General features: G+C 68.0%; 113 protein-coding genes, 4 tRNA genes, 1 pseudogene and 3 riboswitches (1 of these 121 cut by a window edge). Of the genes and pseudogenes, 64 read left to right on the forward strand and 54 right to left on the reverse strand.

What is annotated here, in order from left to right; translation table 11 throughout:
• Positions 1-289, forward strand: a 289-nt coding sequence (locus GOARA_RS20405) for a hypothetical protein (protein WP_211599499.1), incomplete at its 5' end; no start/stop codon positions are given.
• 693 nt (positions 290-982) lie between these two features.
• Complete coding sequence (locus GOARA_RS10425) at positions 983-1246, forward strand: hypothetical protein (RefSeq protein ID WP_138947649.1); 264 nt, start codon at positions 983-985, stop codon at positions 1244-1246.
• A gap of 18 nt (positions 1247-1264) precedes the next feature.
• On the opposite strand, the gene GOARA_RS10430 is transcribed toward GOARA_RS10425, so the two are convergent.
• Positions 1265-3652, reverse strand: coding sequence for a UbiA prenyltransferase family protein (locus GOARA_RS10430; RefSeq protein WP_007322331.1), 2388 nt, complete (start codon positions 3650-3652; stop codon positions 1265-1267).
• A gap of 202 nt (positions 3653-3854) precedes the next feature.
• On the opposite strand from GOARA_RS10430, the gene GOARA_RS10435 reads away from it, so the two are divergent.
• Positions 3855-4409 carry an NlpC/P60 family protein gene (locus GOARA_RS10435; RefSeq protein ID WP_007322332.1) on the forward strand — a complete coding sequence of 185 codons (555 nt, stop codon included), beginning with the start codon at positions 3855-3857 and terminating at the stop codon, positions 4407-4409.
• A 111-nt stretch (positions 4410-4520) separates the two neighbouring features.
• On the forward strand, positions 4521-5177 hold the full coding sequence (locus GOARA_RS10440) for a cysteine hydrolase family protein (protein ID WP_007322333.1): 657 nt from the start codon (positions 4521-4523) through the stop codon (positions 5175-5177).
• 44 nt (positions 5178-5221) lie between these two features.
• Here GOARA_RS10440 and GOARA_RS10445 read toward each other — a convergent pair whose 3' ends face one another.
• Positions 5222-6046 (reverse strand): CPBP family intramembrane glutamic endopeptidase, encoded by an 825-nt coding sequence (locus GOARA_RS10445; RefSeq protein WP_007322334.1) that lies wholly within the window; start codon positions 6044-6046, stop codon positions 5222-5224.
• Between the two features lie 93 nt (positions 6047-6139).
• On the opposite strand from GOARA_RS10445, the gene GOARA_RS10450 reads away from it, so the two are divergent.
• Entirely contained in the window at positions 6140-7399 is a 1260-nt protein-coding gene (locus GOARA_RS10450; protein WP_007322335.1) for a glutaminase, read from the forward strand.
• 1 nt (position 7400) lies between these two features.
• On the opposite strand, the gene GOARA_RS10455 is transcribed toward GOARA_RS10450, so the two are convergent.
• On the reverse strand, positions 7401-7763 hold the full coding sequence (locus GOARA_RS10455) for a hypothetical protein (protein ID WP_040522722.1): 363 nt from the start codon (positions 7761-7763) through the stop codon (positions 7401-7403).
• Positions 7764-7816: 53 nt separating this feature from the next.
• On the reverse strand, positions 7817-9001 hold the full coding sequence (locus tag GOARA_RS10460; RefSeq protein WP_007322337.1) for a 3-ketosteroid-9-alpha-monooxygenase, oxygenase component: 1185 nt from the start codon (positions 8999-9001) through the stop codon (positions 7817-7819).
• A gap of 258 nt (positions 9002-9259) precedes the next feature.
• Between GOARA_RS10460 and hsaA the strand changes: the two genes are divergently transcribed.
• From hsaA to GOARA_RS10490, 6 genes are all read left to right on the forward strand, one after another.
• Complete coding sequence (hsaA, locus tag GOARA_RS10465; RefSeq protein WP_007322338.1) at positions 9260-10453, forward strand: 3-hydroxy-9,10-secoandrosta-1,3,5(10)-triene-9,17-dione monooxygenase oxygenase subunit; 1194 nt, start codon at positions 9260-9262, stop codon at positions 10451-10453.
• A gap of 70 nt (positions 10454-10523) precedes the next feature.
• A complete protein-coding gene (gene hsaC / locus GOARA_RS10470) occupies positions 10524-11441 on the forward strand; it encodes an iron-dependent extradiol dioxygenase HsaC (RefSeq protein WP_007322339.1) in 918 nt (305 codons plus the stop codon).
• 7 nt (positions 11442-11448) lie between these two features.
• Positions 11449-12021, forward strand: coding sequence for a 3-hydroxy-9,10-secoandrosta-1,3,5(10)-triene-9,17-dione monooxygenase reductase subunit (gene hsaB / locus GOARA_RS10475; RefSeq protein WP_007322340.1), 573 nt, complete (start codon positions 11449-11451; stop codon positions 12019-12021).
• Complete coding sequence (locus GOARA_RS10480; RefSeq protein WP_007322341.1) at positions 12018-13235, forward strand: hypothetical protein; 1218 nt, start codon at positions 12018-12020, stop codon at positions 13233-13235. Before hsaB ends, GOARA_RS10480 begins: the two co-directional genes overlap by 4 nt.
• Positions 13232-14014, forward strand: coding sequence for an SDR family oxidoreductase (locus tag GOARA_RS10485; protein ID WP_007322342.1), 783 nt, complete (start codon positions 13232-13234; stop codon positions 14012-14014). Before GOARA_RS10480 ends, GOARA_RS10485 begins: the two co-directional genes overlap by 4 nt.
• A gap of 87 nt (positions 14015-14101) precedes the next feature.
• Positions 14102-15247: a sulfotransferase family protein gene (locus GOARA_RS10490; RefSeq protein ID WP_007322343.1), complete on the forward strand. Its 1146-nt coding sequence runs from the start codon at positions 14102-14104 to the stop codon at positions 15245-15247.
• 308 nt (positions 15248-15555) lie between these two features.
• On the opposite strand, the gene GOARA_RS10495 is transcribed toward GOARA_RS10490, so the two are convergent.
• From GOARA_RS10495 to GOARA_RS10510, 4 genes are read right to left on the reverse strand one after another with little or no spacing between them, the layout of a single operon-like run.
• Positions 15556-16641, reverse strand: a complete 1086-nt coding sequence (locus GOARA_RS10495; protein ID WP_007322344.1) for an acyl-CoA dehydrogenase family protein — start codon at positions 16639-16641, stop codon at positions 15556-15558.
• On the reverse strand, positions 16638-17609 hold the full coding sequence (locus GOARA_RS10500; RefSeq protein WP_007322345.1) for an acyl-CoA dehydrogenase family protein: 972 nt from the start codon (positions 17607-17609) through the stop codon (positions 16638-16640). Before GOARA_RS10500 ends, GOARA_RS10495 begins: the two co-directional genes overlap by 4 nt.
• A gap of 1 nt (position 17610) precedes the next feature.
• On the reverse strand, positions 17611-18771 hold the full coding sequence (locus tag GOARA_RS10505) for an acyl-CoA dehydrogenase family protein (RefSeq protein ID WP_007322346.1): 1161 nt from the start codon (positions 18769-18771) through the stop codon (positions 17611-17613).
• A gap of 3 nt (positions 18772-18774) precedes the next feature.
• Complete coding sequence (locus tag GOARA_RS10510; RefSeq protein WP_007322347.1) at positions 18775-19677, reverse strand: enoyl-CoA hydratase; 903 nt, start codon at positions 19675-19677, stop codon at positions 18775-18777.
• A 113-nt stretch (positions 19678-19790) separates the two neighbouring features.
• Here GOARA_RS10510 and GOARA_RS10515 point away from each other — a divergent pair, with 113 nt between their 5' ends.
• Positions 19791-20003: a hypothetical protein gene (locus tag GOARA_RS10515; RefSeq protein WP_007322348.1), complete on the forward strand. Its 213-nt coding sequence runs from the start codon at positions 19791-19793 to the stop codon at positions 20001-20003.
• A 4-nt stretch (positions 20004-20007) separates the two neighbouring features.
• Here GOARA_RS10515 and fdxA read toward each other — a convergent pair whose 3' ends face one another.
• Entirely contained in the window at positions 20008-20355 is a 348-nt protein-coding gene (gene fdxA, locus GOARA_RS10520) for a ferredoxin (protein WP_007322349.1), read from the reverse strand.
• A gap of 61 nt (positions 20356-20416) precedes the next feature.
• On the opposite strand from fdxA, the gene GOARA_RS10525 reads away from it, so the two are divergent.
• Positions 20417-20767 carry a hypothetical protein gene (locus GOARA_RS10525; protein WP_007322350.1) on the forward strand — a complete coding sequence of 117 codons (351 nt, stop codon included), beginning with the start codon at positions 20417-20419 and terminating at the stop codon, positions 20765-20767.
• 2 nt (positions 20768-20769) lie between these two features.
• Here the strand turns inward: GOARA_RS10525 and GOARA_RS10530 are convergent, their stop codons facing one another.
• The gene (locus GOARA_RS10530; protein ID WP_007322351.1) at positions 20770-21168 is read right to left on the reverse strand and encodes a cupin domain-containing protein; all 399 of its coding nucleotides are present in this window, start codon (positions 21166-21168) and stop codon (positions 20770-20772) included.
• A gap of 155 nt (positions 21169-21323) precedes the next feature.
• A complete protein-coding gene (locus GOARA_RS10535) occupies positions 21324-22154 on the reverse strand; it encodes a helix-turn-helix domain-containing protein (RefSeq protein WP_007322352.1) in 831 nt (276 codons plus the stop codon).
• Between the two features lie 90 nt (positions 22155-22244).
• Here GOARA_RS10535 and cysD point away from each other — a divergent pair, with 90 nt between their 5' ends.
• The 13 genes from cysD (at position 22245) to purM (ending at position 35388) form a co-directional block, all read left to right on the forward strand.
• Positions 22245-23189, forward strand: coding sequence for a sulfate adenylyltransferase subunit CysD (gene cysD, locus GOARA_RS10540; RefSeq protein ID WP_083834846.1), 945 nt, complete (start codon positions 22245-22247; stop codon positions 23187-23189).
• Positions 23189-25078, forward strand: coding sequence for an adenylyl-sulfate kinase (gene cysC, locus GOARA_RS10545; protein WP_007322354.1), 1890 nt, complete (start codon positions 23189-23191; stop codon positions 25076-25078). The genes cysD and cysC overlap by 1 nt, the downstream gene beginning before the upstream one ends.
• A 1-nt stretch (position 25079) precedes the next feature.
• The gene (locus tag GOARA_RS10550) at positions 25080-25871 is read left to right on the forward strand and encodes a 3'(2'),5'-bisphosphate nucleotidase CysQ (RefSeq protein ID WP_007322355.1); all 792 of its coding nucleotides are present in this window, start codon (positions 25080-25082) and stop codon (positions 25869-25871) included.
• 222 nt (positions 25872-26093) lie between these two features.
• Positions 26094-26525, forward strand: a complete 432-nt coding sequence (locus tag GOARA_RS10555; RefSeq protein WP_138947650.1) for a VOC family protein — start codon at positions 26094-26096, stop codon at positions 26523-26525.
• A 114-nt stretch (positions 26526-26639) separates the two neighbouring features.
• On the forward strand, positions 26640-28925 hold the full coding sequence (gene purL / locus GOARA_RS10560; protein WP_007322357.1) for a phosphoribosylformylglycinamidine synthase subunit PurL: 2286 nt from the start codon (positions 26640-26642) through the stop codon (positions 28923-28925).
• Positions 28926-29021: 96 nt separating this feature from the next.
• Entirely contained in the window at positions 29022-29453 is a 432-nt protein-coding gene (locus GOARA_RS10565) for a CD225/dispanin family protein (protein WP_007322358.1), read from the forward strand.
• A gap of 7 nt (positions 29454-29460) precedes the next feature.
• Complete coding sequence (locus GOARA_RS10570) at positions 29461-29967, forward strand: DUF2752 domain-containing protein (protein ID WP_007322359.1); 507 nt, start codon at positions 29461-29463, stop codon at positions 29965-29967.
• Between the two features lie 300 nt (positions 29968-30267).
• Positions 30268-30570 carry a hypothetical protein gene (locus tag GOARA_RS10575; RefSeq protein ID WP_138947651.1) on the forward strand — a complete coding sequence of 101 codons (303 nt, stop codon included), beginning with the start codon at positions 30268-30270 and terminating at the stop codon, positions 30568-30570.
• Between the two features lie 47 nt (positions 30571-30617).
• Positions 30618-31058, forward strand: a complete 441-nt coding sequence (locus GOARA_RS18980; protein WP_007322362.1) for a hypothetical protein — start codon at positions 30618-30620, stop codon at positions 31056-31058.
• Positions 31059-31079: 21 nt separating this feature from the next.
• Positions 31080-32186 (forward strand): NAD(P)H-dependent amine dehydrogenase family protein, encoded by a 1107-nt coding sequence (locus GOARA_RS10585; RefSeq protein ID WP_007322363.1) that lies wholly within the window; start codon positions 31080-31082, stop codon positions 32184-32186.
• Positions 32187-32191: 5 nt separating this feature from the next.
• Complete coding sequence (locus GOARA_RS10590; protein ID WP_007322364.1) at positions 32192-32581, forward strand: sterol carrier family protein; 390 nt, start codon at positions 32192-32194, stop codon at positions 32579-32581.
• 58 nt (positions 32582-32639) lie between these two features.
• Positions 32640-34235 carry an amidophosphoribosyltransferase gene (gene purF, locus GOARA_RS10595; protein ID WP_007322365.1) on the forward strand — a complete coding sequence of 532 codons (1596 nt, stop codon included), beginning with the start codon at positions 32640-32642 and terminating at the stop codon, positions 34233-34235.
• Positions 34236-34290: 55 nt separating this feature from the next.
• Positions 34291-35388 carry a phosphoribosylformylglycinamidine cyclo-ligase gene (purM, locus tag GOARA_RS10600; RefSeq protein ID WP_007322366.1) on the forward strand — a complete coding sequence of 366 codons (1098 nt, stop codon included), beginning with the start codon at positions 34291-34293 and terminating at the stop codon, positions 35386-35388.
• Positions 35389-35491: 103 nt separating this feature from the next.
• On the opposite strand, the gene GOARA_RS19385 is transcribed toward purM, so the two are convergent.
• The 3 genes from GOARA_RS19385 to GOARA_RS10610 form a co-directional block, all read right to left on the reverse strand.
• The gene (locus GOARA_RS19385; RefSeq protein ID WP_007322367.1) at positions 35492-35665 is read right to left on the reverse strand and encodes a DUF3073 domain-containing protein; all 174 of its coding nucleotides are present in this window, start codon (positions 35663-35665) and stop codon (positions 35492-35494) included.
• Positions 35666-35791: 126 nt separating this feature from the next.
• Positions 35792-37021, reverse strand: coding sequence for a CAF17-like 4Fe-4S cluster assembly/insertion protein YgfZ (ygfZ, locus tag GOARA_RS10605; RefSeq protein WP_007322368.1), 1230 nt, complete (start codon positions 37019-37021; stop codon positions 35792-35794).
• A 10-nt stretch (positions 37022-37031) separates the two neighbouring features.
• Positions 37032-38255, reverse strand: coding sequence for a lipase family protein (locus GOARA_RS10610; RefSeq protein WP_007322369.1), 1224 nt, complete (start codon positions 38253-38255; stop codon positions 37032-37034).
• Positions 38256-38349: 94 nt separating this feature from the next.
• Here GOARA_RS10610 and GOARA_RS10615 point away from each other — a divergent pair, with 94 nt between their 5' ends.
• The 5 genes from GOARA_RS10615 (at position 38350) to cydC (ending at position 45371) form a co-directional block, all read left to right on the forward strand.
• Positions 38350-39243: an aminodeoxychorismate lyase gene (locus GOARA_RS10615; RefSeq protein ID WP_007322370.1), complete on the forward strand. Its 894-nt coding sequence runs from the start codon at positions 38350-38352 to the stop codon at positions 39241-39243.
• A 177-nt stretch (positions 39244-39420) separates the two neighbouring features.
• Positions 39421-40983 (forward strand): cytochrome ubiquinol oxidase subunit I, encoded by a 1563-nt coding sequence (locus tag GOARA_RS10620; protein ID WP_007322371.1) that lies wholly within the window; start codon positions 39421-39423, stop codon positions 40981-40983.
• A 25-nt stretch (positions 40984-41008) separates the two neighbouring features.
• Positions 41009-42034 (forward strand): cytochrome d ubiquinol oxidase subunit II, encoded by a 1026-nt coding sequence (cydB, locus tag GOARA_RS10625; protein WP_007322372.1) that lies wholly within the window; start codon positions 41009-41011, stop codon positions 42032-42034.
• On the forward strand, positions 42031-43719 hold the full coding sequence (cydD, locus tag GOARA_RS10630) for a thiol reductant ABC exporter subunit CydD (RefSeq protein ID WP_007322373.1): 1689 nt from the start codon (positions 42031-42033) through the stop codon (positions 43717-43719). Before cydB ends, cydD begins: the two co-directional genes overlap by 4 nt.
• Positions 43716-45371, forward strand: a complete 1656-nt coding sequence (gene cydC, locus GOARA_RS10635; protein WP_007322374.1) for a thiol reductant ABC exporter subunit CydC — start codon at positions 43716-43718, stop codon at positions 45369-45371. The genes cydD and cydC overlap by 4 nt, the downstream gene beginning before the upstream one ends.
• Positions 45372-45607: 236 nt before the next feature.
• Here cydC and GOARA_RS10640 read toward each other — a convergent pair whose 3' ends face one another.
• Together GOARA_RS10640 and zapE are read right to left on the reverse strand one after the other, a co-directional pair.
• Positions 45608-46225: a heme-binding beta-barrel domain-containing protein gene (locus tag GOARA_RS10640; RefSeq protein ID WP_007322375.1), complete on the reverse strand. Its 618-nt coding sequence runs from the start codon at positions 46223-46225 to the stop codon at positions 45608-45610.
• A gap of 161 nt (positions 46226-46386) precedes the next feature.
• Positions 46387-47340, reverse strand: coding sequence for a cell division protein ZapE (zapE, locus tag GOARA_RS10645; protein ID WP_007322376.1), 954 nt, complete (start codon positions 47338-47340; stop codon positions 46387-46389).
• Between the two features lie 56 nt (positions 47341-47396).
• On the opposite strand from zapE, the gene GOARA_RS10650 reads away from it, so the two are divergent.
• Positions 47397-47951 carry a TetR/AcrR family transcriptional regulator gene (locus tag GOARA_RS10650; RefSeq protein WP_245548406.1) on the forward strand — a complete coding sequence of 185 codons (555 nt, stop codon included), beginning with the start codon at positions 47397-47399 and terminating at the stop codon, positions 47949-47951.
• 18 nt (positions 47952-47969) lie between these two features.
• Here the strand turns inward: GOARA_RS10650 and GOARA_RS10655 are convergent, their stop codons facing one another.
• Positions 47970-48737, reverse strand: a complete 768-nt coding sequence (locus GOARA_RS10655; RefSeq protein WP_007322378.1) for a crotonase/enoyl-CoA hydratase family protein — start codon at positions 48735-48737, stop codon at positions 47970-47972.
• Positions 48738-48764: 27 nt separating this feature from the next.
• A riboswitch (guanidine-III (ykkC-III) riboswitch) is annotated at positions 48765-48830 on the forward strand.
• Positions 48831-48841: 11 nt separating this feature from the next.
• Between GOARA_RS10655 and GOARA_RS10660 the strand changes: the two genes are divergently transcribed.
• Positions 48842-49156, forward strand: coding sequence for a DMT family transporter (locus GOARA_RS10660; RefSeq protein WP_007322379.1), 315 nt, complete (start codon positions 48842-48844; stop codon positions 49154-49156).
• Positions 49157-49371: 215 nt separating this feature from the next.
• On the opposite strand, the gene GOARA_RS10665 is transcribed toward GOARA_RS10660, so the two are convergent.
• The 3 genes from GOARA_RS10665 to GOARA_RS10675 form a co-directional block, all read right to left on the reverse strand.
• A complete protein-coding gene (locus tag GOARA_RS10665) occupies positions 49372-49677 on the reverse strand; it encodes a DUF1416 domain-containing protein (RefSeq protein WP_007322380.1) in 306 nt (101 codons plus the stop codon).
• 2 nt (positions 49678-49679) lie between these two features.
• Entirely contained in the window at positions 49680-50519 is an 840-nt protein-coding gene (locus tag GOARA_RS10670) for a sulfurtransferase (protein WP_007322381.1), read from the reverse strand.
• 291 nt (positions 50520-50810) lie between these two features.
• On the reverse strand, positions 50811-51635 hold the full coding sequence (locus GOARA_RS10675; protein ID WP_170265504.1) for an LmeA family phospholipid-binding protein: 825 nt from the start codon (positions 51633-51635) through the stop codon (positions 50811-50813).
• Positions 51636-51853: 218 nt separating this feature from the next.
• Here GOARA_RS10675 and GOARA_RS10680 point away from each other — a divergent pair, with 218 nt between their 5' ends.
• Positions 51854-52597: a response regulator transcription factor gene (locus GOARA_RS10680; protein WP_040522738.1), complete on the forward strand. Its 744-nt coding sequence runs from the start codon at positions 51854-51856 to the stop codon at positions 52595-52597.
• Positions 52598-52623: 26 nt separating this feature from the next.
• Positions 52624-53535 (forward strand): mycothiol synthase, encoded by a 912-nt coding sequence (gene mshD, locus GOARA_RS10685; protein ID WP_007322384.1) that lies wholly within the window; start codon positions 52624-52626, stop codon positions 53533-53535.
• On the opposite strand, the gene phoU is transcribed toward mshD, so the two are convergent.
• The 5 genes from phoU to GOARA_RS10710 all read right to left on the reverse strand — a co-directional run bounded on the left by phoU (position 53532) and on the right by GOARA_RS10710 (position 59266).
• Complete coding sequence (phoU, locus tag GOARA_RS10690) at positions 53532-54212, reverse strand: phosphate signaling complex protein PhoU (protein ID WP_007322385.1); 681 nt, start codon at positions 54210-54212, stop codon at positions 53532-53534. The two genes, mshD and phoU, sit on opposite strands and share 4 nt — an antisense overlap.
• 43 nt (positions 54213-54255) lie before the next feature.
• Positions 54256-56298 (reverse strand): LCP family protein, encoded by a 2043-nt coding sequence (locus GOARA_RS10695; RefSeq protein ID WP_007322386.1) that lies wholly within the window; start codon positions 56296-56298, stop codon positions 54256-54258.
• Between the two features lie 132 nt (positions 56299-56430).
• A complete protein-coding gene (dusB, locus tag GOARA_RS10700) occupies positions 56431-57549 on the reverse strand; it encodes a tRNA dihydrouridine synthase DusB (RefSeq protein ID WP_211599500.1) in 1119 nt (372 codons plus the stop codon).
• Positions 57550-57575: 26 nt separating this feature from the next.
• Positions 57576-58577 (reverse strand): acyl-ACP desaturase, encoded by a 1002-nt coding sequence (locus tag GOARA_RS10705; protein WP_007322388.1) that lies wholly within the window; start codon positions 58575-58577, stop codon positions 57576-57578.
• 164 nt (positions 58578-58741) lie between these two features.
• A complete protein-coding gene (locus GOARA_RS10710) occupies positions 58742-59266 on the reverse strand; it encodes a nuclear transport factor 2 family protein (RefSeq protein ID WP_007322389.1) in 525 nt (174 codons plus the stop codon).
• Between the two features lie 80 nt (positions 59267-59346).
• Between GOARA_RS10710 and GOARA_RS10715 the strand changes: the two genes are divergently transcribed.
• Positions 59347-61155 (forward strand): serine/threonine-protein kinase, encoded by a 1809-nt coding sequence (locus GOARA_RS10715; protein ID WP_040522819.1) that lies wholly within the window; start codon positions 59347-59349, stop codon positions 61153-61155.
• On the forward strand, positions 61155-61943 hold the full coding sequence (locus GOARA_RS10720) for a hypothetical protein (RefSeq protein ID WP_007322391.1): 789 nt from the start codon (positions 61155-61157) through the stop codon (positions 61941-61943). Before GOARA_RS10715 ends, GOARA_RS10720 begins: the two co-directional genes overlap by 1 nt.
• A gap of 15 nt (positions 61944-61958) precedes the next feature.
• Here the strand turns inward: GOARA_RS10720 and GOARA_RS10725 are convergent, their stop codons facing one another.
• On the reverse strand, positions 61959-63956 hold the full coding sequence (locus tag GOARA_RS10725) for an NAD(+) synthase (protein WP_040522740.1): 1998 nt from the start codon (positions 63954-63956) through the stop codon (positions 61959-61961).
• Between the two features lie 50 nt (positions 63957-64006).
• Here GOARA_RS10725 and GOARA_RS10730 point away from each other — a divergent pair, with 50 nt between their 5' ends.
• From GOARA_RS10730 to GOARA_RS10745, 4 genes are all read left to right on the forward strand, one after another.
• Positions 64007-64519, forward strand: a complete 513-nt coding sequence (locus GOARA_RS10730; protein WP_007322393.1) for a hypothetical protein — start codon at positions 64007-64009, stop codon at positions 64517-64519.
• 72 nt (positions 64520-64591) lie between these two features.
• Positions 64592-65257, forward strand: a complete 666-nt coding sequence (locus GOARA_RS10735) for a YcnI family copper-binding membrane protein (protein WP_007322394.1) — start codon at positions 64592-64594, stop codon at positions 65255-65257.
• Positions 65250-65789, forward strand: a complete 540-nt coding sequence (locus GOARA_RS10740) for a copper resistance CopC family protein (protein ID WP_007322395.1) — start codon at positions 65250-65252, stop codon at positions 65787-65789. The genes GOARA_RS10735 and GOARA_RS10740 overlap by 8 nt, the downstream gene beginning before the upstream one ends.
• Positions 65767-66717 carry a CopD family protein gene (locus GOARA_RS10745; protein ID WP_083834858.1) on the forward strand — a complete coding sequence of 317 codons (951 nt, stop codon included), beginning with the start codon at positions 65767-65769 and terminating at the stop codon, positions 66715-66717. The genes GOARA_RS10740 and GOARA_RS10745 overlap by 23 nt, the downstream gene beginning before the upstream one ends.
• A 45-nt stretch (positions 66718-66762) precedes the next feature.
• On the opposite strand, the gene GOARA_RS10750 is transcribed toward GOARA_RS10745, so the two are convergent.
• The 3 genes from GOARA_RS10750 to GOARA_RS10760 form a co-directional block, all read right to left on the reverse strand.
• Positions 66763-67713 (reverse strand): alpha/beta fold hydrolase, encoded by a 951-nt coding sequence (locus tag GOARA_RS10750; protein ID WP_007322397.1) that lies wholly within the window; start codon positions 67711-67713, stop codon positions 66763-66765.
• 20 nt (positions 67714-67733) lie between these two features.
• Positions 67734-68327 (reverse strand): Type 1 glutamine amidotransferase-like domain-containing protein, encoded by a 594-nt coding sequence (locus GOARA_RS10755; protein WP_007322398.1) that lies wholly within the window; start codon positions 68325-68327, stop codon positions 67734-67736.
• A gap of 28 nt (positions 68328-68355) precedes the next feature.
• Positions 68356-68428 (reverse strand) — tRNA-Lys (locus GOARA_RS10760).
• A gap of 116 nt (positions 68429-68544) precedes the next feature.
• Here GOARA_RS10760 and GOARA_RS10765 point away from each other — a divergent pair.
• Positions 68545-69450, forward strand: coding sequence for an oxygenase MpaB family protein (locus GOARA_RS10765; RefSeq protein ID WP_040522745.1), 906 nt, complete (start codon positions 68545-68547; stop codon positions 69448-69450).
• 75 nt (positions 69451-69525) lie between these two features.
• On the opposite strand, the gene GOARA_RS10770 is transcribed toward GOARA_RS10765, so the two are convergent.
• Positions 69526-70680, reverse strand: a complete 1155-nt coding sequence (locus GOARA_RS10770) for a pyridoxal phosphate-dependent aminotransferase (protein WP_040522747.1) — start codon at positions 70678-70680, stop codon at positions 69526-69528.
• Positions 70681-70786: 106 nt separating this feature from the next.
• Here GOARA_RS10770 and GOARA_RS10775 point away from each other — a divergent pair.
• From GOARA_RS10775 to GOARA_RS10795, 5 genes are all read left to right on the forward strand, one after another.
• Positions 70787-70859: transfer RNA gene (locus GOARA_RS10775), tRNA-Glu, on the forward strand.
• Positions 70860-70886: 27 nt separating this feature from the next.
• A tRNA-Asp gene (locus tag GOARA_RS10780) sits at positions 70887-70960 on the forward strand.
• Between the two features lie 31 nt (positions 70961-70991).
• Positions 70992-71068: transfer RNA gene (locus tag GOARA_RS10785), tRNA-Phe, on the forward strand.
• A gap of 117 nt (positions 71069-71185) precedes the next feature.
• Entirely contained in the window at positions 71186-72163 is a 978-nt protein-coding gene (locus GOARA_RS10790) for an arsenic resistance protein (protein WP_040522828.1), read from the forward strand.
• A gap of 33 nt (positions 72164-72196) precedes the next feature.
• Positions 72197-72300: riboswitch (TPP riboswitch) on the forward strand.
• A gap of 42 nt (positions 72301-72342) precedes the next feature.
• Positions 72343-73119: a 3-oxoacyl-ACP reductase gene (locus GOARA_RS10795; RefSeq protein WP_007322402.1), complete on the forward strand. Its 777-nt coding sequence runs from the start codon at positions 72343-72345 to the stop codon at positions 73117-73119.
• A gap of 4 nt (positions 73120-73123) precedes the next feature.
• Here GOARA_RS10795 and GOARA_RS10800 read toward each other — a convergent pair whose 3' ends face one another.
• Both GOARA_RS10800 and GOARA_RS20220 read right to left on the reverse strand, forming a co-directional pair.
• Positions 73124-74845 carry a DUF3556 domain-containing protein gene (locus tag GOARA_RS10800; protein WP_007322403.1) on the reverse strand — a complete coding sequence of 574 codons (1722 nt, stop codon included), beginning with the start codon at positions 74843-74845 and terminating at the stop codon, positions 73124-73126.
• Positions 74846-74929: 84 nt separating this feature from the next.
• Positions 74930-75067, reverse strand: coding sequence for a hypothetical protein (locus GOARA_RS20220; RefSeq protein WP_170265505.1), 138 nt, complete (start codon positions 75065-75067; stop codon positions 74930-74932).
• A 99-nt stretch (positions 75068-75166) separates the two neighbouring features.
• Between GOARA_RS20220 and GOARA_RS10805 the strand changes: the two genes are divergently transcribed.
• The 4 genes from GOARA_RS10805 to GOARA_RS10820 all read left to right on the forward strand — a co-directional run bounded on the left by GOARA_RS10805 (position 75167) and on the right by GOARA_RS10820 (position 78427).
• The gene (locus tag GOARA_RS10805; protein ID WP_040522749.1) at positions 75167-75520 is read left to right on the forward strand and encodes an Rv2640c family ArsR-like transcriptional regulator; all 354 of its coding nucleotides are present in this window, start codon (positions 75167-75169) and stop codon (positions 75518-75520) included.
• A 201-nt stretch (positions 75521-75721) separates the two neighbouring features.
• Positions 75722-77101, forward strand: coding sequence for an MFS transporter (locus tag GOARA_RS10810; RefSeq protein WP_007322405.1), 1380 nt, complete (start codon positions 75722-75724; stop codon positions 77099-77101).
• A gap of 64 nt (positions 77102-77165) precedes the next feature.
• A complete protein-coding gene (locus GOARA_RS10815; protein ID WP_007322406.1) occupies positions 77166-77780 on the forward strand; it encodes a hypothetical protein in 615 nt (204 codons plus the stop codon).
• Positions 77780-78427 (forward strand): hypothetical protein, encoded by a 648-nt coding sequence (locus GOARA_RS10820; protein ID WP_007322407.1) that lies wholly within the window; start codon positions 77780-77782, stop codon positions 78425-78427. The genes GOARA_RS10815 and GOARA_RS10820 overlap by 1 nt, the downstream gene beginning before the upstream one ends.
• 68 nt (positions 78428-78495) lie before the next feature.
• On the opposite strand, the gene GOARA_RS10825 is transcribed toward GOARA_RS10820, so the two are convergent.
• Positions 78496-79122, reverse strand: coding sequence for an MBL fold metallo-hydrolase (locus tag GOARA_RS10825; RefSeq protein ID WP_007322408.1), 627 nt, complete (start codon positions 79120-79122; stop codon positions 78496-78498).
• Positions 79122-80210 carry an S-(hydroxymethyl)mycothiol dehydrogenase gene (locus GOARA_RS10830; RefSeq protein ID WP_007322409.1) on the reverse strand — a complete coding sequence of 363 codons (1089 nt, stop codon included), beginning with the start codon at positions 80208-80210 and terminating at the stop codon, positions 79122-79124. The genes GOARA_RS10825 and GOARA_RS10830 overlap by 1 nt, the downstream gene beginning before the upstream one ends.
• Positions 80211-80252: 42 nt before the next feature.
• Here GOARA_RS10830 and GOARA_RS10835 point away from each other — a divergent pair, with 42 nt between their 5' ends.
• The 4 genes from GOARA_RS10835 (at position 80253) to GOARA_RS10850 (ending at position 83650) form a co-directional block, all read left to right on the forward strand.
• On the forward strand, positions 80253-80855 hold the full coding sequence (locus tag GOARA_RS10835) for an NUDIX hydrolase (RefSeq protein WP_007322410.1): 603 nt from the start codon (positions 80253-80255) through the stop codon (positions 80853-80855).
• 112 nt (positions 80856-80967) lie between these two features.
• On the forward strand, positions 80968-81516 hold the full coding sequence (locus GOARA_RS10840; protein ID WP_007322411.1) for a YceI family protein: 549 nt from the start codon (positions 80968-80970) through the stop codon (positions 81514-81516).
• 69 nt (positions 81517-81585) lie between these two features.
• Entirely contained in the window at positions 81586-83292 is a 1707-nt protein-coding gene (locus GOARA_RS10845) for an adenylate/guanylate cyclase domain-containing protein (RefSeq protein WP_138947653.1), read from the forward strand.
• A 19-nt stretch (positions 83293-83311) separates the two neighbouring features.
• A complete protein-coding gene (locus GOARA_RS10850; protein ID WP_007322413.1) occupies positions 83312-83650 on the forward strand; it encodes a TfoX/Sxy family protein in 339 nt (112 codons plus the stop codon).
• Here the strand turns inward: GOARA_RS10850 and GOARA_RS10855 are convergent.
• Positions 83647-84018, reverse strand: a complete 372-nt coding sequence (locus GOARA_RS10855; RefSeq protein ID WP_007322414.1) for a nuclear transport factor 2-like protein — start codon at positions 84016-84018, stop codon at positions 83647-83649. The two genes, GOARA_RS10850 and GOARA_RS10855, sit on opposite strands and share 4 nt — an antisense overlap.
• Positions 84019-84657: 639 nt before the next feature.
• Here GOARA_RS10855 and GOARA_RS10860 point away from each other — a divergent pair.
• On the forward strand, positions 84658-85527 hold the full coding sequence (locus tag GOARA_RS10860) for an oxidoreductase (RefSeq protein WP_007322415.1): 870 nt from the start codon (positions 84658-84660) through the stop codon (positions 85525-85527).
• 12 nt (positions 85528-85539) lie between these two features.
• Here GOARA_RS10860 and GOARA_RS10865 read toward each other — a convergent pair whose 3' ends face one another.
• The 10 genes from GOARA_RS10865 to GOARA_RS10910 form a co-directional block, all read right to left on the reverse strand.
• Positions 85540-86808, reverse strand: a complete 1269-nt coding sequence (locus GOARA_RS10865) for an acyl-CoA dehydrogenase family protein (RefSeq protein WP_007322416.1) — start codon at positions 86806-86808, stop codon at positions 85540-85542.
• Positions 86805-87680, reverse strand: a complete 876-nt coding sequence (locus GOARA_RS10870) for an SDR family oxidoreductase (protein ID WP_007322417.1) — start codon at positions 87678-87680, stop codon at positions 86805-86807. The genes GOARA_RS10865 and GOARA_RS10870 overlap by 4 nt, the downstream gene beginning before the upstream one ends.
• A gap of 48 nt (positions 87681-87728) precedes the next feature.
• The gene (locus GOARA_RS10875; protein WP_007322418.1) at positions 87729-88601 is read right to left on the reverse strand and encodes a MaoC/PaaZ C-terminal domain-containing protein; all 873 of its coding nucleotides are present in this window, start codon (positions 88599-88601) and stop codon (positions 87729-87731) included.
• The gene (locus tag GOARA_RS10880) at positions 88598-89038 is read right to left on the reverse strand and encodes a type II toxin-antitoxin system Rv0910 family toxin (RefSeq protein ID WP_007322419.1); all 441 of its coding nucleotides are present in this window, start codon (positions 89036-89038) and stop codon (positions 88598-88600) included. The genes GOARA_RS10875 and GOARA_RS10880 overlap by 4 nt, the downstream gene beginning before the upstream one ends.
• 34 nt (positions 89039-89072) lie before the next feature.
• Positions 89073-90278: a lipid-transfer protein gene (locus GOARA_RS10885; RefSeq protein WP_007322420.1), complete on the reverse strand. Its 1206-nt coding sequence runs from the start codon at positions 90276-90278 to the stop codon at positions 89073-89075.
• Between the two features lie 83 nt (positions 90279-90361).
• Entirely contained in the window at positions 90362-91021 is a 660-nt protein-coding gene (locus tag GOARA_RS10890; RefSeq protein WP_007322421.1) for a TetR/AcrR family transcriptional regulator, read from the reverse strand.
• A 47-nt stretch (positions 91022-91068) separates the two neighbouring features.
• Positions 91069-91548 carry a hypothetical protein gene (locus GOARA_RS10895; RefSeq protein WP_007322422.1) on the reverse strand — a complete coding sequence of 160 codons (480 nt, stop codon included), beginning with the start codon at positions 91546-91548 and terminating at the stop codon, positions 91069-91071.
• A gap of 106 nt (positions 91549-91654) precedes the next feature.
• A complete protein-coding gene (locus GOARA_RS10900; RefSeq protein ID WP_040522834.1) occupies positions 91655-91981 on the reverse strand; it encodes a DUF2200 domain-containing protein in 327 nt (108 codons plus the stop codon).
• A 32-nt stretch (positions 91982-92013) separates the two neighbouring features.
• On the reverse strand, positions 92014-93684 hold the full coding sequence (locus GOARA_RS10905) for a DNA repair helicase XPB (protein ID WP_040522839.1): 1671 nt from the start codon (positions 93682-93684) through the stop codon (positions 92014-92016).
• A 17-nt stretch (positions 93685-93701) separates the two neighbouring features.
• Positions 93702-96017: a helicase-associated domain-containing protein gene (locus GOARA_RS10910; RefSeq protein ID WP_007322425.1), complete on the reverse strand. Its 2316-nt coding sequence runs from the start codon at positions 96015-96017 to the stop codon at positions 93702-93704.
• A gap of 73 nt (positions 96018-96090) precedes the next feature.
• Here GOARA_RS10910 and GOARA_RS10915 point away from each other — a divergent pair, with 73 nt between their 5' ends.
• Positions 96091-96318 (forward strand): hypothetical protein, encoded by a 228-nt coding sequence (locus tag GOARA_RS10915; RefSeq protein ID WP_007322426.1) that lies wholly within the window; start codon positions 96091-96093, stop codon positions 96316-96318.
• Between the two features lie 79 nt (positions 96319-96397).
• On the opposite strand, the gene GOARA_RS10920 is transcribed toward GOARA_RS10915, so the two are convergent.
• The 3 genes from GOARA_RS10920 to GOARA_RS10930 all read right to left on the reverse strand — a co-directional run bounded on the left by GOARA_RS10920 (position 96398) and on the right by GOARA_RS10930 (position 98236).
• Positions 96398-97036: a transglycosylase family protein gene (locus GOARA_RS10920; RefSeq protein ID WP_007322427.1), complete on the reverse strand. Its 639-nt coding sequence runs from the start codon at positions 97034-97036 to the stop codon at positions 96398-96400.
• A gap of 7 nt (positions 97037-97043) precedes the next feature.
• Positions 97044-97238, reverse strand: a riboswitch (cyclic di-AMP (ydaO/yuaA leader).
• Between the two features lie 231 nt (positions 97239-97469).
• Entirely contained in the window at positions 97470-98018 is a 549-nt protein-coding gene (locus GOARA_RS10925; RefSeq protein ID WP_007322428.1) for a flavin reductase family protein, read from the reverse strand.
• Positions 98015-98236, reverse strand: coding sequence for a hypothetical protein (locus tag GOARA_RS10930; protein ID WP_040522758.1), 222 nt, complete (start codon positions 98234-98236; stop codon positions 98015-98017). The genes GOARA_RS10925 and GOARA_RS10930 overlap by 4 nt, the downstream gene beginning before the upstream one ends.
• Positions 98237-98377: 141 nt before the next feature.
• Between GOARA_RS10930 and GOARA_RS10935 the strand changes: the two genes are divergently transcribed.
• Complete coding sequence (locus tag GOARA_RS10935; RefSeq protein WP_040522848.1) at positions 98378-98794, forward strand: cold-shock protein; 417 nt, start codon at positions 98378-98380, stop codon at positions 98792-98794.
• Here GOARA_RS10935 and GOARA_RS10940 read toward each other — a convergent pair whose 3' ends face one another.
• Positions 98795-99418: a DUF2771 family protein gene (locus tag GOARA_RS10940; RefSeq protein ID WP_007322431.1), complete on the reverse strand. Its 624-nt coding sequence runs from the start codon at positions 99416-99418 to the stop codon at positions 98795-98797. It lies immediately after the preceding gene.
• Positions 99415-101217: an MFS transporter gene (locus tag GOARA_RS10945; RefSeq protein WP_007322432.1), complete on the reverse strand. Its 1803-nt coding sequence runs from the start codon at positions 101215-101217 to the stop codon at positions 99415-99417. Before GOARA_RS10945 ends, GOARA_RS10940 begins: the two co-directional genes overlap by 4 nt.
• Before the next feature lie 75 nt (positions 101218-101292).
• Here GOARA_RS10945 and GOARA_RS10950 point away from each other — a divergent pair, with 75 nt between their 5' ends.
• From GOARA_RS10950 to GOARA_RS10965, 4 genes are all read left to right on the forward strand, one after another.
• Positions 101293-102021 carry a DUF3027 domain-containing protein gene (locus GOARA_RS10950; protein WP_007322433.1) on the forward strand — a complete coding sequence of 243 codons (729 nt, stop codon included), beginning with the start codon at positions 101293-101295 and terminating at the stop codon, positions 102019-102021.
• Positions 102022-102025: 4 nt separating this feature from the next.
• Positions 102026-104773 carry a sacsin N-terminal ATP-binding-like domain-containing protein gene (locus GOARA_RS10955; RefSeq protein ID WP_007322434.1) on the forward strand — a complete coding sequence of 916 codons (2748 nt, stop codon included), beginning with the start codon at positions 102026-102028 and terminating at the stop codon, positions 104771-104773.
• 5 nt (positions 104774-104778) lie between these two features.
• Positions 104779-105354: a phosphatase PAP2 family protein gene (locus GOARA_RS10960; RefSeq protein ID WP_138947655.1), complete on the forward strand. Its 576-nt coding sequence runs from the start codon at positions 104779-104781 to the stop codon at positions 105352-105354.
• A 289-nt stretch (positions 105355-105643) separates the two neighbouring features.
• Positions 105644-106285, forward strand: a complete 642-nt coding sequence (locus tag GOARA_RS10965; RefSeq protein ID WP_040522760.1) for a lipase family protein — start codon at positions 105644-105646, stop codon at positions 106283-106285.
• Between the two features lie 6 nt (positions 106286-106291).
• On the opposite strand, the gene GOARA_RS10970 is transcribed toward GOARA_RS10965, so the two are convergent.
• Complete coding sequence (locus tag GOARA_RS10970) at positions 106292-106537, reverse strand: DUF2530 domain-containing protein (RefSeq protein ID WP_007322438.1); 246 nt, start codon at positions 106535-106537, stop codon at positions 106292-106294.
• Between the two features lie 22 nt (positions 106538-106559).
• Between GOARA_RS10970 and GOARA_RS10975 the strand changes: the two genes are divergently transcribed.
• Positions 106560-108017, forward strand: a complete 1458-nt coding sequence (locus GOARA_RS10975) for an NCS2 family permease (protein WP_007322439.1) — start codon at positions 106560-106562, stop codon at positions 108015-108017.
• Positions 108018-108087: 70 nt separating this feature from the next.
• Here the strand turns inward: GOARA_RS10975 and GOARA_RS10980 are convergent, their stop codons facing one another.
• Positions 108088-109329 (reverse strand): GNAT family N-acetyltransferase, encoded by a 1242-nt coding sequence (locus GOARA_RS10980; RefSeq protein WP_040522851.1) that lies wholly within the window; start codon positions 109327-109329, stop codon positions 108088-108090.
• 50 nt (positions 109330-109379) lie between these two features.
• Between GOARA_RS10980 and GOARA_RS10985 the strand changes: the two genes are divergently transcribed.
• Complete coding sequence (locus GOARA_RS10985) at positions 109380-110243, forward strand: TrmH family RNA methyltransferase (protein WP_007322441.1); 864 nt, start codon at positions 109380-109382, stop codon at positions 110241-110243.
• Between the two features lie 40 nt (positions 110244-110283).
• On the opposite strand, the gene GOARA_RS20585 is transcribed toward GOARA_RS10985, so the two are convergent.
• The gene (locus GOARA_RS20585; protein WP_083834850.1) at positions 110284-111162 is read right to left on the reverse strand and encodes an HNH endonuclease signature motif containing protein; all 879 of its coding nucleotides are present in this window, start codon (positions 111160-111162) and stop codon (positions 110284-110286) included.
• A 73-nt stretch (positions 111163-111235) separates the two neighbouring features.
• A pseudogene (locus GOARA_RS20845) lies at positions 111236-111442 on the reverse strand (DUF222 domain-containing protein) (its annotated part continues 450 nt past the right edge of the window); the annotation flags it as partial.

Here is a 111442-nt window from a genome sequence, read left to right on the forward strand (position 1 = left end):
GCTCAACTCCGCGAACGCGGCCGGGCGTATCGCTGCGGATCCCGGCAACCCGAATTATGATCCACGCTGGTTCACCAATGGGAAGTTGGATCTGGGAAGCATGTACGGCGAGCTGGACTTTCCTCCGGATGCTACACCGGAGCAGAAACAGGCAATGCGTGACGAGCAAGGGAGTATTCGGGAGACTTGGGAAAGGTTCATTGGAACGCCGCAGGAAAACTTCGAGGCCGGGCGAACCGACAGCGGCGGTAGACCAGATCGATCTACGCCCAGTAATCCGGGTGGGTAGCGTGGGCAGAATGCGTGTTGTGATGCGCCGATTAGCGGTATTTCTACTGCTCGGAAGTCTCTTAATAGGAGGTTGTGCAGATGATGAACGGGCATCGCCGCCAAGTTCCCCTGGTCCGGTACCGGAGAATCATCCAATCCGGTGGCTGCCCACCGGATTGATTGATCTGGCGAGTTCGGAGGGAACCTTCGTGAGGGGCATTTCTGAATCGTACTATGTAGCGAGCGAGTTCCTTGGGGCTGCGGGGCTGTTTCCAGGGTATAAAGCGGCTACAGAGGAACGCATGCCGTGGGGGTACTCCCCGCGACTGGGGGCCTCGCTTGGGCTGTCTGCCGGGTATTTGTGGGTCGGCGCCCGACCGGACGTGATGCAAATGGAGTTCGGGGGCCCGATGAGGAGTATCCCGCCGGGATGGGGGGCGGTTGTCGTGTGCTATCTCGATATGCCCGGTGTCAAGAGAGGGAGCGTCGTGAAGCAATTCGCATATCGGAAAGAGGGTAGGCCTCCTCCTGCTAATCAGCGTGGCCCTCGGGTTCGGCCGGAACGAAGTGTGTTCGGCGATTGGACGATCGGGGCTTGGACGTCGACGGAAGATCGCAGAGTTTGTGAGCGAATACCGGGTGATGTGTCGCGAGGTTTCTCGGCTTCACTCGGTCCGGACCCGGGGTGGCCGGCGGCTGGAGCGGAGTGATTGTGGCGAAGGAGATGGAGGGGTTCTCGCCGATCGTGATTGCGGCGTTGAAGTCGCCTGAGGGCACGACGGTCGAGGAACTCCGCGCCAAGTTTACGAAGCCGGAAGATCGGATGTCCTCAATCGAGGTCGAGTTCCGTGCGCGTCTGGACGAAGCCAGATTCGAGTGGAGTCGCGTCAACGGGTGGACGATTCCCGATGATGTTTCTGAGCGACTTCGCGGTGATGTGTTGTGGGAGATGAAGCGCGACGGGTGGGAGAGGTAGGCGGCGCGTGTCCGCTTCCTAGCGAGTGCCGACGATCTCCGTGGTGTCATCGGAGGTGGCGAGAGAGCCTTCTTCCCGAAGGCACGTGAAGAGCATTGAACCGGGTGCTACAGCAGCTCGTAGGAGAGGGCCGCGCGTGCATGGGGAGTCTCGTACGGTCACTGTTCGCTTCTGCGGGTTCACAAGGAGGAGTCTGCGTAATTCTCCCACCATCAACGTGTCGCCTAGCCACACGAGGACACTGTTCCGGTCGTAGAACCCGCTCGCGAATCTGTCCTTCCAACTAACTCGGTTGGCGGGAACAGGCACCCGAATGAATCTGCGGGTGGTTGTGTCTCGGATCAGGATTTCGTCGCCCTGCTTGTGATACGGCTGAACAACTGGGACGAGGCCGTGACGCATAGGGCCAAGGTCGCCGACAGCGTCGAAGCGATCAACCTCGACGCCTTTGGCGCCGTCGAACACGGCAACGACGTTCGGCACTGGCTCCCCGTCATCGTGATATGTGCGTCGACGATTGTAGACCGCCCCGAATAGGTCCCCGGATAGATGCCGCACGTCCGCGAGATCGCCAACCCTTACACCGGGAATCTGTAGCGTACGGGTGGCACTAGTACCGATGTTGATGACGCTGAATTTCGTAGAGGAATCGTGGCACATCGGCAGGATCACGTAACGCTCGCTGGATGCGAAATGGTCGGGATAGCACGGAGCATCGATTTCCCGAGTGACTCGGCCGCTGTACGGGTTGATGACCGCGAACTGGGGTTGCTGATCGTTGGAACTTCTGTTCTTCGCGGGGCGGGGACCATCGTCTCGATAGAAGTTGGCCCGGTCGAGCGGATGTCTTGTCGGATCTCGCAAGGCTGGGGCTGCGGACTTCCAGCGGAGCCGGCCGGTCATAGCGTCGAGTCCGATTGTTATATGGCGTGTGACTACAACGATGACGGCGTCCGGGCCGGGACCGAAGACCGTGAAGTCCCGGCCCCGATCAATTTCACCGCCTAGCACTGACGAATCAAGCCGCCACCGCGGGGCTCCGGTCGTGCCGTCGTGCCCGGTGAGCCCGGCCTTCGTGGACATGATGAATCCTGGACCGCCAGCTCGCACAATGACGCGGTCAGGTCTTTCGGGCATCTGCATCTCGAATGCGGTGGAGCCTATCGTCGTCGGCTCGGGCGGAATCGGCACGGGCTGAGCCAGCGGCGATGCCTCGGCGGGCTTAATGACCGGCCCCGTCGCGACGAGAAGCCCGGCAGCGACGGTCGCGACGAGGAAGCCTGCGACACCGACGATGAGAACCCGGCGGCGAGGATAGTCCGGATAGGGGTCTTCCTTCGGGAACGAGGGGTTGGTGTAGAAGGCGAGGCAGAGCGTTGCGACAGCGCCAGCCGTTGCGCCGAGGACCGCGAACAGTGCGATCGGCCGCGAGTCCAGCCGCTGCAGGACTGGGAGGTACGGGCTCAGTAGATTGGCGAAACTCAGCACGAGCGGGATGCTGCACAATGCCAGGACGCTGCCGAAGACCCAGGGCAGCGTTGTGTCTTGGGACCGCGCCCGGACACGCTCCGTCATGCCTACCGCGGTCACGATGGCGGAAACGAGCGCATAGGCGACGAGGGCGAGCATGATCTGCCACGCGCCCCGCGCACTAGTGGCTGCTGACAAAGCCGAAAGGGTCAGGGCAGCACAACTCGCCGCGAAAAGCGCGGCGGCTAGGCCAATCCCCCTGAGGACGGGATGTGCCCATATCGGTTGGTCGCGGCGCTCGGCCTCGGGGCGGTCGAGGATCCCGATCCCGGCGAACGGCAGTGCCGCGATGAATACCCAGAAGGACTGCAGCGCCCGCTCATGAGCCACGCCGGTGAACATCTCGGATTGGAGCATCCCTGCGGATGCCGCCACGGCGGACGCTGACAGTCCACCAGCTACGAGCATCGCGAAGGCGGCGGCTCGAACCGACGGACGTCGCCGGCGCACGGTGGCGGTAACCGCCACCAGGATGGCCGCCGCAGAGAAGCACAAAGCTACACAAACAGTTGTTCGTACGTCGGCGAATTCGGCGTACGGATACGAGGAAGAGGCGTCTATCGGACTGCGAAGACTGGCGACGGCGAGCAGCACCGAGACGATGAGTAGGAGGCCGCCGAGAATAGCGAATGCGATCTGGGCGCTATGTGAGACTTCTTCCGGCTCTCGCGCGTCCGGCAGAAGGGGGTCACCGAGCGAATCGGTACCACCCGTTGGGGTTTGGGCCGTATCGTCACGCTCCAGGGGCGCCGGGTCGACGAGGAAGCCTCGGAGGCGACCGCGTCGCTGACGACGCTTGATGAAGGACAGACACGCTACGGCGAGGCCAATCGGAGCTAGCGCGGCGACGACGATAAGTGCGTCGGCGAGAGTCATTCCCGCATGCTACTACCGCCGAAATCGGCCAGTGGTTGGCCGTCCGAGGAGCAATTCCGGGGGAGTGGCAACTATTGGCAGATATCAGGATGTCGAACGACCGCAAAAACCCACGCACCCCATATTTCACACCAGTCACAAAGGCGTCTCACCTCGACAACCGACGGTCGCAAACGGTCGGACCTGCCGCACGCTGGAGTACATGACTCCCAAGCACCCTTTTGTGCGGAAGGATGGCGAGCGCACGTCGGTGTCGCTCGGACGCTGGATCGCCGCTCCGGCGATCGTCGCGGCGGTGGCCGCGGGATCGGTCGTCGCACCGCAGTTGACCGCGGGCTCGTCGAACTCCGGCGGGTCGTCTGGGTCGTCGGGATCGGTCGACATCTTCCTTCCGGTCTCCACGCCGGCCGCCATGGCCGCGCTGAACGTCGCGATCACGCAGGTCGGCAAGCCGTACAAGTGGGGCGGGACCGGCCCCAACTCGTGGGATTGCTCCGGGCTGCTCCAGTGGGCGTTCGGCACGGTCGGGGTGCGCATCCCGCGCGTCAGCCAGCAGCAGGCGCGTGCGGGCAAGGCCATTCCGATGAGTGCGCTGGCCCCAGGTGACGTGATCGTCTTCTACCGCAACGCCAGCCACATCGGGATCTACGCCGGTTTCGGCCAGGTCTTCCACGCGGGAGGACCCAATGGCCGCCCGATCAGGTTCCAGGAGCTGCGCACCATGCCGCCGATCAAGTCGATTCGGCGCTACGGCTAACCGCTCCTCCCGATCGAATCCGCACTTCCCGACGTGATCGCGTCGGGAAGTGACGATCGGTGCGGGAAGAATTCGGGCGACATCGTCGTCGACGGCGGCGAGGATGGATGAGTGAGCGACTATGTGAGCCCGGAGTGGGCGACGTCAGCGCTGGTCATGATTGACGTGCAGAACGATTTCGTCGACGGCCCGTCGGCCATCCCCGGCACCGCCGAGCGGATCGACGCCATGGCAACCCTTGTCGAAGCGTTCCGCGGAGCGCAGCGGCCGATCGTCCACGTCGTCCGCTCCTACCGGGCCGGCGAGTCGGACGTAGATACGGTGCGTCGCTCGATGATCGAATCGGGCTCGGCCGCCGCGCAACCGGGCACCGAGGGTGCGCGGATACCGGCCCGCCTCCTCGACGTCGAGCCCGACTGGCAGCTGTTGCGCGGCGGCGAGCCACAATCCGCCGGGATCGACGAATACCTCCTGTACAAGCCTCGATGGTCGGCCTTCCACCGGACGGCCCTCGATGCGCTGCTGCGTGAACGCGGCATCACGACCGTCGTCGTCGCCGGATGCAACCTGCCGAACTGCCCGCGCGCGACGCTGTTCGACGCCACCGAGCGCGACTACCGCGCCGTCCTCGTCATCGATGCGACTTCGCAGACGACGCCGGAACGAGTGTCGGATATGACGCTGATCGGGGTCGAGCTGCGCACCGTCGACGAGGTACGAGGAGCACTTGCCGACTCCTCCCGATCGAATCCGCACTTCCCGACGTAATTCCGTCGGGAAGTGACGATCGGTGCGGGAGGAATCGCCGACCCTCAGAAGAGGTTGAGCGGATTGGCGTTCCAGATGCCGTGGATCACCAGCAGCGGCCACATCATCCGGAACCGGACCCAGAGGAATCCGAGGAAGACGCCGCTCACCCCCTGATAGGCCAGTGCGTTCGCGACGTCGCGGATGGGTTCGCCGGTTCCCTGGATGGCGACGTGCCAGAGGGCGAAGACCACCGACGACAACGCGATCGCCGGCCACGGACCGAGGATCTCGCGCCATCGGTCGAGTAGCCAGCGCCGGTAGAAGAACTCCTCCAGCACCGCGTTGATGCCGAAACCGATGAGCAGCACGAGTACGGCATCGACGACGGGGAGACCGGCGAGCAGCGGAGGCCGGGTGGGCGCGACAAGGAGAAATGCGACGACGTAGGCGGCGACCGGAGCCGCCGGTCGCCACCACGCGCTGCGTGTGGAGGGCAGCAGGTCGTCGGGCGCGCCGGCCCCGCGGGTCCGAGCCAGGCTGAACATCACCACGGGAACGGCCGCGAGAAACAGCAGCTTGAGACCCAGGTACTTGGGCTCGTCGGTCCCGAGGACCAGGAGTCCTGCGGCGAAGCCGACTGCGCATCCGAGGAGGATCCACGCCTGATATCTGGGGTGCGTCGCCGTTTCCGGCTCGTTGGCGGGGCGGATCATGAGTGCGACCGCCGCGCCGGCCAGTGCCGGAATCCACGGCTGCCACAGTGCGACGGTGTTGGCGGAATCGGCCGTGTATCGAAGGCCGCCGCCGGACACGGCGAGGTAGGCCACCGATGCCACGATCGAGCCGAGGCCGACGACGGTCACGCTCCGGGCAACGGTGGATCCCACTGTCCCAACCTAACCGGCCGATCGCGCTAGGGTGAGCCAGGCCCGCCGTGCGGCCGGCAGGCGGCGACGCCGTCATCGACGGAGGAGAGTTGCGTGCGATCACCGATCCCCGACTACATCACCGAGGTGCTCGGCTCCGTCGAGTCGGACGACTCCGGCGCTCCGGCTGACTACATCCCCGAACTGGCCGCGGCCGATCCCGACCGGCTGGCCGCGGCGATGGCGACGCTCGACGGCGAGGTGTACGCGGTCGGCGACGCCGACGTGCCCTTCACGATCCAGTCGATCTCGAAGCCGTTCGTCTACGCGCTGGCCCTGACCGACCGGGGTCTCGACGACGTGCTGGCCAAGGTCGGAGTCGAACCGTCGGGCGAGGCGTTCAACGAGGTGTCGCTCGACGACACGGGCCGGCCGCTCAACCCGATGATCAACGCCGGCGCGATCACCGCGCACAGTCTGGCCGGCGGGAAAGGCATCGGTCCGGCGGAGAGGTTCGAGCGCGTCGCCGAAGGGCTGAGCGCTTTCGCCGGACGGGAGCTGGAAGTCGACGAGGCCGTCTTCGAATCGGAGATGACGACTGCGCACCGCAATCTGTCGATCGCCCACATGCTCCGCGCCTACGACATCCTCGACGAGGATCCGGTGCCGGTGGTCGAGGGCTACACGCGGCAATGCTCGCTGCTGGTCACCACGAACGACTTGGCGTTGATGGCGGCCACGCTGGCCAATCACGGCGTACACCCGACGACCGGCAAGCAGATCGTCTCCGAGCCGGTCGTGCGGCAGGTGCTCAGCGTGATGACGACCTGCGGCATGTACGACGCGGCGGGCGACTGGGTCACGCAGGTCGGCATCCCCGCCAAGAGCGGAGTCGCGGGCGGGCTGATCGGCGCGCTGCCCGGGCAGGTCGGCATCGCCACGTTCTCGCCTCGGCTCGACAAGCACGGCAACAGCGTCCGCGGGATCAGCCTCTTCGAACGGTTCTCCGACGACATGGGCATGCACATGCTGGAGGTTCCGGCCGCGTCGAGAACGGTGCTGCGAAGCGACGACCGCGTCGGCGACGACCTGCGGCTGTACGTCTTGCAGGGAGGCCTCCGCTTCGCCGAGGCCGAACACGTCGTGCGGGCCGTCACCGCCGACGCGCCCGATGAGCCGCGCGTCGCCTTCGACCTTTCGCACGTCCACGCGATGGACAGCGTGGCACGGCGGATGCTGTTGGAGGTGACCCGCCGGCTCTCGCTCGACGGCCGCGACGTCTACCTGATCGACCCGGAACGCATCATCGATACACCCGATCCCGGCGACGGCGGGCGCTTGACCGTGGTCGCCGACGTCGCGGCGATCGGCTGAATCACCAATAGCCGTCGGGGTCGACCTCGGGGCCCTCGCGCGGGATGATCCCCTCGGCGACGCCGTGGTCGATCGACGCGGTCAGCCGCGGGCACCCGGGAAGCATCGCCGGATTGCCGCCGTCGGCACGCACCTCGTCGAACGCCGGACACTGCTCGCGGGCGGACGCGGTCCACTGCACGCTGGTCTGATGCGGGCTCGTCTTCTTGACGAAGACGCAGGCATGACAGGCGCGGCACTCGATCTCGGTGAGTCCGTTCCGCAGATAGTGCTGGCGGTCGCGGGCCGTCGCCTCCTCGATGGCGGCACGGCGGACCGGATCATCGTGGTAGTCGGGCGCCTTCGCCCAGCCCCGCGGTCGCATTGCGGCCCGCTCGCTCGCGCTCCCGGCGCCAGGTCGATGAGCCGCCTGAGTCATTACACACTCGCCCCGGCATCGGCCTCGCGGGCCTTCGCCTCTTCCTCGGCCTTCGCCTCTTCGGCCTGGCGCTTCAGGTTCTCCTGCACCTCGATGTTCCAGTTCTCCACGGCCTTGGTCGTGTCGATCTCGTACTCGAAGCGCTGCGTCATCTCCTCGGTGACGTCATCGACGTCGACGTAGAACTGCTCGTACCAGCGTCGCAGCTGGTAGACGGGCCCGTCTTCCTCGACGAGAAGCGGATTGTCGATGCGGGTCTTGTGCTTCCAGATCTCGACGTCCTGCAGGAAGCCGACCTCGATGCCCGCGCTGATCTTCTTCGCCATCTTGGAGGCCTGCTCGGCGTTGAGTCCCTCGGGAATCTTGGCGATCACGCCGAACATCAGGACGAAGGAGTTCTCGTCGATCGGGTAATGGCAATTGGTCAGGATGGTCTCCACCGCGTAGCCGCCGTAGTACTGGACCATCGGGTTCAGCATGTAGGAGGGACCGTAGTAGGCGGCGATCGACTCCAGCCGGGTGTCGCCGTACGCGGTGGCGATCGCGACGTCGGGCCGGCCGTGGCTGTTCATGTACTGCGCCGCGGTCTGGCCCTCGAAGACGTTCTTGAAGTAGTCCGGCAGCGCGTAGTGCACGTAGAAGAAGTGCGCCATGTCGACGACGTTGTCGATGATCTCGCGGCAGTTGGAGCCTTCGATGACGATGCGGTTCCAGGTCCAGCCGGTCCACTCGTCGGTGTCGAACTCGTCGAGTTCGGGGATGTAGCAATCTTCCGGTGGCGGGTTGCCCTCCGGGTCGTTGTAGACGAAGACCTGTCCGTTGCGGACCATCGTCGGCCAGGTCCGGGTCTTGGCCAGCTTGGGGTTGCGCTTGGCGTAGGGGACCGTGGCGCATCGGCCCTTGCCGTTCCACTGCCACCCGTGGAAGGGGCAGGCGACGTTGTCACCGCGCAGGACACCCTGGCTGAGGTCGCCGCCCATGTGACGGCAGTAGGCGTCGAGTACTTTGAACTCGCCTTGGGTGTCGGCCCAGGCGACGAGCTTGGTGCCGAACGCCTCGACCGAGTGCGGCTTGCCATCGTTGAACTCCTCGACGAGTCCCAAGCAGTGCCAGCCGCGAGCGAACCGGGTGGGGACCTCGCCGGTGTCGATCTCACGCACCGCCGAATCTTGTGCGGGGGTCATAGCTACTCCTGTCGTCGGGCTGCGACTCGACTTGGCCCGTTCGCATCGCTCCCGGGCGCCTTGTGTCTCGTCATCAATACTAGAACACGTTCCAATACTGTGGTAGTTCTTGCCGCCGTTCGGCAACGATTACAGCAGTAAACAGGACGTTTGACCTTGTTCTCGACAGAAATAAGAACGTGTTCTAGTCTTAGGCCGTACGCTTCGTGGCAAGGCGGTGTACGCAGCCGACCCGCCACTTCAAGGCAGGAGAGGTAGATGTCAGCCAGCACGACCCACCGCAGCGCGGAAGCCCAGCAGGTCCTCGACAACGTCGATGCACTGTTGCCGGACTTCGCCCAGCGGGCCCAGGAAACCGAGGATGCACGCCGCGTTTCCGACGAGAGCGCGAAGGCGCTGCAGGACGCCGGGTTCTTCAAACTGCTGCAGCCCGAGCAGTGGGGCGGTTACCAGTGTGATCCGGTGACCTTCTACGAGGCGGTCCGCCGGATCGCCAGCGCGTGCGGCTCGACCGGGTGGGTCGCGGGCATTGTCGGCGTCCACAACTGGCACCTCGGGCTTTTCGACCAGCAGGCGCAAGAAGACGTCTGGGGCAAGGACACCGACGTCCGCGTCTCGTCGTCGTACGCTCCGATGGGCATGGGCGAGGTCGTCGAGGGCGGCTACAAGGTCAACGGCAACTGGGCGTTCTCGTCGGGTTGCGACCTCGCCGACTGGACCTTCGTCGGTGGCCCGGTGATCAAGGACGGTCGCCCGGTGGATTTCGTGAGCTACCTGCTGCCGCGCGAGGACTACACCATCAAGGACGTGTGGAACGTCGTCGGCCTCAAGGGCACCGGCTCCAACACGCTCGAGGTGAAGGACGTCTTCGTGCCGCGCCACCGCGTGCTGTCGATGGCGACCATGAGCAAGGGTGAGAGCCCGGGCCTGGAGCGCAACACCGCGCCGGTCTACAAGATGCCGTGGGGCACCATTCACCCGAGCACCATTTCGACGCCGATCGTCGGCATGGCGTACGGCGCCTACGCGGCCCACGTCGAGCACCAGGGCAAGCGCGTGCGCGCCGCCTACGCCGGCGAGAAGAGCAAGGACGATCCGTTCGCCAAGGTGCGGATCGCCCAGGCGGCCAGTGAGATCGACGCGGCGTGGCGCCAGCTGTCGGGCAACCTGCAGGCCGAATACGACCTGATCCTCGCCGGCGAGGAAGTCCCGATGGAACTCCGTCTCGCCGCTCGCCGCGACCAAGTGCGCGCCACCGGCCGGGCGATCGAGGCCATCGACATGCTGTTCGAGAACTCCGGCGCCGGTGCGCTGAACGTCGACTCGCCGATCCAGCGGTTCTGGCGCGACGCCCACGGCGGGCGCGTCCACGCCGCCAACGATCCCGAGCGCGCCTATGTGGCGTTCGGCAATGGGGAGTTCGGCATCCCCATCGGCGACACGATGGTCTGATTGGTCTGAAAATACATTCGCTCCTTCGTCGCGAACACTCGACCACCGAGGACCAGGAGGAAAGCCTGACATGACAACCGATTCCAGCCCGATCCGTTCTCTGGGCTATATGCGGATCGACGCCACCGACGTCGACGCCTGGCGCGACTACGGCCTCAAGGTGCTCGGCATGGTCGAGGGCAAAGGCCTGACCGAGGGTGCGCTGTACCTGCGGATGGACGATTTTCCCGCCCGGCTGGTGATCGTCCCCTCCGATCGCGACCACCTCGCCAGTTCCGGCTGGGAGTGCGCCAACGCCGCCGGTCTGCAGGAAGTGCGAGACCGGTTGAGCGCCAATGGAATCGAGTATCGCGAGGGCACGGCCGAGGAGAAGGCCGATCGGCAGGTCGACGAGCTGATCGTCTTCGCCGACCCAGACGACAACGTACTCGAGGCCTTCCACGGCGTCGCCCTGCAGCACCGCCGCGTGGTCAGCCCGTACGGCCACCGCTTCGTCACCGAGGAACAGGGCCTGGGCCACGTCGTGCTGACCACGACCGACGACCAGAAGTCGCTGGAGTTCTACCGCGACGTGCTCGGCTTCCGGCTGCGCGACTCGATGAAGCTGCCTCCGCAGGTCGTCGGCCGCGAAGAGGGCGACCCGCCACCGTGGCTGCGCTTCTTCGGCTGCAACCCGCGCCACCACTCGCTCGCCTTCCTGCCGATTCCCAACGAGACCGGCATCGTGCACCTCATGGTCGAGGTGGAGCGCGCCGACGACGTCGGGCTCTGCCACGACCGTGCGCTGCGCCGGAAGGTGCCGATGTCGGCGACGCTGGGCCGCCACGTCAACGACCTGATGCTGTCCTTCTACATGAAGACCCCCGGCGGCTTCGACATCGAGTTCGGTTGTGAGGGCAGGACCGTCGACGACCACGAGTGGATCGCGCGGGAGTCGACGGCGGTCAGCCTCTGGGGCCACGACTTCACCATCGGCTTCAAGGGCTGAGGCGGCGATGGCCAATCAGCCCTACGGGTCCAGCGAGTTCGACTCGCGCCAGTTCCGCACGGCGATGGGCCAGTTCTGTACCGGCGTCACCGTGATCACCACGCTCGACCCGGACGGCAAGCCGGTCGGCTTCGCCTGCCAGTCGTTCGCCGCGCTGTCGCTCGATCCGCCCCTCGTGCTGTTCTGCCCGATGAAGACTTCGCGCAGCTGGCCGGTGATCGAGAAGGCGGGCAAGTTCGTGGTCAACGTACTGGCCAACCGGCAGCAAGAGGTGAGTGCGACGTTCGGCGCCCCGGGCGACGACAAGTTCAAGTCCATTCCGTGGGACAGCTCCCCGCTGGGTCTCCCGGTGTTGCGCCACAGCCTGACCTGGGTGGAATGCGAGATCGAACGGGTCGTCGACGGTGGCGACCACCACATCGTGATCGGACGTGCGGCCACGCTGGGCGAGGTGCTGCAGGACAAGCCCCTGCTGTTCTACCGGGGCGGTTATCTCTCGACCGAGCACCCGCGCGTCACGCCCGCGCAGGAGGCGCTCGACGACTTCTTGACCTGGACTGGAGGAGACACGTGGCTGTGAGTGAATCGACCGAATCGGCGACCGCGACCGTCCCACCGCAAGACCTGGCGACCGCACCGTTCAGCGCGGCGATCGCCGACGCCGAACGGCTGATCGCGACCGCGGAATTCGCCGAGACCGACGCCGACCTCGCCGAGGGCTACGACTATCTCGCCGGCTCCGTCTCGGCGATCCTGCAGCTCGTCCGCGCCCACAACAAGAGCCATCCGTACTTCGTCACGTCCACCGGGCCGTACTCGAAGATGGGTCTGGACAACCCCGACACGATCTACTACCACGCCGTCGTCGAGCCGGACGCCACCTACGTTGTGCGCGGAAAGCGCGGCAGCACAACCGATCTCAGCTTCCAGGTGCTCTGCGGCGAATACTCCGCGGATTCCGTCCCGGGTGGCGACGAGGCCTTCGACGACCGCCGGCTGACCATCGCCGAGGACGGGTCCTTCGAGCTGACCTTCGGGCCGGCGGTCGACAACCCGCCGAAGAGTTACTTCGTCCTGCCCGAAGGGGCGACCACGCTGGCGGTGCGCGAGGTGTACTCCGACTGGGACACCGAGGAGCGCGGCATGGTCACCATCGAGCGGTCCGACACCGTCGGCACTGCCGCTGAGGAGCCCAGCCTGGAGCGGATGAAGCGGCGGTATTCCACCGCCGCGAAGATGCTGACCTCGCGCATCAACACCTGGTTCAACTTTCCCAAGTGGTTCTACCTCGACGAGCCGGTCAACACCTTCACCGCACCGCGTCAGACCCCGGGTGGTCTCGCGACGCAGTTCTCCTCGGTCGGGCACTTCGACCTGCCGCAGGACAAGGCGATGATCGTCACCGTGCCGCGCAGCGACGCGCCGTACCAGGGCTTCCAACTGGGCAGCCTCTGGTACATCTCACTGGACTACGTGAACCATCAGACGAGCCTCAACTCCGCCCAGGCGCAGGTCGACCCCGACGGGATGATCCGAATGGTGATCTCGGCGCGCAACCCGGGTGTGGCCAACTGGGTCGAGACGACCGGGCGGCGCCGCGGCATCATCCAATTCCGCTGGCAGCGCACCGATTCACCGATCGGCCCCGAGCTTGGACCGACCGCCGAGGTCGTCGACTTCGACGACGTCGCCGCGAAACTGCCGTACTACCAAGACAATTCGATCGACGACGCGGGCTGGACGGCCCGAATCGCGGCCCGCCAGCGGGCGTTCGCAAGGAGGATGTTGGCGTGAGCGGGTTGCTGCAAGACAAGGTCGTCGTCGTATCCGGGGTCGGTCCCGGGCTGGGGAAGGCGCTGTGTCTGCAGTCCGCCGCCCAAGGTGCGAAGGTCGTGCTCGCGGCCCGCACCGAGTCGCGCCTGGCCGAGATTCGCGACGAGATCCACGGCCACGGAGGCACGGCGCTGTCGGTTCCGACCGACATCACCGACGACGGGCAGGTCGACAACCTCGTGCGGACCGCGGTCGCCGAGTACGGCGGCGTGGACGTGCTGTTCAACAACGCTTTCGCGATGCCGTCGATGAAACCGTTGGCGCGCACCGATTTCGAGCAGATCGCGTCGAGCGTGGATCTGACCGTGCTGGGCACCCTGCGCGTCATCAAGGCGTTCACCGAGTCGCTCGAAGCGGCGAAGGGCTCGATCGTCAACATCAACTCGATGGTGATCCGCCACTCCGAACCGCGCTACGGCAGTTACAAGCTCACCAAGTCGGCGCTGCTCGCCATGTCGCAGACGCTGGCGACCGAGCTGGGCGACAAGGGGATTCGCATCAACTCCGTCGCCCCCGGCTACATCTGGGACGATCAGCTCAAGTGGTACTTCGGCGAGATCGCCAAGAAGTACGGCATCACCCCCGAGCAGGTCTACGAGCAAACGGCCTCGAAGAGCGACCTCAAGCGACTGCCCGAGCCCGACGAGATCGCCCGCGCCGCGCTCTTCCTCGCATCGGACATGGCGAGCGCGATTACCGGGCACACCCTCGACGTGAACTGCGGTGAATACCATGACTGACGCCGAGTGGGCACCTCACCTTCGCCGAGTGGGCACCCCACCTTCGCCGAGTGGGCACCTCATCGTCGTCGAGTGGGCAGGGACAGCATGACCGAAGCCAACACCAAAACCAGCGTCGGCACGGTCGACGACCTGCACGAGTCAGCCACGCGTGCAACGGGCCTGAGCGACTTCGGCGAAGACACGGGGTATCGCGAAGCGATGCAGATCCTGCTCGACGCGTATCGCGACGAGGCCGGACTGACGCCGCTCGGATCGAAGATGTTCCGCTACTTCCTCAAGGGCGCGCTCGTCGCGCGGCTGCTGTCCGAGGCGTCGTGGAAGAACAACCCCGGCTACGCCGACGTGCGGATCACCCGGCCGATCTTCGTCACCGGTCTCCCGCGTACGGGCACGACCGCGTTGCACCGGCTGTTGTCGGCCGACCCGTCGCATCAGGGTCTGGAGATGTGGCTGGCGGAGTTCCCGCAGCCGCGCCCGCCGCGCGACACGTGGGAGTCGAATCCGGTCTATCAGCAGATCGACGCCGGGCTGGCACAGCACCACGTCGAGAACCCCGAGTTCATGGGGCTGCACTACATGAACGCCGCCGAGGTCGAGGAGTGCTGGCAGCTGCTGCGCCAGGACGTCATGTCGATCTCCTACGAGTCGCTGGCGCACGTGCCGAGCTATTCGTCGTGGCTGGCGCGGCAGGACTGGACGCCCGCCTACGAGCGGCACCGGCGCAACCTGCAGCTGATCGGTAGCAACGATCCCGAGAAGCGGTGGGTACTGAAGAACCCCAGCCACCTGTTCGCGCTCGACGCCCTGATGGCGGCCTATCCGGATGCGCTGGTCGTGCAGACGCACCGCGCACCCGAGACCATCGTCGCGTCGATGTGCAGCCTTGCCGAGCATGCGACGCCGGGCTGGTCGACGACCTTCGCCGGCGAGACGATCGGCCGCGATCAACTGGAGCTGTGGTCGCGCGGATTGCGCGAATTCACCGCGGCGCGCGCGAAATACGATCCGGCGCAGTTCGTCGACGTCGACTTTGCCGAGCTGCGCAACGATCCGCTCGGCACCGTCGATCGCGTGTATGCGGCCTTGGGCACCGAGCCGTCGGAGCAGGCCCGGGCGGCGATGGTGGCGCTCGACGAGGAAAGCCGATCCGGCGACCGCAAGCCGCAGCACCGCTACAACCTCGCCGACTACGGACTGACCGAAGACCAGGTGCGCGAAGCCTTCGCCTGACTGAGCGGGTCTCGATACGCCACCTCGGCTAGCGCCTCGGCGGCACTCGACCACCCAAAGAGCGGGCACTCGACCACCATGGGACGGGTGCTCGACCACCATGAGACCGGTACTCGACCACCATGAGACCGGTACTCGACCACCTAAAAGAGCGGTCCACTCGATCGCCTAGAGAGCGGCACTCGACCACCAAAAGAGCGGCCCACTCGACTACGGGGCGGCTTCTTGGGTGGTCGAGTGAATCGCGAGCGCAGCGAGTGATTTGTATCGAGACCAACGCACGCCGGTTTGGCCGACGTGACCAGGGGTCAGAGCGCCGCGGCCGCGACGACGTCGGCCGGCTGACCGAAGAACTGCGCGGCGGAGTGTGCGCGCTTGAAGTACAGCTGGATGTCGTGCTCCCAGGTGATGCCGATTCCGCCGTGCAGCTGAATCGCCTCGGCGACAACACGATTGAACGCCTCCGAGCAGTACACGTGAGCGGCGGCCGCGAACTCGGCGCCCTCTGATGTGCCGACCGCGTCGACCGCGGCATAGGCGATCGACCGCGCGGTCTCGACGTCGGCGTACATGTCGGCCATCCGGTGCTTGAGGGCCTGGAAGGAGCCGATCGCGCGTCCGAACTGCTTGCGTTCCTTCGCGTACTCGACGGTCATGCGCAGCGCGGCACCGGCCGCGCCGACCTGCTCGACGGCGAGCAGCGCCCAGGCGAGATCGCGGATGCGGGGGAGCAGGTCGTCGGGAGCGGGGACCGCCTGCGCGGAGACCTCCTCGAACGCCACCTGCGAAAGCGGCCGCGTGGGATCCATCGTCGCGACCGGGATGATCGTGACACCCGGCGCATCCGCGGCCACCACATGGAGGGTCACGTGCGACGTCGACGACTGGCCGGCGAGGACGACGAGGTCGGTCGCCGCCTCGGCATCGGTCACGTAGTGGGCGGTCCCGGTGAGCAGCCCGCCGTCGGCCTTCACCCCCGGTGTCTCCCATGAGGATTCGTCGGCGACGACGAGCGTGGCGGTCCGTTCACCGCCGGCGAGGGATTCGACGAGGCCGGCGGCGCCGTCACCGTTGTGCCGCGCCGCGACGAGCAGCGCGCCGGTGGCGAGAACGGCGGAGGAAAAGAGCGGCACCGGTGCGAGTGTCGCGCCGACTTCCTCGACGACGGCGGCCAGTGCACCCCAGCCCGCGCCGACACCGCCCAGATCCTCGGGTACTGCCAGGGCGGCGACGCCGATGTCGCCGGCCAATCGTTGCCACAGTCCGCCATCGACACGGCGGTCGGAAGCGATCGCGGCTCGCACCGCTTCGCTACCACCGCTGCGCGCCAGCAGATCGCGGACCGAATCGCGCAACGCGGCCAAGTCCTCGGCCGAGATCGCCTCGTCGCTCATCGCAGGGTCTCCAGGATCCGCTGCCGGTGAGCCGCGGGCGTTCCCCATGAGCTTTGCAGCGCTTGGGTCTTGGTGAGGAACAACGAGAGGTCGTGCTCGACGGTGTAACCGATGGCACCCAGAACCTGAAGGGATCCGCGCGCGGCGAGATAGGCGGCGTCGGACGCGGCCACTTTCGCCGCCGACACCTCACGGTTCGCGTCGACATCGTCGGGGACGGCCCCGTCGAGCGCCAGTGCCGCGCCGTGCACCAGCGGCCGAGCCATCTCCAGCGCGACGGCGACGTCGGCCAGATGGTGCTTGACCGCCTGGAAGGATCCGATCGGCCGGCCGAACTGCTGGCGGGCCTTGGCATACTCGGCCGCCAGGTCCAGCATCGTCGCACCGAGGCCCAGCAGTTGCGCCGCCGTGGCCAGCGCCCCGTGGTTCAGGACATCGTCGACGTCCACTCCGTCGCCCAGCGATTCGCCTGCGGCGACTTCGGCGACGGTTCGCGACGGGTCGACGGTGGCCAATGGTTCGCCGGCCGCACCCGTGGCCAGCGTCCCGTCGGCGACGACGTAGACGGTTGCGACGGCGGGGTCGGCGACCCGGGGCTGCCACGGCGCGACGGCTATCGTGGCGAGCCCGCCGGCCGCCAGCGAGGACAACTCCGCCGCGCGGCCGGCCGCACGCAGGGCCGCGGGTACGGCCGCGAGCGTCTCGGCGACCGGACCGGGCACCGCATGACGGCCCAGTGCCTCGGCCGCGACGACCATCTCGATTGCTCCGGCACCCGCGCCACCGTGCCCGTCGTCGACGAGAAGTCCGGTGACACCCAGTTCGGCCAGCGAACTCCACAGGGCCAGCCCGGGTGCGGTGTCACCGTCGGCCCAGGCCCGGTTGGCGGCGATGGCGTCGGCACGGGAGGCCAGGCCGTCGATCGTGTCGGCCAGACCGACGTGCTCGTCGTCGAGGAGGAATTCCATGTCAGCGATCTCCTCGGGGCAGGCCGAGAAGTCGCTCGGCGATGACGTTGCGCTGGATCTCGTTGGTGCCGGCGTAGATCGGACCGGACAGCGAGAACAGGTAGCCGTCAGTCCAGGCGTCGACCAGCTCCGCGTCGGGTCCCTGCAATTCCAGTGCGGTCTCGTGCGCGGCGATATCCCACTGCGACCAGAAGACCTTGTTGATCGACGACTCCATGCCCAACTGGCCTCCGGCCGCCAGGCGGCTGACGGTCGCGTAGGTGGACAGTTCGTAGGCGCGCGAGCCGATCCACGCGTCGACCACGCCCTTGTCGGTCGCCGCGGTGGCGGGGACGTCGGCCGTGCGCCACAGTTCGAGCAGCCGGTCGGTGGTGGCGAGGAACCGGCCGGGGGAGCGCAGCGAAAGCCCGCGCTCGTTGGCCGCGGTGCTCATCGCGACCTTCCACCCGTTGTTGACCTCGCCGATCACGCCCGAGTTGGCCGGGTCGGCCGGATCGTCGGGAACGAAGACATTCTCTAGGAACAGTTCGGCGAACCCGGGCTCGCCGTCGAGCTGGGCGATCGGCCGGACCGTGACGCCTTCGCCGCGCAGGTCGAACATGAAGTAGGTCAGGCCCTTGTGGCGCTGGGCGTCCTTGTCCGAGCGGAACAACCCGAAGCCCCAATCGGCGAAGCTGGACCGCGAACTCCACGTCTTCTGCCCGTTGAGCAGCCAGCCGCCCTCCGTCCGGGTCGCGGTGGAACGCAGCGAGGCCAGGTCGCTGCCGGCCTCCGGCTCGCTCCACGCTTGGCCCCAGATGTCGTCGGCGCGGGCCATCCGGGGCATGATCCGGTCCAGTTGCTCTTTGCTCGCGTGCTCGAACAGCGTCGGCGCGAGCAGGAAGATCCCGTTCTGGCTGACGCGGCCCGGCGCGCCGGAACGGTAGTACTCCTCCTCGAAGATCACCCAGTGCAGCAGGGGGACGTCGCGGCCGCCGTATTCCTCCGGCCAGCTGACCACCGACATGCGGTCGGCCGCCATCTCCGCCTCCCAGGCGCGATGCGCCTCGAATCCCTCGGCGGTGTCCATGGACGGAAGGGGTTGGGCGGGAACGTGTTCGGACAGCCAGGAGCGCACTTCGCCGCGAAACGCGATTGCCTCGTCGTCGAGGAGGAGATCCACCGGTCAGCCCTTCTTCTCGGCGGAGGACTTCATCGACTTCGCATCCATCCCGCCCAGCGAGTCCCCGCCACCCTCGGCGTTGGCGCTGTGGGCGAAGTGGTGCCAGCCGAAGACCGAGTCCATCGCCGTGCGCATGCCCATCTGGTCTTCGCAGATGTTGACGGCCTTCTTGGACAGGAACAGTCCCTGCATGGGCATGGCGACGATCTGCTCGGCGATCGAGGTCACCTTCGCTTCGAGGTCGTCGCGCGGCACCACGTGGTTGACCATTCCCCAGTCGAGGGCCTGCGCCGCGGTGAATCGTTCGCCGGTGAACAGGATCTCCTTGGCGCGACGCGGGCCGAGTACGTACGCGTGCGCGAAGTACTCGACGCCGGGGATGCCCATGCGGGCGACCGGGTCGGAGAAGAAGGCGTCGTCGGAGGCGACGATGAAGTCGCAGATCCAGGCGAGCATCAGGCCGCCGGCGATGCAGGCGCCGTGCACCTGGGCGATGACCGGCTTGGGGATGTCGCGCCAGCGGCGGCACATCCCCAGGTAGACCTCGGTCTCGCGGGCGAGGCGCTGGTCGGCGCCGGTCTTGTCGGTGTGGTCCCAGTGCAGCGCTGCGACGTTGTCGTAGTAGGTGTCGAAGTCTCGCTCGGGGGTGCCGATGTCGTGGCCGGCCGAGAAGTGCTTGCCGTTCGCGCGCAGCACGATGGCCTTCACCGCGGGATCGTCGACGGCCTTGCGGAACGCCGCGTCCAGCGAGTACGTCATCACCGAGTTCTGCGCGTTGCGGTACTCGGGACGGTTGAGCGTGACGTACGCCAGCGCGCCGTCGAGTGCGGTCTCGTAGGCGACTGGCGACGTGTCCGGCCCGAGTTCGTCGGGGCTCAGCGGCGGTGGGATGACGGCATCAGTCATGCCGTCCAGGGTAACCTAGCAAGTGCTTGGTTGGTAGCGCGGGAGCCGGGCATCAAATACCCCCGGTGGGCCGACCCCGTGAAAACGGGCAGCATTGCGGGCACAGTGGAGGTATGAACTCCACGACCCCGAACCCCTACAGCCCCAACACAGGTTCCGGCGGCGGTGGTGGCCTGTGGAAGGCCCTCGCCATCATCGTCATCGGGCTGCTCGCCCTGATGATCCTGTACCCGCTGATCAAGAGCCTGATCTGGCTCGGAATCCTCGCCCTCGCGATTTACGGCGCCGTGATGCTGTTCGTCGACAAGGACAAGAAGTCCGGCTGACCGGTCAGGCGTTCTCCTGCACCGGTAACGACGCGACCAACGGGGCGTCGGCCGGTACGACGCCGGTCTTGGCCGCACCGCCCGGCGAGCCGAGGGGTTCCGATCGTCCGGGGAGGACGTCTTCGAAGAAGTCGGCGTTGTCGGACTGGTAGTCGGCCCACTCGTCGGGCAGGTCGTCCTCGTAGAAGATCGCCTCGACCGGGCACACCGGCTCGCACGCACCGCAGTCCACGCACTCATCGGGGTGGATGTACAGGCTGCGCGACCCTTCGTAGATGCAGTCGACTGGGCACTCTTCGACGCATGCGCGATCCTTCACGTCGACGCAGGGCTGGGCGATGACGTAGGTCATCCGATCACCTCCTCGTTCGATCGGCGGACGGTTGTGATGCTCGGGCGTAGCGTGGCGGGCCATGTGGACGAAATCGGCTTCCGTCGTCGGCCTGCTCGCCGCGATCTTCGGCTTCCTGCTCTTCGCCGGCGGGACGATTTACGGGTATGTCGCGCTGACTCAGCTGTCCGAGCAGCGGTCGGTGACGACGACGTGCAAGGTCGACCCGACGTCGACCGGCGTGCAGATCTGCGAGACCGAGGCCGGCGGTCGTCCGGACCGCCTCGTCGAGGCCAAGCAGAGCAGGGTGATCCTCGCGACCGGGCTGATGGTCTCGGGCGCCGTGCTGCTGGGCGCCGGCTTGGTCAGCGGGCGTCAGCAGTACCGCTACGCACCGGTGCCCGGTGCGCCGCAGCCGGTCGGCGCCCGCTGACATCAGCGCCCCCGGTCACCGTCGAACGGTTCGATCGTGAGCGACGCTTCGCGGTGCGTGTGCACCGTGAGATAGCTCAACCCCTGCTCGCCCGCGGTGAACGACCGCTTCGAGAAACGCGGCAGCCACAGCAGATCGCCGGCGCCGACGGAGATGTCGCCGCTTTCGGCGCCGACGGTTCCAGAGCCGGCCAGGACGTGGACGAGGACATCGACCTCGCCACCGGTATGGGCGGCGATCGAACCGTGGGGCGCGAGCCGGATGAGGTTCGAGTCGAGGTGACGGTCACCGAGTTCCAGCTTCCAGGCGACGTCGGCGGTCTCGATCGGCGCCGCGGTCAGCTCCGCGGTGTTGCCGAGCTTGCGCGGCAGTGCGCCGTCGGCCTCCGAATCAGCAGTCATCGCCTGGCCCTCCCACCTGTTCGCGCAGGTAGTCAATTTACTCAACTCTTGTAGTTAAAATGCTACCGACGACGGCCGAGTGCAGACAGGGGACCTTCGACCTGCCGGAGAATGTCCTCGTGATTGTGCGCCGACGGAAGGCCGGTCTCCGAGGGTCAGAAGGCCGTCGAGGTCAGCAACCCGGCGGCCTCGACCGCTGCGGAACCGATGTCGCGAAGGTCGTCGGCGGGCATCGTGGCGTTGGGGCACGCGACCACGGCCGCGATCACCCGCCCGTCCTCGACCACCGGTGCGCCGACCGTGACGGCGCCGACCTCACCGGTCAGCTCGTCGGGGAGGTAGTCGACGGCCGACAGCTCCGAGACCAGCGCGCCGACCCGTTGGCGCAACGATTCCGGAACGCTCGACATCGTCGTCAGCGCGTCGATCACCGCCCGGTGCTCGTCGTTGATCCGCTCGATGGAGAATCCTCGTTCGGCCACCGCGGTCAGCGCCTGGCGCAGCCGGGCCCGTTCCCCCGCGGGCGCCCGCTCGACCCAGCGGACCTGCGTGTCGTCGGGCTCCCAGGCCAGGAACTCCCGGCAGATCGGCGGTCGCAGGCCGATGCGCCGTCCGACGGCGAAGGCCTGTGCCTGGTGGTCGCCGCGAGGCCGGGGGGCGGCGTACTCAACGACGGTGATCGTCGAGTCGTCGATCCGCCTCGCCAGGAACGCGGGTATCCCGAGGGAGGCGACGAGGTCGGCGAGGACCGGGCGCGCGGCGGCGGCCAGGCGGTCGGATTCGAGTGCTCGCGACGCCGTCGCGAGCAGGCTGCCGCCCAGGGTGATTCCGCCGCGGTCGTTGCGGTGCAGCCAGCCCAGGTCGATGAGTTCGGAAACGATCGCGTGGGCTGTGGCCCGCGAGAGCCCCGTGTCGCGCACAATGTCAGCGAGGGTGTTTTGTCGATCCGAACGCCGGATCGACGCGTCGACCACCGCGTCGATCACCGCGACCGCCCTTCGTGTCGGCGGCGAGGGTTGACGTTCGGTAGAGCCGTCGCTTACGGTCACTGTCATAATGTCAACACATAGCGTCGAATACTCGACACGTCAAGAGAAGGCGTCACAGTGAGCGAAACCCGCTACGAGCTGACGCACCTGCAGGCCCTCGAAGCCGAATCGGTGCATATCCTCCGCGAAGTCGCGGCAACTTTCAGCAATCCAGGCCTGCTGTTCTCCGGCGGCAAGGACTCGGTCGTCATGTTCGCGCTGGCGCGCAAGGCCTTCTGGCCCGCGCCGCCGCCGTTCACATTGATGCACGTCGACACCGGCCACAACTTCGACGAGGTGATCGACTTCCGCGACCGCCTCGTCGAGCAGACCGGCGCGCGGCTGGTGGTGAGCCACGTACAGGACGACATCGACGCCGGGCGAGTGGTCGAGCAGACCGGTCCCGGTACCAGCCGCAACCGCCTGCAGACCGCGGCCCTGCTTCGCGGCATCACCGAGAACCGGTTCGACGCCGTCTTCGGCGGTGCCCGCCGCGACGAGGAGAAGGCCCGCGCGAAGGAACGCGTCTTCAGCTTCCGCAACCGCGAGGGCGGCTGGGACCCGCGCGCCCAGCGGCCCGAACTGTGGCACCTCTACAACGGCCGCCACCACCCGGGCGAGCACATCCGGGTCTTCCCGCTCTCCAACTGGACCGAGCTGGACATCTGGCAGTACATCGCCGCCGAGGAGATCGAACTGCCGTCGATCTACTACGCGCACGAGCGCGAGGTCGTGCCCCGCGACGGGATGCTCCTCGCGCAGACCAGGTTCCTGGAGACCTACGACGGCGAGACCAGCCACGTCGAACGCGTCCGCTTCCGCACCGTCGGCGACGCGACGTGCACCGGGTGCGTGCAGTCGGACGCCGACACGGTGGAGAAGGTGATCGAGGAGATCTCCGCGACGAGGCTCACCGAGCGAGGTGCGACCCGCGCCGACGATCGGATCTCCGAAGCCGGCATGGAGGATCGCAAGAAGGAAGGCTACTTCTGATGGCGGCGAAGGGACATGACCCGCTCGCTCCCGCCCCCGCGTCGGGGCGCGACCGCAGCGAGCTGCTGCGACTGGCCACTGCGGGATCGGTCGACGACGGTAAGTCGACGCTGATCGGCCGTCTGCTCTTCGACTCGAAGAGCATCTTCACCGACCAGCTTGAGGCGATCGAGCGGACCAGCGTTCAGCGCGGCACCGAGTTCACCGATCTCGCGCTCCTCACCGACGGTCTCCGCGCCGAACGGGAGCAGGGCATCACGATCGACGTGGCGTACCGCTACTTTGCGACTCCGCGCCGGAAATTCATCATCGCCGACACCCCCGGCCACGTGCAGTACACGCGCAACATGGTGACCGGGGCGTCGACGGCCGACCTGGCGATCATTCTCATCGACGCACGCAAAGGCGTGCTGGAGCAGACCCGTCGTCACGCGTTCCTCTCCTCGCTCCTGGGCATCCCGCACTTGACGGTCTGCGTCAACAAGATGGACCTGGTCGACTGGTCGGAGGAGCGGTTCGAGGAGATCCGCGACGATTTCGTCGAGTTCGCCACCAAGCTCAACGTCACGGACCTGACGTTCATCCCGATCTCGGCGCTCGCCGGCGACAATGTCGTCACCAAGTCCGAGAACATGGACTGGTACACCGGTCGCGCGCTGCTGAGCCACCTCGAAGAGGTGTACATCGCCAGCGACCGCAACTTGATCGACGCGCGCCTGCCCGTGCAGTACGTCGTGCGGCCGCAGGATCTGGAAGGCTCCGATCACCGCGCCTACGCGGGAACCGTCGCCGGCGGGCGCTTCGCGATCGGAGACGAGGTCGTGGTGCTGCCCAGCGGGTTCACCTCGACCGTCACCAACCTATGGGCGCCGGGCGGCCGCAAGGTCGACGAGGCGTTCGCGGGGATGGCGGTGACCGCCGAACTCGCCGACGAGATCGACATCGTGCGCGGCGACATGCTGGCCCGGCCCAACAACCGGCCGCACGTCGGGCGCGACCTCGACGCCCTGGTGTGCTGGTTCGCCGAGGACATCGACCTCGGACCGGGTAAGCGCTACGTGCTGCAGGCGGCGACGTCGTCGACCCGCGCGGAGATCTCCGAACTCACCTACCGTCTCGACGTCAACACGCTGCACCGCGACGAGTCGGCGGACCGGCTGTCGCTCAACGAGATCGGACGCGTGTGGCTGCACCTGCGCGAACCGATGATGTTCGACGCGTATCAGCGCAACCGGGAGACGGGCAGCTTCATCCTCGTCGACGAGGCGTCCAACCGGACGGTCGCGGCGGGCATGATCAACGGCCCGCACACCCACAACGCCAACATCGTCTGGCAGACCACCAAGGTCAGCCGCGACCAGCGCACCCATCTCGGCGCGACGCTGTGGATGACCGGTCTGTCCGGTTCGGGCAAGTCGACGCTGGCCATCGAGCTGGAGCGCAGGCTCGTCGCGCAGGGCCGACCGGCGTACATCCTCGACGGCGACAACCTGCGCCACGGGCTCAACGCGGATCTCGGCTTCTCCGACGAGGACCGGCAGGAGAACATGCGGCGCACCGCGCAGGTCGCGGCGCTGTTCGCCGACGCCGGCACGGTGGTGATCGTGTCGATGATCAGTCCGTTCGCCGCCGATCGCGTTGCCGCCCGCGAGATCCATCTGGAGCAGGCACTGGAGTTCCACGAGATCTTCGTCGATACGCCGCTGCCCGATTGCGAGCAGCGTGATCCGAAGGGGCTCTACGCCAAGGCTCGGGCCGGGGAGATCGCCGACTTCACCGGGATCAGCTCGCCGTACGAGCGTCCCGTCGACCCGGAGATCGTCGTCACGCCCGCGGACGGTCCGGCCGGCGACGTCGCCGAGGCGATCCTGCGCGACCTAGGGTTGTGACATGGCCGCACCGGTGGAATTGAGCGCTGACGTCTCCGACGTGGAACTGGCCGGCGCGCTGGCGACCGCGGCCGGTGAGCTGCTGTTGTCGGTGCGAGCCGACTCGGGGTTGTCCGGCCGTGAGCTGGGCGACGCCGGCGACCGTCGATCCGACGACTTCTTGCAGGACCAGCTCGCCAAACTACGGCCCGACGACGCGGTGCTGTCCGAGGAATCGGCCGACGACCTGGCTCGTCTGAACGCGGCGCGGGTCTGGATCGTCGATCCGGTCGACGGGACCCGTGAGTACGGGACGCTCGATACCCCCGCGGGGGGCCGGTCCGATTGGGCTGTGCACGTCGCGCTGTGGGAGGCCGGGAGTCTCGTCGCCGGAGCCGTCGCGCTGCCGGCGCTGGGGGTGACCTACTCGTCGGATTCGACGCCGGTCGCCCCGGAGACCGGCTTGGCCCCGCCGCGCACGGGACGGCCCCGGGTCGTCGTGAGCGGCTCGCGGCCACCGGAGTTCGCCGATGCCGTGGCCGCCGCGCTCGACGCCGAGTTGGTCCCCGTCGGCTCGGCGGGCGCCAAAGCGATGGCCGTGGTCCGCGGCGAGGCCGACGCCTACGTGCACGGCGGCGGCCAGTTCGAGTGGGACTCGGCCGCGCCGGTGGTCGTCGCCGAGGCGAAGGGCCTGTGGTGCAGCCGGATCGACGGCACGCCGCTGGAGTACAACCAGCGCGACACCTATCTCCCGGATCTGATCGTGTGCCGCCCGGAGCTGGCGGAGACGATCATCGGGGCGATTCAGGCCTGATCCCGCATGGCTTCGTCGATCCCGCATCGATCGAAGCGGGATCGACGAAATTGTGCGGGCTAGAGGCGGGCAGCGGCTCGGACGTCCGCGTCCTCGTCTGCCCCGGCCGCGATCATCAGCTCGGCGACATCTGGACGATCGGCGTACGGACGCAGCGTCTGGACCGCCTCCTCGGGCTTCCGCGGATTCAGCGTGTCGCTGGTCTGTGATCAGCCTGCAGACGTGGATGCGCTGGCCGCGGCCGCCCAGCGCGCCGGCGCGACGACGATTAAACCGGTGTCGAAGAGCTTCTGGGGCTACGGCGGCTCGCTGCGCTCACCCGACGGAACGGTGTGGACGCTCGCCTCGTCGTCGAAGAAGAACACCGCGCCCCCGACGGGGCGGGCCGACCAGCTCGTCCTGCTGATCGGGGTCGACGATGTCGCCGCGACCAAGGCCTTCTACAGCGAGCGCGGCCTGGCCGTCGGCAAGAGCTTCGGCCGCAAGTACGTCGAATTCGATACGCCGGGAGCCGCGGTGACACTGGCCGTGCAGGGCCGCAAAGCCGTGGCGAAGAACGCCGGCGTCGACCCGGCCGGGTCGGGATCGCGCCGCCTGACGGTCGTCGGCGGCCTCGGTGCGCTCACCGATCCCGACGGGTACCGCTGGGAGTGAGCACCCAGCCAGCGTGATTTCGGCCTTCCCTCATCGATCGATGCGGGAAGGCCGAAATCATGGGGGATCGAGCGCCGACGAGCGGGCTCGGGGCGCTCGCCTAGAATTGCTCACGTGACTTCCCACCTCGACACCGTGTCGAATGCTGCGCAGACCCCCGATCACCCCCAGCCCTTCACCGAGTTGGGGTTGAAGGACGACGAATACGCGCGGATCCGCGAGATCCTCGGCCGCCGGCCCACCGACGCGGAGTTGGCGATGTACTCGGTCATGTGGTCCGAGCACTGCAGCTACAAGTCCTCGAAGGTGCACCTGCGCTACTTCGGCGAGACCACCACCGACGAGATGCGGTCCAAGATGCTCGCCGGGATCGGCGAGAACGCCGGTGTCGTCGACATCGGTGACGGCTGGGCGGTGACGTTCAAGGTCGAGTCGCACAATCACCCGTCCTACGTGGAGCCCTACCAGGGCGCGGCCACCGGCGTCGGCGGCATCGTTCGCGACATCATGGCGATGGGTGCGCGTCCGATCGCCGTGATGGATCAGCTGCGCTTCGGCGCGGCCGACGCGCCTGACACTCGTCGGGTGGTCGACGGCGTGGTGCGCGGCATCGGCGGCTACGGCAACTCGCTCGGTCTGCCCAACATCGGCGGCGAGACCGTCTTCGACGCCAGTTACGCGGGCAATCCGCTGGTGAACGCCCTGTGCGCGGGTGTGCTGCGCACCGAGGACCTGAAACTGGCGTTCGCGTCGGGTGCGGGCAACAAGATCATCCTGTTCGGTGCCCGTACCGGGCTCGACGGGATCGGCGGGGTGTCGGTCTTGGCGTCGGAGACCTTCGACGAATCGGGCGAAGACGGCCCGAGCCGCAAGAAGCTGCCGTCGGTGCAGGTGGGCGACCCGTTCACCGAGAAGGTCCTCATCGAGTGTTGCCTCGACCTGTACCGCGAAGACCTCGTCGTCGGCATCCAGGACCTCGGCGGTGCCGGACTGTCCTGTGCGACCTCCGAGTTGGCCGCGGCCGGTGACGGCGGCATGCACATCGACCTTGAGCAGGTTCCGATGCGCGCCGAGGGGATGACGCCGGCCGAGGTGCTCTCCAGCGAGTCGCAGGAGCGCATGTGCGCGGTGGTGAGCCCGGAGAACGTCGAGAAGTTCATGGAGGTGTGCCGGCGCTGGGACGTGCTGGCCACCGTCATCGGCGAGGTCACCGACGGTGACCGGCTGGTCATCGACTGGCACGGCGAGACCGTCGTCGATGTGCCCCCGCGCACCGTCGCCCACCAGGGCCCGGTGTATGAGCGACCCCTGGCCCGGCCGGAGTGGCAGGACGGCGTCGTCGCCGATACCAGCGCTTCGCTGCCGCGCCCGTCGACATCGGACGAGCTGCGGGAGACCACACTTCGGTTGCTCGCGTCCCCGGCTCTGTGCAGCCGCGCCTTCATCACCGAGCAGTACGACCGCTACGTCCGCGGCAACACCGTGCTCGCCGAGAACGCCGATTCGGGGATGATCCGCATCGACGAGGGGACCAATCGCGGCATCGCGCTGGCGACCGACGCGTCGGGCCGCTACACCTACCTGGATCCGTACCGCGGCGCGCAGCTCGCGCTGGCCGAGGCCTACCGCAACGTCGCCGTCTCCGGCTCGACGCCGGTCGCGGTGACCAACTGCCTCAACTTCGGCTCGCCTGAGGATCCGGCGGTCATGTGGCAGTTCAGCGAGGCGGTGCGCGGATTGGCCGACGGTTGCGCCCAGCTGGGCATCCCGGTCACCGGCGGCAATGTCAGCTTCTACAACCAGACCGGCTCGACTCCGATCTTGCCCACCCCGGTCGTCGGGGTGCTCGGCGTCATCGACGACGTGCGCCGCCGCATCCCGACCGGCTTCGGCACCGAGCCGGGCGAGACGCTCATCCTGCTCGGCGAGACCCGCGACGAGTTCGACGGCTCGATCTGGGCGCAGGTCACCGCCGACCACCTGGGCGGAGTGCCGCCGCAGGTCGACCTGGAGACCGAGCGCCTGCTGGGGGAGATCCTGGTGGCCGCGTCGCGCGATGGTCTGGTGTCGGCCGCCCACGACATCTCCGAGGGCGGGCTCATCCAGGCGGTCATCGAATCGGCGCTGGCCGGGGAGACCGGATGCCGGATCATCCTTCCCGAGGGTGCCGACCCGTTCGTCTGGCTGTTCTCCGAGTCGGCGGGCCGCGCGATCGTTGCCGTGCCGCGGACCGAAGAGTCACGATTCTGCTCGATGCTCGACGCGCGGGCGATGCCGTGGACCCGGATCGGAGTCGTGGACCAGGGCGCCGACGACGTGAGCGTGCAAGATCACTTCGCCATTCCGCTGGCCGAGCTCCGCGAGGTGCACGGGGCGACCCTGCCGCGTCTGTTCGGCTGACACGGCGTCATCCCCGGTAGGCGGCGCGGCCACCCGGGTAGTACCCTCGCACCATTGCGGGGACCAGCCGCGCGCGATTGTTGAGATGGAGCACCGATGTCGAACCCTTACGACCCGAACAACCCCGGCGACCAGTCCGGATACGGTCAGCCGGCACCCGGGTACGGCCAGCAGCCGTACCCGCAGCCCGGATACCCCGCCGCTGGCGGCTACGGCTACCCGCTGGCCGGCAAGCCCGACAACAACCTGGTCTGGGCGATCCTGTGCACCGTTCTGTGCTGCCTCCCGCTGGGCATCGTGGCGATCGTGAAGTCCACGTCGGTGGACAAGCTGTGGGCTACCGGTGACTACGCGGGTGCCCAGAACGCGGCTGACGAAGCGAAGCGCTGGGCCATGTGGGGCGCGATCATCGGCGTCACCGTGACCGTGCTGTCGATCATCGCCTACATCATCTTCGTGGTCGCCCTGGTAGGCACGGCGTCGACCTACACGCCGAGCTACACCTACACCAACACGTACAGCTACTGATCCGAGAGTGACCGATCCGTTGTGCGTCGACGGAGCTGAACGAGGCGTTCCGGTGCCGCCGCGCGAGCCGGATCGCACCGACCGGATGATCGCCTCGCTCAGTCGGGTCTCTGCGCACCCCGTCGTCGGACCGTTGGTCGTCGTCGCGGGCGCTGCCGCCGTCGGGGCCGCCGTCTGGTTCGGCGATCCGACGACCCCGGGCGGACACCTCCCGACGTGCCCGACGAAGTCGTTGCTGGGCATCGTATGCCCCGGCTGTGGTGCGATGCGGATGATCTACTCCGTCATGCACGGCGACTTGGGTGCTGCGGTGGCCTACAACGCGGTCGGCCTCGTCGCGCTCGTGCTCCTGATCTGGTCATTCGCGGCGTATTGCGCCAGGTTGTGGACCGGACGGCGATGGCGAACGTGGCAGCACTTCCGCTACTCGTCGATGACGATTCTCGTCGTTGTGCTGGTGTGGTTCGTCATCCGCAACATTCCGATAGCGCCCTTCACCGCGCTACGGGTATAGGGGAGCGGCAGTACTCGTCAGAGGGGGAGCATGACATTCGATCCGAGGTACCCGCCGCCCGGGTCTCCGCCGCAGGGGATATCGCCGGGCCTTCCCAGCGTGCCAGCCGCGGGGCCGCACTATCCACCGTTCGGGTACCCGCCAGCGCAGGCCGTTCAGCGCGGCCCGTCGGGAGGCGCCGCGATCACCGCAGCGGTGCTGAGCTTCCTCGGAAGTCTTCACATGGCGTTGATGGCTGCGTTGGGTGCAACTGAGACTGTGCAATGGGGGAGCAACGGCGTCTCGGCGCACATTTCGCAGGTGGCTGTGTCCTTAATGGCGACGTTGACCGCGATGGGCGCGTGCGCGCTGCTCGCTGCCGGCGGTATCCAAACTCTCCGTCGCCGTCCGGTCGGCCGCTGGTTGATCGCGGCCGGGTGTGGAGCGAGCTTGCTCATGGTCGTCGTTAGTGGACTCTTCGTGCTTTGGGCCACTGCCGGCGCCTTCTTCGTGATCTCGCCGCTCGCGATTCTGAGCGGTGCGCTCACGTTGCTGTTCTCCATCGTCACTGTCGTCCTGGCTCTGGTGCCGTCGACGGCCGCGTGGCTGCGTTCTGGCGGGTAGGCGGCGTGGCATCTCCACACCCTGTTGGCGTCGCGGCGAGGGCGTCCATGCCGGCGTCCGCGGTCGCGACGACGGTGCTCGGCGGTATCGGGGCCCTGGCTGCGGTATATGTGGCCGGCTTCGACATCAGCCAGCTCCGCGGCGGGGAACCTACGGTTCTACCCAGCGCGACACTGACGGTTGTCCGGATCGTTGCCGAGCTGACGGCGTTCGCGCTATTGGCGGCCGGGGTGATACTGATGGCGCGTCGCAAGCCGGCCGGTCGGCTCCTGGTCGTGGCCGGGTGCGCCGTGACCATTGTCGTCGCGGTTGTCTCGGTGGCCGTGCTTCTTATCGTCGGCCCCGAGGACGACCGACCGTTGTTCGTGGCGTATCTGTACTGGGACGTGGTCATGATTGTCGTTACGGCGTTGATGCCGGCGATTCTCACCCTCGTTCTAGCTGCGGCACCATCGACGAAGAGGTGGCTTATCGCCCCGCAAAACTGAAACGTGTTCTAGTCTTGGGCCATGACTCTTCGCGTCGTCGAATGGTCGACCGGCACCGTCGGTCGACATGCCATCGAAGGAATTGACCGCCACCCCGATCTGGAACTCGTCGGCGTCTGGGTGTCCGACCCGGCCAAGGTCGGCAAGGATGCGGGCCGTCTCGCCGGACTGGACCGCGATCTCGGCGTCCTCGCCACCAACGACCGCCAAGCGCTGCTGGACCTGAAGCCCGACGCCATCGTGCACACCGCGATGACCGACGACCGCATCTTCGAGGCCATCACCGACCTCACCGACTTCGTGCGCGCCGGCATCAACGTCGTCTCGTCGGGGCCGGTGTTGCTGCAATTCCCCTACGGCGTGGTCCCCGACAACGTCGTCGACCCCATCGTCGACGCGGCGAAGGCCGGTGGCGCGAGCCTGCACGTCAACGGTATCGACCCCGGATTCGCCAACGACGTCCTGCCGCTCGCGATGACCAGTCTCTCGCGGCGCATCGACGAGGTGCGCTGCTCGGAGATCGCCGACTATTCGACCTACTACCAGCCCGTCGTGAACAGCCAGATCTTCGGCTTCGGCCAGCCGATGGACGTTACGCCGATGCTGCTGAACCCCGGCGTGCTGTCGATGGCTTGGGGATCGGTGGTCCGCCAGATCGCCGCGGGCCTGGATCTGACACTCGACGAACCGCTCGTCGAGCGCATCGAGGAGGTCGCCGCCGACCGCGATTACGACACCGTGTCGGGGAAGATCCCCAAGGGTACGAGGGCCGCGCTGCACTTCCAGGTCGTCGGCCAGGTGAGCGGCGTCGACCGCGTCGTGCTCGAGCACTACACCCGTAACCACCCCGACCAGTGTCCCGAATGGCCCAAGCCGACGAACGGCGACGGTTGCTACCGCGTCGACATCACCGGTGACCCGGTGCTCAACGTCGAATTCGGCCATCACGGGGAGGACGGTGACCACAACGTGTCCGGCATGGTCGTCACGGCGATGCGCCTGGTCAACGCCGTGCCGGCCGTCGTCGCGGCCGAGCCGGGGCTGGTCACCGCCCTCGACCTCCCGCTGGTCACCGGCCGCGGACTGGTGGCCGGGCAGGACTCCACGGGCGCCGACGCGGCAGACTAGGGGGCGTGCAACCGACGGTCGATCCAGCGCAGTGCCGTGCCGCCGTCGAGGCGGTGGCGGACTGGATCCTCGACGACGACGCGCCAGCGCCCGCGCGACCCGCACTCGCCGCGGCGGTGCGCCTTACTCTGCGCACGTTGCCGCAGTTGGCGCCCGGTTCCTCGGTGGAGGTGCGGGTACCGCCGTTCGCCGCCGTGCAGTGCATCGAAGGTCCGCGCCACACTCGTGGAACACCGCCCAATGTCGTCGAAACGGACCCGCGAACCTGGCTGCGACTGGCCACCGGTGCTGTGAGCTTCGACGACGCCATCGCCGCGCACATCGTCGACGCTTCCGGCGCGCGGGCCGGCGAGATCGCCGACATGCTGCCCATCACACCGCTCAAGATTCGTTGATAGTGGCGATCGGGCCGTAGACTGGAGGTGCCCTCACCGACGACTCACCGGAGCGCTCGTGACCGATCTGTCGATCAACTCGTCCAACCTCCTTCCCGACGATGTATCCGCAGCATCGCCGTGCGCGCGAGCGAATCCAGATCCGGTCATCCAGCCAGACAACGAACCGCGCGAGGAATGCGGCGTGTTCGGCGTCTGGGCGCCCGGCGAGGACGTCGCGAAACTGAGCTACTACGGCCTCTACGCGCTGCAGCACCGCGGCCAGGAGGCCGCCGGGATTGCCGTCGGCGACGGCGCCCAGGTCATCGTCTTCAAGGATTTGGGTCTGGTCAGCCAGGTCTTCGACGAGCAGACCATGGCATCGATGGTCGGCCACGTCGCGATCGGGCACTGCCGTTACTCGACGACCGGATCGACGACGTGGGAGAACTCCCAGCCGATCTTCCGCACCACCGCCGCGGGCAGCGGAGTCGCTCTCGGCCACAACGGCAACCTGGTGAACACCGCGGAATTGGCGTCGCGGGCCCACGATCTGGGCCTGGACAGCAGTGGAGGCGGAACGTCGGACTCCGACATCGTCGGCGCGCTGCTCGCGCACGGTGCGGCCGACCGCACCCTTGAGCAGGCCGCGCTGGAACTCCTGCCGGAGCTGAAGGGCGCTTTCTGCCTGACGTTCATGGACGAGAACACCCTGTACGCCGCCCGCGACCCGCACGGTGTCCGGCCGCTCTCGCTGGGCCGGCTCGACCGGGGCTGGGTGGTCGCGTCGGAGACCGCGGCCTTCGACATCGTCGGTGCGTCCTTCGTCCGCGACATCGAGCCGGGTGAACTCCTGGCCATCGACGCCGACGGCGTGCGCTCCACCCACTTCGCCGAGCCGACGCCCAAGGGCTGCATCTTCGAGTACGTCTACCTGGCCCGCCCCGACAGCGTGATCAACGGGCGGACCGTGCACTCGGCGCGAGTGGAGATCGGACGACGACTCGCCCGCGAACACCCCGTCGACGGAGATCTGGTCATCCCGGTCCCGGAATCGGGCACACCGGCCGCGGTCGGCTACGCGCAGGAATCGGGCATCCCCTACGGGCAGGGTCTGATGAAGAACGCCTACGTCGGCCGAACCTTCATCCAGCCGTCGCAGACCATCCGGCAGTTGGGCATCCGCCTCAAGCTGAATCCGCTGCGCGAGGTGATCCGCGGCAAGCGCCTGGTCGTCGTCGACGATTCGATCGTGCGCGGCAACACCCAGCGAGCGCTGATCCGCATGCTCCGCGAGGCGGGCGCCGCCGAGGTCCACGTGCGCATCGCGTCGTCGCCGGTGCGCTGGCCGTGCTTCTACGGCATCGACTTCGCCTCCCCGGCCGAGCTGATCGCCAACGGGATGGACGCCGATGAGCCCGGTGCCATGGTCGAAGGAGTTCGTCAGGCCATCGGTGCCGACAGCCTGGGCTACATCTCCATCGACGAGATGGTGGCCGCGACCGAACAGCCCGGATCGCAGCTCTGCAAAGCCTGCTTCGACGGTGAATACCCGATCGCCCTGCCGACCGAGACGGCCATGGGCAAGGCGGTCCTTGAGTCACTGCGCGGCGCCCCCGGCGTGGACCCGCTCACCGTGGCGAATGACAACGTCAGCGCCGTGATGCGGCCTTGAGGCCGTCCGGTAGCGTAGACATCCGTACCCTCTCATTCCTCCCAGGAGTTCCGCCATGTCCAAACGCGACTCGGCCCCGTTGATCCCGCCGAACGCGTCGTACGCCGCCGCGGGTGTCGATATCGACGCCGGTGAGCGGGCGGTGGAGCTCATCTCGCCGCACGCCAAACGCGCGACCCGCCCCGAGGTGGTGGGCGGCATCGGCGGGTTCGCCGGGCTGTTCGCCCTCAAAGGCGGGTACCGCGAGCCGTTGCTCGCGGCCTCCAGCGACGGGGTCGGCACCAAGCTGGCCGTCGCGCAGGCGCTCGGGAAGCACGACACGATCGGCCGCGACCTGGTGGCGATGGTCGTCGACGACCTCGTCGTCTGCGGCGCCGAACCGTTGTTCCTGCAGGACTACATCGCCATCGGAAAAGTCGTGCCGGAGACCATCGAGCAGATCGTGTCCGGCATCGCCGATGGGTGTGTCGAGGCCGGCTGTGCGCTGCTGGGCGGCGAGACCGCCGAACATCCCGGGCTGATGGAGGACGGGCACTACGACATCTCGGCCACCGGCGTCGGTGTCGTCGAGGCCGACGAGGTGCTCTCCGCCGACCGGGTGCGCCCCGGTGACGTGGTGATCGCCATGGGATCGTCCGGTCTGCACTCCAACGGCTACTCGCTGGCCCGCAAGGTCCTGCTCGATTGGGGCCACATGGATCTGCAGGGGCACGTCGAAGAACTCGACCGCACGTTGGGCGAAGAGCTGCTGGAGCCGACGAGGATCTACGCCCGCGACTGCCTGGCGCTCGTTGCGGAGGCCGATGTGCGCACCTTCGCCCACGTGACCGGCGGCGGCCTGGCCGACAACCTGTCGCGGGTGCTGCCCGGCGGTGTGGTCGCCGAGCTGGAGCGGTCCAGCTGGTCGCCGGCGCCGATCTTCGCCCTGATCTCCCACCGCGGCCGCGTCGCGCGCGAGGAGATGGAGCGCACGTTCAACATGGGAGTCGGGATGGTCGCGATCGTCGCACCGGAGGACACCGATCGGGCACAGGCCGTCTTGACCGCTCGCCACGTGGACAACTGGGTGCTCGGCACCATCAAGAGCGGCGGCCGCGACGCGAAGTCGAAGACCGGTGTCGCGCGGCTCGTCGGGGAGCACCCCCGCTTCTAGTCGCGTTCGGACTTTCTCCCGCCGGCCGCGTCGGCGGGCACGCCAAAGACGCGGACCAACGGCCCGTCGTCATTGGTGGGTTGTGCAGCGCCGACGCCAAGCGTCAGGCGCGCTTCCATTCCTCTTCGTCGGCCCAGCTCTCCGCGCCGTCCGACGGGTGGGAGTCCGCACCGCCGGAGAGCTCGCGCTGCAACCGCTCGAGGTCGGTTTGGGGCGTGGAGTATTTGAGTTGACGAGCAACCTTCGTCTGCTTGGCTTTTGCCCGGCCGCGGCCCATTTGGGACCCCCTCGCACACTGCCGGGGCGGCCACAATCTGTGGTGGCGGCCCCGTGCTTTTCAGTAGGAATGTCTGTCGTGGCTCCCAGTCTAGCGCGAACCGCGACAGAATGCGGCCACCGGGCGTCAGCCGCCGTGGCGCAGCCGGTCGACGGCCTCCCGACCGGCCTGACGGTGCGAGTCGGCGACGACCGAATCCGCGTCCACCCTGGCCGCGACGGACTGGTCGTCGGTGGTGGTGATGATGAGGTCGGTTTGGACGTCCACACCCCGTTTCACCAAGGCCAGGGCGACGGGACCGAGCTCGAAATGGTCGACCACGCTGCCGATCCGACCGACGGTGCGCCCGCTGGCGGTCACCGGGTCGCCGGGCGCGGGACGCGCATCGGTGCTGCCGTCGAGATGCAGGAGGACGAGATGGCGGGGCGAGCGGCCGAGATTGTGGACCCGGGCCACTGTCTCCTGTCCGCGGTAGCAGCCTTTGTCGAGGTGGACGGCGCCCTGTTCGTCGCGCGTACCGATCCAGTGCACCTCGTGCGGGATGGTGCGCTCGTCGGTGTCGACGTGGACGAGTGGGCGCGCGGCTGCCACGCGATGCGCGTGGAACGCCCACGACCCGGCCATCGTCGCACCGGCTTCGACCAGGGCGTGCCATCGCTGCTGCGCTTCGGTCTCCGGAAGGACGAGGTCGACGACGGGCAGCGTGCGTCCCTCACCGATCGGCGGCATGATCCGCCAGAAAGAAGCTGGCTCGCGTTCGTTCGATTGGGCCCGCTCGCTCCCGCTCCCGGCGCCCAGGTGGTGCAGCTCGGGCAGGTCGCCCGCGTCGTAGACCGCGGCGTCGGCCGGTATCTCCAGGAGGTCGGCGATCGCGCCTGACCGGGCGTCCGGCCCGACGAGTGTCGTCACGTACATGTCGGGACGCGGTAGCGGCGTCGCCTTGGCCCAGAACACCATCGAGGTGAGGAAGCCGGCGAGCTCGTCGCCGCGGAATCCCGGCGTATCGATCCAGGTCACCTCGTCGATGTCGGTGAGGACGAAATGCTCGACGATGCGGCCGTTGAGGTCCAGCGAGAGGTTCTCGGCACTGCGACGGTCGGGGAGGTCGGAGACGAACTGGCTGGAGATCGTGTGCAGCCAGGAGAGGCGCTCCTCGCCGGACAACTCGAGCACCGCACGGTCCGAGCGGTCCACGACGATAGCGCCCGTGGTCGCCGCGCGCTGCTCGCCCAGTGGGTCGCCGTAGTGCCAGGCGACGCGCCGCGCGCCGTCGTGGCCGAAGATCCCTTCGGGTTCGGCGACGGCGCCCGCGGTCCGCTCGTCGAGGTGACTGGTGAGAATGACCGACTGGTTCACGCCATCCAGCCTACGTGGAACAACCTCCGACGGGTTCGCCCCGGAATCGGGCCGCGAGGAAGGCGGCGGCGTCGCGTTCGAACGGGAGGAAGGCCTTGCCGTGCGTGTCGCCGGCGTAGCGGATGAATCGGGCAGACACTCCTGCCGCGCAGTACCGTCTGGCGAGCGCGGCGACGTCGGCGGTGACCATCACCCCGTCGCCGATTCGATCCGATGCGCCGACGGCGAGCAGCAGCGGCGTGCGCGGTCGCCCGACGGTTCCCATCACGTTGCGGGCGATCGCGCGGCGGACGGATGGGACGGCGAGCAATCCCGGGTATGGCCGCCGCACCATCGCGCGGCTGGTCAGTCCGGGGAAGTTCGCCGCGAACGCCGCGATGCAGCCGTGACGCACTTTGGCGATGGCGGCTTTCCCCCGCGGTGACAGGAAGGAGCCGACGTCGAGAGCGTAGGTCCGGCGGTAGACCTCGGTCAGCGCGGGGATGACGCCGGCCCAGGCGCGACTACCGCTGACGTAGCCGAGGTTGTGGGCCAGGTTGACCGGCAACCCGCCTGCCGCGGCGCCGACGATCGATAGTTCGGGTGCGTAGGCGGGTGCGAGTTCGGCACCGAACTCGGTGGGCACCGATCCGCCTGAGTAGCCGAGCATCCCGACCGGTGTCGATCCGGGAAGGCGGGTGACCCGCAGCGCGGCGCGGATACCGTCCAGGGCGAGTTGGCCCGATTGGCGGCCGATCGTCCATTCCTGCCGCAGACCCTCGTAGTCGGGGACCGCGACGACGAATCCGCGGGCGAGGTATCCGGCAAGAACGGCCTGCTCGACGCGTGCGGCATCGCTCGGATGATTGCCGCGCAGGGTGTAGGACGGATTGCATTGGGAGCCGAGCGCGTCGTAGGCCATGTGGAAGGAGACGATCCGTCGCGCGGCTCCACCGGGCCGCAGCACGGTCGTCACCCCGGCGATCGGTTCACCGTGCTCGCCGGTGCTGCGGTACAGCACTTGCGTCGACGTCACGGGCACCGTGGCCCCGTCGATGACGAACGCCACGCCTCGGAGGCGCAGGATGTCGCCCGGTCGGTGGGCGGCGAGTTCACCGGCGTATCGGTAGAAGGGATCGGCTGCCGGTGGCGGGCCATCCGCATGGGCGGGCCCCGGCATAGGCATCGCCGCGACGGACAGCAATGCGCCGAGTGCCGTTGCGACGAGGACCAGCTGCCTCAAGCGAGTCGGCATGGGCACTCCCGTCGGTCGCGTCCACTCAAGAGTGGACCACCGGTGGCGCGTCGGTGCGCCTTTCGCTCAACCCCGGCCGGATACCCTTACGCCCATGGCGACCCCTGTCTTGTTCGACGTCCACGGCGGCCGGCGCGACCCGCAGCAGCCGCTCCTCCACTTCGACGACCTTGCGGTCGTGCGCGGTGACGGAATCTTCGAAACGCTGCTGGTGCGCGACGGGCAGGTGTGCAATCTGGCGCGGCATCTGGCCCGCTTCCGTGACGGCGCGGCGCGGATGGATCTGCCCAAGCCGGCGATGGCGGCGTGGGATTCGACGATCAACGCCGCGGCCGTCGCCTGGTCCCTGGCGAACGGGGATGTCGAGGGGCAGATGCGGCTGGTCTACACGCGCGGCCGGGAGTCGGCGCCCGCCGATCACGACGCGCCCGAGCGGACGACGGCGCTCGTGATGATCTCCGAGGTCCGGTCGAGCGTTGCGCAATCGCGTGCTGACGGGGTTGCGGTGTGTTTGCTCGACCGCGGATACACCGTCGATTTCGGTGCGCGGGCGCCATGGCAGCTGATCGGGGCGAAAACGCTCAGCTACGCGGCGAACATGGCCGCGTTGCGCCACGCGGTCGCCGCGGGTTTCGACGACGTGATCTACACGTCGTCGGACGGACAGGTACTCGAAGGGCCGCGTTCCAGTGTCGTGGCGGTGACCGGCCGAACGCTGCGGACGCCGCCGGTGGAATCGGGGATCCTGCCCGGGACCACCGTCGCGGCCCTCTTCGCCGCGGCGCGGGAGGAAGGCTGGGACGCCGAGTACGCACGCCTGCCGCCCGCGGATCTGCTGGCGGCGGACTCGGTGTGGATGTGCTCGTCGGTGACGATCGCGGCACGCGTGACCAGGATCGATGACGACGAGCTCCTCCTTGATGAGCAAACCGGCGCCGCCGCGGCCGAATTCGCCGAACTCGCGTCGCGGGCGATCGCCGTCGCTTAACGTTCGGGCTGTCCCTGCGGCGGCCGACGTGATGAGCGCCACCGCAGATGGGGGACCGGAGTCCCTTGTTCCAAATGAATATCGCGGCGTACGTTGAACGCATCTACTATCGTTTGTAGTAGCCACAAACGTTGGTAGCAGTCAGCCAGCAGCTCCAGCCCAGCAGAGTAGGCACGCATGGATGTCGTCGACATTTCCCGATGGCAATTCGGGATCACGACCGTTTATCACTTCATTCTCGTCCCGCTGACCATCGGGCTGGCCCCGATGATCGCGGTGATGCAGACCGTCTGGCACATCACCGGCAACGAGGCGTGGCTGCGCGCCACCAAGTTCTTCGGGAAGCTCTTCCTGATCAACTTCGCGCTCGGCGTCGCCACCGGCATCGTCCAGGAATTCCAGTTCGGGATGAACTGGAGCGAGTACAGCCGGTTCGTCGCCGACGTGTTCGGGGCACCGCTCGCGTTGGAAGGGCTCGTCGCTTTCTTCGCCGAGTCCACATTCATCGGTCTGTGGATCTTCGGCTGGGGCAGACTCAGCAGGGGACTCCACCTGTTATGCATCTGGATGGTGGCGTTCGGCGTCAACGCGTCGGCCTACTTCATCATCGCCGCCAACTCGTGGATGCAGCATCCCGTCGGCGTCGAATGGGACACCTCTCGCGACCGCCCGGCGATGAACAGCATTGTCGCGCTGCTGACCAACAACACGACCCTCGCCGCGTTCCCGCACGTGATCGCCGGAGCGCTGCTGACCGCGGCGACCTTCGTCGCCGCCATCGGCTGTTGGTGGATGGCGCGGGCGTCGTGGCGGGCCCGCCAGCTGCGCCGCGCCGAGGCCGGCGAAACCGTCGAGCTGGAGGAGACCACCTCCCCGAGCCTCGTCGACGCCTCGCCCGAGCAGCTCGACGACGACGCCAAGGCGATGTGGCGGCCGGTCACCCGCTTCGCGCTGTGGTTGACCATCGCCGCGGGTGCAGCGGTGATCTTCACCGGCGACCTGCAGGCGCAGATCATGTTCAAACAGCAGCCGATGAAGATGGCGGCGGCGGAATCGCTGTGCGAGACCGAGCACCGCGCGGCGTTCTCCATCCTGTCGATCGGCCGCCAGAACAACTGCGACAACATCACCCATGTCATCGCCGTGCCCGGCATGCTGTCCTTCCTCGCCGACCATCGCTTCGACACCGAAATCAAGGGCGTCAAAGACCTGCAGAAGGAATACGAGGAACGCTTCAAGGACAACCCGGCGCATCAGGGGCAGAACTACGCCCCCAACCTGTTCGTCACCTACTGGTCGTTCCGCGCGATGATCACCTGGGCTCTCGGTTCGGTGGCGGTGGCGCTGGGCGGACTATGGCTGACGCGGCGCGGGCGAGTAGTCACGTCGCGGCGGTTCGGCTTCTTCGCACTCTTGATGATCCCGACGCCGTTCCTGGCGAACTCGTCGGGCTGGATCTTCACCGAGATGGGCCGCCAGCCGTGGATCGTCGCGCCCAACTGGGTCGACGACCTCGATCCGCTGCGCGTGTCGATGCTGGTGCAGCAAGGCGTGTCGAATAACTCGGCCGGTGTCGTGCTGGGGTCGCTGATCGTGTTCACCCTGCTCTACGGAGCGCTGGGCGTCGTGTGGTTCGCGCTGCAACGTCGCTACATCCGGGAGGGACCGGCCGCACCCGGCTACGAGGAGCAGGCGCTCGAAAAGACCGACGACGACAAGAAACTGTCGTTCGCCTACTGACGGCGGACGACTCTAGGAGACGACCATGGGATTGCCCGAGTTCTGGTTCTTACTCATCGCGGTGCTGTTCACCGGCTACTTCGTGCTGGAGGGCTTCGACTTCGGCGTCGGCATGCTGATGGGCCTGTTGGGCCGGGGCGACGACAACAAGCGCCGGGCCATTCTCAACACCATCGGCCCGGTCTGGGACGGCAACGAGGTCTGGTTGCTCACCGCGGGCGGGGCGATGTTCGCCGCGTTCGGCGGCTGGTACGCGACGATGTTCACCGCGTTCTACCTGCCCCTGCTGCTGATCCTCGTCGCGCTGATCGTGCGCGTCTGCGCCATCGAGTGGCGCGGCAAGATCAACGACCCGCAGTGGCGCCGGGTCTGGGACTGGTGCATCGCGATCGGGTCCTGGGTACCCGCGTTGCTGTGGGGCGTCGCCTTCGCCAATGTCGTACGCGGATTGCCGATCGATGAGAACGCCCAGTTCACCGGAACCTTCTTCGGCCTGCTCAACCCGTACGCGCTACTCGGCGGGCTCACCACCCTGCTGGCCTTCCTGACCCACGGCGCGGTCTTCCTGTCGCTCAAGACGGCCGACGATCTGCGCGCGGAGTCGATGGTGTGGGCGTCCCGGCTGTCGATCGTCATGACCGTGGTCGCCGGTTCCTTCCTGCTGTGGACCCAGCTCGCCTACGGCAAGGGCTGGACCTGGGTTCCGGTGATCGTCGCCGCCGTCGCCGCGGTGGCGACCGTGGTCGCGACGTGGGCGAAACGCGAAGGGTGGGCGTTCGCGGCCACGTCGATCGCGATCATTGTGACCATCGTGACGCTGTTCGGCTGCCTCTACCCGGCGGTGTTGCCGTCGACGACGGACCCGGCGAACAGCCTCACCATCGCGAACACGTCGTCGAGCCACTACACGCTGGTCATCATGACGTGGGCAGCCGTGCTGATCACGCCGGTCGTGCTGCTCTACCAGGGCTGGTCGTACTGGGTGTTCCGGAAACGGATCTCCGCCGACGCCATCCCGCCGTCGGTCGGTCTGCCATCGTTGCGGGGGTGAGCGTCACTTCCGGTCGCGCGCGAGCGAGCCGAGCCCCGCTGGACCCACGGCTGCTGCGGCTTTCCCCCGCCGCGCGGCGCTACGTCGGCGTCACCGTCGGCGCCGGCCTGGTCACCACCCTCGCCGTCATCGCCATCGCGTTCGCCACGGCATCGATCCTCGCCGAACTGGTCACCGATCCGTCGCGCCGAGGGTTCGCCGCCCAGGCGGGCCATTTGGCGCTGCTCGCCGCGGGCATCGTCGTGCACGTCGCGACGACCTACGCCGGTGAGCGGTATGCGCAGCGGGCGGCGCAGACGGTCGTCGGCGAGGTCCGTCTCGAGGTTCTCGACTCCTACAGCGATCCGGCCCGCACCGATGCGCGGCACGTCGTCGGCAGCCGCGGTCGGGCGGCGACGGTGCTGCTTCGCGGACTCGACGACCTCGGACCGTACCTGTCGGGGTACGTGCCGTCGCTGATCCTCGCCGCAACGCTCACCCCGATCGTCATCGCCGTCATCGCGGTGGTCGACTTGGTGTCGGCCGGCCTCATTCTGCTGACCATCCCTCTGATCCCGATCTTCGGAATCCTCATCGGCCTGATGACCCGCGATCGGACGCAGGCGAAGCTCGACGCCACCGCGCGGCAGCAGTCGACGCTGCTCGATCTGATTGCCGGCATACCGACCCTGCGCGCGCTGCACCGCGCGCAGGGCGCCGGCGGGCAGGTGCGCGAACTCGGGGCGACGTGGCGGCGTTCGACGATGGGCACGCTGCGGGTGGCCTTTCTTTCCGGCGCCTGGCTGGAGTTGATGGCGACGTTGTCGGTCGCGCTGGTCGCCGTCAGCATCGGTTTGCGACTGGTCTACGGGGAGATGACCCTGTTCGCCGGTGTCCTCGCTCTGGTGCTGGCCCCCGAGGCGTACCGGCCGCTGCGACAGGTCGGCGCCGCGTTCCACGACTCGGCCGACGGAGTCGCCGCGACCGACGAGGCGTTCGCGCTGCTGGGCGAGGCCGACGGTCCCGATCCTGACCCGAATGCGTCCGCGGTGCCGCTGGCCAGTGTTCCCATCGTGTTCGACCGCGTCGGCGTGCGCGCCCGGGACGGGTGGGCGCCGCGCGACCTGTCGGTGGTGTGCGAGCCGGGGGCAGTCACGGTTCTGACCGGACCGAACGGTTCGGGCAAGTCGACCGCGTTCGCGGCGCTGCTCGGCTTGGCGGGGCTCGACGAGGGCGCGATCATCGTCGAAGATCAGGTCCTGTCCCGGTCCCAGCGTGCCGCCTGCCAGTCCGAAATCGCATGGCTGCCCCAGCATCCCGCGATCGTGCCGGGCACCGTCGCGGAGAACCTGGCGCTGCACGGACCGCTCGACCCGGCGTCGCTGGCGCGCGCGGCGGCGGCCACGGGATGGGCGGACGTCGCGGCCGAACAGTTCGGTGAGAGCGCCGCACTCGGGACCACGATGCTGGGTGACGGCGGTACCGGGTTGTCGGCGGGGCAGCGGCAGCGGCTGGCGCTGACCCGGACGCTGGCCCGCGATGCGCCGGTGATCGTGCTCGACGAGCCGACCGCCCATCTGGATGCTGCGGCCCGCGAACGGGTCGTCGGGGCGGTGCGCGAGCGGGCCGACGCGGGGGCGACGGTGATCGTCGCGGCACACCGCGCCGAGTGGATCGACGCGGCCGACCGGGTGGTGGAACTGTGACAGATCCGGTGTGGCGCGTCCTGGGCGCCCTCGACATTCGCCGACGGACACTCGCGTTGTCGCTGGCCTATGGCGTCGGAGGGGCGCTGAGCGCGCTCGGGCTGGCCGCACTGTCGGCGTGGCTGATCACCCGCGCGTGGCAGCAGCCGCCGATCTTGTCGCTGTCGATCGCGATCACCGCCGTGCGGGCGCTGGGCATCACGCGCGGCTTGTTCCGCTACCTCGAACGGTTGGCCACACACGACATGGCATTGCGGGCGATGGCCACCGCCAGGGAGAAGGTCTACCGGGCGCTGGCCACCGGCGACGCCGCGTCGACCGTGTCGATCCGGCGCGGCGACATCCTGGCGCGCACCGGTGCCGACGTCGACGAGATCGGCAACGCGGTGGTGCGAGCGGTGCTGCCCGCCGGTGTCGCCGCCGTGACCGGCGTCGCCGCGGTGACGATCATGGCGTTCGTGTCGCCGGTCGCCGCTGTCGTGCTGGCGGTCGCGCTGATCGTCGCGGGCGTCGCCGCGCCGGTGCTAGCGGCGCGGGGCGTTAGCTCGGCCGCCGAGTCGGCGGTACGGGGGCGGTCCGGGGTCGCGGAGTCGACGATGCTGTTGCTCGACCACGGCGCCGAACTGGCCGTGGCGGGTCGTCGGGGCGAGATCCTCCACGAGGTGTCTGCCGCGCAGGATCAGGTGGCGACGGCGACCGACCGCGGCGCGCGGCTACAGGCGCTCGCGGCCGCGGTCACGCCGCTGGCGATGGGGCTGACCGTCGTGGCGGCCTGTCTGATCGGCATCTCGCTCGCCGACGGCGGCGAGCCCAGTCCGATGCGGCTCGGCGTGCTGATACTGCTGGGCCTCTCGGCATTCGAAGCCGTGGTGCCGCTGGCCTCGGCCGGCGTCGCGTGGCAGCACAGCCGGGCCGCGGCCGAGCGGGTGCTCGACCTCGCCGGCGACCCCGGCGAGTGGTCGCGGGAATCGGCCGACGCGGCTGATGTCGATCGCTACCGCGGGCCGGTTCGGCTGGTCGCCGACGATCTCGAGTGGGGCTGGCCGGAGAGTCCCGTCTTGGGCGGACCCGTTGACCGGACGTTGACACCCGGTTCGCGGGTCGTCATCGTCGGGCCGAGCGGGTCCGGAAAGTCGACACTGCTGCTCACGCTGGCGGGATTGCTGGAGCCGCGGGGCGGGCAGGTGTCGGCGCAGAGCGCCGACGGTGAACCGGTCGATGTCCCGGCGGCGACGCTGTACTGCGCCCAGGATGCGCACCTGTTCTCGGTGTCGGTGCGCGAGAACCTGCTCGTCGGTCGCGGGGATGCGACGGAGGAGGAGATGCGCGACGCGCTGGTGTCGGTGGGCCTGGGGGAGTGGCTGGCCGGTCTGCCAGACGGTATGGACACGGTGCTCGTCGGCGGCTCGGACGCGGTGTCCGGCGGGCAGCGCCGGCGACTGCTGCTGGCGCGTGCGCTGCTCAACGCGTCGCCGGTGGTGTTGCTCGACGAGCCGACCGAGCATTTGGATGCCGCGGATTCCGACGACCTGCTGCGTGCCGCGCTGGGGGAGTTGTTCGGTCCGAAGCGCACGGTCGTGGTGGTGACGCACCACCTGCCGGTCGGCGTCGCCGCCGATCTGGTGCTCGAATCCGCGCCGATCGTGCCCTGATTTCCGCCGACCGTGCCCAGTTTTCCGCCGAGCGTGCCCAGTTTTCCGCCGACCGTGCCCAGATGTGCGTCGAGTGTGCCCACATTTCCGCCGACCGTGCCCACTCGATGAAGGCTGAGGTGCCCAGTCGGCGGGGGTGGGGTGCCCAGTCGGCGGGGGTGGGGTGCCCAGTCGGCGGGGGTGAGGTGCCCAGTCGGCGTCGTCAGTGCGAGCGGGGTGCGCTCGGTATCGACGAGTCAGCCGGCGTAGCGGTCGAGCCGTGCCGAAAGGCGGGGCGCGAGTTCCCCGTCGACGAGGCGTTCCTCGACGTAGGCGAAGGCGCCGTCCTCGGCCAGCCCGTAGAGGCGCTTGGCGCCGTGTAGCTTGGGTGCGGATGCGGAGCTGACGAGGGCGTCGGTCGCCACTTCCCACGCGGTCTGCGACAGCGGCTTGCCGTAGAAGAGTTCGATCGACCCTTCGGCATGTGCGACGAGGAGTTCGATGGAATCGTCTTCGCTGATTCGCCAATAGCCCGTCTCGCGGAAGAGTGGCGCGATGAATTCGCCGCGGTTGTCGACGGTCCACGAGCGTGTCTGCCAGTTGAGGAAATTCTGGCCGTCGTGGCTGACGATGATTTGCTCGGCGTAGGTGAGGTCGTCGCCGTCGTCACCGAGTCCGTGGCCGACACCTGAGCCGCGCCATACGCCGACCATGGGTAGCAGGGCGAGGAGACCGGGGTGCAGGTCGGCTCCCTCGCGGAGATTCGCGGTATCCGCGGGCAGCGGAAGATCTCCCCACGCGGGGAGGTTGCGAGACCCGGTGGTCTCTGCGATCGAGGCTGCTTGCTCGATCGCTTCGTTGCCCGAGCGCGTCACGACTCGTCGTTGATGAGGCGGTAGATGGCGTAGAGGCCGAACCAGGTGATCAGGATCGAGCACAGGACCAACAGCGCTGTAAAGAAGTGTTCCACGAGTCCGATTCTAGCGGGTGGGCACGACGGTGACGGTGGCGGTGTTGCTGACTGATGTTCGCGTTCTCAGCGCAGGGATGCCAGCCGGCTGCGCATCCGGGCGATGCCGATCGGTAGCCGGCCGGCGCGGGCGAAACGGTCGGGCGGAACGTCGGTTGTGATCGTCGTCGGTACGTCGGCGTCGTAGAGCACGTCGATGAGATGCACGAATCGTTGGGCGGCCTCGCGGTCGGCTCGCGCGAGATCGGGGACGGCGCGGATGGTCCAACTCGCGTGGCGCCGGGCCAACGCCAAGTAGTCGGTGGCGCTCAGCGCGCGTCCGCAGATCTCGTCGAAGTCGACGCCGAGGTGCGACGGCGACGATTCCCAAGCGCGCAGCGACCGGCTTCCGACGTCGATCGATACTCCGTCGCTGGGACCGGCGCTTTCGCACACTTCCCACCGGCCCGCGGCGAAACCGGTCCGCCGACCGCCCGTCGTGCGGTAGTCGATGCCAGCGTCCAAGTCGACGATGATGCACGTGCGTTCGATGAGTTCGATGGCCGGCCGAAACGTGTCGTGGAACAACGGGTTCGGCATGAGTTCGGACGGGCGGTCGTTGGAGGTGATCACCAGCCGGACACCGCGTTGGACGACGCTATCGATCAGGTTGTGCAGGAAGATGCCGTCGGCGGGGTCGTCGACGTGGAGTTCGTCGAAGCAGAGCACGTCGGCGCCGCCGAGGAAGCGGTCGATCGCGGCGGCCAGTCCGCCGTGCTCCCGGATCAGAAGGTGGAGGTCGCGGATGAACTCGTGCCAGTGGGCGCGAACGACGGCACCGCGGGGACAGCAGTCGACGTAGGCATCGAGCAGAGCGGTCTTTCCACGTCCGGCCGGCCCGGTGAGGTAGACGTTCGCCGAGTCCGCGAGCACGTCGCAGGCGTTGCGCTGCGAGTCGTCGAGCGCGAGGCGACTTGCCGCGATCAGGGTGGCTGTCTCGACATTGACGGCTGACGCGGATCGTTGTCGTGATCGACGCACTGCGGGCCTCCTTCGCATTCCTCTATGATTATAGAGGAATGCGGTATGATCTGGCTGTGACCCGTACCGACCGTCGCCGGCTCATCGCCGACGCAGCGCTGGACCTCGCGGCGACCGGCGGCAATCACGCGATCACCCACCAGACGATCGACCGGCACCTCGAATTGCCGAAAGGGTCGACCTCGTACTACTTCCGAACGCGGGGGGCCCTCGTCGGGGCCGCGGCTGAACGGCTTGTGGCACGTTCGCGGGAAGCCTTCGCCAGCCACCTCGCCAAGCACGGCGAGACGCCGGTCGATGTGATCGCCGGCTACCTGCTCGACCTGACCGTCGGACGGCGATCTGACGTTCTCGCCCGCCAAGCGCTGCTGTTGGATCCGACCGTGTCGGCGGTGACACGGGAGCGTCTTCTGGGATGTCTGTTCTCGACCGAGTCGGCCCGCTCGTTGATGACGGCATCGGGTTCATCGTCGCCCGATCGCGATGCCGAGCGGCTACTGATGCTGCTCGAAGGCATCGCTTTCACCCTGACGCACCGAGGTATCGACGCCAGAACCGGAAAAGCCGAGATCCGTGCGCAGCTAGGTGCCGCGTTCCCGGAATTGGTGTGAGCGACCGGAACCGGAGCCTCAGAAGTCGCCGTGCCGGCCCGCCCCGTCGCGAAACCGCTCGGCGCCCTCGACGGTTTCCCCGCTGGCGACAACGCCCAGACCGCCGCGAAACTCCGCGCGCATCGCCTCGTCGAACTCCAGGCCCCACTGGCCGTAGGCGCTCGCGCGGTCGGCGAGCATGCACGCCTGCGGGAAGCCGGCGATCTCTGCGGCGAGCGACTGTGCCGCGGCCAGCGCCGTTCCCGGGTCGACGACTCGGTTGGCCAATCCCATCGCGAATGCCTCGTCGGCGGTGACCGCGCGCCCGGTCAGGATGAGATCGAGTGCTCGTCCTTGACCGACGATCCGCGGTAGTCGGACGGTTCCGCCGTCGATCAGCGGCACGCCGAAACGTCGGCAGAACACGCCGACGATGGCGTCGGACGCCATCACCCGCAGGTCGGCGAGCAGTGCGAGTTCCAGTCCACCGGCCACGGCATGGCCTTCGATGGCGGCGATCAACGGCTTTGCCAAGCGCATGCGGCTCGGGCCCATCGGGGCGTCGCCGTCTTCGGTGAGCTGATTACGCCGCTCACCGCCCTCGGCCACCGCGACCAGGTCGGCTCCGGCGCAGAATGTGCCCTCGGCGCCGGTCAGAACGGCGACACGGGCGTCATCGTCGGCCTCGAACTCTCGCAACGCGTTGGCGAGAGCGTCGGCGGTCGGGCGGTCGACGGCGTTGCGGACCTCCGGACGGTTCAGCGTGATCGTCGTGACGGGGCCGTCGTGCGCGACTGTGACATTCATATTGGCGGAGACTAGTTGCTAGGGTCGATGTTGTCAGTGAACTGACACCCGGACGAGGGGCACCGTACCCGGCCAGCGACAAGACGGCGCCGACGAGGTGTCACATGGCTTGGCTGATCTTGGTCGTCTCAGGAGTGTTGGAAGCAATCTGGGCGACGGCGTTGGGACGTTCGGACGGATTCACGCGCGCCGCGCCGACCGCAGTGTTCGCGGTGGCGCTGATCGCGTCGATGGGTGGGCTCGCGTACGCGATGCGCAGCCTCCCGACGGGGACGAGCTACGCCGTCTGGGTGGGTATCGGTGCGGTACTCACCGTCGCGTACGGCATGGTCAGCGGCGACGAGCCGGCGTCGGTGATGCGCGTGGTGCTCATCCTGGTGATCGTCGGCTGCATCGTCGGGCTGAAGCTGGTCGGATAGCGCGAGCCGGGCACGGTCGGCGGGAATGTGGGCACGGTCGGCGAAACGAGGCAGGCCCCGCACCGATGAACGGTACGGGGCCTGGCCCGATCGGTTGCCTTGCCACGGCGAAGCGCCTCGCTAATGCGACGCCGCCTCGCTAATGCGACGCCGCCTCGCTAATGCGAAGCAGCCTCGCTAATGCGACGCAGTCTCGCTGTTTGCGACCTGCGTCGCTACTTGGCGACCGTGATGGTGTGGGTGTGGACGCCCGGGCCCTCCGGCGTGACGATCACGTCGCCGTTGCCGATCGAGCTGAGCGCACGCAACGTCCACGTGCCCGGAGCGGCGAAGAACCGGAAGTCACCGGTGCCGCTGGTCACGACCTCGGCGGTGAACTCACCGGTCGAGTCGAGCAGGCGCACGAACGCCCCGGGCACCGGTGCGCCGCTGGAGTCGGTGACCTGCCCGGTCAGGACGGTCTCCTTCTCCACGTCGACGCCGGCCGGCAATTGCTGGCCCTGTTTTGGTGCTGCACACATGGTTAAGCGCCCTCTCCAAGCTCGACCGGAACGCCGACCAGCGAGCCGTACTCGGTCCAGCTGCCGTCGTAGTTCTTGACATTCTCGTGGCCCAGCAGCTCCTGCAGCACGAACCAGGTGTGGCTGGAGCGCTCGCCGATGCGGCAGTAGGCGATGGTCTCCTTCTGACCGTCCAGACCCGCCTCCTTGTACAGCTCGGTCAGCTCGTCGTCGCTCTTGAACGTGCCGTCCTCGTTGGCGGCCTTGCTCCACGGCACGTTGATCGCTCCGGGGATGTGGCCGGGCACCTGGCTCTGCTCCTGCGGGAGGTGGGCCGGGGCCAGGATCTTGCCGCTGAACTCGTCAGGGCTACGCACGTCGACGAGGTTCTTGACGCCGATGGCCTCGACGACCTCGTCGCGGAAGGCGCGGATGGCGTTGTCGGGCGAGGCCGCGGTGTAGGTGGTGGCCGCACGGCTGACCGCGTCGGTGCTCAGCGGACGACCGTCGAGCTCCCACTTCTTGCGGCCGCCGTCGAGCAGCTTCACGTCCTGGTGGCCGTACAGCTTGAAGTACCAGTACGCGTAGGCGGCGAACCAGTTGTTGTTGCCGCCGTAGAGCACGACGGTGTCGTCATTGGCGATGCCCCGCTCGGACAGGAGCTTGGCGAACTGCTCGGCGTTGACGAAGTCGCGGCGGACCGGATCCTGCAGGTCGGCCTTCCAGTCGATCTTCACGGCGCCGGGGATGTGCCCGCCGTCGTAGGCGGAGGTGTCTTCGTCGACCTCGACGAAAACGACCTTGTCGGTGTTGAGATTCTGCTCAGCCCAATCGGCGCTGACCAGGACATCGGAGCGTGCCATGGTGGTTCCCTTTCACATGGTTGGAAAATCATCGGGGGAGTGGAACCAGAAGGTTCCTCGGGGGTGATGACGGCCGTGCCGAAACGGAATCCGGATATCTCCGGCCGTGGGAACACGAGAAGTCTTGATCAGAATCCGCTGCCGCCATCTTCAGGTGGTGGCGCGTGGGCGACCACCGTCTAGCGACAGCAACAGGCCGCGAAACGACAGAAGTCGATCGCGTAGCGGCGAGTGAGCATCAGCTCTCGGCCTGTTTGCATGCCACGACCATACAACAGTGCGTGACGATGTTCAGAACTGGTCTGGTGCGACGGTCAGGCGCGCGGCCTTACCGCTGATCAGAACGTCGCTGCCGGCGCTGTTGGCGGTCGTCGGCACCACGCCCCACGGCAGCCGCGGAAACGGGACGCGGCTGCTGAAGCGCTGGAGCACAGCCCGGCGGTGCTGAGGCGCGACGTCGGCGCGGGCATGTTCTTCGGGTCCGGTGTAGAAGTCCGTCGCCGTGATCACCAGATCACCGTCGACGACGGACAGGTCGACGGTGACGCTCACGCGGACGCGCTCCCCGTCGAACTTCTGGGCCGACGGGGGGTATCGCGAGTCGGTGCGCGGGCTGGGCCGATGCGGGGGCAGCGACACGGTGCCGGTGAGCAGGACACCCGACGAGCGTTCGAGGAGACCGTCGCCGGGGCCGCCGCCACCGGCTCGGTCCGTCGGTGCGGGCGTGTTCACCGCGAGATCGGTGATATCGAGCATCCGCCCCAGATTCACCGAGTCGAGCTTCGCGTAGGCCTGCACGTCGCGCAGGTTCACCGGCGCCCAGCCGTGCCAGCGGTGCGCGGCGTCGGCGCGAATGCCGCCGGCCTGTACGCCCAGCTCGGCCCAGCAGGTGGTCGTGGCGCAGGTCTGAGGCACCCCGCGCAGGTCGGCCGGCCCCCCGACCGCGATGCCGCGAGCCGTGATGGTCAGGCCGGGGAAGTCACCGCGGCGCGCGTGCGTCGAATACGGGAAACCGCCGAGGGTCACCTCCGGTTCGAACACGACGCGCGGTGCCGAGCGCAAGGCCGTGGCCAGCTCGCGCTCGCTGCGCGCCGCTCGCAAGGTGTCCACAGTCACCAATGCCCCCAAAACCGCGATGACCAGGCCAAATACGGCAATTGCGACGATTCTGCCACGACGTGGCGAGTCGGCGATGTGAACTACGGGTGTCATCAGCGTTATTCTGTCATCTAACCCCGCTGCCGCCGTCGTCAGTGTGAGCGTCTTTCGACGACGCTCCTGACCTCGTCGCCGACGTCCTGAAACGCGGTGACCCAAGCAGAAGCGGAGCTGTGATGGACCTGTTGCTCCTGACCTCCCACCCCGATCCGGGGTCGGTCCTGCCCTCCCTGTCCCTATTGGCGCATACCGTGCGCGACGCCCCGGCCGACGTCTCGGCCCTCCTGACTACCGAATCGGCCCACGCGGTGCTCGTCGATGCCCGCACCGATCTCGCCGCCGCGCGAAATCTGTGTCGCCTGCTGTCGAGCACCGCGTCGGTTCCGGTGGTCGCCGTGCTGACCGAGGGCGGGCTGATCGCGGTCAACGCCGAATGGAATCTCGATGATTTCCTCCTCGCCGAAATCGGACCGGCCGAGCTGGACGCGCGTCTGCGGATGCTCACCGCGCGACGGGTCAGCGTGCGGCCCGAGGAGCACACGTCGACGCTGACGCTGGGCGCCGTCACCATCGACGAGGAGACGTACACGGCACGGTTGCGCGGCAAGCCGATGGATCTGACGTACAAGGAATTCGAACTCCTCAAGTACCTCATCGCGCATGCCGGCCGCGTGTTCACCCGCGCCCAGCTGCTGCACGAGGTGTGGGGCTACGACTACTTCGGCGGCACTCGCACGGTGGATGTCCACGTTCGCCGTTTGCGCGCCAAGCTCGGACCCGACCACGAAACACTCATCGGGACCGTCCGCAACGTCGGGTACAAGGCGGTGCGCCCGGCTCGGGGACGAAGCGCCGATGACGCCGACGAGGGCTTCGAGCCCGACGATGAGATACTCGACGAACAGGCCGCCGCACCGTAGCGAGCCCTCGACCGGAAGGCCCGTCCGTGACCGATATCGCCGCGCAGCGGGCCCTGTCCGACGACGAGCAGCGGGCGGTGCGGGCCATCGTCGCGGCAGCGCAGGCCGTCGACGGGGTGGAGCCGCTCGGTGAGGCGCCGATGTCCGCGCTCGGCTCGACCGCTCCAGCGGTTACCCATCTTCTAGCTGTCGCCGACGGGGAGATCCGCGGCTACGCGTCGGTGCTGCCCGGCCGCGACGGCGAGCCGGCGATGGCCGAAGCGGTCGTCGTACCGGCGGCGCGAGAGCACGGAATCGGCACGGAATTGATCCGCCGCGCGCTCGCCACGGCCGACGGGTCCTGCCGCGTCTGGGCGCACGGCGACCTTCCCGCGGCCCGGGCGGTCGCCGCACACTTGGGGCTGGTGCCGCGCCGCGAGCTCCTCCAGCTCCGCCGGGACGTGGGGCCCGGTGCCGCGCCCTTGCCTCCGCTGCCGGCGCGTTCGGATGTCGTGCTGCGCACCTACGAGGGGACGGCCGACGACGCGGAGATCCTGCGCGTCAACAACGCGGCTTTCGACTGGCATCCCGAGCAGGGCGGCTGGACGGTCGATCAGATCGCCGAGCGCACCGGTGCCGGCTGGTTCGACCCGGCCGGCGTCTTCGTCGCCGTCGACGCGGGGTCGCAGCGCCTGCTTGGCTTCCACTGGACGAAGGTGCACGGCCCCGACCTCGGCGAGGTGTACATCGTGGGCGTCGACCCCGACGCCCAGGGCCGGGGGCTGGGCAATCACCTGACGCTGGCGGGGCTGCACTACCTGGCCGAGCGCGTGCCGACGGTGAATCTGTACGTCGAGGGCGACAACACGGCGGCACTGCGGACCTACGAGGGGCTCGGATTCGAGCGGTACCGCGCCGACGTGGCCTACGGCCGGTCCGGCGAAGGGAATGAAGGCTAGGTCGTCTCGATCAACTGCTGCGGCGTCATGCCGGTGGTCTGGAAGACGACGCGGCGGCCGATGAGCACGGCGTGGTCGGCGAATCGCTCGTAGTAGCGGCCCAGCAGCGTCACGTCGACCGCGGCGGCGACGCCGTGTTTCCACTCCCGATCCATCAGCACCGAGAACAGGTGGCGATGCAGGTCGTCCATCGCGTCGTCATCCTCTTCCAGCTGCAGCGCATCCTGCGGATCCTGGGATTCGAGGACCTCGCGGGCACTGTGGGCGAGCTTGACGGCGAGGCGGCCCATTTCGGCGAAGTAGCCGTCGACCTCCTCGGGCAAAGTCTTGTTCGGGTGCCGGCGTCGGGCGACTTTGGCGACGTGCAGCGCCAGCGCGCCCATGCGATCGACGTCGGCGACGATCTGGAAGCCGGTGACGGTGGCCCGCAGGTCGGCGGGCATCGGCGCCTGCTGGCTCAGAAGGGCGAATGCCCGCTTCTCGGCCTTACCGGACAGATCGGTCATCCGATCGTGGTCGGTGATGACCTCTTCGGCCACCTGGAGATTCGCGCGGAGCAATGCCTGGGTGGCACGGTCCATCGCGGTCCCCGCGAGATCGCACATCTCGCCGAGGATGCCGTTGAGCGCGGCTACCTGTTCCTGGTAGGCGCTTGTCTTGCCGGACCGCCTGCGCATACGTCCACCCTACTGGTGTCGGTTGCCGATGCGGGCGTACGGCTCAATCGCAGCTGACGTCGCCCGCGTTCGTGACGGCGAGGTCGCTGGGCAGATTGGCCTCGACCTTGCGCGGCGGGAGCTGATCGACGTTGATCCGGGAGCCCGGCGTCGCGTAGGAGCGCAGCGACGTCGACGTGGAGAAATCCGATCCGAGGACCAGTTCGACACCCGACTTTACGGTCCGGTCCGCCTGGATCTTGGCCCCGGGGAACATCCGCGCGACGGTGGCGGCGGCGTCGCGCTGTCCCGGCCCGTAGCGCACCACGGTGCTGTCGAGCTTCTGGCTGGCGTCGGCGACGCCGCGAACCTCGAACCCCTTGGGCGTCAGCAGTTCGCTGGCGTGCGAGGCCAGCCCGGCCTGATCGGTGCCGTTGAGGATCCGGACGCCGACGTTGGACGGGGTCATCGCCAGCGCGTTGACCTTGCTGGGCGTCGCCGGCGCCGCGGGAGCATCGCCCTTGTCGTCGCCTTGCTTGTCGTCCTTCTTCACCGGCTTCGGCTTCGGCTTCTCGCCGGGCAGCGGGTCGTCGTTGATGATGGCGTCGAACAGCGCCTGGATGTCCTCGTCGCGGGGCAGCTCGTTGTTCATCCCGTCCTCGCTGGTGCCCGACGTCGGCACGGTCACGAAGCTGACGCGACCGGCATCGATGCCGCGCATCGAGTCGGCGAGGTCCAGCAGCGACTCGGTGTCCACGTTGTCGACGTAGCTGTTGCGGGTGAAGGTGCGGGCGACCCGGTTCAGCTTCGCCGGGTTGGACAGCACGTTGCCCGACAGCGTCGAGCGGAGCAGCGACGACATGAACAACTGCTGGCGCTTGATGCGTCCGTAGTCGCCGTTGCCTTCGGTCGAGATCATTCGGGCGCGCACGTACTTCAGGGCTTTGCGGCCGTTGAGGCGTTGACGGCCGGCCTTGGGCAGGACGGTGCCGATCTCGTAGTCGTAGAGCGGAGTGGTGGAGCAGACGTAGACGCCGCCGACCGTGTCGACGATCTTGCGGAAGGCGACGAAGTCCATCCCGATGAAGTGGTTGATGTTCAGCCCGCTGATCTTGGTGATCGTCTTGACCAGGCACTTGGGCCCGCCGATGGCGTAGACGGAGTTCAGCTTGACGTTGTCGGCGGCCGATACCCACTGGCCGGTGTACTCGCCGGTGTTGTCGTTGAAGCCCTCGCACTCGGGGTGGCTGACGGCGAGGTCGCGCGGGAACGAGACGGCGACGACGCGACTGCGGTTGGCGGGGATGTTGATCAGGATGATGGTGTCCGACCGGGCGCCCTCGGTGAGGGTCGCGTCGCCCGCGCCGAACTTGGCGTTCTTGCCCGCGCGGGTGTCGGTGCCGACGATGAGGTAGTTCTCGTCGCCGTACTGCTGCTTCTTCTCTTTGATGTTGTCGTCGTCGCCGTCGAGCGCATTGACGTTGCGCCACGAGTTGTTGACCGAGCCGTTGACCGCCCACGCGGCACCGGTGCCAACGAGGGCGAGGACGCACGCCGCTGTGGTCACCACGCGCCCGGCGACTTTCGCGTCGCGGGCCAGCAATTCGCGTCGGCTGCGTCCAGTGTGGCCGCGCTTGGCGGCGAGCTTGACCGGGTCCGGGGTGCGCTGCAGCGCCTGGTGGCGCGATTCGGTGCGGACCCGGCGATTCGTCGCCGTCGCCGACAGGTCGACGGGTACATCGCTGCGTCGCCGCACGACCGGGATGCGCTGGGTGACGTCGTTGGAGATCGGCCCGCCGTCGTCGATGGTGCGATAGACGGGCTGGCTCTGATCGAGCCACTGGGTGGTTGGACGCTCGTCGGGCGGCTGGGGCGCGCGCGGTGTCGCCTCCATCTGCTCCATGAGTTCGCGAACCGTGAGTCGCGATCGGCCGCGGACATAGCGGTCGCGATCGGCCGGCTCGCGCAACACATTCGGGTCGGGCGAGCCGGCCCCGGACGCGGTGACCCAGCCGTCGCCGGCAGAGGTGGCGCGCCCCGGGGTCTCTCGACGACGGCGGTCGCCGCGGTCGGAACCCGAGAACTTGTCTCCCGGTGGCTGGCTCAACAGATGTCCTTCACGTCTTCGGTGCGGCGCCCGAGACGCCGCGAACGATTATCCATCGTACTGTCCGGACCTGAGAGCTAGCCGTGGCCAGGTGCACTGTGACGCAATCCAGAGCCCAGCGTCATAGTGGCGTTACCCGCCCGAGTGCATGACGTCGGCGGCCGTGGGGACCGCGCAGTCCTCGGGATCGTCGAGCCAGCCGTACGGCAGCGATACCTTTCCGGGCGAGCCCTGACGACCGCGCGGGCCGCCGGCGTCGTCGGGGAAGGGAACGTCCGGATCGAGCTGCGCTATCAGGCCGTCGAGCTCGTCGACGGTGGAGATCGCGGCGAAACTGCGCCGCAGATCGCCTCCGACCGGGAATCCCATCAAGTACCAGGCCATGTGTTTGCGTAGGTCGCGCAGGCCACGTTCCTCGCCGTGATGCTCGGCGAGAAGCACGGCGTGACGGTGCATGATGGCGCCGACCTGGCCGAGATTCGGCGGGACGGGCAGTGGATCGCCGCGCAACGCGGCCGCCAGCTCGGCGAACAGCCACGGACGGCCAAGGCAGCCGCGCCCGACGACGACGCCGTCGCAGCCGGTTCGCGCCATCATCGTCACCGCGTCGTCGGCGCTGAAGATGTCGCCGTTGCCGAGGACCGGGATGGTGGTGACCGCCTGTTTGAGCTGGGCGATGGCCTCCCAATCAGCCTGACCGGAATAGCGCTGTGACGCGGTGCGCGCATGGAGCGCGACGGCCGCGCATCCGCCGTCCTCGGCGATGCGGCCGGTGTCGAGGAAGGTGAGGTGCTCGTCGTCGATCCCCTTGCGGAACTTCAAGGTGACCGGAACGCCGTACGGTTCGGCGGCCGCGACCATCGCATCGACGATCCGCGCCAACAGCCAGCGCTTGTACGGCAGGGCCGCTCCGCCGCCCAGCTTGGTCACCTTGGGGACCGGGCAGCCCAGATTGAGGTCGATGTGGTCGGCCCAGCCTTCGCCCGCGATGATCCGCACGGCTTCGCCGAGGGTGTCCGGATCGACGCCGTAGAGCTGCATGGAGCGGGGCGACTCGTCGTCGTCGAAGCTCATCATGTGCAGCGTCTTCTCGTTGCGTTCGACGACGGCGCGCGCCGTGATCATCTCGCAGACGTAGATCGCCGTGGAGCTGCCGAATTCCCGGCACAGACGCCGGTAGGCCCGGTTGGTGACACCGGCCATCGGGGCCAGAACCACCGGCGGATCGACCCGAAACGGGCCGATCCGCAGGTCGGTGCTAGTGGTGGTGGCGGAGGTCAGGACGCCTGCTTCTCGCGTTTCGCCGCCTCGCGGGCCAGTGCGCGGTCGCGCATCTCCTCGAAACGGGTGGCGTCCTTGTCGAGCTGCTCGAGGAAGGCCGCGAGCTCTTCGCGGGTCTTCTCGCCCTCGGGGCCGAAGTCGGTGCGCTCGAAGACGTTCCACTTGCGCAGCACCGGCATGACGACCTCTTCGTAGTGCTGACGAAGGTCGTAGATGCCGTGCTTGGCCATCAGCACGCCGTGGCGGCGGAAGTTAGGCATGCCCATGCCCGGCATCTGGAAGTTGGTGACGATGTCGGTGACCGCGCGCAGCGTCTGGTCCGGCGACAGGTCCATGCCGGCGCCGCAGATGTTGCGGTAGAAGACCATGTGTAGGTTCTCGTCGGCGGCGATGCGCTGGAGCATGCGATCGGCGATCGGATCGTTACAGGCCTTGCCGGTGTTGCGGTGGCTCACGCGGGTGGCCAGCTCCTGGAAGGTCACGTAGGCGACCGAGTGCAGCAGGCCGACCTCGTCGAGGTCGCCGTACTCGTTCTGCAGATCCTCCATGCGGTCCGCGGCGACGAGGACCGGGTCGTAGCCGTTGGTCATGTGGATCATCCGGGCCTCTTCGAGGGCGACGGGATCCACGCCGCGGGTGACGACCAGGTAGTCGCGCATCACGATGCCGTGGCGGTTCTCCTCCGCGGTCCAGCGGCCGACCCAGTGGCCCCACGCGGAGTCCATCGAGAAGTTGTCGGCGATCACGCGGTGGTACGAGGGCAGGTTGTCCTCGGTGAGGAGGTTGGTGATCATCGCGGCCTTGGCGACCTCGTCGAGCTGGGATTGCTCCGGGTCGTAGTCGCTGCCCCCGAGCGCCGCGAAGTTCTGGCCCTCATCCCACGGGATGTAGTCGTGGGGGTTCCAGTTGCGGGCGTGCTTGAGGTGTCGGTTGACGTTGTCCTCGGCGACCGGGGCCAGCTCCTGCAGTAGCTCGAGCTGCGTGAGTGCGCGTGCCATGTGTAGATCCTCCGGATGCTTCTAGGGGTCGACCGAGCATCGGGCCCGGCAAGTACAAAGCAATACCGACTCAAGCGTACGGCACTAACTGGACCGACCCAAGTCACCGACACAGGCGCGGGCGAAGGTCCCGGCGCCGCCTCACAGGGGTGGTGGCGCAGGTCTCAGCGGTCGAACATCTTCCCGATGGTGTCCATCCACTGCCTGGCCGGTTCGTCGATCGTGCCCAGTTCTGCGGCTTTGCGGCACCACCGCATCGCGGCCTGGCCGAACAGCATCGGGTTGTAGACGTCTTCCTCGCAGCTCCACAGTCCGTCGCCGGCGTAGGTGAGGATCGTGATGTTGGTCGCCGTGATGTGCGTCCCATCACCCGGATCGCGCATCGGGTTGTCGACTTCGCAGATCACCCGGGACGTGGACGGGTCGACGACGTGCCACAGCGACGGATACCCGGTCATGTGGCTGCCGGGGAAGGCGTGCATCGTCTTGTTGATCCATTTCCGGATCGCCTCGCGGCCCTTCATCGTGCCCATCGCGTGCTCGATGTAGTCGGCGTCGACGGTGAACTGGTCGGCCCACTTGTCCCAATCGCGGGTCTCTGCGACCTCGGCGACGGTCGCTTGGAACTGTGCGAACGCATCGTTGAGTTCGTCGGCGGTGAAGCGCGGGGACTGCTCGACATCGGCCATGGGTGGATCCTATCCGTCGCGCCGAACGGCCCAGCGCATAGACTTCCGGGAAGCGCGAATCGGACGATCGAGGGGGAGCCGTGTACCAGGTGGGGGACGACATCGCGGGCTACCGCATTGTCGACGTCCTCGGCTCCGGCGGCATGGGCGAGGTGTATCGGGCCCAGCATCCCCGGCTGCCCCGGACGGATGCGGTGAAAGTGCTGCGGGCGGCGCACATCTCCGACGCGGAGGTGCGGGGTCGCTTCGAGCGAGAAGCCGATGTGATCGCACCGATCGTGCACCCGAACATCGTGCGCGTCTACGACCGCGGCGAGGTCGACGGTGCGCTGTGGATCGCCATGGAGTGGGTGCCCGGCACCGATGTCGCGCGACTGCTGGCGAATCACCCCGGCGGTCTCGGCCGGGAGCAGGTCGCCGCGATCGTGACCGGCGTGGCGGCCGGACTGGACGCGGCGCACCGCCACGGGGTGACGCACCGCGACGTGAAGCCGGCCAACATCCTCGTGACCCCCGGCGATGCGGGCGCGGTCAAACTGGGTGACTTCGGTATCGCCCGTGCCATCGAGGACGGCGGCGGGCTGACCGGCACCGGAATGGCGGTCGGGACGATGCGCTATGCCTCGCCGGAACAGATCAACGGCGGCGCGATCGGCGCGCGCAGCGACGTGTATTCGCTGGCAGCGACGACGTTCGAGCTGCTGACCGGCGCCCCGCCGTTCATCGCCGACAGTCTCAGCGGTGTGATGTCGGCCCATTTGTTCGCCCAGGTGCCGTCGGCGCACCAGCGCAATCCCGGTCTGCCGCGTGATGTCGACGACGTGCTGACGCGCGCGATGGCCAAGGATCCGGCCCACCGGTATGCCACCGCGGGGGAGTTCGCCGGCGCGCTGCTCGCCGCGTTGAACGGCGAAACGGGGGCGCGCACGCTGGTGGGCCCCCGTTTCGCCGATCCGGGGCGCGGTGGTCCGCCCGGGGCGATTCCGCCTCCGCCGGCGTCGTCACCGCAGCCGATGCGCCCGCCCGCTACGCCGCCTCCCGGGGCGGTGCCGAGCCTGCCGTACCCGCCACCGGGGTTCGGGGCGATGGTCGCGCCGCCGCGGCCGTCGAAGGTCCGTCGCGCACTCACCGCGGCGGCCGTGCTGGTGGTATCGGCGCTGGTCGGTGGCCTTGTCGCGCTGTGGCAGAACTCGGCTGCGGCGCTTGCTGCCCCCGACCGGCCGGATACGACCGTGACCAAGTACGCCGTCGAGGTCACCTGGCAACCCGTCGCCGATGCCACCGAGTACGTGGTCAAGCGGGGTGACGCCGAGGTCTACGCCGGGCCGGAGACGACCTTCCGGGATCCGCTCCCGCTGCCCGGCGTCTACCAGTACTCGGTCTCCGCGCGCAGTCCAGGAGCCCTGCCGTCGCGTTTCTCGCTCAAGTCGACGCCGACCACGGTGTACGCCAGCTGGCGGCAGGTGCAGTGGATGGCCGACCTGTATCCAGATCTCGTGCCCGCCTCCCCGCTGAGCAGCAACGGCTACGACCAGGTCAATTGCTGGGCGAACGCGCCCGTGTACTTCGACGACACCTCGCAGGTCACGATCACGTGCCAGAAGATCGTCGGCAACGGGCCCCGCTACGGGATCACCGTCTACGGATATCCGAACGATCCGGCCGGCCGTGCCGCGGCGAAGACCATCGTGTTCCACCGCACGGACGGGCGGCAGTTCACGTCGGCGCAGGGAAACCGTGGCTCGGTCCACCGCTACCCGCTGAACGACACCCAGTGCGCCGGTATCGACTTCGAGGGGGAGAAGCGGGCGCTGACGCTCGTCGAAGTCTGTGTCACCAAGGGGACCGTCGAGGATGCCGTGCGTCTGGCAGAAAGGTTGCCGATGTGATGCGGTCGGTTCCATGGCGAGTCATCGCACTGGCCTGCGCGGCAGTGGTCGTGGCGTTCACGGCTTTCGCGGGCGTCCACCTGTTGTCGCCCGGACCATCGGCGCCGCCGACCCCGTCGGGACTCAACCTCCAGCCCGAGCCGGGGCGAGTCGACGCGCAATGGCAACCGGTCGACGGGGCCGACCACTACCTGTTGTTGCGCGGCGACCAGGTGGTCTACGCCGGTTCGGAGCCGCGCGGCAGGGACGAAACGGCGACGAAAGGGCGGCACACGTATCGCGTTCAGGCGAGCAGGCGGGGCGTGCCCTCGCCGATGAGCGAGCCGGTGACCGTCGAGACGCAGGAGGGCTGGGGGGCAGCGGCTCCGCTGGTCAACCTGTTGCCCAAACTCCTGCCGGCCGCGCCGAAGGTCGATGGTCCGTGGCGCAAACTGCACTGCAACTGGCAGATCCGCCCCGGGCGCAACGAGATGGGCCCGGCCGAGCACGGTGCGGGTGTCGTCGGCATGCGATACCGGCTGATCTGCGGTGCGAGCCTGGAGGTGGCTCTGCACGCCATGTGGTTCTTCTCCAAGGACGCCGTCGACGGATATATGAGCCGGGTGACCACCGATTCGGAAGCACTGAGGTGGAACCACGGCTCGGCCTTCTGGTACGCCGCCAAGAACGAGGGCTACTTGAAGTTCGACGATCCGAAACTCTCGCTCATCGTCGTCGGCGTAGGCCGCACCGACCGAAAGACCACGCGGGCCGACTTCCTCGCGCTCGCCAACGAGCTGCCGATCTGAGCCCGTTCCGCGGTGTCAGTTCAGGTCGTCGAGCCAGGCGGTCGACGGGGCGTCCGACGGCGAGCGCCAGTCGCCGCGCGGCGACAGCGAGCCGCCGGAGCCGACCTTGGGCCCGTTGGGCATCGCCGTCCGCTTGAACTGGTTCGCCATGAACCGCTTGAGGAAGACGGTCAGCCAATGGTTGATCGTCGCGTCGTCGTAGCTGTCCGACCACGCCTGCCGCGCGAGGAAGGCCACCTTGCGGGGCCGGTAGCCGAAGCGCGTGACGTAGTAGAGGAAGAAGTCGTGCAGTTCATAGGGGCCGACGGCGTCCTCGGTGCTCTGGATCGCCCCGTCCTCGCCGGGCGGAACGAGTTCGGGGGAAATCACGTCGTCGAGGACTTCGGCGAGGACGGTGGCGGTCGTCTCGCTGTGGAGTTCGGTGTCGATCATCCACCTGATGAGGTGACGGATGAGCGTCTTGGGCACCGACCCGTTGACGTTGTAGTGCGACATCTGGTCGCCCACGCCGTAGGTGCACCAGCCGAGGGCCAGTTCGGAGAGGTCACCGGTGCCCAGCACGAGCGCGTTGTGCTCGTTGGCCAAGCGGAACAGCAGCGACGTGCGCTGTCCGGCCTGGACGTTCTCGAAGGTGACATCGTAGACCTCGTCGCCGCGGGCGACCGGGTGATCGAGGTCGGCCAGCATCTGCCTGCAGGCCGGGCGGATGTCGATTTCCGCGCCGGTCACTCCCAGCGACGACATCAGCGCGTGGGCGCGGCCCAGGGTCGCGCCGCCGGTCGCGAAGCCGGGCATCGTGTAGGCGAGGATGTTGGTGCGCGGCAAACCCAGCCGGTCGAAGGCGTCGACGGCGACGAGGAGCGCGAGCGTCGAGTCCAGCCCGCCGGATATCCCGATGACGATGTGCTCGATGCCCGTGGCGCGCAGTCGCTGGGTCAGGCCCTGGACCTGGATGTTGCCGACTTCGCGGCAGCGCTCGTCGCGGTCGGGGCCGGGCGGGGGGACGAAGGGGAACGGCGCGACCGACCGTCGCAGGGGCGCGCTGTCGGGGCGCTGCCCCACGGTCACCGGGATCCGGCGCAGTTCCCGCAGGTGGTCGGCGTAGTCGCCGACCTGGTCGCGCAGGCTGATCATCCGTGCGCGCTCCTGGCGCAGACGGTCGAGGTCCACGTCGGCGGTAATGGTCTGATCGGTCGTCGAGAACGGCGTGGTGCGCGCGAGTAGCGTGCCGTTCTCGGTGATGAGCGCGTCGCCGTCCCAAGCGAGGTCGGTGGTCGACTCGCCGTAGCCGGATGCCACATAGACGTGGGCCGCGACGTTGCGGGCCGAATGCGACGCCGACAGCTCGCGGCGGTACGCCTCCTTCCCGACGGTGACCGGCGAGCCCGAAAGGTTCACCAGCACGGTCGCGCCGGCCAAGGCGGCCCACGTCGACGGCGGGATGGGCACCCACCCGTCTTCGCAGATCTCCACGTGCACGACCAGGCCGGGGACGTCGTCGGCCTCGAAGAGCAGATCCGGCCCGAAGGGCACGCGTTCGCCCAGCACCACGGCTTCGTCCACCGGTGCGTCGCGGGCGGCGGCGAAGAGCCGCTGCTCGTAGAACTCCCGGTAGTTCGGCAGATAGGACTTGGGGACGACGCCGAGGATCTCGCCGTCGTGGAGCACCGCGGCGGTGTTGTACAGGCCGTCCCCCACCCGCAGCGGGACGCCGACGCAGACGAGGGCTGCGACTCCGACGGTCGCGGCGCGCACGGTGTCGAGAGCGGTCAGTGCGGCGTCGAGCAGCGCGTCCTGCTGCACGAGGTCGTCGACGCTGTAGCCGGTGAGACCGAGCTCGGGGAAGGCGATGACCGCGGCGCCCTCGCCGGCGGCAGCCTTGAGCAGTTCGACCGTCCGTTGTGCGTTTGCGTCGGGATCGGCCAGCGCGACGACCGGCACGGCTGCGCTGACCCGGACGAATCCGTGGTCGGCGACCGAGTTCCTCGTTCTCGCGGTGCGTTTCGCGCTCACAGGGTTGAGCGTAGTCGGGCGCGTGTGGGCGGTGTGCGATGCTTGGAGCCATGTCTGCCGCGAACCCCGGTCTGCCCGCGCTGCGGGCCGGCGTGGCGGTCGCGGTGCCCGTGCTGGCCCTGACGGCACACGGGCTGGCCTCCGGCGCCGTCCCCGGGTCGGCCGGTGTGGTGTTGTGCGTCGCCCTGGGCGTGGTGCTGGCGGCGCTGGTCGGCGGCCGGGCGATCACTCCGGCGCGGACGACAGGTGTCCTCGCGCTCGGCCAGCTGGTCGGCCACCCCGCGGCCGGCGTCGGCGACGCGGCCGCGGCCGGCGGGCACTCTTCGCATCTCGGGGCCATGCTCGTCTGGCACGCGGTGGCGATTCCGGCGAGTGCGCTGCTGCTGGTGCTCGTCGCACAGCTTTACGCGCTGGTCACCAGCGTGCTGGCGGTGCTGACGACCGCGCCGGCCCTTGCCGTCGTCGGACCGGTGCGCGCGTTCGCGGTGCCATCACGCTCGCGCGTCGCCGTCGTTGGCCGAGGCGCGATTCCACGGGCGCCGCCACTCTCCCGGTCGTCCTAATCACTTCATCCATCCGCCCGCGCGGTCGCGCCGGGCGGGTGTTCCACGACGCTTATTGGAGAGCGAACAATCATGAAAACCACTTCTGTGCGCTTGGCGCGCGCTGCCGCCGCCGTGTCCATCGCAACCGGACTCGCCCTCGCCCCGGTCCTCGGAGCCGGGGTCGCCGACGCCCACGTCGTCGCCCGAACCTCGGGTATCGGGGAGCACGGCTTCGGCGTCGTCACCTTCATGGTGCCCAACGAATCCGACACCGCGGCGACCACCGAACTGAAGGTCGCCTTCCCCGGCATCAAGCATCTGCTGCCGGAGGCCAAACCAGGCTGGACCGCGCACGTCGCGAAGAACGACCAGGGGGCGGTCACCGAGATCCGCTGGGCCGCGGTCCCCGGAACCCCGGGCATTCCGATCGGCCAGTTCGCCGAGTTCAACGTGTCCGGCGGACCGTTCACCGGTGAGCTGACCCTGCCCGCGACCCAGATCTACGCCGACGGTGAAACGGTCGCCTGGGACCAGGCGACGGGCCCGGGCGGTGAGGAGCCGGAGAAGCCGGCACCGACGATCAATGCCGCTTCCGAGGCGTCGTCCTCGTCCTCGTCGGACGGGTTGGCCCGATGGCTCGGCGGGGCGGGGCTGCTCGCGGGTGTCGCGGGCGTCGGGGCGGCCATTGCCGCGATGCGAGCACGCCGCAACGATGCGGCGGGCACCGCGTCGGCGAAGGCGGATTCCGATGGCTAAGGGGTCGCGCTCGATTGGCGGCCTGCTGCTCGTCGTAGCGCTCGTCTTCGCCGGATCGATGCTCGGGAGCGGACTCGCCTCCGCGCACTCGCGCGTCGTGTCGTCGAATCCGGCTGACGGCGCAGGCGTTGACCGGTCGCCGGCCAACGTCGAGATCACGTTCAACGAACCGCTGCAGCCCGATTTCGCCGCGGCCAGCGTCGTCGGCCCGGATCAGCATTTCTGGCACGCCGGCGACCCGATCGTGGACGGCAAGGTGCTGCGGATCCCGCTGCGCCCGCTCGGGCCGGCCGGGGTGTACCAGGTCAATTTCCGGGTCACCTCCGCCGACGGACATCCCGTCAGCGGACAGCGAACGTTCCGGCTGACGGTCGCGAGCGACGGTACCCCGGGCGCTCCGGTCGCCGAGGCGTCCGGCGGTACCCCGGTGTGGCCGTTCCTGGTCGGCGCGGGCGTGGTGCTCGTCGCCGCGGTGGGAGCCGTCGCCTGGTTCACGCGGGGCGGTGCGGGTGGCCGGACGCGACGCGGCTAGCGGTTCCCGACGATCGGCGGCGCTGCTCGCACTGGGCCTCGTCGCGGTCGTCATCGGCGTCGGCCTCGCCGTTGCCCTCGCGGGCACGGCGGGGCCGACCGCCTCGGCGTGGGCTCACGGAGTCGCGCTGGCGGCATCCGTGTTCTTGCTGGGGCTGGGGTCGTTGACGCTGCTGGGCGTCGACCCGTCGTCGCGGACGGTCGGGGTGACGGCCTCCGTATGGCTCGTCGCCGAGGTGGCGGCCATGTGGTTGACGACCGCCGATCGGCTCGGCGCGTCTCCCTCCCAAGTGTCCGTCGGGGACTATCTCCGCGCCTGGTCGGCCCAGCCGGCCGACCTGATCGCGGTGCTGTGCGCCGCGGCGTGCGCGTTGTGGGCCATCGGCCGTCTTGCGGGCTGGCACGATATCGCGGCCACGGTAGTCGCCGGGCTCGCCGGGATCGGGCTCGTCGCCGTCGCGGTGAGCGGTCACGCCAGCACCGACGCACTGGGGCCCGTGGTGGTCGGGGTGCACGCGGCGGCCGCGGCCTGGTGGTGCGGGACGCTGGCCGCGATGGCGGTGTCGATTCGCGGCCGTGCCGGGTGGGCCGGCGCGTTGCCCCGCTATTCGGGCCTCGCGCTGTGGGCGGTCGCCGCGCTCACGGTCAGCGGCGTCGTCGCGGCCCTCGTGCGCCTGGACGTGCTGGGCGCACAGGGGATTTCGGCGGTGTGGTCGAGCGGGTACGGGCGGGTCGTCGTCGCCAAGGCGCTGGCACTGGCGTTGCTGATCGGGATCGCCGCGCTGCACCGTCGGCGGTGGGTGCCTCGTGCCGGCTCGCACCGGATGTCCCACGTCGACTCGGTGAAACACGCGTCGGCCGAGATCGCGGTGATGGCGGTTGCTCTCGGGCTGGCGGCCGGCCTGGCCGGTACAGCGCCGCCCGGTTGAGTCGAGGTCGGTCCGCGCCGGGGATCCGGCCGTGCGCGGTGCCGGCTAGGACTGTTCGTCCCAGGCGGCGTTGAGTTCGGCGAGGATGGTCTTGGCGAATCCGAGGCCGCCGAGATGCGATTCGTCTGGCATCTCGAAGAGTTCGGCGTGGGGCAGCAGCGCGACCATGTGCTCGCCGTGGGCGTAGGGGATGATGTGGTCCTTGTCGCCGTGCCACCACCGCACCGGGGTGGTGATGTCGGCGACGCGGAATCCCCAGTCCTTGGCGAAGATGATGGCATCGGCGAACGGCGCCTCCATGCGCCGGGAACCGCCGTGCAGCAGATCGTCGAGGAACATGGCGCGAAACTCGGGCCGTGCCAACAACTCTCGGTCGCCCTGCGGGGAGAGGCGGCCGTAGATCTCGATCGCCGGCTCGGCGACCGGTCGGGCGACCGAGAGCAGTGAGCTGACGACTTTGCCGATCGGCGCCCCCGCCACCCTCAATAGGGGAGCGGCGATCTTGGCGAGTTCGACGGCACCGCCGCCGATGGCTTCCGGACCGACGGTCGGCGCGACTCCGCCCATGATGCCGACCACTTTGACGCGGTCGGGCGCGGCGGCCGCGGCGGCGAGGCTGTAGGGCCCGCCGCCGGATAGGCCGATGACGCCGAACTCCTCGATGTCGAGCGAGTCGGCGAGTGTGAGGAGGTCGTCGGAGAAGGCGAGCACGTTTTCGTAGCGGTACGGCGTCGACGATCCGACGCCCGGACGGTCGAGGCCGATGATGCAGAGCTGGTGGTCGACGGCGAGCTGGCGTGCTTCCGGTGGGATCTGACGCCGCGCGCCGGGGGTGCCGTGCAGCCAGAAGTACGGTCGGGCGGTGAGTTTGCCGAACTGGGCGAACCCGAGGCGGCGGCCGTCGCCGACGGCGACCGAGCCTTCCAGTTTGGGGCGGTCTATCTCGAACCGTCGGATCGAGGGGCCGCGACGGAGGAGCGGCTGTATCGAGATCACGCTCTAGAGCATGGCACAGGTCACACCAGGCGCACGCCGGAGTCGTCCACCAGAAGCGCCTCGCCGTCGCGGAGCAGGACGAGCTTATGGTCCCGGCCGTACTTGCGGACTGTCTCGGCGTACAGGTCGATGGGGTAGGGCGGCAGGTTGCCGCTGGCGTGCGGGATGACGACGCAGTCGGTGAAGTGCAGACCGGCGTAGTCGGTGAGGTCGGGAGCGATGGCGGGGTCGTCGAGCAGGCTGCAGGGTTCGATGCTGGGGCCGGCGACGATCGAGCCGGCGCTGCAGCCGATGTAGGGGAGTCCGTCGCGGACGCGGCGGGCCAGGATCTGGTCGGCGCCGGTCGAGCGCAGCACGTGCAGGAGATCGAAGGTCTCGCCGCCGGCGACGTAGACGCCGTCGACGGAATCGAGGACGTCGTCGATCTGTTCCACCGGTGTGCGGGCGACGGGCAGTTCGACGATCGTCAAGCCGTGCGCCTCCAGGGCGTCGCGTTCTACCTGCACGAACGGCACGTCGCCGTAGCTGCGCGCCGCGTCGGAGATGTAGGCGACGCGGCCCGAGACGAACTCGGGGATCGACCGGTGGCCAAACGATGTGAGAAGCAGACGCATGGTCCCGACTATAGGGTCGCCGACGCAGTGCCCCCTCTCGGGCTCGAACCGAGGACCTGCGGATTAAAAGTCCGTAGCTCTACCAACTGAGCTAAAGGGGCGGGCGTGACGCCGGACTCCCGGCGACAACAGGTTCGTAGTGTACCCAACCCGGCGTCCCAATCGCCGTCGCGCCCGACTTGGCCCGCATTCCCGGCAGGTCTGCCACTATCGAAGTGTGACAACGAATGTTTCTTCTGTGGCCTCGAGCGAAAAGCTCGGGTCTAGTTCGTTGTTGTGGCGCTGGGCCGGCGATATGCGGATCGCGTTCACCGGCGGTACCGCCGGCCTTCTGCAGACGATGGATCCCGCAATCGGATACGCGCTGATCGACCACTCGAATTTCTTCGCCGACCCCGTCGACCGCGTCTTTCGCTCGTTGCCGTCGATCCTCGGCACGGTCTACGACGATCTGGCGTCCGGAACCGGCGTCAAGGTGCGCGACCTTCATCGCGACATCAAAGGGACGCAGCCCGACGGAGTTCGGTATCACGCGCTGAACCCGACGACCTTCTGGTGGGCCCACGCCACGTTTCAGGTGATGGTCGAACAAACCGTGGACCGCTACTCCCGCTACCGGCTCACCGATGCCGAGCGCGAACAGCTCTACCAGGAGGGCTGCGAGTGGTACCGCCGATACGCGATGAGCGAACAACCGCTACCGCCGAACCGAGCGGCCTTCCAGCAGGAGTGGGACCGCTACTGTCGCGAGGTCCTGACTCCCAACCCGGCCTCGGACTACCTCATGAAAGTCATCGAGGGCCGTGCCGTCCCGGATATGAGCAAGTCTCCTCACCTGCCCGTCTCGCCACTGCTCAAACCGGTGGCCAGGCTGGCGTTGCCGACGCTTCCGATGCGCGCCGCGCTGGCACCACCGATGCGCCTCACGATCTACGGCGGACTTCCGCCCGAGGTGCGCAAGCGATTCGGCATCCGGTGGAACTGGGCCGACGAACTGGCCTACCGCGCGCTGTTACGGGCCGTACCGACGGCGTGGCCGTTGATCCCGGTTTCGTGGCGGTGGCACCCCAACAGCCACAGCGGGTGGCGTCGCGACCGTGGACGGCTTCCGCGACCCTGGTGACGCTGAATGCCAAGTGAGCGCCTGCCGTTCAGCGATTCGCTGGGGTTCGACGCCGGAAGCATCGCGCCCGGAGCGTCACGACAACGTTGACAGGCGTCTTGCCGCCTCGGTCAACGAGTCGTCGCGCTTGGCGAAGGCGAAGCGAACCAGGTGGCGCCACGGGTCCTCGTCGTCGACGAAGGCGCTGACCGGTATGGCTGCGACGCCGATCCGGGCCGGCAACTCGCGGCAGAAAGCCGCACCGTCGTCGAATCCGAGCGGCCGCGGATCGGCGCAGACGAAGAACGTGCCCTCGCTGCGGTGAACGATGAGACCGGCGTCGTCCAACGCTGTCGAGAGGATGTCGCGTTTGCGCTCCAGCGCCGCAGCCGATTCGTCGACCCAGGCCATCTCGGTGTTGAGCGCGTCGGCGACCGCTGGCTGGAACGGCCCGCTGGCGACGTAGGACATGAACTGCTTGGCCGCACGGGCTCCGGCGACCAGTTCTGCCGGACCCGATAGCCAGCCGACCTTCCATCCGGTGCAGTTGAACGTCTTCGCCGCGCTGGAGATCCGCACAGTCCGCTCCCACATACCGGGGAGGGAGGCGATCGACCGATGCGTGCGCCCGTCGAAGAGGAGGTGCTCGTAGACCTCGTCGGCGATCGCGATGGCGTCATGCGCGACGCAGAGATCGGCGATGGCTTGCAGATCTGCCACGGAAAGGACCGTGCCGGTCGGGTTGTGCGGCGAATTGACGATGATGGCCGCCGTGCGGGGACCGAACGCCTCGGCCAGGCGTGTGCGGTCGAGGCGGAAGCCGTCGCCGTCGGGGATCATCGGCACCGTGCGGCGCGTGGCACCGGCCACGGCCACGGTCGCGGCGTACGCGTCGTAATAGGGCTCGATCAGCACCACCTCGCTCCCGGGCTCCACCAGTCCGACGACGGCTCCGGCGATCGCCTCGGTGGCGCCGACGGTGATCAGAACCTCGGCGTCCGGGGCGTAGTGCAGGCCGTAGCGCTGCGATTGGTGCTCGGATACCGCGTGTCGCAGTTCGGGCACGCCGAGGCCGGGCGGGTACTGGTTGCGGCCCTCGGCGATGGCCCGTTGCGCAGCGGCGAGCATGCTCGCCGGACCGTCGTCGTCGGGGAAGCCCTGGCCGAGGTTGATCGCGTCGTGCTCGGCTGCCAGCGCGGATATCTCGGCGAATATCGTTTCGCCGAAGGGTCGCAGACGTGCCACAGTCATGGCTCCACGGTGGCACACTGGTATCCGTCGTCACCGTGGCGGCAGCGGATTTGTGTTTGCGCGACGGCGTGACATAAGCTGATCCGGCTCCCCACGGAGAACACCGGCCCCCTTCGTCTAGCGGCCTAGGACGCCGCCCTTTCAAGGCGGTAGCGCGGGTTCGAATCCCGTAGGGGGTACGCATGAAGCGAGAGCTTCAAGCACCAGGCCCTGTGGCGCAGTTGGTTAGCGCGCCGCCCTGTCACGGCGGAGGTCGCGGGTTCAAGTCCCGTCAGGGTCGCTCTAGGTTTCGGTATCAACCGGCACCGTCTGGCCAGGTAGCTCAGTTGGTACGAGCGTCCGCCTGAAAAGCGGAAGGTCGCCGGTTCGATCCCGGCCCTGGCCACCAGCAAGCCGCCTGGCAACAGGCGGCTTTCTGCTTTCCAGGGCCGATGTGTGATCAGCCGCCCGAGGCCGGACCAGCGATAGACCGTCGGAGGATCGGTAAGGTTTGCCGGTGACCAGCATGAGGACGTCGGCAGCGTGGCTCGAACACCACCAGATTCCGCTCTACCTCGCCGGCCTGGCGGCGGGGGCCGTCGTCGGCCTGGCCGTTCCCGCGATCTCGGGTCCCGCGACGGCGGCGATCAACCCGTCGTTGGCGGCCCTGCTCTACGTCACCTTCCTCGGGATCCCGTTCGCCAGAATCGGGCAGGCCTTCAGGGACTGGCGCTTCCTCATCACGGTCATGGGCGTCAACTTCCTCGCGGTGCCGGTCGTGGTGTTCGTGCTGTCGCGGATCGTTGCGCACGACCAAGTGCTGCTCGTCGGAGTGCTGTTCGTCCTGCTGACCCCGTGCATCGACTACGTGATCGTCTTCAGCGGCCTCGCCGGCGGCGCTCAGGATCGTCTCCTGGTCGCCGCGCCGTTGTTGATGCTGGCCCAGATGGTGCTGCTGCCTCTCTATCTGTGGATGTTCGTCGGTGCCGACTTCGTCGCGGCCATCGAATTCGCGCCGTTCGTCGAGGCGTTCGTCTTCATCATCGGTATCCCGCTGCTGCTGGCAGGACTGACCCAGTGGGCCGCGACCCGCACGCGGGCCGGTGAAGCGGTTCAGGAGGCAATGACCAGCGTCATGGTGCCGATCATGGTGGTCACGCTCGCGGTAGTCGTCGCCTCGCAGATATTCGGGGTCCGCGCCCAGCTCTCGTCGCTGCTGCTGACGATTCCCGTCTACGTCCTCTTCGCCGCCGCGATGGTGCCGATCGGTGCCGTCGCCGGCCGACTGGCGGGTCTGGACGTGCCGGGGCGCCGCAGCATTGTGTTCAGCGGAGCGACCCGTAATTCGCTCGTCATCCTGCCGCTGGTTCTCGCCCTCCCGGCCGCCTTCGACCTGGCCCCGCTCGTGGTCGTCACTCAGACGCTCGTCGAACTTATCGTGATGATCGTGTTCGTCCGGTTGATACCGCGGATCATCAGATCCACCGATTCGTGGGTGCGCTGAGCTTGTGCTGGTGGGCCGCCGGTGATGGGATGAACCGGTGACACGGGGTGCCGCCCTCTGGAGAGCGGTGGCTGAGATGACACCCGTCGAACCTGATCCAGTTAGCACTGGCGAAGGGATTGTCCGCGTCGGCGACAACGATCGCCGGCTGCCTTCGCCTTGACCCGGAGGTAACCGGCATGACACGTCCAGCGCTTTCTCTCGACGAGCAGATCGTCGTCGTCACCGGTGGCGCCCGCGGGCTCGGCGCGGCGATCTCGCACGCGTTCCTGGCGGAAGGTGCCAGGGTCGTCGTTAACTATCACTCATCGAAAGACGCCGCCGAGACGCTGGTCGCAGCGCATCCCGATCGCGCCTTGGCCGTCCAGGCCGATGTCCGCGACCGTGACGCGGTGGATTCCCTGATCGCCAGTGCCGCAACGCACTTCGGCGCTCCGGTGACCACCGTCGTCAACAATGCGCTCGTTGATTTCGTGTTCAACGGTGATGCGCGGGCCAAGGCCGACGAGATCGGCTACGGGGACTTCGCCGCTCAGTTCGAGGGCTCGGTGGCCGGCTCGCTCAACCTCATCCAGGCTGCGCGTCCCGGCATGGCCGAAGCCGGGTTCGGTCGGATCGTCAACGTGGGGACCAACCTCTTCCAGCACCCGGTCGTGCCCTACCACGACTACACCGCCGCAAAGGCCGCGCTGCTCTCGTTGACGCGCACCTTCGCCGACGACCTCGGGCCGCAGGGGATCACCGTGAACATGGTCTCCGGCGGCCTGCTGCGGACCACCGACGCCTCGGCGGCGACACCGGAGGAGATCTTCGACGCCATCGGTGCCGCCACGCCGCTGCGCGCGGTCACCACACCCGAAGAACTCGCCGACGCCGCGCTGTTCTTCGCATCGCCGTGGGCCCGCGGCGTCACCGGCCAGAATCTCGTCGTCGACGGCGGTCTGGTCAAGAACTGACCGTCTACCCGTCGGCGTAGACGGGGATGTCGTCGTCCCACGGCTGGGCCGTCACCATGTCGGCGACCCGGACGTACCCGCGTTCGAACTCCCCGGTCGCCGCGTCGACGAGCCGGTAGCGCTGGGTCTGCGTCTGGATGGGCTGACCGTCGATCAGCACCACCCGGACCTCGCCCGGCTCGAAGTGACACCGCTCCTGCAGCGCCGCGATGAGCTGCTCGTTGCACATATGGCCGTCGCCGAAGTTCCAGCCGATAGCCGTGCTGGTGATGCGCTCACCGTCGGTGAGGACATAGTCGGCCTCGTTCTCGCCGGCCATCGCGCGGTGGGCCAGGGTGAACATCGCCCGACCGTGCGTGTTGAACGCGCGGAAGGCGTACCCCATGTACATGTACAGCTGCGCGGTCTCCGGACTGCCGTAGTACCGCTCCATCTGTGCCGCAGGCATGCTGGCGATGGCGACGACGTGCTCGTCGATCTTCGCCGACGCCGACGGTTTCATGCACCACAGCGACGTGTCCCAGTTGCCGGCGTAGTAGCGCATCCCGGGCAGGAACGAGACCTTCCGCGGCGCCAGGTTTCCGATGGTGACAACGGTCGCGAGGACGGCGAACAACACCAGCGGCCACGGGCTGTGCATATCCGTCAGCCCCACGCCGGCGTGGCCGACGAAGAGGAACAGCACGCCGAAGATCATGAAGACGTTCCACTCCAGCGGGACCCCCATCGGGATCGACGCCAGTATGCCGAAGTGGAAGCACACCATCACCGTCGCGGCGATCGCCGTCGGCCAGCCGCCACCGCTGAAGAACAGGACCAGCGGGACGCAGAGTTCGATCGCGGTCGCGATGTGGGCGACCAGTCGGGACAGCCCGCTGGGCCGCAAGTCGTGGGGGAAGTCGGTGAAGAACTTCCGCTTGAGCCACCGCGGGCGCAGCACCGGATTGTTCGACATCATCGTTGAGATCACGAACGGGAAGTGCCGGTTGAGTTTCGACACCGCCGCCCCGATCCAGATCATCAGGAACACCAGTTTCGCGGCGACGATGATGTCGGTCCCGGCGAAGAGGAACGCGACGGCGAGCGCCCCGTACACCTCGCCGCGGGCACCGAGGAAGATCGACTTGTCGCGCAAACCGCACACGGCCAGCAGTCCGACGATCGCCGCGATCTGCCAGGTCGGTAGGACACCGACGGTGCTGCCCAATTGAGGGATGGGGCCGGTTCCGCCGCTGCAGAGCGCGACGACGAGCATGACCAGCAATCCGGCGTACAGCGCGACGTCGATGTAGGTGCGGGTCGTGCCCCGGGTGAAGGGCACTCGGCCCGGCCACGGCGGAAGCCGGATGGTGTCCGGGCGCAGCCAATAGAGGATCGAGCCCATCGGTGGGAAGAACCGGTTGTTGAGCGGGCCGAATCCGCAACCGAGTCCGATGACCTCGAACAGCATCGTGAACAGAACGACCTTTTCGAGGACGATCGGCTCGGTCCACCACTGGTCGATTTGCCCGACGCCGCCGATGCCCGGCGTCAACAGGACGATGACCAACGCGACCCCGGCGTAGGCGAGGATCTTCACCACGTAGAACAGGTGGAGAACGACCGGCGTGCCGAATCCGACCTCGGCCCAGTGGCGGGCCATCGGAACGATCTTCTCCGCTCGCGTCCCTTTGCTCCATGCTGCGAAGTCCTCGACCACCGGTGCGTCTTGCTTGAGGAACCCCATGGTCGGACGCTAACACGCCAATCTAGAACGTGTTCTAGATTTCTCGCTCGCCGCCACGCGTGTGGGCGTTCCGGCTGTCCGCGGTCAGCAACAGCTGCACTGGCAGCCGGACTCCTTCGATGTCTCGGTCGTGGTCACCTCCTCGGTCGGCGTGCAACAGCTCAGGGTGACCGATGCATTGTCGTCGTCGATGACGTTGATCGTGAGTTCGATGCGGGACACGACTCCTCCTAGGTGATTCGATATTTGTCGAATTAGTGTCGACGTTCTCTGTGTAGCCACCTATTCGATATATGTCAAGAAGGTGGTAGGTTGGACGCCATGCCCAAGGCGCTTCCGATCATCGACATGAGGGAACCGGTGTGCTGCTCGCCGGTCGCCGCCGAAGCACTCGACGATGCCGCCGCCCTGGAAGTCGCGATGCGCCTCAAGGCTCTGGCCGATCCGATGCGGGTGCGGCTGCTCTCCCTGATTCTCAATTGCGACGAGGAGTGCACGACAGGCGCGTTGGCCCGGACCGTCGGGCTCGCCGAGTCGACGGTGAGTCACCATCTCGGCCAACTTCGCAATGCCGGTCTGATCAGCTCCGCTCGGAACGGGATGACGGTGCGTCATATCGTCAGGCGCGACGCCCTGTCGGCGCTCTGCGGAGTGCTCGATCCGGGATGTTGCTGAGAGGTGGAAGTTGCCCAGGAAACCCTGACATAGCCGTCGCGACCGAGCCTGTCAATGTTTACGGGACCGATCCTGGGGTGTCCGATTCTGGCGATTGGACAGCGTTTCGCGACATCGTCGAGCGCGGCCCGTCTCCCGCCATACGCTGGCCCGACATCGCACGGAGATGAAAGGCCGACAGTGACGCGAACCGACGACGCAGTGTCAGTACCGGACAAGAAGGCGCATGCCAAGCTGCTCGGCGCCGGTCTGATCGGCAGCTCGATCGAGTGGTACGACTTCTTCGTCTACGGAACGGCGGCCGCCCTGGTATTCGGCAAGGTCTTCTTTCCCGACGCGTCGCCGCTGATCGGTACCCTGTTCGCCTTCAGCACCTTCGCCGTCGGGTTCGTCGCACGCCCCGTCGGCGGCATCCTCGCCGGGCATTTCGGAGACAAGATCGGTCGCAAGCCGATGCTCCTCTGGTGTCTCATCGCGATGGGAGTCGCGACCTTCCTCATCGGCTGTCTCCCGGCGGTCCCGCTGGACGACGCGGGGAACTCCGTCGGCATCCTCGCCTGGCTGTCGCCGCTGCTGTTGATCATCTTGCGCTTCATCCAGGGTCTGGCCTGTGGCGGGCAGTGGGGCGGCGTCGTCCTGCTGCTGACCGAATCGGCCGGTCCCAAGAAGCGCGGATTCGCCGGCACCTTCGGTCAGATGGGCGTCCCTCTCGGCCTGTTGCTGGGCAATCTGATGATGCTCCTGATGAACTCGATCCTGAGCGACCAGGCGTTCCTGAGCTGGGGCTGGCGAGTGCCGTTCTGGGCCAGCGCCGCACTCGTGCCGGTCGTGCTCTACATCCACCTGCGGGTCGAGGACTCACCCGAGTTCCTGGCGCTGCAGCGCGAAGTCGTCGAGCGGAACAAGGACAAGGAAAAGATCGCCCAAGCGCCGCTGTCGGAGGCCATCCGGGGCCACTGGCGCAAGATCGTCATGGGAGCGGGACTGCTCGCCGGCACCAACGCGGCGTTCTACGTCACCGTCGCAGGCTTCGTCAGCTACGGCAGCAAGAAGCCGGCCGACGGCGGCCTCGGCATGAGCAGCAACAGCATTCTGGCGTGCGTGATGCTGGCATCACTCGTGATGCCCGTGTTCATCATGGCTGCCGGCGGTATCTCCGACCGGATCGGCCGACGGCCGCTGATCCTGGTGGGTGCCACCGTATTGGTGATCTGGGCATTCCCGTTCTTCTGGCTCGCCAACACGACCAACGTCGGTCTTCTGGCCGTGGCGATTCTGGTGTCCAGCATCGGCCAGGCGCTCACTTATGGTCCGCTGGCCGCGTTCATGGCCGAGTTGTTCGCGCCGCGCATCCGCTACTCGGGCGCGTCGATGGCCTACCAGTTGGCGGCGGTCGCGGTCTCAGGCATCGCGCCGCTAGTGATGACCTGGATCATCGCCGAAACAGCATCGACGACGGGCGTCGCCCTCTACCTGATCGCCATGTCGGTGATCACCCTCGCGTGCGCGTACTACCTGCCCGAGACCAACGGCCAAGCGGTACGCGACGACCCGAAGGCGTTGCCCGGCATCCCCGCCTGAGCATGCCCGCGCCGGGTAGCCTGATTTCGATGTCGGGCTTGCCGTCGTCGCGAACGCGGGGGTTATGACGATGGAATGGACGTTTGAGCGTCTCTCGCGAGGTGTGTGGCAACCGAGTCTGGTTGGTTCGTACTTCGCCGATCGAGGTCTGTGCGGGGTGTCGGGCAACGCCGGGCTTCTGCGCTTCCACGACGACGAGTCCGGTCCGATCGCACAGGAGTTCGTCGACAGCGCCTTCGGCGGGCGCGGAGTCCGTGCCGACGTGTTCGCCTTCGACTGGCGGGCGAGGCAGTTCGCGATCAGTTCGTGTTTCGACGCCGAGGGGAACTACACCGGTGGGGGTCAACCGCCGACGATCGTCGCCCTCGACCCGTTCGACATGGTGACCGAGCCGTGGGGGCTCACGGTCGATCAGTTCGAGGCGGCTCTGTCGCTGAACGCTGTCGAGGAGCAGTTGAAGCCAGCCCTGTTCGAGAAATGGCGGAGCGCCCAGCAGGTCAAGCCGTTGACATTGACGATGTGCGCGGGCGCAACGGTTCCCGGGTTCTACGGCGGCCAAATCGATGTCGACAACCTCGAGTTGAACACCGTCGGGGTCTACCTCGCCTTTATCGACAGCCTGTGGGCGCGGGCCAAGGACGAGGACCCAGGCACGCCGGCCACCGAGTTGAACCTCTGATGCCGACCAACCTCAAACCAGCGGAGTGGCGCGAACTCAACGCCGAGCTGGTGCCTCAGGTCGGCGCGTGGCTGGATCGTCATTCCGACCTGTTCACCGTCCGTGGGGCCAAGTTCGTCGAACGGGCGCTGGCAAAGGCAAATCTCGCGGGCGAGACCGGTACTCGCCTGTTGTTCGAACCGGTGCTGCTCGTGGCGACGGCAGTGGAGCCTGCCGACATCGACGAGTTGTTCGCGGTCTGCGACCGGATCCCGTTTACCGGGGACTTCTCTCAGTGGGACTATGCCAAGGCGGTATACGCCGCCGGGTATCGAATCTACGAACGGCGTGGTGACGCACAGAAGGCACGGCATCCGTGGCTGATGCTTTCGTTCCCGGTCAACGGGGGGCGACTGGCCGAGCCGTTTGCCAACGATGCCGCTGTTCCCGCGATGATGAACCGTGCCAACGGCGCCGGTCTGGGCATCAGCCCCCAATACCCGCGCCCAGTGACCACGATTCCCAAGCTTCAGCACCTGCTCGGCGCCGTCCGCGAGTGGACCATCATGTGGGCACTCGGGGGATCGGAGCAATGGCCGCGCGAGCGGCTCGACGCCGACCTGGCCGAGGCCATTGCCAACGCGTCAGAGTTCATCAACGCGCGCTAGCGGTGCCGCCGCCAGGATCGGCCGGCTCGCCGACCCGCGTGCGCTGCACTTGCTCGGGGATCGCCGTATCAGTGCCCCCTCGTGACCCATTCCTGCCGATGCGGAGCCTCGTCGCCGATGGTGGTGGAGTCGCCGTGGCCGGTGTGCACGACGGTCTCCGGCGGGAGTGAGAGCAACTTCTCGGTGATCGAGTCGATGATGTCGTCGAAGCTGGAGAAGCTGCGGCCCGTCGCGCCCGGTCCGCCGTGGAACAGCGTGTCGCCGGAGAACAGCACGCCCAGCTCGGGGGCGTAGAGGACGGACGAGCCGGGGGAGTGTCCCGGAGTGTTGATCACGCGCAGCACCGTGCCGCCGACTTCGATCTCCTGCCCGTCGGACAGGTCGTCATGCGCGACGCCCGGGTGCGTCTGTTCCCACAGCATGTTGTCCCCGGGATGCAGCAGGATCGGAGCGCCGGTGGTTTCGGCTAACTCCGGGGCCACGGTGACGTGGTCGTTGTGGCCGTGGGTCAGCACGATCGCCTTGACCGCGCGCCCGCCCACCGCGTCGAGGATGGGTGCTGCGGAGTGGGCCGCGTCGATGATCACGCATTCCTCGTCGTCGCCCACGATCCAGATGTTGTTGTCGACGTCCCAGGTTCCGCCGTCGAGGCTGAACGTCCCCGATGTGACGACGTGATCGATGCGTGCCGCCATCAGATCATCACCACCGAGCGCAACACCTTGCCGGCCTCCATGGCCGCGAACGCCGCCTCCACGTCGTCGATCCCGACTCGTTCCGTGACGAATCGCTCCAGCGGCAGCCGTCCCTGCTCGTAGAGGTCGATGAGCATCGGGAAATCGCGCTCGGGAAGACAGTCGCCGTACCAGGAGGACTTCAGCGCCCCGCCGCGTGAGAAGAAGTCGACCAGCGGCATCTCCAACCGCATCTCCGGCGTCGGCACCCCGACGAGCACGACGACTCCGGCGAGATCGCGCGCGTAGAACGCCTGCTGATAGGTCTCCGGCCGGCCGACGGCGTCGATCACGACATCGGCCCCGTTTCCGTCCGTCAGGTCCTGCACGGCCGTGACGACGTCCTCGACCTTCGACCCGTCAATCGTGTGCGTCGCGCCCAGTTCCCTGGCCCATTCGAGTTTCGCGGCATCGCGGTCGATCGCGATGATCGTTGTCGCTCCCGCCAGCCGTGCACCGGCGATCGCCGCATCGCCGACACCGCCGCAGCCGATGACCGCCACCGAATCGCCGCGCCCGACGCTGCCGGTGTTCATCGCGGCGCCCAGGCCGGCCATCACACCGCAGCCGAGCAGTCCGGCGACGGCCGGATCGGTTTCCGGGTTCACCTTCGTGCACTGCAATTCGTGGACGAGCGTTTTCTCCGCGAAGGCTCCGATGCCCAGCGCCGGTGTCAGCTCCGTGCCGTCGGTCAACGTCATCGGCGCGCTCGCGTTGAACGTGTCGAAGCAGTACCACGGCCGGCCGCGCTTGCACGCGCGGCAGTCGCCGCAGACCGCACGCCAGTTGAGGACGACGAAATCACCGACTTCGACGTGGTTCACGTCCGAGCCGACCGATTCGACGACACCGGCCGCCTCGTGGCCGAGCAGGAAGGGGAACTCGTCGTTGATGCCGCCCTCCCGGTAGGCCAGGTCGGTGTGGCACACCCCGCAGGCCTTGACCGACACGACCACGTCGCGGGGGCCCGGATCGGGGATCACGACGTCGACGACCTCTGTCGGAGACTTCTTGCTTCGGGCGATGACACCTTTGACAGTTTGTGACATGGTTCCAGACTAGACACGTGTCCAGGTGCTAGACCTGGATAGGTGGATATTGCCCGGGAAGTTGCCCGCGAGCGTCTCGCGCGATGGTCGCGGCAGACGGTCGCCAACGACGGGAGCCTGCGGCCGTCGGCCGTCGCTCTGACCGTCGTCCGCCGTGCGAGCGAGCACGGGATCTGGATCCTCAAGCGCCCCGCAACGATGCGCAACCATCCCAATCAGTACGCGCTGCCCGGCGGCCGGCTCGACGAGGGTGAGACCGCCGTCGAAGCCGCGCGCCGGGAACTGCTCGAGGAGACCGGGATCGAGACGACCGACGCCGACGTCCTCGGAGTGCTCGACGACTACGAGACCCGCTCGGGCTACGTCATCACCCCGGTGGTGTGCTGGCTCGACGACGACCCGCCGCTGCGGCCCAATCCGGCCGAGGTCGCGCAGAGCTTCTTCGTGCCCTTCGACTCCCTCGTGCGCACGCCCCGGTTCCTGCGGATCCCGCAATCGCCCCGGCCGGTGATCCAGCTGCCGATGCTCGGGCAGTTGATCCACGCGCCGACCGCCGCCCTGATCTACCAGTTCGCCGAGGTGGTTCTGCGGGATCGGCCCACTCGCGTCGACGATCTGGAGCAACCGGTCTTCGCCTGGCGCTGAGGCCCGAAAGAACACTTTTCAAGAAAATTCTGGCAGACTCGGGAATTAACCGGACCAGGGTCCGGTTACGTGGACTGGACCATCCGATTCCACCTGTCCTTAGGAGTTACAAATGCCAACTGCAGTCACCGCCCCCATCCAGGCAGGCACCTGGGTCATCGACCCCGTTCACTCGACTGTCGCCTTCTCCGTCAAGCACCTCATGGTCAGCAAGGTGCGAGGCAAGTTCGATACCTTCTCGGGCGCCGTGACCGTCGCCGAGGACGGCACGCCGTCGGTGAGCGCCGAGATCGACGTCGCCTCCATCAATACCGGCAACGAGCAGCGCGACGGGCACATCCGCAGCGCCGACTTCTTCGACGCCGAGAATCACCCGAAGGCCACCTTCGTCTCGACCGATGTCCGCCCCGACGGGGACGACTACGTCCTGGTCGGCGATTTCACCCTCAAGGGGGTGACCCGCCCGGTCGAGCTGGAGCTCGAATTCAACGGCGTGAACCCCGGCATGGGCAACGGACCGGTTGCCGGTTTCGAGGCCAAGACTGTCATCAACCGCAAGGACTTCGGCATCGACATCGAGATGCCTCTCGAAGGCGGCGGCGTAGTCGTCGGCGACAAGATCACGATCACCCTTGAGATCGAGGCCGGTCTACAGGCCTGATCAGTGCTATCGCGGCCGGCCGGTCGCGCGTCCACTAATGTCGAAGCTAACTTTCGACGAGGAGGACGCGTGGCCGGCCGTGATCGCGCAGCGCACCTGCCGCGTGCAGTCAGAGAGCGACTTCGTCGACTGCACCTCGAGCAGATGTCGGGGTTCGACGAGCAGAATTGGTCGGGCCTCGACGACAAGCAGCGCAAACGGATCGTGTCCGGCGCGGTCGGCGTCTCCGCGGTCGCGCTCGTCGGCGGCAACGCACTCATCGGCCTGGAGACCTTTCTGCTCGTACAGCTGGCCCTCAACGGGGGGCAGCTGAGCCGCATCGCCGACCTGGACACGCCGCTGCTCGTGGCGATGGCATTGGCACTCGTCGTCGGAACCGTGCTGAACCTGGTGTTCGGGATGCTGGCCCTGCGGCCGCACTTGAACTGGTTTCTCTCCGGCGCGCGTCCCGAGGTGGGGCGCCGCGACGCGATTCGACGCATCCCCATCCGCCAGGTCTACGGCACGATGGCGGCGTGGGCGATCTCGCTCGCCGTCTACCTGCTGTTCTCCATCGGCCGCGGCCCGAACGAGTTCCTCGTCGTCGCGGGCGGTTTCACCCTGGCGGCCCTGTCCAGCGGCTGCTTGACCTACATCTACGCCGAGCGCGTCGCCCGCCCCCTGTCGGTGATGGCGATGCGCGATCAGCCGACCGCCGAAGTGAAATACAGCGTCCGGATCCGAATGCTGTCGGTGTGGCTGGTCTCTTCGGCCGTGCCGATGGCCGGCCTGCTCGCGGTCAACATCGGACGCCAGGTGGGCCTCTTGCCTCCGCCGGGAGGTCCGGTCGACTGGCTGACCATCGTCATCGCGGTGATCGGTTTGGCGGCCGGAACCCGGGTGGTGCTCCTGGTCGGTTCGACGCTGGTCGACCCTCTCGACGAGTTGTCGAAGGCGATGAGCGACGTCAACAAGGGCGACTTGAGCGCGCGCGTCCCGGTCTACGACAGTTCGGAACTCGGCGTCCTGCAGTTCGGGTTCAACAAAATGGTGGAAGGGCTGGCTGAACGCGAGCGGATGCGCGACCTGTTCGCGCGACATGTCGGCTCGACGGTCGCCGAGCATGCGCTGGCCCGCGGCGACGAGATGTCCGGGGCCACGACCCCGTCCGTGGGTGTGCTGTTCGTCGACATCACCGGTTCGACGATGATGGGTGCCCGGCTCGACCCGGAGACGGTCGCCGGCCTGCTCAACAGGTTCTTCACGATCGTCGCCGAGGTCGTCGACGACCACGACGGCTTCATCAACAAGTTCGAGGGCGACGCGGCGCTCGTCGTCTTCGGTGCACCGGTCGCGCTCGACGATGCCGCGGCCGCCGCGTTGCGGGCGTCGCGTGCCCTTGCCGACCGGCTGCGCGAGGAGTTGCCGATCAAGTGGGGCATCGGGGTGTCGCACGGCACCGTCTTCGCCGGTGACATCGGTGCCGCGACCCGCTACGAGTACACGGTGATCGGCGACCCGGTGAACGAATGTGCCCGACTTTCCGAAGTCGCGAAAGATGCCAAGGTTCCCGTCGTCGCCAGCGGTGACGCTGTCGCGGCGGCGGGTCCCGAGGCGCAGAACTGGGTGCGGCGCGGTTCCCTCCGGTTGCGCGGCCGGCTCACCGAGACCGAACTCTACCTGCCCGCCGCCACGGTCGCCGCCCTCGATGCCCGCGCGCCCGTGGTGCCGACGGTCAGCGACGTCGTGCGCGGATTGACCAGGCTGCCGTTCCAGCGCGTGGCACGGCGGCGCTGAGCCTATAGAGGAGGTCCGGATGAATGCGCGAGACGAACTGGTTGAACGGCTGCGCGAGCACTTGGCCGAGGAACCGGTGACCCGGGAGATCTCGATGTTCGGCGGCCGGGCTCTCATGGTCAACGAGAAGATGGCCGTCTGCGCGCTCAAGGATGGTGACCTGCTGGTTCGAGTCGACGCCGGTGAGCACGACGATCTCCTGCGCCGTCCCGGGGCCGAGCAGGCTGAGATGGGTGCCGGTCGCGAGATGGGCCCGGGATGGATCGCCGTCGCCGGTGAATCGATAGGTCGCGACGAGGAACTCGTCTTCTGGCTGGAGAAGGCGCTGGAGTACAACCGCGCCGTGACCCGAACCTAGTCGACCGGCATCTCGGGTCCGACGTATTCCTGGACGCGCACGGCTTTGCCGTCTTTGACGTCGACGAGCTGGACCAGGTGGAGCCTCATCGGCTGACCGGCGAGGTCGATGGCGATGTAGCACTGGTTGAAGAACCCGTTCTCGGTGTAGGTCACGCCCCGAGCTTCGAACTGGGGCGGAATGTCGCCTGCGCGACGACGGGCATCTTCGACGGCCTGCGGTACCGAGACCCAGGCGTTGTCGGTGCTGTGCCACACCTGACAGTCGTCGGAGCACATCTCGGCGAACTGGTCGAGATCGTTGAGGGCGAGGGCCCAGCGCTCGCCGAGTGCGCGTGTCGACTGGTCGGGGACGATGGTTGCGGTCATGTGAGCTGCACCCTTCTGTGCATGAGTCTGTGACTGGTGTCACCAATAGTGGCTGCCGCGCCGGTGGCCGAGTGTCCAACATCTAGGACACTTCGTGCAGGCAGGCTGGCCGCGATGCCACTCGACCACCCAGCAACTACCCCAGCCCGCTCGCGATGGTCTCGATACACCCGCTCCTTCGTCGCGGCCACTCGACCACCCAAACAGTGGCCCGGCCCGCTCGCGATGATCTCGATACGCCCGCTCCTTCGTCGCGGCACTCGACCACCCAAACAGTGGCCCCGGTTCGGATGGCATGGTCTCGATACGGCCGCTCCTTCGTCGCGGCCACTCGACCACCCAAACAGGGGCCCCGGTTCGGATGGCATGGTCTCGATACGGCCGCTCCTTCGTCGCGGCCACTCGACCACCCAAAGCGGACGTCATCGTTGGGTGGTCGAGTGAATCCCGAGCGTGCGAGGGATTTGTATCGAGACCATCGCGAGGTATGCCGCGCTACCCGCAGCCCGGCACCGGAAGGCGCGAGCTGTGAAAAGATCGTGATCGAGGGGTGTCGCGATTGCGCAGAACCGCATACCGCTGCGGATCTTGAGTGACCCGACACAGCAGACAACATCACCGCATAGCAAGGAACCAGCCATGACACTCGACTTGGGCGACCAATCCGGCCGCACCGCGATCATCACCGGCGCCAACAGCGGCCTCGGCAAAGAGACGGCAATCGCGCTCGCGAAGGCCGGTGCCGACGTGGTGCTGGCCTGCCGCAATCTGGACAAGGCGAATGCCGCGGCCGCCGAGGTGGGCCCCGGCGCCCGCGTCGAGCAACTCGACCTGGCGAGTCTGGACTCGGTGCGCGATTTCGCCGACCGGATCGATCGGGCCGACCTGCTCATCAACAACGCGGGCGTGATGGCGGTTCCTTATCGAAAGACCGCCGACGGATTCGAGATGCAGATCGGTACCAACCATCTCGGCCACTTCGCGCTGACCCTGCTCCTGCTGGACAAGGACAAGGTCTCCGACCGTGTCGTCACCCTCTCGTCGTTCATGCACCGCCTGGGCAAGCTGGACTTCGACGACCTCAACTGGGAGCGCCGCCGCTACAACCGCTGGCGCGCCTACGGCGATTCGAAGCTGGCGAACCTGCTGTTCGGCAAAGAACTGGCGCGTCGGCTGGCGGCCTCGGGATCGTCCGTGGTCTCGACGATCGCTCACCCCGGCTACGCCGACACCGAACTCCAGTCGCACACCGAATCGATCCAGGATCGGGTGATGGTTCTCGGCAACAAGCTGATGGCGCAGTCGGCGGCCGACGGTGCGCTGCCCACGCTGTACGCGGCAACCAGCGCCCAGGCGCGCAACGGCGGCTTCTACGGGCCGACCAAACGGGGCGGGATGCAAGGACCGCCCGGACCGTCGGCCTACCGCAAAGCCGCCGACAACGAGCAGTTGGCCACCCGCCTGTGGCAGATCTCCGAGGAGCTGACCGGGGTCAGCTCCTCGGTCTAGACCGACGGGGCGTCAGCCGCCCAACAACCCCTTGGCGATGTGCGTGACCTGTACTTCGTTGGTGCCGGCGTAGATCATCAGCGACTTGGCGTCGCGCGCCAACTGCTCGACGCGATACTCGGACATGTAACCGTTGCCGCCGAAGAGCTGGACGGCGTCCATGGCGACCTCGGTGGCCGTCTCGGTCGAATAGAGCTTCATCGCCGACGCCTCGGCGAGCGTCGGCAGCGTGCCGCTGCGCAGCGACTCGATGGCGTGGAACACTATGTTCTGCACATTGAGCCGGGCCACTTCCATGCGCGCCAGCTTCAGCTGGATCAGCTGGAAGGAACCGATGTTCTGGCCCCACAGCGTGCGGGTCTGTGCGTAGTCGACGCACAGGCGGTGGCATTCGTTGATGATGCCCAGCGACAGAATCGCGCAACCGACGCGCTCGACGATGAAGCTCTGCCGGGCACTTTCACGTCCGTCGCCACCGCCGTGCTCCTCGGTTTCGCCCAGCAGACGGTCCGGGGTGAGCACCACGTCGTCGAAGAAGAGCTCCCCGGTGGGAGAGGAGTGCATGCCCATCTTCTTGAACCGCTTGCCCTGGGTGAGGCCCGCCATCCCGGATTCCAGGACGAAGGTCAGCACCTTGCGATCGCGCATCGGGGTGTCGTCGCCCTCGTCGAGCTTCGCGTAGACGACGAGGACATCGGCGTTCGGGCCGTTGGTGATGAACGTCTTCTGCCCGTTGAGAATGTAGTTCTCGCCGTCGCGGCGGACGTAGGTCTTCATCCCGCCGAACGCGTCCGACCCCGAATCGGGCTCGGTGATCGCCCACGCGGCGATCTTGTCCAGGGTGACCAGATCCGGGAGCCACCGTTCCTGCTGTGCCAGCGTGCCGCGCGACAGGATCGTCGCGGCGCCCAGGCCCAGCGAGACGCCGACCGAGGCGACGGTTCCCAGGGTGACCCCGGCCAACTCGGCGAGGATGGCCGCCGCCATCGAGAGTTGGGCGCCGGCCTCGCCGAGTGCGTCGGACTCTCCGTCGGCCTTGGGCTTCTTGTCCGACGTCTCCGACGGCCCCTGCTCGGCCTTCTTCCGCTGTCGCGCGAGGTACTTCTCCAGCGCCTCCGAGGCCATCATGTTGATGCCGAAGTCGGCCCACATCTTGCTGGCAAGCGGATAGGGGAGCATGTCGCCGTGTTCGAGGTCGTCGAGCACCGGTGCGACGTTCGCGTCGATCCACTCGCGGACCGCATCGCGCATGATGACGTCGGTTTCCGACCAGGTGATCATGGGAGCCTCGCAGCGATGTCGTCGACGGTCCACGGACCTTCGGTTTCGATGGTCTTCACGTCGTGCCAGCCGGCGAGTTCGGAGATCGCGCCGCCCTGCACCGCGAACACCGTGCCGGTGATATCGCAGGCATCGGAGGCCAGGTAGGCGACCAGCGGCGAGATGTTGGCCGGGCTGAAGGCGTCGAACCCGCCCTCGCTGTCTTCGAGTTCGGCGGCCATCATGGCACCCATGCCGGGCGTCGCGAGGGTCAGGCGGGTACGCGCGATCGGTGCGATCGCGTTGACGCGGACGCCGTAGCGCTCCAACTCGTCGGCGGCGACGAGGGTGATCGCGGCGATGCCCGCCTTGGCGGCGCCGTAGTTGATCTGTCCGGCGTTCGGCAAGGTCGTGCCCGACGCGGACGCGGTGTTCACCACCGCGGCCTTGGGCTGGTTCCCCGCCTTGCTCTGGTCCTTCCAATACGCCGCGGCGTGCCGCATCACGTTGAAGTGGCCCTTCAGATGTACCGCGACCACGGCGTCCCATTCGGACTCGGTCATGCCGGCGAGGAAGGCATCGCGCAGGATGCCCGCGTTGTTGACCACGATGTCCAGGCCGCCGAACTCGTCGATCGCCTGCTGGACGAGCGCGCTGGCCTCGTCCCAGTCGGCGACGTTGCCGCCGTTGATCACGGCCTCGCCGCCTGCGGCTTTGATGGCTTCGACCGTCTCGGCCGCGGGCGTCTGGTCGACGCCCTCGCCGGCGTTGTCGCCGCCGAGATCGTTGACGACGACCTTCGCGCCCTCCTTGGCGAAGAGCAGTGCGTGTTCGCGGCCGATTCCTCGGCCGGCGCCGGTGATGACAGCGACCTTGCCGTCCAAAGCACCCATCGGGATTCTCCTTAGAAAGAAAGTGGAACTAGAAGTGGGAAACGGGGATCAGTCGGCGACGACGGCCAGGCCGTCGGTCAGGACGACGTCCTCGCCGCGCACGGTCTCGAAGGCGTAGGTCGTCCGCCCGTCCGCGGACCCGGTCCGCCAGATCCGGGTCTCCAGGTCGTCGCCGGGGAAGACCATCTTCGAGAAGCGCACCGCGAACCGCTTGAGCCGATTCACGTCGCCGTCGGCGACCTGCGACAGCACGCCCCACGACGCCATGGCCATCGTGCACAGGCCGTGCGCGATGATCCCGGGCAAGCCGGAGTCCTTGGCGACCTCCTCATCGAGGTGAATCGGCATCGGATCGCCCGATGCCGGCGCGTACCGGAACGTCTGGTCGTCGTCGACGTGGGCGGTGACCGTCGCCAGCGGCTCACCGGACCGCACCGCCTCGGCGAGCTTGTGCGCGGGGACGGATTCGCCCACCGCCGCACCCGCGTCGACGCCGCGGAAGAAGGCGAGGAGGTACTGCTCGTTGACCAATTCCTCGTTCGCATCCCGGCACTCGACGTGGATCGACAGGCGGGCACCGCTTTCGACGGTGTCGTAGCCGATCGCCCGCGCCCGCGTGGTGATCACGTCGCCGGGCTTGATCGGGCGGTGGAACCAGAAGTCCTGCTCGCCGTGGACCACCTTGCCGAAAATCTCGATCGGTGCCACGTCGACGACCGGCGACAGCATCGCGTCGAAGGCCGGGACGATCGCGAACACCGGCGAGCCGATGTCACCGTCGCGGTGCGCCTCGATCGGGTCGTTGGTCGCCGCCGCGTACTCGCCGAGCCGCTCCCGGGTGACGTCGAAGGCCTCCGGGTCCGACCAGGTGTTCAGCCCGCCGCCGTCGAACTCGTAGGCGGTCTTCTCCTTCGACGTCATGCCGCTGCGGTGGCCAGCGCGTCGAGCTGTGACAGGCTCTTGCCGATCTGTGCGGTCGCGTCCTTCTCGACTGCCTTGGCCAGTGCGCCCTTGATCAGGGTGCCGGAGAAGTCGCCGGCGATCTGCAGCTCGCTACCGGTGCCGTCGGGCTTCAACTCGAACTGGAACGCGACCTTCACGTTGGCCATGCCGGTGCCGCTGAGCTTCAGCAGACTGGGTGCGTCGACCTCGTCGACGGTCCACTCGATCTTGTTGGCCATGCCGAGCATCATGATCTTCGCGACCAGCTTGCTGCCCTGGCCGAGGGTGGCCGGGGGCTCTTCCATCCAGCGCTCGTGGATGCTGAACCAGTCGCCCCAGGTCTGCGGGTCGGAGATGATGCTCCAGACGGCCTCGGGCGATGCGGTCAGCTTCTCGGTGGCTTCGATGTGTCCCATGGTTCTTCCTCTTTCCGGTGGTTTGCGGGGTTGTTCAGCGGTTCGCGCGCTGATAGGCGGTGACGACGGCGGCGCCGCCCAGGCCGATGTTGTGCTGCAGGGCGGCGGTGACGCCGTCCACCTGGCGTTTGTCGGCGTCGCCGCGCAACTGCCAGGTCAGCTCGCTGCACTGGGCGAGTCCGGTGGCGCCGAGCGGGTGGCCTTTGGAGATGAGACCGCCGGACGGGTTGACCACCCAGCGACCGCCGTAGGTGGTGTCGCTGTTGTCGATCAGCTTGTGCGCCTCGCCTTCGGCGGCCAGGCCGAGGGCCTCGTAGAGCAGGAGTTCGTTGGCCGAGAAGCAATCGTGCAGCTCGATGACCTGGAAGTCGTCCGGACCGAGCGACGACTGCTCGTACACCGTCGTCGCGGCGGCGCGATTCATGTGGTCGCCGATGATGCCCGCGCAGGTGCCGTCGAAGGTGTTCTGGAAGTCGGTGACCATCGTCTGGCCGACGATCTCGACCGCGCGGTCGGCCAGGTCGTGTTCGTCGACGAACCGTTCCGACGCCAGAATCGCAGCGCCCGACCCGTCGGAGGTGGGGGAGCACTGCAGCTTGGTGAGCGGGTCGTAGATCATCCGCGAGTCGAGGATCTCCTCCAGCGTGTAGGAGTCCTGGAACTGCGCGTAGGGGTTGTTGACCGAGTGCTTGTGGTTCTTGTAGCCGATCTTGGCGAAGTGCTCGGGGGTGGAACCGTACTTCGTCATGTGCTCGCGTCCGGCGGCGCCGAACATCCACGGGGCGGGCGGGAACAGCACCTCGCTGATCTCGGCCAACTCGAGAATGTGACGGTCCATCGGGTTGGCGCGGTCATCGAAGGTGGAGCCCAGTGAGCCCGGCTGCATCTTCTCGAACCCGAGGGCGAGGGTGCAGTCGGCCAGCCCACCGCGGATCGCCTGCGCGGCGAGAAACAGCGCCGTCGAGCCGGTCGAGCAGTTGTTGTTCACGTTGACGACCGGGATGCCGGTCATCCCGAGTCCGTAGACGGCTCGCTGACCCGACGTCGACTCGCCGTAGACATAGCCGACGTAGGCCTGCTGCACCTTGTCGTAGTCGAGCCCGGCGTCGGCCAGTGCCTTGGTCCCGGACTCTTGCGCCATGTCGGGGTAGTCCCAGTCCGATCCGTCGTCGTTCTTGCGTCGGCCGGGCTTCTCGAATTTCGTCATGCCCACGCCGACGACAAACACTTTGTTCGTCATGTTCATCACCTCGAGGGCAATACAAACATGCAAGAATGTATGTATCAACAGAGCGTGAGCTGAATCACATTTTCTCGCGGTGGCTAGGACGGATCGCCGGCCGGCGCGGGGGTCAGGAGCTTCGGGTCGATCGTCGCCCGGAGCGCCTGGGACGCGCGCTCCCACCGTCGGCGGGTGCGACCGGGGTCGGCGTCGATATAGGCCGAGAAGAGGATTCCCCGCAGCGCGTCCATGGAGGTGAAGACGAACTCGCGGACTGCCCGCTCAGACCCGCTCGGCAAGTACTCCGCCACCATCGCGGCGACGGTCTGATTGACGACGCGCTCGAACTTGGCGACTTCGATCCTCAGTTCGGGGTCGGTCCTGGCCGCGACGAGAAGCTCGATGCTCGCGGTGAACAACGGGCCGTTGTGCAGGTCCCACAGCAGTTCCAGGAGTGCCGACACCGGGTCCGGGGAGGCCTGGAGCGCACCGACCTGCTCGACCGCGTCGGCGGTTCGCCGGGCGGCGAGGTGCTGGACGGCGGCACTGACCAAGTCGTTGCGGGAGCCGAAGTGGTGCAGCTGGGCTCCGCGGGTGACTCCGGCGCGCTCGGCGACCCGTGACGTCGTGGTGCCGCTGTACCCGTATTCGACGAGACAGTCGATTGTGGCATTGAGGAGTTTGGCCCGCGTTTCGGCGCTGCGCTGCTCCTGCGTCCGCCGCGCGTACTGGGCTTCCGATGGTGCTGCCACGTCAATCACGCTAGCATGGGAGAGTTACCTGCCCTGCTGAATGCAACCGTCGAGCGCTACCTGACGTTGAGGCGCACGGCGTTGGAGGCGCCGGAGATCGAGTCGGTGACCCGGATCGTGTAGGCGCCGCGCACGTTGATCTTCCAGGTGTGCTTGGAGGTGCAGAGCTTGGTCTTGAACGGCCGGGGTGCGCGCGGACCGGTGATCCGGACCGTCATGTTGCACTCCTTGCCGAGGATCTCGTCGCCGGACTCGATCACCGAGTTCCACTTCACGCCGATCTGACGCCCGAGCGGGTAGGCGCCGCCCCGTGCCTTCGCCGTGGGCGCGTACACCCAGGTGTTGATCGAGCGGACGCCGTTGGGGGCGTTCTTGCGGCCGAGCTTTCCCCAGTGCTTGGGCTTGTTGTCGGACGAGCCGAGGCTGCCCAGGTCGATGCTGTTCGCGTGGACGGAGGCGACCGGCGCGGCGAGAGCCACCGCTGCCGCGGCGGCGATGGGCAGCGTGATCGAACGTGTGAAGTTATTGGGGCGCATGGATACCTCGGCTCCAGGATCGATGTAAAGATCGATTCATTTTGGTAACGATTCGATTGCGAGACGAATGTTAACAGCCCCTTCTGTGAGGTCGCTGGACGTCTCCCTATTTGCGCAGGATCTTGTCCATCGCCTTGCCCTTGGCCAGTTCGTCGACGAGTTTGTCCAGATACCGGATCTGGCGCATCAGCGGGTCCTCGATCTCCTGCACCTTGTAGCCGCAGATCGATCCGGTGATCAGCGAAGCGTTGGGATTGATCTCCGGGGCGTCGCCGAAGAAGGTCGCGAAATCGACGTCCTCGTCGAGCACCTTGCGCAGTCCGGCGTCGTCGTAGCCGGTCAGCCACCGGATGACCTCGTCGAGCTCCGCCGTCGTTCGCCCCTTCTTCTCCACCTTCGTCACGTAGTGCGGGTAAACGCTGGCCACCGGCATGCGGAACACGCGTTCGTTGTTCTTGTTCACCTTTAGTCCTCCAATCCGCCGTCGCCGATCGCGGGCCCGACGATGTCGTCGGCGTCGACGATCCGATAGGCATAGCCCTGCTCGGCCAGGAAGCGCTGGCGATGAGCGGCGTAGTCGGCGTCGAGGGTGTCGCGAGAGACGACCGAGTAGAAGTGCGCCTGGCCGCCGTCGCTCTTGGGGCGCAGCAACCGCCCGAGGCGTTGAGCCTCCTCCTGGCGCGATCCGAAGGTTCCCGACACCTGCACCGCGACCGATGCTTCTGGCAGGTCGATGGAGAAGTTCGCCACTTTGGAGACGACGAGCCGCTCGACCTCGCCGCGCCGGAAGGCGTCGAACAGCGCCTCGCGCTCCTTGGTCTTCGTCGACCCCTGGATCACCGGGGCGTCGAGGGCCTCGCCGAGTTCGGCGAGCTGGTCGAGATAGGCGCCTATGATCAGCGTCGGCGCACCCGGATGGCGGTCGAGGATGGACTTCACCACCCCCACCTTCGTATGGGCCGTCGAGCACAGTTTGTACTTCTCGTCGTTCTCGGCGATCGCGTAGGAGAGGCGCTCGGAATCGGTGAGGGTGACACGCACCTCGATGCACTCGGCCGGGGCGATCCACCCCTGCGCCTCGATGTCCTTCCAGGGCGAGTCGAAGCGTTTGGGGCCGATGAGGCTGAAGACGTCGCCTTCCCGGCCGTCCTCGCGCACGAGCGTCGCGGTCAGGCCCAGGCGTCGGCGCGACTGCAGGTCGGCGGTCATCCGGAACACCGGTGCGGGCAACAGGTGCACCTCGTCGTAGATGATCAGTCCCCAGTCGCGCGAGTCGAAGAGGTCGAGATTGCGGTACTCGCCCTTCGACTTGCGGGTCATCACCTGGTAGGTCGCGATGGTGACCGGACGGATCTCCTTGCGCTCGCCGGAGTACTCGCCGATCTCCTCCTCCGTGAGCGACGTGCGAGCGATGAGTTCGCGCTTCCACTGCCGCCCGGCAACCGTGTTGGTCACCAGGATGAGGGTCGTCGCCCCCGCCTTGGCCATCGCCGCCGCCCCGACCATCGTCTTGCCCGCGCCGCACGGCAGCACCACGACCCCCGAGCCGCCCGCCCAGAACGATTCGGCGGCCAGCGCCTGGTAGTCGCGCAGCTCCCAATCCGACTCGTCGAGCTCGATGGGGTGCGCCTCACCGTCGACGTAGCCCGCGAGATCCTCGGCGGGCCAGCCGATCTTGAGGAGGATCTGCTTGAGCCGGCCGCGCTCGGAGGGATGCACGATGACGGTGTCGTCGTCGATGCGGGCGCCCAGCATCGGGGCTACCTTCTTGTTGCGCAGCACTTCTTCCAGGACCGCGCGGTCCAGACTGACCAGGGTCAGCCCGTGGGCCGGGTGCTTCACCAGTTGAAGCCGGCCGAACCTGGCCATCGTGTCCACGATGTCCATCAGCAGCGGTTGCGGCACGGCGTAGCGAGAATGGGTCACCAGGGCATCGACGACCTGCTCGGCGTCGTGGCCGGCCGCGCGTGCGTTCCACAGGGCCAGCGGCGTTACGCGGTAGGTGTGGACGTGCTCGGGAGCGCGTTCCAACTCCGCGAACGGGGCGATGGCGGCGCGGGCGGCGGGTGCGCCGGAATGATCGACCTCGAGGAGGAGGGTCTTGTCCGATTGCACGATCAGGGGTCCGTCGGTCACCTGACCATTGTCCACGATCAGTCGAGGAGTTCGACCGTGGTGATCCGGTGCATGGACAATTGCACCTCGTCGCCCGACGGGACCTCGGCCGCGATCAGCCGGCCCGCGCGCAGAAGCTGGACCTTCACGACGTGGCGGCTGGCCTTGCCGTGCGAGTCGACGTAGTCGACGCGCAGTCGTCGGCCCGTGCGCATGGCCAGGGTGATCAACGCCGACACCGACTCACCGCCGCCGCTGGCCCGCACGGTCTCACCGCGACGGCTCGCCTGCCCGGCCGCCGCGTCAGCGGTGCGCATCCGGGTGACCACCGAGGCGAGCTGCGTCGCCGACGCCGCCGGCCGGCGGGGCGCCGGTTGACGGTGGCGCGTCACCACGCGGCTGCCCGCCGAACGCAGGTCGACGAGCGCACCCGAGGAATCTTCTGCCGCGGGCGTGAACCCGGCTTCCCGCAGGGCGTCGAGCACGTCGCGCACCGGTGCGGGGGACACGAGCACCGTCGGGGCCAAGGGGCGCAACGCCAGCGCGTCGGCGGTCTTGCTGCGCAACACCGCTGCCATGGTCGCCGGGTCGTCGCACCGGACGAACGAGGACGCGACGCCGACGCGCAGCGTGCCGTGCCTGCGCGCGACATCGTCGATCAGATAGGTCAGCGACTGCGGTACGGGGGTGGACGAGTGGTTGGCGAACAACGCGTTCAGTTCGGCACCGGTCCGGCCGGCGTCCAGCGCGCGGCGCACGCTGTCCTCGGTGACGCGGTACACCGACGCCGCGCCGGCCGACTCCAGGTCGGCGACCAGTGCCACCTCGGCGGCGAGTTCCGGAGTCATCGGTCCTGGCACCATCAGGGTCAGGTCCGCTTGGGCGAGGAAATGGTCCACCGGCTCGGGCAGCGCCGCGTCCATCGCGGCCACCAACTCGTCGTCGTCCGGGTCGTCGAGCACGAGCCGCCCGATCTCGGTGAGGGCGCCGTGGGCCACCAGACCGACTTCGGTGGCCTCGCGCAAGGTTTCCGAGACGGCATGGCGCGTGAGTCTGCGGCGCATCCGCGGACGGCGCCACAGCAGCGCCGAGACGAGGGCGTCGACTCCGGGAGCGGTGCCCGGTTCGGCATCGGCCAGCGTAGCGAGCACCATCCGCCGTTCGCGTCGCGCGACCTGGTCGGGGACGCCGGGCACGAGGGCGCCGACGACCGCGCCGTCGGCGTCGCGTTCGCCGATCAGCCAGGTCCGGCGGTCCAGCGCCAACCATGCCGTGACCAGCGTGGCCCACTGCCGCGCCCGCGACTGGTGGCTCCACCCGTCGGCCGCGAGCGTCGGGGCCCAGGCTGGCTCGCCGTTGTAGCGCGGCGGCTCCGGATCGGGCTGCCCGACGTCGATCAGGTGACGGCGCGCGCACAGCTCGACGATCAGGCCGATCCGCGACGGCGTGAGGCCGGTCTCCTTGGCGATGCGCCGCAGCTCGCGAATCCCGATGCCACCGGCGCTCAGCTCGGGCGTCGGAGACGCGCCGAGGCTCGCGAGCACGTCGCCGGTCTCCCTGAGCAGCTCCACCGCCGCACCGGCGGCGGTCGCCGAAAGCGCCTTCGTGCCGCCGGGCAGCGGGGTGCCCGCCGCATCGTCGACGAGGGGAGGGGGACGCAGGTCGTCGACGCGCAGCAGCGGCTCGCCGCGGATCAGCTGGGCGACCGTCGGCTCGATCTCGACGAGTTGATCCTCGACGTGGGAGATCAGTCCGTTGGCGAGCAGGATCGGGACCGGCCGGGCCGGGTCGGCGTCCGGGCCTGCGTCGCGGGTGACGCCGACGCTCGGGCCGGTCGCCAGGGCGGTCAGCACGTCGCGCGGCCCCTCGTCGATCGCGTCGAGCGCCTGGCGCCACTGTTCGGGGGTGCGGCGGCCGGCGTCGGTGACGATGTGCATCGCCCGCCACGGCAGCGCGGCCGGCGTGTGTCCGGCGAGGTGCAGGCCGTCGGCTTCGCGCCACACCACCGCCCGGTCGATCAGCGTTTGCAGGTGCGCGTCGATCTCGGCGGGCTCGGCCCTATCGCGCAGCGCCGCGCGGATCGCGGAATCCTTGACCCCGCGTCGGGCGCGACGGCCGTGCTCGCCGGTGGACGCGTGCAGGAGCGCTTCGATGATCGCCGTGTGCAGCAGATCGAGTTCCTCGCCCGCGACGTTCATCGAACCGGCGGACATCGCGCGCTGCGCGAGAACGCCGATGCCGTTCGGCGGCGGCGACGCCAGATCGGGGCGGGCGCGCAGCAGTTCCACCAGTTCGTCGTCGGAGCGTTGGGCCAGCGCGTGCGCCAATCCGCTCGGCTGGTCGGTGGAACTCACCTTCGCAAGTCTAATGTCCCGGGTTGGTGCGCCGGACTCCGGCGGGACGGGGGGGCATGGCAGAATGAGCGGCGTGAGCGAGAACGAAATCGTCGAAGAAGTCGAGCAGATCGAGCAGGCCGTGAAGAAGGGCCGCTGGCGCACCGTGGACAACGGCTGGCCCTTCCCCGACGGCGAGCACGCCGTCTCCGAGTTCGCCGCCGATCTGGCCGGTGCCCTGTCGCCGTTCGGTTCCACCGAACTGCCGCTTCCGCAGGACGACCTGCTGTACACGAACCCGTTGACCGTCATCAACACGTAAGACGCTCAAGAACGAACAACGGCGCCCCGCACAGAGATTGTGCGGGGCGCCGTTGTTGTGGCGTATGCCGTTGCTCGCCTTAGTTGGCGAACGGGATCTGGCCCTTGTGCTGGTTGTAGAAGTCAACCTGGCCCTGATCCAGCTGGTAGCCGCTGGCCTTGGCGGCCTCCCAGACGTTGGCGACCGTCGGGTCGATCTTGCCCTGCTTCTGGCGGGCCTTCACGACGCTGTCGACCTGATCGCGAACCTCGGCGCTGTCCTTGGGCTTGGGGGCCGTCTTCAGCGAGGCGGGGACGTTCTTGTCCTTCTTCTTGGCCTCGGGAGCCTTGGCGGGATCGCGCGGGGTCGGGCCGGAAAGGACCGTGCCGCAGGTCGGCCAAGCGCCCTTGCCCTGGGTGGCCAGGACGCGCTCGGCGATGGCGATCTGCTGCTCCTTGGTGGCCTTGTCGGCGGTGGGGGCGTACTTGGTGCCGCCATGAGCCGCCCAGGTACCCGGGGCGAACTGCAGGCCGCCGTGGTAGCCGTTGCCGGTGTTGATGGCCCAGTTGCCGCCCGACTCACAGGCAGCGACACGCTCCCACTCGGCGTCGGTGGCAGCGTTGGCGGTGCCGGCGGAAGCCAGTGCCGCGCCGCCGCCGATGACGGCGGAGGTGAGGGCGACCTTGGCGATGGTCTTGGAAGTCGACGAACTCGTCTGCTTGCGATGACGTCCGGACATAGGTGATTTTTCCTCTCTCCACGCGCCTACGAAGTCAGCTGTCGGGTTCGAGCGAGAGGTTGCCCGGCCGCGCCGGTACGAGTACCGCCACGGCTACACCCCAAGGAATCCGTTGGGCGCTGGGCCCGCCGGAAACCGGTCTCACGGGAGATGGGTCCCCCGTCCTCGTTCCTGAAATGTCTAGTTCGGACGACGCGGTCGGTGGAACGAGGCTCGGCGCGACCGGCTGCGTCGGTACTGCTGCGGCTCCTCGGATGAGGAACCTCCGAAAAGGTTACGGGCTGTTCGGCGTGCGTCCTATTTGAACCGGCGCAAGAGTAAAACGGGGCGAAAAGTGGTTCGGCGGTGCCAGTTCGGCATTCGCCCTGTTCAGGCGGTGAATCCCGGTTCGTGTCCTTCTCGTGACCAATTCGTGATGTGATGAAGGTCACATTCACGACGTGGTGCCGATCACCGACCCAGGACCGGACGGATCGATCCGCAGCGCTCGGAAGGTGCTGGCATGGAACACCAGGGGATCGACCTGCGGGTTGGCGGCCAACGACCTGATGCGCAGGAGGACCACCGTGTGATCCCCCGCCGGGTACTCGGCGTGCAGGTCGCAGGCGAGGTGCGCCGCCGCGCCGTCGACGAACAGCGCGCCGTCGTCGGTGCCGAGCAGGTCGACCCCGGCGAATCGGCTCGGTGCCGGGCCGGCCAGCTGACGGCACAGTTCGGACTGGTCGTGCGCGAAGACGCTGACCCCGACGGTGGCGCGGGTGCGCAACCGCGGCCAGGTCGTCGAGCTGTTCTGCACGCACACCGACACCAGCGGTGGGTCGATGGAGACGGTCGAGAAGGAACTGGCGGCCATGCCGACGAAGTTCGTTCCCGCTTCGTGCGCGCACACGGCCACCACGCCGGACGGAAAGCAGCTGAAGGCCCGGCGTAACGCGTCCGGTGATTCGGCCGGTTCCAGCGGCGGAGGCTGTGCCACGCTCATCGTGGAGTGCGCCCCGACCACACGGCGGCGGCGATCGCGATGATCAGGCCCAACGGCGTGCACATCGCGAGCACGTAGACGGCCACCGGTGCGGTGTGCCCGGACCAGACGGCGGGCACGGCGTAGAGCGCGATCACCGCGACCAGTCCGAGAAAGAACAGGCCGACGCCGATCTTCAAGAGCGTGTTCGACGATCCGCTGCCCGTACCGGTGCCCATACTGCCCACGCTAGTCCACAGGCGTTATCATGGGATTCGAGGCTGCGTCTTGCTCGTACAGATTGGGCAGGGCGTTTTTTCATGGCGCACCGGCGACAACGACGTCGTCGGGTGCGGTAGTAGAAGGTAAAGGTGAGCGCGGTGCCGACCGGCAAAGTGAAGTGGTACGACCCGGAGAAGGGTTTCGGGTTCCTTTCGCAACCCGAGGGCGAGGACGTCTACGTCCGTTCTTCGGCGTTGCCAGAGGGCGTCGAGACGCTCAAGCCGGGCCAGCGCGTGGAGTTCGGGATGGCCGCCGGCCGCCGCGGACCGCAGGCGTTGAGCGTCACCGTCCTCGACCCCGCGCCCAGCGTCGCGAAGAACACGCGGGAGGCCGCGCGCGAGGAGACCAAGCGCCACAGCCCCGACGAACTTCACGGAATGGTCGCCGACCTCATCACCCTGCTCGAGGGCAAGGTGCAACCGGCCCTGCGCCAGGGGCGGTACCCCGACCGCAAGACCGCCCAGCGGATCTCCGAGGTCGTGCGCGCGGTCGCCCGCGAACTCGACCATCACTGATCAGCGTTTCGCGAACTCCTCGACGTCGTCGACCATCCGCTGCTTCGGCTCTTTGCCCGTCGCGGCCTTCTCGTAGGCGTCGATCAGGTCTTTCTGGTCGGTCGGCGTCGTGTTGATGGCGAAGTAGCCGCGCCGGACCAGCTGATCGTCGGAATCGCCGGCCAACAGACCGGCGGGCAGGCTGATCTCAACGTTGATCAGGACGCGCTCGCGCGTCGACGCGAGGTAGACCGACTCGTTCCCGGTGAACGGCCGGAAGGTTTTGAGAACCAGTTCGGATCCGGTCGGGGTCAGGTACTGCGCGACGATCGCCCACGGGTCGTCGGCGACGTCGGGGGAGAGGCGGACCCGCATCGTCTGGCCAATCGGCACCGGGAACCGCGTGTGGCGGTCGGGGTAGTTCTTGCGGAAGTCGCCGTCGCACCCGGCGAGTTGCCGGTCGCACAGCACCGTCGGGTAGGCCTGGGTATAGGTCGAGCCGACCGAGATCGTCGCGTACGGCCGGTGGTCGACATCGGTGCGCGACGCCCAGAACGCCCCGGCACCGACGACGACCGTCGAGAACACGAGCACGGCGACGCCGAGCAGGGCGAGGAACTTTTTCTCCGAGGCGGACAGGTTCACTGATCTCCCGGGCGGGTCGGGAACGCCCGCGTGGGCGCGCTGGTGGGTCCGGGCGGTTGCGGCCGCCGGGGCTGACGGGTGCGGGGAATCGGGGCGGTCGGCTGTTCCGGTGCCCGCGGAGGCGCGACGATGACTTCGGTGGGCAGTGTCGGCGGAGCAACGTCGGGCCGGTGGCCACCGCCCATGCCCGGGATCACCGTGCGTCCCCGGCTGGTCAGGAAGGTCTGCACCAGGCCGAAGGCGAGTAGCCCGGCGATGACGCCGAAGGCGATGCGCATGGAGGTCGCCGCGATCAGCACGCCGATGCTCGCACCGAAGACCCACCCGAGCTGCAGCACGGTTTCCGATCGGCCGAACGCCGACGCGCGCGACGGTTCGGGCAGGTCGGACTGAATGACCGAATCGAGGCAGACCTTTCCGATCGCCGATCCGGCCGAGGCGAGGAACGCGGTGACCGCCACCGTCGGCAGCGACGGGAGGACCGCCGTCACGACCGTCGCCGCGGCGCACACCGCCAGCACCCAGGCGATGATCGCCGGGGGATTGGACAGTCTCAGCCGGGTGCCGACGGCATTGCCCAGGACGTTGCCGACGCCGGCCGCGCCGCCCACCACGCCTAGCATCGCCATCTGCATGAACGCGTCGCCCTGGTAGTGCTCGCGCGCGTAGAACGCGGTGAACAGGGTGAGGAAGCCGGTGAGGATTCGGATGGTCCCGTTGCCCCACAGGCCGGTGACGACCTTTCGCCCGAGTGGCTGGCGGATCGTCTCGGAGATCACCCGGCCGGCGCGGCGGGCGCGCTCGCGGGCGGTGATGTCCGGTTTGGGCTGGTCCCGATAGGTCAGCGTCGTCGGGATCTCGCCGGCCGTGACCTCAACCCACGACGGGATCTTCATGCAGGTGAACGCGCCGTACGCGGCCACGAGGACCAGCCAGAGCATGGCGCCGGGCAGGTGCAGGGGCAGGAACTTGCCGAGGAGCATCTCGAGGGCCGCGGCCACCGCGCCGCCGACTATGGTGCCGCCGAGCAGCGCGAAGGTGGTCAGCCGGGAGTTGACGCGGACCAGGTCGATGCTCGGCGGCACGACGCGCGGAGTGACCGCGGATTTCAGCACCCCGAAGGACTTGCCCATGACCAGCATGCCCAGCGCCGACGGGTACAGGATCCACGGGTCGTACTTGAGCTGCTGCGCCGCGGCGTCCCATTCGTAGTTGGTGACGATCAGGATCGCCAGGACGGCACGCGCGATGAAGGTGGCGGCCATCGCCATCCGCCGCCCGTGCTGCAGCCGGTCGAGCAGCGGCCCGATGAGCGGTGCGATGACGGCGAACGGCGCGATCGTCAGCAGCAGGTAGAGGCCGACGCCGGCCTTGTCCTCGCCGCTGGCGGCCGCGAAGAACAAGGTGTTGGCCAGCGCGATGGCCATCGCGGCGTCGACGGCGGCGTTGGCGACGACCGGGATGGTGAGGGCGGTCAGCCCGGAGCGATCGGCACCGTCCGCGGTGGCGGCGCGCGCGATCGTGTCGATGCCGCGGTTGGTCAGATGTTTGCCGCGCCGAGCGGCGCGCCGCGCGAGGTTGGTCTTCGCCGTCGGCGCCGGGTCGGGTGCGGAGGCGGTCGGGGCCGGCTGCGGGGTCGCACCGAGCGGCGGCAGATGGGGGTTCTGGGTGGCCCGCTCGTGAGACAGGTAGGCGGTTTCGACGTCCGGCGGCCCGCTCGGGTCGGGCGCGCCGGGTACCGGGTAGCGGTTCGCTCCCGGGTGGGCGCGATTCGACCGCGGATGTTTGCCTGGACTCACGGGACCAATTGTTCCCTATCGACCCGACGCGGGGTTGGCGTGCCACGCCCAGCGGCGGTGAGGCACACTGGATACGTGAGTCTTACAGCCCAAATCGACTTGCTCCGTGATGCCGTTGACCTGGCCCGTGGTGCCGTCGTCGCCGACGGCGGTGCCCCCGGTGACCACATCGAGGCCGTCGTCGAGGACGACAACTCAGCCGCGCACTACTTCGCCGCCGATCTTCCCGGATACCGCGGATGGCGCTGGTGCGTCGTCGTCGCGGTCGCACCCGGCAGCGACGACGTGACCGTCAGCGAGGTCGTCCTGCTGCCCGGCGACGGGGCGCTGCTCGCGCCCGCGTGGGTGCCGTGGTCCGAGCGCGTCGCCGCCGGAGACCTGGCGCCGGGCGATCTGCTGGCCGCCGAGCCCGACGATCCGCGCCTCGTTCCCAACCAGATCGACAACGGCGACGCCGCCGCCGTCGACGGCGAACTCGGCCTCGGCCGCAAGCGGTTGCTGAGCCCGGAGGGCCGCGCCGACGCGGCGCAACGGTGGTATGACGGCGAGTACGGCCCCGGCTCGCCGATGGCCGAAGCGGCCAAGCACAAGTGCGAAGCATGCGGCTTCTTCCTTCCGCTGGCCGGCGCGCTGCGATTCACCTTCGGGGTCTGCGCCAACGAGTACTCCGCCGACGGTCACGTGGTGTCGGTCGAGTACGGCTGCGGCGCCCACTCCGACGTCGCACCGAAGCCACCCGTCTCCACACCGGCGTTCGACCCGTTCGACGATGGGATCCTCGAGGTGTTCGCTTCGGCGGACTGACCCGATGCCCGACGCACCGTTCGACGTCGATCGCCTGCGCGCGGCGGTACTGGACTCGTGGCGCGGATCGCCGACGCGGCTCATCGAGGACGCTCGCTCCGAAACCGATCTGGCGGCCGTCGGGTACCGCGACCGCCTGTTCACCGAACTCGCCGCGAACGCGGCCGACGCCGCGACCGACGCCGGAATCACGGGTCGGCTGCGCGTGTGGCGCGATGACTCGGGGGCTCTGCACATCGCCAACACCGGCTCCCCGCTTTCTGCTGCCGGCGCGGCCTCGCTGCTCGCGTTGCGCGTTTCGCCGAAAGACCCCGATGCGCGGACGGTGGGGCGGTTCGGTGTCGGGTTCGCCGCCGTCGTGCCGGTCGCGCAGCGCGTCGAGGTGCGCTCGAGCACGGCGACACTGATCTTCGATCGCGCGCGGACCGCCGAGGAGATCACGGCGGCGGGGCTCGACGCGGCGCTGACGGGGGAGGACGCACCCTTGCTGCGCCTGGCCTGGCCCGGTGACACCGGACCGGCCGAGGGGTTCGACACCGAAATCGTCGTCTTTCCCCGCGCCGGCGTCGATGTCGACGCGCTGTTGGCCGGCATCGCCGATCAGGTCTGCGATCGACTGCTGGAACTGCCCGCGCTCGGCGAGGTCACGGTCGACGGTGCGAGGGTGACCGCGGTGCGCGACGACGGCCTCGTTCGTTTCGAACCGCCCGACGCCGTCCCCGGTGCCGATCGCGTGTGGCGTGCGGTGGTGACCGGGGACGTGCGGTGGTGCGCCGACGAGTCCGGGTCCGCGGGTACCGCGCAGGCGCCCGTCGAATTGCTGCGGACCCCTACTCCCACCGACATCGAACTCTCGGTCCGCGCGCGGGTCATCGCCGCGTTGCCGGTCACCCCCGATCGCCGCCACCTGATGCCGGGCGTCGACGTGGGCGTTCTCGCGCCCGGATACCTCGAACTCGTGCGCGCGGTTGCGCCGAAGCGGCGTCCCGGATTCGTGCCGCGGGCTCTGGGCCGCAACCCCGCCGACGCCAGATTGCTCGAGGCGATCGCCGAACAGTTGCGCGAACACGCCTGGGTGCCGCCCGCCCATGGCGACGATGACCTGGTGGCCGGGCGGGTGCTCGTCGTCGCCGACCTGTCCGACGAACTCGCCGCGTGTCTCGGCCCGGTCCTTGCCGATCTTGCCCACCCGTCGGTCTCCGGTCCGGCCGAGCGCGCCGTCCTGGTCGCCGTCGGGGCCAGGGTGATCGGGCTCGCCGAGATCGCCGAGGCGCTCGCCGGTGTCACCCGTCCCGCATCCTGGTGGGCGACCCTGTACGAGGCACTCGCTCCGTCGGTCGTGACGAGCGAGGACGCGCAGGAACTCGGTGCCCTGCCGGTGCCCCGCGGCGACGGTCGGGTCAACCTCGGGGCGCGCGGATTGGTGTTCACCACCGCCGGGGTGGCGGCGCCGTGGGCGCCGACCGTTGCGCCGGAGGCCGTTCACCCGCTGTTGGAACGTCTCGGTGCCCGACCGGTCGGGCCGGCCGAGCTGCTGGCCGAGCCCGCGCTGGTCGCGGCGCTCGCCGATGCCGCCGAACACGGCGACGACACCGAAGTCCGCGACCTCGCCGACGCGGTGCTCGCCCTGCTGGCCGCCGATCCGGACGCGGCACTTGCGCCCGAGGCCTCCGCCGAACTGCTCCTGGCCGATCACGACGGCGAACTCGTCCACGTCGACGAACTGCTGATGACCGACTCGCCACTGGCCGGCGTCCTCGGCGACGAAGCACCATTCGCCTTCGTGGCCGACAGCACGGTCGGGCGGCACGGCGCGTCGGCCCTGCGGCGCGCAGGTGTCGGGTGGGGCTTTCTCACGGTCGCGGAGGAATGGCCGACCGGCCCGGATCACGACCTCGACGACGAACAGCGCTGGTGGGCGGATCTGGCTGAACCGCCGCCGGTGATGCGGGCGGTCCGCGACCTGGACTTGGTGCCCGAGGACCGGTGGCGCCACGCGCTCACCCTGCTGGCCGAGGACGAGACGACCGCTCCGATGCTGGCCGATCGCGACGGCTACACCGCCTGGTGGCTGCGGCGGCACGCCCGGGTCGACGGTCGGCGTCTCGGTTCCTACCGCAGCCCCGACGCCGAGTCGTTCGACGGGATCGTGGACGCGCTGGACCATCCGGCGGCCGCGGCGCTGACCGGGGTGCTGATGTCCGACACCGTGCGCGACGCCGTCGCGGCGGCCCTGGTCGTGGAGAACCTCGGCGATCCCGAGCGCACGGTGGCGCCCGGGGCCGCGGTCCGCGCCTACGGCGAGGTGGCCGCCGCGATCGCCCGTGGCGAGGCCGACGAGGACGACGTCGTCGACCTGTTCGGCGAGGATCCGCGGGCCAGGACGCTCGACGGCTCGGTCGCCGAGGATGCCGTCGTCGTCGACGAGCCGCATTTTCTGGCCGTCGTCGTGCCGGGGCGTGCGGTCGTGCCCGGACTGCCGGTGTCGCCGGACGCGGCGCGGCGACTCGCCGGGCTCCTCGATCTTCCGCTCGCCTCCGAAGCCCTGGCCGCCCGGGTGGTGAGCGAGGGCCGCGCGACGACGTGGGACGCCGAACCCGTCGCGATCCGCTTCGCCGGTGCGCAGGGCATCGCGCTGCCGTGCGGGACCGTGGTCGTCCACGACGAGCTCGTCGTCGAAACGGTCGACGGGCGCCACCGCGTGCCGTGGTGGCGGGATGGTCCGACCACGCACCTGTCCCGGCTACCGTAAGACCTATGAGTAACGGATTGTTGACGGCTTTGCCCGCCGATGCCGAGGTACTCGACTTCGTCGTCGACAACCGGACCGGTTTCTGGACGTCGGTCTCGCACGTCTTCAGCTGGATCGGCTCGACGGGGACGCTGACGGCCGTTGTGATCATCGCGTCGCTGCTGTTCGCGGCGTACCGCCAGTGGCGCAGCGCCGCGATGGTGCTGCTCGGTTCGGCGACGGCCTACTGGCTCATGGCGACTCTCAAGAGTTCGATCGATCGTGACCGACCGCCCGTCGAGGACCGGCTGGCGCACGCCGCCTTCCAGTCGATGCCGTCGGGTCACGCCATGATGAGCGCCATCGTGTTCGGCCTGATCGCCGTCGGCCTGTTCCGTGCGTCGTCGTGGATCCGCGACCATCCCGACGTGCTGCTCGTCGCGCCGATCCTCTCCATCGCCATCGGACTGAGCCGCATCTATCTCGGCGTCCACTGGATGACGGACGTCGTCGTCGGCTGGACGCTGGGCGCGATATGGATCGCGATCGTCGCGGCGATCGCGCGCATCGGCATGCCGCGCAGCCGAGTTACCGTTGCCTAACTTCGTGTGGTCCAATTGTCCGCATGATTCGTCCCCGTGTCGTGGTGCTCGCCCTGACGGCAGCGATGTTGGGCGTATTGGCACCCGCCTCGAGTGAGGCAGCGCCGGTCAAGCGGCTCCCGATCATCTACGTCGCGAGTGCGATCGAGAACGACGCGCTGTCGCAGGCCTTCGTCGCCCCCATGAAGGCTCGCGGCTACGAGGTCTACACCTTCCAGACCAGCGATCCGAAAGATCCGCGCAACAACCCGTTCGTCCGGATCAAGGGCAACGCGGCCAAGCTCGGCCGATGGGCGCGGGCGCTCTCCCAACGCACCGGCACAAGCGGTTCGACGTCGTCACCATCTCTCAGACCGGGATCGTGGGCCGCTACTGGCTCAAGGACCACGGCGGCGCGAAACTCGTGCGCAAGGCGGTCATCCTGTCCGGGATGATCCTCGGCTCCCCGTATCAGGCGCAGTGGCTGCGGCAGGAAATGCCCGCCCACCGACCGCCTCCAGTACCTGCCGCCGCAGTACCGGACGATGAATCCGACACCCGCGTGCCGCGAGCAGGCCATGGGCGGCGCCGAGATCACCGCTCTGAACGCCCCCGCCAGGCACTGCCCGGGATCACCTACTACAACATCACCACGCTGCGCGAGGAAGAGTCGGCGCCGTTCTGGATCAACCTGATGACCGGGCCGGGCCGCTACCGCAACATCGTGACGCAGGACCTGTGCCCCAACGATCCGATCGTGCATACGACGCTCAACATCGCGCCGTCGACGCAGTCGCTGATCGACGGCCTGCTGAGGACCGGGGCGGCGCGGATGACGTGCATGACGCCGTCGTCGCCCGCGATGAAGGTGAAGCCGCTGCGGACCCCGCCGGGGGTGCGACTCCCGGCCGGCAGCGTGATGCCGCCGCAGTTCGTCAAGTACTACCGCTAGCGGACGCTACTCCAGGCCCTCCTGCGCGGTCTTCGACCCGCGCCGGACCGCGGCCAGCTGCGAGCCGACGATCAGCGTGCCGAGGACGCCGACGCCAAGGCCCCACAGGCAGACGGAGAGGGTGAGTCCTCCGGTGCCGGACACCCAGACGACGATCGTCGCCGTCAACCAGGCGAGCATGCCGACGATGATCACCGGAGCCGGTTCGCGCAGCAGCGCCGGTAGTTCGGGGACCTGGCGAGCGTCAGTCATGGGAACAGGTTAACTTCTTCACGTGAGTGCGCCGACGGAAGTCTCCCGGGTCGATCGGTTCTTCGGCGTGACCGAGCGCGGTTCGACGGTGCTGCGCGAGTGCCGCGGCGGCGTCGTCACCTTCTTCACGATGGCCTACATCGTGGTGCTCAACCCGATCATTCTGGGCGGCACCCCGGGCAACCCGCTCAACGCCGACATTCACGGGAACGTGCTGCCGATGACCGCCGTCGCCGCGGTCACGGCGCTGGTCGCGGGCGTCATGTGCATCGTGTTCGGCGTCGTCGCCAACTACCCCTTCGCCTTCGCCGCCGGGCTCGGGATCAACAGCCTCCTCGCGGTGAGCGTCACCACGCAGGTGACCTGGCCGCAGGCGATGGGCCTGGTGGTCCTCAACGGCGTGATCATCGTCGTGCTGGCGGTCACCGGCTTTCGCACCGCCGTCTTCAACGCGGTGCCCGCCGAGCTGAAGGCCGCCATCACCGCGGGCATTGGCGCCTTCATCGCGTTCATCGGTTTCGTCAACGCCGGGTTCGTGCAGCGGGTCCCCGACGCCGCGCACACGAATGTGCCGGTGCAACTCGGGGATTCGGGCTCCATCTCGACCTATCCGGTGCTCGTATTCGCGGTCGGGTTGCTGATCATGGGCGTGCTCACCGTGCGGAAGGTGGCCGGCGGCCTGCTGATCGGGATCGTCATCACGACCGTGCTGGCGATCGTCATCGAGGCGGTGGTCGATCCGGCGACCTGGGCGCTCAACACCCCGAAACTGCCCGAGTCGATCGGCGGGCTTCCTGACCTGTCCCTGCTCGGCAACGTCGATCTGTTCGGGGCGTTCACCGAACACGGCACCGCGTCGAACGTGATCGCCGCACCGGCGATCGGTGCGACGATCCTGCTGTTCACCATCGTGCTGTCCAACTTCTTCGACGCCATGGGGACGATGACCGGCCTGGGCAAGGAGGCCGGGCTCGCCGACGAGAACGGCACCCTGCCGGGCATCGGGAAGGCGCTGGCGGTGGAGGGCACCGGCGCCATCGCGGGCGGATTGGGGTCGGCGTCGTCGAACACGGTCTTCGTCGAGTCGGCCTCGGGCATCGCCGAGGGCGCGCGTACGGGCCTGGCCAACATCGTCACCGGCGCCCTGTTCCTCGCGGCCATGTTCTTCACGCCGCTCTACCAGGTGGTCCCGCTGGAGGCGGTCGCACCGGCGCTCGTCGTCGTCGGCGCGCTGATGATCGGGCAGATCCGCACGATCGATTTCACCCGGTTCGACTACGCGCTGCCGGCCTTCCTCACCATCGTCGCCATGCCGTTCACCTACTCGATCGCCAACGGGATCGGACTCGGCTTCATCACCTGGGTGGTGCTGGCCGTCGCCCGGGGCAAGGTGCGCGAGATCCATCCGATCCTGTGGGCGGTGGCCGCTGTGTTCGTCGTTTATTTCGCGCGGTCACCGCTGCAGGAACTGCTCACCTAGTCCATCCGTCACGGTTTCGCCCATCCCGCACCGATCGATGCTGGACCGGCGAAGTCATGCTGGACCGACCTCAGAAATCGATGCCCGTCGCCGGGTGCTTCGCCGTGCGCCACACGTCGGCGAAGGCGGTCAGCAGTTCCGGCGAACTCGCCGACAAGCGGCCGGCCGCCGCGAGTGTCCGAGCATCGACGCCGCCGAAGTAGAGGCTTCCGAGTGCGGTGATGTCGCAGGCGATCTCGCCGGTCCCGCCGTCACCGCGCGTGAGCGCCGCTACGCCGTCGACGATGCGCAGGTGGTAGCGGCCGCCGGCGTCGCCGACTCGATCGTCGACGACCAGCGTCGCGTCCAGGTCAGCCGCGTACGTGCGCGCCGTGAGTGCGGCCTCGACGTCGAGGATGGCCACCCACAGCGTGTCGTATCGAGAGGTCACCTTCACTCCGCGCAGGTCGGTCACCTTGAACGGCAGCGGATCGCCGACGGGCAGCGTCGCGGTCGTCGTCGCCACCAGGTCGAGCGCGGCGAGCACCCGCCACAGCTCGGTGTGCGCCTCGTCGGTGACCGCGACGACCTCCTCGATATGCGCGTCGGGCAGGTCGTCCGCGCCCATGTGCGCGGAGTCGAGGCGGTAGGTCGCATAGCCGTCGGCGTGCAGCAGGTACTGCCGCTCGCCGGTCGTGAACGGCCGTGCCGTCGGGCGGTCGTCGAGGAACAGGTCTTCCCACCACAGCGCGTCGCGCAGCATCACGCCCGGGTGGACGTCGGCCCACCGGTCGTAGATCGCCGGGGCGGCCTGCGCGAACTGCTCGGCGGTGGCGAAGCGCACCTGCGACCGCGCCGGTGCCGGAGCGCGGAGGGACAGGCGTTCGTCGATGCGCACGTCCTCGGCGAAGATCGCCGGTCCGAAGCCGAAGCGCTCGTAGATGGTGCCCTCCGACGCCCACAGTGCGGCAAGGGCGTGGCCTTCGTCGTCCCATTTGGTGCGCAGCCGCGTCAGCAGTTCGCGCAGTATGCCGCGCCGGCGATGGGTGGGCGCCACCGACACCCAGGTCAGACCGGGGAAGTCGATTCGATTCCCGCCGGGCACCGACATCGTCAGCCGGTAGTACATCGCCTGTCCGACGAGGGGCTCGCCCGGTAGCTCCGTGTCACGCGCGATCACGGTGTCCGCGTTGGCTATTCGCGCCCGCTCGTTGGTTCGCTGCTCTTCGTCGACCGGGGCGGTGACACCGAAGGCACGGGAGTCGGCGGCGAACATGTCGGCCCAGTCGTCGTCGCCGGCGGCGCGGAACTGCAGTGCGGAATCGGTAGCCATGCCGACCACCGTATCGAGTCCGAAGTGGTCATGGAGGCAGGCGCTACCGTGTGGTGGTGTCTGCTTCCACACTGCCGGTGCGCATCGTCGACATCGACGATCCCGACGATGATCGCGTCGACGATTTTCGCGACCTCAACTCCGTCGACCGGCGGCCCGACCTGCCGGTGCTGCCCGGTGGCCGGGTCGGTAAGGGTTTGGTGATCGCCGAGGGGGTGTTGGTGGTGCAGCGTATGGTGGTCGCCTCCCGCTTTGCCCCGCACGCGTTTCTGGGAGTGGATCGACGGTTGGGCGAGATGTCGTCGACGTTGCCGCCCACCGACGACTCGGCCGCGGTTCCCTTCTTTCGCGCCAGCGCGGAGGTGATGGCGGAGATCGTCGGATTCCATCTGAATCGTGGAGTCCTCGGGGTGGCGCGGCGTCCGGCCGAGCTGACCGTCGAACAGGCCATCGGCGGCGCCTCGGTCGTCGCCGTTCTGGAGGGCGTCAACGACCACGAGAACATCGGCTCGATCTTCCGCAATGCCGCCGGGTTAGGCGTCGACGCGGTGCTGTTCGGGACCGGATGCGCCGACCCGCTGTATCGCCGATGCGTCCGCGTGTCGATGGGACACGCGTTGCTCGTGCCGTTCGCCAAGATGCCGGAGTGGCCGCGGGAGCTCGACCTGTTGGGGGACAACGGGTTTCGCACTGTTTCGCTGACTCCCGATCCGGCAGTGCCGCTGTTGTCGGAGGCCGTCGACGGTGTCGAGAAGGTCGCCTTCCTCGTCGGCGCGGAGGGCCCGGGACTCACCGCGGCCGCCATGCGGGCCAGCCACGTGCGCGCGCGTATTCCGATGAGTCGGGGGACCGACTCACTCAACGTCGCCACCGCTGCGGCGATCGCCTTCTACGAGCTGGCACGCCGCTCCTAATAGGGCGGGTCGCCGGGCTGCAGGGGCGGCGGTTCACCGGCTACGCGCGCCCGACGGATGGCGTCGAGGTGCTCGCGCATTCTCCGGTTGCGGGCGCGTTCGGCTCGGCGGCGTTCGTGCTTGCGCTGGGTGCGGGTCTTGACGCGACGGGGCTTGGGGCGGTCGACTCGGATCGTGAGTCGACTGCGGTGCCGAGCACCTCCGGTGCGTGCCAGCGATAGCGGCCAAGGCCGGGGAACACGTCCTGATTGTTCTCGGCGGCTCCGGCGATGGCGATGCGCTCGGGCGTGATCCAGGTCGTGCGGGTGTGGCCGTCGGTGTCGATGTGCTGGTCGTCGGTCCAGTCGCCGAAAGTCTTGAGCAGGTGATGGAATTTGCACTTCGCGTTGAGCCAATCCGGGTGGGTCGGCCCGCCGGCCTCGGGATCGTGATGATCGTATTCGACGACGTGGTCGACTTCGGCGGTGAACGCCGGCCGGTCACAGCCGGGCGCGGTGCAGTACCCGTCGCGGATCCGCACGAAGGTGTCCAGTGCCGCCGATGGTCGGTACGGGTCGGACGGTTGGTACTGCGGTAGCGAGACCGGAGTCGGATCAGCCGCCTGCGGGGCGAGCGGCCGGACGAGACTGTCGGGGCGGTCGATGATGTCGCGGACGTGGTTTGGGCTGATGATGCCGTGGTCGGCCAGGAACCCGGGGTGCTCGCTGTTGCCGGCTGCGGTGGATTCGTCGCACACCACGTGGACGACGATGCGGCCGTTGGCGTCGGAGGCGAGCTGTCCGGCAACGGGAATCTCGGCGGCGCAGTCCTCGTGCCCGCAGTCGCAGGTGAAGGCTTCCCCGGCGAGCAGGCTGTAGAAGGCATCGCTGTTGCGGGCGGTGACGCTGCGGGTGTCGTGCTCGCAGGCGGTGGCGGCCAGCGCGGTGACGGCGGCGGTGGGCTAGTCGGGCGTTCTCGGCGGTCATCGAGGCGCCGACGGTGGCCATGCCGCTCGGGGCGGGAGTGACCCAGGTCGTGCGGTTGGCGAGGCTGCGTTCGCGGGCCTCGCGGACCGCGTCCGGGTGGTGGCGGAACACCACACGGTCCGCCAGGTTGCGGATGCCGTTGACGGTCCAGGATCCGGGCTTGGCGCGTAGCGCGACGGCGATCGCCGCGTCGACCGGGGCGGCGTGGTCGGTGCCGTCGACCAACTCGGTGCG

The sequence above is a fragment of the Gordonia araii NBRC 100433 genome, from assembly GCF_000241265.1.
Taxonomy (GTDB): domain Bacteria; phylum Actinomycetota; class Actinomycetes; order Mycobacteriales; family Mycobacteriaceae; genus Gordonia; species Gordonia araii.

What these genes read in the sequence shown, in the direction of transcription:
- GOARA_RS10720 (WP_007322391.1), top strand. Translation starts at nt 61,155, where the DNA reads ATGCGGTCGGTTCCATGGCGAGTCATCGCACTGGCCTGCGCGGCAGTG.
- GOARA_RS10815 (WP_007322406.1), top strand. Translation starts at nt 77,166, where the DNA reads ATGACGATGGAATGGACGTTTGAGCGTCTCTCGCGAGGTGTGTGGCAA.
- GOARA_RS10825 (WP_007322408.1), bottom strand. Translation starts at nt 79,122, where the DNA reads ATGGCGGCACGCATCGATCACGTCGTCACATCGGGGACGTTCAGCCTC.
- GOARA_RS10710 (WP_007322389.1), bottom strand. Translation starts at nt 59,266, where the DNA reads ATGGCCGATGTCGAGCAGTCCCCGCGCTTCACCGCCGACGAACTCAAC.
- GOARA_RS10525 (WP_007322350.1), top strand. Translation starts at nt 20,417, where the DNA reads ATGTGGACGAAATCGGCTTCCGTCGTCGGCCTGCTCGCCGCGATCTTC.
- GOARA_RS10795 (WP_007322402.1), top strand. Translation starts at nt 72,343, where the DNA reads ATGACACGTCCAGCGCTTTCTCTCGACGAGCAGATCGTCGTCGTCACC.
- GOARA_RS10955 (WP_007322434.1), top strand. Translation starts at nt 102,026, where the DNA reads ATGCCCGACGCACCGTTCGACGTCGATCGCCTGCGCGCGGCGGTACTG.
- GOARA_RS10430 (WP_007322331.1), bottom strand. Translation starts at nt 3,652, where the DNA reads ATGACTCTCGCCGACGCACTTATCGTCGTCGCCGCGCTAGCTCCGATT.
- GOARA_RS10670 (WP_007322381.1), bottom strand. Translation starts at nt 50,519, where the DNA reads ATGGCACGCTCCGATGTCCTGGTCAGCGCCGATTGGGCTGAGCAGAAT.
- GOARA_RS10500 (WP_007322345.1), bottom strand. Translation starts at nt 17,609, where the DNA reads ATGGAATTCCTCCTCGACGACGAGCACGTCGGTCTGGCCGACACGATC.
- GOARA_RS10770 (WP_040522747.1), bottom strand. Translation starts at nt 70,680, where the DNA reads ATGACTGTGGCACGTCTGCGACCCTTCGGCGAAACGATATTCGCCGAG.
- GOARA_RS10620 (WP_007322371.1), top strand. Translation starts at nt 39,421, where the DNA reads ATGGATGTCGTCGACATTTCCCGATGGCAATTCGGGATCACGACCGTT.
- GOARA_RS10755 (WP_007322398.1), bottom strand. Translation starts at nt 68,327, where the DNA reads ATGCGTCTGCTTCTCACATCGTTTGGCCACCGGTCGATCCCCGAGTTC.
- cysC (WP_007322354.1), top strand. Translation starts at nt 23,189, where the DNA reads ATGGCGGCGAAGGGACATGACCCGCTCGCTCCCGCCCCCGCGTCGGGG.
- GOARA_RS10900 (WP_040522834.1), bottom strand. Translation starts at nt 91,981, where the DNA reads ATGCCGGTGGCCAGCGTTTACCCGCACTACGTGACGAAGGTGGAGAAG.
- GOARA_RS10740 (WP_007322395.1), top strand. Translation starts at nt 65,250, where the DNA reads ATGGCTAAGGGGTCGCGCTCGATTGGCGGCCTGCTGCTCGTCGTAGCG.
- GOARA_RS10830 (WP_007322409.1), bottom strand. Translation starts at nt 80,210, where the DNA reads ATGTCACAAACTGTCAAAGGTGTCATCGCCCGAAGCAAGAAGTCTCCG.
- GOARA_RS10980 (WP_040522851.1), bottom strand. Translation starts at nt 109,329, where the DNA reads ATGGCTACCGATTCCGCACTGCAGTTCCGCGCCGCCGGCGACGACGAC.
- GOARA_RS10565 (WP_007322358.1), top strand. Translation starts at nt 29,022, where the DNA reads ATGTCGAACCCTTACGACCCGAACAACCCCGGCGACCAGTCCGGATAC.
- GOARA_RS10840 (WP_007322411.1), top strand. Translation starts at nt 80,968, where the DNA reads ATGCCAACTGCAGTCACCGCCCCCATCCAGGCAGGCACCTGGGTCATC.
- GOARA_RS10965 (WP_040522760.1), top strand. Translation starts at nt 105,644, where the DNA reads ATGGGCGCGGGCGCTCTCCCAACGCACCGGCACAAGCGGTTCGACGTC.
- GOARA_RS10970 (WP_007322438.1), bottom strand. Translation starts at nt 106,537, where the DNA reads ATGACTGACGCTCGCCAGGTCCCCGAACTACCGGCGCTGCTGCGCGAA.
- GOARA_RS10920 (WP_007322427.1), bottom strand. Translation starts at nt 97,036, where the DNA reads ATGTCCGGACGTCATCGCAAGCAGACGAGTTCGTCGACTTCCAAGACC.
- GOARA_RS10515 (WP_007322348.1), top strand. Translation starts at nt 19,791, where the DNA reads ATGAACTCCACGACCCCGAACCCCTACAGCCCCAACACAGGTTCCGGC.
- GOARA_RS10660 (WP_007322379.1), top strand. Translation starts at nt 48,842, where the DNA reads ATGGCTTGGCTGATCTTGGTCGTCTCAGGAGTGTTGGAAGCAATCTGG.
- GOARA_RS10895 (WP_007322422.1), bottom strand. Translation starts at nt 91,548, where the DNA reads ATGCGCCCCAATAACTTCACACGTTCGATCACGCTGCCCATCGCCGCC.
- GOARA_RS10800 (WP_007322403.1), bottom strand. Translation starts at nt 74,845, where the DNA reads ATGGGGTTCCTCAAGCAAGACGCACCGGTGGTCGAGGACTTCGCAGCA.
- GOARA_RS10875 (WP_007322418.1), bottom strand. Translation starts at nt 88,601, where the DNA reads ATGACGTCGAAGGAGAAGACCGCCTACGAGTTCGACGGCGGCGGGCTG.
- GOARA_RS10550 (WP_007322355.1), top strand. Translation starts at nt 25,080, where the DNA reads ATGGCCGCACCGGTGGAATTGAGCGCTGACGTCTCCGACGTGGAACTG.
- GOARA_RS10495 (WP_007322344.1), bottom strand. Translation starts at nt 16,641, where the DNA reads ATGAGCGACGAGGCGATCTCGGCCGAGGACTTGGCCGCGTTGCGCGAT.
- phoU (WP_007322385.1), bottom strand. Translation starts at nt 54,212, where the DNA reads ATGCGCAGGCGGTCCGGCAAGACAAGCGCCTACCAGGAACAGGTAGCC.
- GOARA_RS10960 (WP_138947655.1), top strand. Translation starts at nt 104,779, where the DNA reads ATGAGTAACGGATTGTTGACGGCTTTGCCCGCCGATGCCGAGGTACTC.
- GOARA_RS10850 (WP_007322413.1), top strand. Translation starts at nt 83,312, where the DNA reads ATGAATGCGCGAGACGAACTGGTTGAACGGCTGCGCGAGCACTTGGCC.
- GOARA_RS10860 (WP_007322415.1), top strand. Translation starts at nt 84,658, where the DNA reads ATGACACTCGACTTGGGCGACCAATCCGGCCGCACCGCGATCATCACC.
- GOARA_RS10615 (WP_007322370.1), top strand. Translation starts at nt 38,350, where the DNA reads ATGGCGACCCCTGTCTTGTTCGACGTCCACGGCGGCCGGCGCGACCCG.
- GOARA_RS10680 (WP_040522738.1), top strand. Translation starts at nt 51,854, where the DNA reads ATGGACCTGTTGCTCCTGACCTCCCACCCCGATCCGGGGTCGGTCCTG.
- GOARA_RS10530 (WP_007322351.1), bottom strand. Translation starts at nt 21,168, where the DNA reads ATGACTGCTGATTCGGAGGCCGACGGCGCACTGCCGCGCAAGCTCGGC.
- GOARA_RS10930 (WP_040522758.1), bottom strand. Translation starts at nt 98,236, where the DNA reads ATGGGCACCGGTACGGGCAGCGGATCGTCGAACACGCTCTTGAAGATC.
- hsaC (WP_007322339.1), top strand. Translation starts at nt 10,524, where the DNA reads ATGACAACCGATTCCAGCCCGATCCGTTCTCTGGGCTATATGCGGATC.
- GOARA_RS18980 (WP_007322362.1), top strand. Translation starts at nt 30,618, where the DNA reads ATGCCGGCGTCCGCGGTCGCGACGACGGTGCTCGGCGGTATCGGGGCC.
- fdxA (WP_007322349.1), bottom strand. Translation starts at nt 20,355, where the DNA reads ATGACCTACGTCATCGCCCAGCCCTGCGTCGACGTGAAGGATCGCGCA.
- hsaB (WP_007322340.1), top strand. Translation starts at nt 11,449, where the DNA reads ATGGCCAATCAGCCCTACGGGTCCAGCGAGTTCGACTCGCGCCAGTTC.
- GOARA_RS10610 (WP_007322369.1), bottom strand. Translation starts at nt 38,255, where the DNA reads ATGCCGACTCGCTTGAGGCAGCTGGTCCTCGTCGCAACGGCACTCGGC.
- GOARA_RS10655 (WP_007322378.1), bottom strand. Translation starts at nt 48,737, where the DNA reads ATGAATGTCACAGTCGCGCACGACGGCCCCGTCACGACGATCACGCTG.
- GOARA_RS10805 (WP_040522749.1), top strand. Translation starts at nt 75,167, where the DNA reads ATGCCCAAGGCGCTTCCGATCATCGACATGAGGGAACCGGTGTGCTGC.
- GOARA_RS10435 (WP_007322332.1), top strand. Translation starts at nt 3,855, where the DNA reads ATGACTCCCAAGCACCCTTTTGTGCGGAAGGATGGCGAGCGCACGTCG.
- GOARA_RS10790 (WP_040522828.1), top strand. Translation starts at nt 71,186, where the DNA reads ATGAGGACGTCGGCAGCGTGGCTCGAACACCACCAGATTCCGCTCTAC.
- GOARA_RS10870 (WP_007322417.1), bottom strand. Translation starts at nt 87,680, where the DNA reads ATGGGTGCTTTGGACGGCAAGGTCGCTGTCATCACCGGCGCCGGCCGA.
- GOARA_RS10705 (WP_007322388.1), bottom strand. Translation starts at nt 58,577, where the DNA reads ATGGCACGCGCACTCACGCAGCTCGAGCTACTGCAGGAGCTGGCCCCG.
- purM (WP_007322366.1), top strand. Translation starts at nt 34,291, where the DNA reads ATGTCCAAACGCGACTCGGCCCCGTTGATCCCGCCGAACGCGTCGTAC.
- GOARA_RS10460 (WP_007322337.1), bottom strand. Translation starts at nt 9,001, where the DNA reads ATGACCCCCGCACAAGATTCGGCGGTGCGTGAGATCGACACCGGCGAG.
- hsaA (WP_007322338.1), top strand. Translation starts at nt 9,260, where the DNA reads ATGTCAGCCAGCACGACCCACCGCAGCGCGGAAGCCCAGCAGGTCCTC.
- GOARA_RS10490 (WP_007322343.1), top strand. Translation starts at nt 14,102, where the DNA reads ATGACCGAAGCCAACACCAAAACCAGCGTCGGCACGGTCGACGACCTG.
- cydB (WP_007322372.1), top strand. Translation starts at nt 41,009, where the DNA reads ATGGGATTGCCCGAGTTCTGGTTCTTACTCATCGCGGTGCTGTTCACC.
- GOARA_RS10730 (WP_007322393.1), top strand. Translation starts at nt 64,007, where the DNA reads ATGTCTGCCGCGAACCCCGGTCTGCCCGCGCTGCGGGCCGGCGTGGCG.
- GOARA_RS10585 (WP_007322363.1), top strand. Translation starts at nt 31,080, where the DNA reads ATGACTCTTCGCGTCGTCGAATGGTCGACCGGCACCGTCGGTCGACAT.
- GOARA_RS10885 (WP_007322420.1), bottom strand. Translation starts at nt 90,278, where the DNA reads ATGACGAACAAAGTGTTTGTCGTCGGCGTGGGCATGACGAAATTCGAG.
- GOARA_RS10510 (WP_007322347.1), bottom strand. Translation starts at nt 19,677, where the DNA reads ATGACTGATGCCGTCATCCCACCGCCGCTGAGCCCCGACGAACTCGGG.
- GOARA_RS10855 (WP_007322414.1), bottom strand. Translation starts at nt 84,018, where the DNA reads ATGACCGCAACCATCGTCCCCGACCAGTCGACACGCGCACTCGGCGAG.
- GOARA_RS10925 (WP_007322428.1), bottom strand. Translation starts at nt 98,018, where the DNA reads ATGAGCGTGGCACAGCCTCCGCCGCTGGAACCGGCCGAATCACCGGAC.
- GOARA_RS19385 (WP_007322367.1), bottom strand. Translation starts at nt 35,665, where the DNA reads ATGGGCCGCGGCCGGGCAAAAGCCAAGCAGACGAAGGTTGCTCGTCAA.
- GOARA_RS10865 (WP_007322416.1), bottom strand. Translation starts at nt 86,808, where the DNA reads ATGATCACCTGGTCGGAAACCGACGTCATCATGCGCGATGCGGTCCGC.
- GOARA_RS10665 (WP_007322380.1), bottom strand. Translation starts at nt 49,677, where the DNA reads ATGTGTGCAGCACCAAAACAGGGCCAGCAATTGCCGGCCGGCGTCGAC.
- GOARA_RS10735 (WP_007322394.1), top strand. Translation starts at nt 64,592, where the DNA reads ATGAAAACCACTTCTGTGCGCTTGGCGCGCGCTGCCGCCGCCGTGTCC.
- GOARA_RS10880 (WP_007322419.1), bottom strand. Translation starts at nt 89,038, where the DNA reads ATGGGACACATCGAAGCCACCGAGAAGCTGACCGCATCGCCCGAGGCC.
- GOARA_RS10455 (WP_040522722.1), bottom strand. Translation starts at nt 7,763, where the DNA reads ATGCGACCGCGGGGCTGGGCGAAGGCGCCCGACTACCACGATGATCCG.
- GOARA_RS10820 (WP_007322407.1), top strand. Translation starts at nt 77,780, where the DNA reads ATGCCGACCAACCTCAAACCAGCGGAGTGGCGCGAACTCAACGCCGAG.